Source organism: Ruegeria sp. CDSA193, assembly GCF_059611885.1.
The window spans coordinates 56,023-162,764 of record NZ_JBXWPN010000011.1; the positions used below are offsets into that span (position 1 = coordinate 56,023).

The 106,742-nt window shown below is 57.0% G+C and carries 117 protein-coding genes, 1 tRNA gene and 1 pseudogene (1 of these 119 running past the window's edge); 64 read left to right on the top strand and 55 right to left on the bottom strand.

Going from position 1 to position 106,742, the window contains the following annotated elements; translation table 11 throughout:
• Nucleotides 1-369 carry the 3' portion of a trypsin-like serine peptidase gene (locus AC2FLG_RS18400; protein WP_496692695.1) on the top strand. The gene continues 405 nt to the left of window position 1, outside the view, so the window shows 369 of its 774 coding nt (coding positions 406-774); the start codon falls outside the window, past its left edge; its stop codon occupies nt 367-369.
• 122 nt (nt 370-491) lie between these two features.
• Nucleotides 492-959, top strand: a complete 468-nt coding sequence (locus AC2FLG_RS18405; protein WP_142638359.1) for an Hsp20 family protein — start codon at nt 492-494, stop codon at nt 957-959.
• Nucleotides 960-1,081: 122 nt separating this feature from the next.
• On the opposite strand, the gene AC2FLG_RS18410 is transcribed toward AC2FLG_RS18405, so the two are convergent.
• Complete coding sequence (locus AC2FLG_RS18410; protein ID WP_142638358.1) at nt 1,082-2,557, bottom strand: NAD-dependent succinate-semialdehyde dehydrogenase; 1,476 nt, start codon at nt 2,555-2,557, stop codon at nt 1,082-1,084.
• A 258-nt stretch (nt 2,558-2,815) separates the two neighbouring features.
• On the opposite strand from AC2FLG_RS18410, the gene AC2FLG_RS18415 reads away from it, so the two are divergent.
• Genes AC2FLG_RS18415 through AC2FLG_RS18455 form a run of 9 tightly spaced genes read left to right on the top strand, consistent with a single transcriptional unit; the run spans nt 2,816 to nt 10,254 of the window.
• Nucleotides 2,816-3,895 carry a coiled-coil domain-containing protein gene (locus AC2FLG_RS18415; protein WP_271950875.1) on the top strand — a complete coding sequence of 360 codons (1,080 nt, stop codon included), beginning with the start codon at nt 2,816-2,818 and terminating at the stop codon, nt 3,893-3,895.
• Between the two features lie 14 nt (nt 3,896-3,909).
• On the top strand, nt 3,910-4,302 hold the full coding sequence (locus AC2FLG_RS18420) for a hypothetical protein (RefSeq protein WP_281995567.1): 393 nt from the start codon (nt 3,910-3,912) through the stop codon (nt 4,300-4,302).
• Nucleotides 4,299-5,417: a hypothetical protein gene (locus AC2FLG_RS18425; protein WP_496707452.1), complete on the top strand. Its 1,119-nt coding sequence runs from the start codon at nt 4,299-4,301 to the stop codon at nt 5,415-5,417. The genes AC2FLG_RS18420 and AC2FLG_RS18425 overlap by 4 nt, the downstream gene beginning before the upstream one ends.
• 22 nt (nt 5,418-5,439) lie before the next feature.
• Nucleotides 5,440-7,371: an AAA family ATPase gene (locus AC2FLG_RS18430; RefSeq protein ID WP_496707454.1), complete on the top strand. Its 1,932-nt coding sequence runs from the start codon at nt 5,440-5,442 to the stop codon at nt 7,369-7,371.
• Complete coding sequence (locus AC2FLG_RS18435; protein WP_271950865.1) at nt 7,371-7,661, top strand: hypothetical protein; 291 nt, start codon at nt 7,371-7,373, stop codon at nt 7,659-7,661. The genes AC2FLG_RS18430 and AC2FLG_RS18435 overlap by 1 nt, the downstream gene beginning before the upstream one ends.
• Entirely contained in the window at nt 7,662-7,997 is a 336-nt protein-coding gene (locus tag AC2FLG_RS18440; protein WP_271950862.1) for a hypothetical protein, read from the top strand. It abuts the gene before it with no gap.
• Nucleotides 7,994-9,331, top strand: a complete 1,338-nt coding sequence (locus tag AC2FLG_RS18445; RefSeq protein ID WP_496707456.1) for a DUF6638 family protein — start codon at nt 7,994-7,996, stop codon at nt 9,329-9,331. Before AC2FLG_RS18440 ends, AC2FLG_RS18445 begins: the two co-directional genes overlap by 4 nt.
• A 1-nt stretch (nt 9,332) precedes the next feature.
• Entirely contained in the window at nt 9,333-9,599 is a 267-nt protein-coding gene (locus AC2FLG_RS18450; RefSeq protein ID WP_282022190.1) for a hypothetical protein, read from the top strand.
• Nucleotides 9,600-9,609: 10 nt separating this feature from the next.
• Entirely contained in the window at nt 9,610-10,254 is a 645-nt protein-coding gene (locus AC2FLG_RS18455) for a DUF1523 family protein (RefSeq protein ID WP_496689870.1), read from the top strand.
• A gap of 52 nt (nt 10,255-10,306) precedes the next feature.
• Here AC2FLG_RS18455 and AC2FLG_RS18460 read toward each other — a convergent pair whose 3' ends face one another.
• The 6 genes from AC2FLG_RS18460 to AC2FLG_RS18485 form a co-directional block, all read right to left on the bottom strand.
• Nucleotides 10,307-11,401: a flagellar basal body P-ring protein FlgI gene (locus tag AC2FLG_RS18460; RefSeq protein ID WP_496707457.1), complete on the bottom strand. Its 1,095-nt coding sequence runs from the start codon at nt 11,399-11,401 to the stop codon at nt 10,307-10,309.
• Complete coding sequence (locus AC2FLG_RS18465) at nt 11,398-12,405, bottom strand: flagellin (protein WP_496707459.1); 1,008 nt, start codon at nt 12,403-12,405, stop codon at nt 11,398-11,400. The genes AC2FLG_RS18460 and AC2FLG_RS18465 overlap by 4 nt, the downstream gene beginning before the upstream one ends.
• A gap of 2 nt (nt 12,406-12,407) precedes the next feature.
• A complete protein-coding gene (gene flgK, locus AC2FLG_RS18470; protein ID WP_496707461.1) occupies nt 12,408-13,859 on the bottom strand; it encodes a flagellar hook-associated protein FlgK in 1,452 nt (483 codons plus the stop codon).
• Between the two features lie 33 nt (nt 13,860-13,892).
• On the bottom strand, nt 13,893-15,188 hold the full coding sequence (locus AC2FLG_RS18475) for a flagellar hook protein FlgE (RefSeq protein WP_496707463.1): 1,296 nt from the start codon (nt 15,186-15,188) through the stop codon (nt 13,893-13,895).
• A gap of 98 nt (nt 15,189-15,286) precedes the next feature.
• Nucleotides 15,287-16,126: a flagellar motor protein MotB gene (locus AC2FLG_RS18480; RefSeq protein ID WP_496697349.1), complete on the bottom strand. Its 840-nt coding sequence runs from the start codon at nt 16,124-16,126 to the stop codon at nt 15,287-15,289.
• A gap of 85 nt (nt 16,127-16,211) precedes the next feature.
• Nucleotides 16,212-17,549: a FliI/YscN family ATPase gene (locus tag AC2FLG_RS18485; protein WP_496707465.1), complete on the bottom strand. Its 1,338-nt coding sequence runs from the start codon at nt 17,547-17,549 to the stop codon at nt 16,212-16,214.
• An 87-nt stretch (nt 17,550-17,636) separates the two neighbouring features.
• On the opposite strand from AC2FLG_RS18485, the gene AC2FLG_RS18490 reads away from it, so the two are divergent.
• From AC2FLG_RS18490 to AC2FLG_RS18530, 9 genes are read left to right on the top strand one after another with little or no spacing between them, the layout of a single operon-like run.
• Entirely contained in the window at nt 17,637-18,023 is a 387-nt protein-coding gene (locus tag AC2FLG_RS18490; RefSeq protein WP_496707467.1) for a FlgB family protein, read from the top strand.
• Nucleotides 18,024-18,036: 13 nt separating this feature from the next.
• Nucleotides 18,037-18,423: a flagellar basal body rod protein FlgC gene (flgC, locus tag AC2FLG_RS18495; RefSeq protein ID WP_281973567.1), complete on the top strand. Its 387-nt coding sequence runs from the start codon at nt 18,037-18,039 to the stop codon at nt 18,421-18,423.
• 11 nt (nt 18,424-18,434) lie between these two features.
• On the top strand, nt 18,435-18,725 hold the full coding sequence (fliE, locus tag AC2FLG_RS18500) for a flagellar hook-basal body complex protein FliE (protein WP_142638325.1): 291 nt from the start codon (nt 18,435-18,437) through the stop codon (nt 18,723-18,725).
• Between the two features lie 3 nt (nt 18,726-18,728).
• The gene (locus AC2FLG_RS18505; RefSeq protein WP_142638323.1) at nt 18,729-19,001 is read left to right on the top strand and encodes a flagellar biosynthetic protein FliQ; all 273 of its coding nucleotides are present in this window, start codon (nt 18,729-18,731) and stop codon (nt 18,999-19,001) included.
• The gene (locus AC2FLG_RS18510) at nt 19,001-19,711 is read left to right on the top strand and encodes a flagellar hook-basal body complex protein (protein ID WP_496707469.1); all 711 of its coding nucleotides are present in this window, start codon (nt 19,001-19,003) and stop codon (nt 19,709-19,711) included. The genes AC2FLG_RS18505 and AC2FLG_RS18510 overlap by 1 nt, the downstream gene beginning before the upstream one ends.
• A gap of 21 nt (nt 19,712-19,732) precedes the next feature.
• Nucleotides 19,733-20,518: a flagellar basal-body rod protein FlgG gene (gene flgG / locus AC2FLG_RS18515; protein ID WP_496707470.1), complete on the top strand. Its 786-nt coding sequence runs from the start codon at nt 19,733-19,735 to the stop codon at nt 20,516-20,518.
• Complete coding sequence (gene flgA, locus AC2FLG_RS18520) at nt 20,518-20,934, top strand: flagellar basal body P-ring formation chaperone FlgA (RefSeq protein WP_496707472.1); 417 nt, start codon at nt 20,518-20,520, stop codon at nt 20,932-20,934. The genes flgG and flgA overlap by 1 nt, the downstream gene beginning before the upstream one ends.
• Nucleotides 20,934-21,665 (top strand): flagellar basal body L-ring protein FlgH, encoded by a 732-nt coding sequence (gene flgH / locus AC2FLG_RS18525; protein ID WP_416383935.1) that lies wholly within the window; start codon nt 20,934-20,936, stop codon nt 21,663-21,665. Before flgA ends, flgH begins: the two co-directional genes overlap by 1 nt.
• Nucleotides 21,666-21,677: 12 nt before the next feature.
• Nucleotides 21,678-22,187, top strand: a complete 510-nt coding sequence (locus AC2FLG_RS18530; RefSeq protein ID WP_496703080.1) for a flagellar basal body-associated protein FliL — start codon at nt 21,678-21,680, stop codon at nt 22,185-22,187.
• 17 nt (nt 22,188-22,204) lie between these two features.
• Here the strand turns inward: AC2FLG_RS18530 and AC2FLG_RS18535 are convergent, their stop codons facing one another.
• From AC2FLG_RS18535 to AC2FLG_RS18565, 7 genes are all read right to left on the bottom strand, one after another.
• On the bottom strand, nt 22,205-22,591 hold the full coding sequence (locus AC2FLG_RS18535; protein WP_496703765.1) for a hypothetical protein: 387 nt from the start codon (nt 22,589-22,591) through the stop codon (nt 22,205-22,207).
• Complete coding sequence (gene flhB / locus AC2FLG_RS18540; protein WP_496707474.1) at nt 22,591-23,676, bottom strand: flagellar type III secretion system protein FlhB; 1,086 nt, start codon at nt 23,674-23,676, stop codon at nt 22,591-22,593. The genes AC2FLG_RS18535 and flhB overlap by 1 nt, the downstream gene beginning before the upstream one ends.
• Nucleotides 23,673-24,446 carry a flagellar biosynthetic protein FliR gene (locus AC2FLG_RS18545; protein ID WP_496707475.1) on the bottom strand — a complete coding sequence of 258 codons (774 nt, stop codon included), beginning with the start codon at nt 24,444-24,446 and terminating at the stop codon, nt 23,673-23,675. The genes flhB and AC2FLG_RS18545 overlap by 4 nt, the downstream gene beginning before the upstream one ends.
• Nucleotides 24,443-26,470: a flagellar biosynthesis protein FlhA gene (gene flhA / locus AC2FLG_RS18550; protein WP_496707543.1), complete on the bottom strand. Its 2,028-nt coding sequence runs from the start codon at nt 26,468-26,470 to the stop codon at nt 24,443-24,445. The genes AC2FLG_RS18545 and flhA overlap by 4 nt, the downstream gene beginning before the upstream one ends.
• Before the next feature lie 69 nt (nt 26,471-26,539).
• The gene (locus tag AC2FLG_RS18555) at nt 26,540-27,238 is read right to left on the bottom strand and encodes a transglycosylase SLT domain-containing protein (RefSeq protein ID WP_496707476.1); all 699 of its coding nucleotides are present in this window, start codon (nt 27,236-27,238) and stop codon (nt 26,540-26,542) included.
• Nucleotides 27,239-27,311: 73 nt separating this feature from the next.
• Complete coding sequence (locus AC2FLG_RS18560; RefSeq protein WP_142638301.1) at nt 27,312-27,740, bottom strand: Lrp/AsnC family transcriptional regulator; 429 nt, start codon at nt 27,738-27,740, stop codon at nt 27,312-27,314.
• A gap of 55 nt (nt 27,741-27,795) precedes the next feature.
• Nucleotides 27,796-29,115: an MFS transporter gene (locus AC2FLG_RS18565; protein WP_496707477.1), complete on the bottom strand. Its 1,320-nt coding sequence runs from the start codon at nt 29,113-29,115 to the stop codon at nt 27,796-27,798.
• Between the two features lie 161 nt (nt 29,116-29,276).
• Here AC2FLG_RS18565 and AC2FLG_RS18570 point away from each other — a divergent pair, with 161 nt between their 5' ends.
• The 7 genes from AC2FLG_RS18570 to AC2FLG_RS18600 all read left to right on the top strand — a co-directional run bounded on the left by AC2FLG_RS18570 (nt 29,277) and on the right by AC2FLG_RS18600 (nt 34,061).
• A complete protein-coding gene (locus AC2FLG_RS18570) occupies nt 29,277-29,891 on the top strand; it encodes a ribonuclease D (RefSeq protein ID WP_496707479.1) in 615 nt (204 codons plus the stop codon).
• Nucleotides 29,888-30,856 (top strand): KpsF/GutQ family sugar-phosphate isomerase, encoded by a 969-nt coding sequence (locus tag AC2FLG_RS18575; RefSeq protein WP_281973575.1) that lies wholly within the window; start codon nt 29,888-29,890, stop codon nt 30,854-30,856. Before AC2FLG_RS18570 ends, AC2FLG_RS18575 begins: the two co-directional genes overlap by 4 nt.
• 11 nt (nt 30,857-30,867) lie before the next feature.
• Nucleotides 30,868-31,467, top strand: coding sequence for an LPS export ABC transporter periplasmic protein LptC (locus AC2FLG_RS18580; protein ID WP_142638293.1), 600 nt, complete (start codon nt 30,868-30,870; stop codon nt 31,465-31,467).
• 42 nt (nt 31,468-31,509) lie between these two features.
• Nucleotides 31,510-31,962, top strand: a complete 453-nt coding sequence (locus AC2FLG_RS18585) for an LptA/OstA family protein (RefSeq protein ID WP_142638458.1) — start codon at nt 31,510-31,512, stop codon at nt 31,960-31,962.
• Nucleotides 31,962-32,720, top strand: coding sequence for an LPS export ABC transporter ATP-binding protein (lptB, locus tag AC2FLG_RS18590; protein WP_142638291.1), 759 nt, complete (start codon nt 31,962-31,964; stop codon nt 32,718-32,720). Before AC2FLG_RS18585 ends, lptB begins: the two co-directional genes overlap by 1 nt.
• A 252-nt stretch (nt 32,721-32,972) precedes the next feature.
• Nucleotides 32,973-33,536, top strand: a complete 564-nt coding sequence (gene hpf / locus AC2FLG_RS18595; protein WP_271950796.1) for a ribosome hibernation-promoting factor, HPF/YfiA family — start codon at nt 32,973-32,975, stop codon at nt 33,534-33,536.
• Between the two features lie 60 nt (nt 33,537-33,596).
• Nucleotides 33,597-34,061, top strand: a complete 465-nt coding sequence (locus tag AC2FLG_RS18600) for a PTS sugar transporter subunit IIA (RefSeq protein ID WP_142638287.1) — start codon at nt 33,597-33,599, stop codon at nt 34,059-34,061.
• Nucleotides 34,062-34,111: 50 nt separating this feature from the next.
• On the opposite strand, the gene dalA is transcribed toward AC2FLG_RS18600, so the two are convergent.
• A complete protein-coding gene (gene dalA, locus AC2FLG_RS18605; RefSeq protein WP_142638285.1) occupies nt 34,112-34,627 on the bottom strand; it encodes a divisome-associated lipoprotein DalA in 516 nt (171 codons plus the stop codon).
• A 168-nt stretch (nt 34,628-34,795) separates the two neighbouring features.
• On the opposite strand from dalA, the gene AC2FLG_RS18610 reads away from it, so the two are divergent.
• Together AC2FLG_RS18610 and AC2FLG_RS18615 are read left to right on the top strand one after the other, a co-directional pair.
• On the top strand, nt 34,796-35,395 hold the full coding sequence (locus AC2FLG_RS18610; RefSeq protein ID WP_281973577.1) for a L,D-transpeptidase: 600 nt from the start codon (nt 34,796-34,798) through the stop codon (nt 35,393-35,395).
• 139 nt (nt 35,396-35,534) lie between these two features.
• Nucleotides 35,535-35,717, top strand: a complete 183-nt coding sequence (locus AC2FLG_RS18615) for a hypothetical protein (RefSeq protein ID WP_142638281.1) — start codon at nt 35,535-35,537, stop codon at nt 35,715-35,717.
• Between the two features lie 75 nt (nt 35,718-35,792).
• Here AC2FLG_RS18615 and hemH read toward each other — a convergent pair whose 3' ends face one another.
• On the bottom strand, nt 35,793-36,842 hold the full coding sequence (hemH, locus tag AC2FLG_RS18620) for a ferrochelatase (RefSeq protein WP_496707481.1): 1,050 nt from the start codon (nt 36,840-36,842) through the stop codon (nt 35,793-35,795).
• Between the two features lie 57 nt (nt 36,843-36,899).
• Nucleotides 36,900-37,730, bottom strand: a complete 831-nt coding sequence (locus tag AC2FLG_RS18625; protein ID WP_496707482.1) for a methyltransferase domain-containing protein — start codon at nt 37,728-37,730, stop codon at nt 36,900-36,902.
• Between the two features lie 16 nt (nt 37,731-37,746).
• Here AC2FLG_RS18625 and AC2FLG_RS18630 point away from each other — a divergent pair, with 16 nt between their 5' ends.
• From AC2FLG_RS18630 to AC2FLG_RS18645, 4 genes are read left to right on the top strand one after another with little or no spacing between them, the layout of a single operon-like run.
• On the top strand, nt 37,747-38,475 hold the full coding sequence (locus AC2FLG_RS18630; protein WP_496707484.1) for a ComF family protein: 729 nt from the start codon (nt 37,747-37,749) through the stop codon (nt 38,473-38,475).
• 37 nt (nt 38,476-38,512) lie between these two features.
• Nucleotides 38,513-38,770: a glutaredoxin 3 gene (gene grxC, locus AC2FLG_RS18635; protein WP_142638273.1), complete on the top strand. Its 258-nt coding sequence runs from the start codon at nt 38,513-38,515 to the stop codon at nt 38,768-38,770.
• Nucleotides 38,770-39,600, top strand: a complete 831-nt coding sequence (locus tag AC2FLG_RS18640) for a carbon-nitrogen hydrolase family protein (protein WP_496707486.1) — start codon at nt 38,770-38,772, stop codon at nt 39,598-39,600. The genes grxC and AC2FLG_RS18640 overlap by 1 nt, the downstream gene beginning before the upstream one ends.
• A gap of 15 nt (nt 39,601-39,615) precedes the next feature.
• On the top strand, nt 39,616-40,056 hold the full coding sequence (locus tag AC2FLG_RS18645; RefSeq protein ID WP_142638269.1) for a MarR family winged helix-turn-helix transcriptional regulator: 441 nt from the start codon (nt 39,616-39,618) through the stop codon (nt 40,054-40,056).
• A 2-nt stretch (nt 40,057-40,058) separates the two neighbouring features.
• Here the strand turns inward: AC2FLG_RS18645 and ubiG are convergent, their stop codons facing one another.
• Nucleotides 40,059-40,805, bottom strand: coding sequence for a bifunctional 2-polyprenyl-6-hydroxyphenol methylase/3-demethylubiquinol 3-O-methyltransferase UbiG (ubiG, locus tag AC2FLG_RS18650; protein ID WP_496707487.1), 747 nt, complete (start codon nt 40,803-40,805; stop codon nt 40,059-40,061).
• Between the two features lie 48 nt (nt 40,806-40,853).
• On the opposite strand from ubiG, the gene pip reads away from it, so the two are divergent.
• The 6 genes from pip (at nt 40,854) to infB (ending at nt 48,146) form a co-directional block, all read left to right on the top strand.
• Nucleotides 40,854-41,831, top strand: coding sequence for a prolyl aminopeptidase (pip, locus tag AC2FLG_RS18655; RefSeq protein WP_142638265.1), 978 nt, complete (start codon nt 40,854-40,856; stop codon nt 41,829-41,831).
• Nucleotides 41,828-42,649 carry an ABC transporter substrate-binding protein gene (locus AC2FLG_RS18660; RefSeq protein ID WP_496694100.1) on the top strand — a complete coding sequence of 274 codons (822 nt, stop codon included), beginning with the start codon at nt 41,828-41,830 and terminating at the stop codon, nt 42,647-42,649. Before pip ends, AC2FLG_RS18660 begins: the two co-directional genes overlap by 4 nt.
• A gap of 161 nt (nt 42,650-42,810) precedes the next feature.
• Nucleotides 42,811-43,401: a ribosome maturation factor RimP gene (gene rimP / locus AC2FLG_RS18665; protein ID WP_496697395.1), complete on the top strand. Its 591-nt coding sequence runs from the start codon at nt 42,811-42,813 to the stop codon at nt 43,399-43,401.
• Nucleotides 43,401-45,014 (top strand): transcription termination factor NusA, encoded by a 1,614-nt coding sequence (gene nusA / locus AC2FLG_RS18670; protein WP_496707488.1) that lies wholly within the window; start codon nt 43,401-43,403, stop codon nt 45,012-45,014. The genes rimP and nusA overlap by 1 nt, the downstream gene beginning before the upstream one ends.
• 22 nt (nt 45,015-45,036) lie before the next feature.
• On the top strand, nt 45,037-45,660 hold the full coding sequence (locus AC2FLG_RS18675) for an RNA-binding protein (RefSeq protein WP_496707490.1): 624 nt from the start codon (nt 45,037-45,039) through the stop codon (nt 45,658-45,660).
• Nucleotides 45,661-45,668: 8 nt separating this feature from the next.
• A complete protein-coding gene (gene infB / locus AC2FLG_RS18680; RefSeq protein WP_496692727.1) occupies nt 45,669-48,146 on the top strand; it encodes a translation initiation factor IF-2 in 2,478 nt (825 codons plus the stop codon).
• Between the two features lie 469 nt (nt 48,147-48,615).
• On the opposite strand, the gene AC2FLG_RS18685 is transcribed toward infB, so the two are convergent.
• Both AC2FLG_RS18685 and AC2FLG_RS18690 read right to left on the bottom strand, forming a co-directional pair.
• Complete coding sequence (locus AC2FLG_RS18685) at nt 48,616-49,314, bottom strand: hypothetical protein (protein WP_281973611.1); 699 nt, start codon at nt 49,312-49,314, stop codon at nt 48,616-48,618.
• Between the two features lie 435 nt (nt 49,315-49,749).
• Entirely contained in the window at nt 49,750-50,595 is an 846-nt protein-coding gene (locus tag AC2FLG_RS18690) for a LysR family transcriptional regulator (RefSeq protein WP_496703754.1), read from the bottom strand.
• Between the two features lie 86 nt (nt 50,596-50,681).
• On the opposite strand from AC2FLG_RS18690, the gene AC2FLG_RS18695 reads away from it, so the two are divergent.
• From AC2FLG_RS18695 to AC2FLG_RS18710, 4 genes are all read left to right on the top strand, one after another.
• Nucleotides 50,682-51,149, top strand: coding sequence for a c-type cytochrome (locus AC2FLG_RS18695; protein ID WP_496692729.1), 468 nt, complete (start codon nt 50,682-50,684; stop codon nt 51,147-51,149).
• Nucleotides 51,150-51,243: 94 nt separating this feature from the next.
• Nucleotides 51,244-52,071: a c-type cytochrome gene (locus AC2FLG_RS18700; protein WP_496707492.1), complete on the top strand. Its 828-nt coding sequence runs from the start codon at nt 51,244-51,246 to the stop codon at nt 52,069-52,071.
• A gap of 154 nt (nt 52,072-52,225) precedes the next feature.
• On the top strand, nt 52,226-53,119 hold the full coding sequence (locus AC2FLG_RS18705) for a cation diffusion facilitator family transporter (RefSeq protein WP_496707494.1): 894 nt from the start codon (nt 52,226-52,228) through the stop codon (nt 53,117-53,119).
• Between the two features lie 159 nt (nt 53,120-53,278).
• Nucleotides 53,279-54,031, top strand: coding sequence for a hypothetical protein (locus tag AC2FLG_RS18710; protein ID WP_246097202.1), 753 nt, complete (start codon nt 53,279-53,281; stop codon nt 54,029-54,031).
• Nucleotides 54,032-54,105: 74 nt separating this feature from the next.
• Here the strand turns inward: AC2FLG_RS18710 and AC2FLG_RS18715 are convergent, their stop codons facing one another.
• From AC2FLG_RS18715 to AC2FLG_RS18725, 3 genes are all read right to left on the bottom strand, one after another.
• Nucleotides 54,106-54,753 carry a response regulator gene (locus AC2FLG_RS18715; RefSeq protein ID WP_496707496.1) on the bottom strand — a complete coding sequence of 216 codons (648 nt, stop codon included), beginning with the start codon at nt 54,751-54,753 and terminating at the stop codon, nt 54,106-54,108.
• Complete coding sequence (locus tag AC2FLG_RS18720) at nt 54,750-56,153, bottom strand: sensor histidine kinase (protein WP_496707498.1); 1,404 nt, start codon at nt 56,151-56,153, stop codon at nt 54,750-54,752. Before AC2FLG_RS18720 ends, AC2FLG_RS18715 begins: the two co-directional genes overlap by 4 nt.
• Nucleotides 56,154-56,256: 103 nt before the next feature.
• Nucleotides 56,257-56,655 (bottom strand): MerR family transcriptional regulator, encoded by a 399-nt coding sequence (locus AC2FLG_RS18725; RefSeq protein ID WP_271950120.1) that lies wholly within the window; start codon nt 56,653-56,655, stop codon nt 56,257-56,259.
• A gap of 99 nt (nt 56,656-56,754) precedes the next feature.
• On the opposite strand from AC2FLG_RS18725, the gene AC2FLG_RS18730 reads away from it, so the two are divergent.
• Complete coding sequence (locus tag AC2FLG_RS18730; protein WP_142635987.1) at nt 56,755-57,078, top strand: hypothetical protein; 324 nt, start codon at nt 56,755-56,757, stop codon at nt 57,076-57,078.
• Between the two features lie 4 nt (nt 57,079-57,082).
• Entirely contained in the window at nt 57,083-57,301 is a 219-nt protein-coding gene (locus AC2FLG_RS18735; RefSeq protein WP_496707500.1) for a GDCCVxC domain-containing (seleno)protein, read from the top strand.
• Nucleotides 57,302-57,666: 365 nt separating this feature from the next.
• Here the strand turns inward: AC2FLG_RS18735 and AC2FLG_RS18740 are convergent, their stop codons facing one another.
• The 5 genes from AC2FLG_RS18740 to AC2FLG_RS18760 form a co-directional block, all read right to left on the bottom strand.
• Nucleotides 57,667-58,494, bottom strand: coding sequence for an alpha/beta hydrolase (locus AC2FLG_RS18740; RefSeq protein WP_496707502.1), 828 nt, complete (start codon nt 58,492-58,494; stop codon nt 57,667-57,669).
• Between the two features lie 3 nt (nt 58,495-58,497).
• Nucleotides 58,498-59,379 carry a tryptophan 2,3-dioxygenase gene (locus tag AC2FLG_RS18745; RefSeq protein WP_142638241.1) on the bottom strand — a complete coding sequence of 294 codons (882 nt, stop codon included), beginning with the start codon at nt 59,377-59,379 and terminating at the stop codon, nt 58,498-58,500.
• Between the two features lie 63 nt (nt 59,380-59,442).
• Nucleotides 59,443-60,471, bottom strand: a complete 1,029-nt coding sequence (gene tdh / locus AC2FLG_RS18750; protein WP_496707544.1) for an L-threonine 3-dehydrogenase — start codon at nt 60,469-60,471, stop codon at nt 59,443-59,445.
• Between the two features lie 14 nt (nt 60,472-60,485).
• Entirely contained in the window at nt 60,486-61,670 is a 1,185-nt protein-coding gene (locus AC2FLG_RS18755) for a glycine C-acetyltransferase (protein WP_496707504.1), read from the bottom strand.
• A 110-nt stretch (nt 61,671-61,780) separates the two neighbouring features.
• A complete protein-coding gene (locus AC2FLG_RS18760; protein ID WP_271950762.1) occupies nt 61,781-62,344 on the bottom strand; it encodes a helix-turn-helix domain-containing protein in 564 nt (187 codons plus the stop codon).
• Between the two features lie 118 nt (nt 62,345-62,462).
• On the opposite strand from AC2FLG_RS18760, the gene AC2FLG_RS18765 reads away from it, so the two are divergent.
• The gene (locus AC2FLG_RS18765; RefSeq protein WP_496707506.1) at nt 62,463-63,638 is read left to right on the top strand and encodes an acetyl-CoA C-acyltransferase family protein; all 1,176 of its coding nucleotides are present in this window, start codon (nt 62,463-62,465) and stop codon (nt 63,636-63,638) included.
• 98 nt (nt 63,639-63,736) lie between these two features.
• On the opposite strand, the gene ubiB is transcribed toward AC2FLG_RS18765, so the two are convergent.
• Both ubiB and ubiE read right to left on the bottom strand, forming a co-directional pair.
• Nucleotides 63,737-65,266 carry a 2-polyprenylphenol 6-hydroxylase gene (gene ubiB / locus AC2FLG_RS18770; protein WP_282022492.1) on the bottom strand — a complete coding sequence of 510 codons (1,530 nt, stop codon included), beginning with the start codon at nt 65,264-65,266 and terminating at the stop codon, nt 63,737-63,739.
• Nucleotides 65,266-66,018, bottom strand: a complete 753-nt coding sequence (ubiE, locus tag AC2FLG_RS18775) for a bifunctional demethylmenaquinone methyltransferase/2-methoxy-6-polyprenyl-1,4-benzoquinol methylase UbiE (protein ID WP_496689847.1) — start codon at nt 66,016-66,018, stop codon at nt 65,266-65,268. Before ubiE ends, ubiB begins: the two co-directional genes overlap by 1 nt.
• Nucleotides 66,019-66,104: 86 nt before the next feature.
• Between ubiE and mutM the strand changes: the two genes are divergently transcribed.
• The 6 genes from mutM to recF all read left to right on the top strand — a co-directional run bounded on the left by mutM (nt 66,105) and on the right by recF (nt 72,707).
• Complete coding sequence (mutM, locus tag AC2FLG_RS18780) at nt 66,105-66,956, top strand: bifunctional DNA-formamidopyrimidine glycosylase/DNA-(apurinic or apyrimidinic site) lyase (RefSeq protein WP_496692737.1); 852 nt, start codon at nt 66,105-66,107, stop codon at nt 66,954-66,956.
• A 65-nt stretch (nt 66,957-67,021) separates the two neighbouring features.
• On the top strand, nt 67,022-67,798 hold the full coding sequence (gene acuK, locus AC2FLG_RS18785; protein ID WP_142638228.1) for an acryloyl-CoA hydratase: 777 nt from the start codon (nt 67,022-67,024) through the stop codon (nt 67,796-67,798).
• 227 nt (nt 67,799-68,025) lie between these two features.
• Nucleotides 68,026-68,289: a 30S ribosomal protein S20 gene (gene rpsT / locus AC2FLG_RS18790; protein ID WP_496707507.1), complete on the top strand. Its 264-nt coding sequence runs from the start codon at nt 68,026-68,028 to the stop codon at nt 68,287-68,289.
• Nucleotides 68,290-68,838: 549 nt separating this feature from the next.
• On the top strand, nt 68,839-70,224 hold the full coding sequence (gene dnaA / locus AC2FLG_RS18795) for a chromosomal replication initiator protein DnaA (RefSeq protein ID WP_142638224.1): 1,386 nt from the start codon (nt 68,839-68,841) through the stop codon (nt 70,222-70,224).
• A 227-nt stretch (nt 70,225-70,451) separates the two neighbouring features.
• Nucleotides 70,452-71,573, top strand: a complete 1,122-nt coding sequence (gene dnaN, locus AC2FLG_RS18800; RefSeq protein WP_271950744.1) for a DNA polymerase III subunit beta — start codon at nt 70,452-70,454, stop codon at nt 71,571-71,573.
• A gap of 39 nt (nt 71,574-71,612) precedes the next feature.
• The gene (recF, locus tag AC2FLG_RS18805; protein ID WP_496707508.1) at nt 71,613-72,707 is read left to right on the top strand and encodes a DNA replication/repair protein RecF; all 1,095 of its coding nucleotides are present in this window, start codon (nt 71,613-71,615) and stop codon (nt 72,705-72,707) included.
• On the opposite strand, the gene AC2FLG_RS18810 is transcribed toward recF, so the two are convergent.
• Nucleotides 72,704-73,270 (bottom strand): carboxymuconolactone decarboxylase family protein, encoded by a 567-nt coding sequence (locus tag AC2FLG_RS18810; protein WP_142638218.1) that lies wholly within the window; start codon nt 73,268-73,270, stop codon nt 72,704-72,706. The two genes, recF and AC2FLG_RS18810, sit on opposite strands and share 4 nt — an antisense overlap.
• Nucleotides 73,271-73,369: 99 nt before the next feature.
• Between AC2FLG_RS18810 and AC2FLG_RS18815 the strand changes: the two genes are divergently transcribed.
• Both AC2FLG_RS18815 and gyrB read left to right on the top strand, forming a co-directional pair.
• On the top strand, nt 73,370-73,942 hold the full coding sequence (locus AC2FLG_RS18815) for a TetR/AcrR family transcriptional regulator (RefSeq protein WP_496707546.1): 573 nt from the start codon (nt 73,370-73,372) through the stop codon (nt 73,940-73,942).
• Between the two features lie 101 nt (nt 73,943-74,043).
• Nucleotides 74,044-76,461 (top strand): DNA topoisomerase (ATP-hydrolyzing) subunit B, encoded by a 2,418-nt coding sequence (gyrB, locus tag AC2FLG_RS18820; RefSeq protein WP_271950736.1) that lies wholly within the window; start codon nt 74,044-74,046, stop codon nt 76,459-76,461.
• Nucleotides 76,462-76,572: 111 nt separating this feature from the next.
• Here the strand turns inward: gyrB and AC2FLG_RS18825 are convergent, their stop codons facing one another.
• From AC2FLG_RS18825 to AC2FLG_RS18840, 4 genes and pseudogenes are all read right to left on the bottom strand, one after another.
• Nucleotides 76,573-76,863, bottom strand: coding sequence for an HNH endonuclease (locus AC2FLG_RS18825; RefSeq protein ID WP_496707548.1), 291 nt, complete (start codon nt 76,861-76,863; stop codon nt 76,573-76,575).
• 36 nt (nt 76,864-76,899) lie between these two features.
• Nucleotides 76,900-77,708 (bottom strand): annotated as a pseudogene (locus tag AC2FLG_RS18830) (IS5 family transposase).
• A complete protein-coding gene (locus tag AC2FLG_RS18835) occupies nt 77,671-78,099 on the bottom strand; it encodes a DUF6512 family protein (RefSeq protein ID WP_496707510.1) in 429 nt (142 codons plus the stop codon). Before AC2FLG_RS18835 ends, AC2FLG_RS18830 begins: the two are co-directional and overlap by 38 nt.
• Nucleotides 78,048-78,245, bottom strand: coding sequence for a DUF6512 family protein (locus tag AC2FLG_RS18840; RefSeq protein ID WP_496703128.1), 198 nt, complete (start codon nt 78,243-78,245; stop codon nt 78,048-78,050). Before AC2FLG_RS18840 ends, AC2FLG_RS18835 begins: the two co-directional genes overlap by 52 nt.
• Nucleotides 78,246-78,567: 322 nt before the next feature.
• Between AC2FLG_RS18840 and AC2FLG_RS18845 the strand changes: the two genes are divergently transcribed.
• Nucleotides 78,568-78,906 carry a c-type cytochrome gene (locus AC2FLG_RS18845; RefSeq protein WP_496707512.1) on the top strand — a complete coding sequence of 113 codons (339 nt, stop codon included), beginning with the start codon at nt 78,568-78,570 and terminating at the stop codon, nt 78,904-78,906.
• 418 nt (nt 78,907-79,324) lie between these two features.
• Nucleotides 79,325-79,741: a c-type cytochrome gene (locus AC2FLG_RS18850; RefSeq protein ID WP_496693115.1), complete on the top strand. Its 417-nt coding sequence runs from the start codon at nt 79,325-79,327 to the stop codon at nt 79,739-79,741.
• 140 nt (nt 79,742-79,881) lie between these two features.
• On the opposite strand, the gene AC2FLG_RS18855 is transcribed toward AC2FLG_RS18850, so the two are convergent.
• The gene (locus AC2FLG_RS18855; protein WP_496707514.1) at nt 79,882-80,250 is read right to left on the bottom strand and encodes a hypothetical protein; all 369 of its coding nucleotides are present in this window, start codon (nt 80,248-80,250) and stop codon (nt 79,882-79,884) included.
• A 483-nt stretch (nt 80,251-80,733) separates the two neighbouring features.
• Here AC2FLG_RS18855 and AC2FLG_RS18860 point away from each other — a divergent pair, with 483 nt between their 5' ends.
• The gene (locus AC2FLG_RS18860) at nt 80,734-81,468 is read left to right on the top strand and encodes a TetR/AcrR family transcriptional regulator (protein WP_496707516.1); all 735 of its coding nucleotides are present in this window, start codon (nt 80,734-80,736) and stop codon (nt 81,466-81,468) included.
• 122 nt (nt 81,469-81,590) lie between these two features.
• On the top strand, nt 81,591-82,697 hold the full coding sequence (locus tag AC2FLG_RS18865; protein WP_496707518.1) for an alkene reductase: 1,107 nt from the start codon (nt 81,591-81,593) through the stop codon (nt 82,695-82,697).
• A gap of 471 nt (nt 82,698-83,168) precedes the next feature.
• Here the strand turns inward: AC2FLG_RS18865 and AC2FLG_RS18870 are convergent, their stop codons facing one another.
• From AC2FLG_RS18870 to AC2FLG_RS18900, 7 genes are all read right to left on the bottom strand, one after another.
• Nucleotides 83,169-84,680 (bottom strand): mannitol dehydrogenase family protein, encoded by a 1,512-nt coding sequence (locus AC2FLG_RS18870; RefSeq protein ID WP_496707520.1) that lies wholly within the window; start codon nt 84,678-84,680, stop codon nt 83,169-83,171.
• Nucleotides 84,680-85,453 carry an L-iditol 2-dehydrogenase gene (locus tag AC2FLG_RS18875; protein WP_271951890.1) on the bottom strand — a complete coding sequence of 258 codons (774 nt, stop codon included), beginning with the start codon at nt 85,451-85,453 and terminating at the stop codon, nt 84,680-84,682. Before AC2FLG_RS18875 ends, AC2FLG_RS18870 begins: the two co-directional genes overlap by 1 nt.
• Nucleotides 85,450-86,454, bottom strand: a complete 1,005-nt coding sequence (locus AC2FLG_RS18880) for an ABC transporter ATP-binding protein (RefSeq protein WP_142639543.1) — start codon at nt 86,452-86,454, stop codon at nt 85,450-85,452. The genes AC2FLG_RS18875 and AC2FLG_RS18880 overlap by 4 nt, the downstream gene beginning before the upstream one ends.
• 12 nt (nt 86,455-86,466) lie before the next feature.
• Nucleotides 86,467-87,297, bottom strand: coding sequence for a carbohydrate ABC transporter permease (locus tag AC2FLG_RS18885; protein ID WP_142639541.1), 831 nt, complete (start codon nt 87,295-87,297; stop codon nt 86,467-86,469).
• Nucleotides 87,298-87,309: 12 nt separating this feature from the next.
• A complete protein-coding gene (locus AC2FLG_RS18890; protein ID WP_142639539.1) occupies nt 87,310-88,176 on the bottom strand; it encodes a carbohydrate ABC transporter permease in 867 nt (288 codons plus the stop codon).
• Between the two features lie 107 nt (nt 88,177-88,283).
• Nucleotides 88,284-89,585, bottom strand: coding sequence for an ABC transporter substrate-binding protein (locus AC2FLG_RS18895; protein WP_271951885.1), 1,302 nt, complete (start codon nt 89,583-89,585; stop codon nt 88,284-88,286).
• A gap of 92 nt (nt 89,586-89,677) precedes the next feature.
• Entirely contained in the window at nt 89,678-90,703 is a 1,026-nt protein-coding gene (locus tag AC2FLG_RS18900) for a LacI family DNA-binding transcriptional regulator (RefSeq protein WP_271951883.1), read from the bottom strand.
• 114 nt (nt 90,704-90,817) lie between these two features.
• On the opposite strand from AC2FLG_RS18900, the gene xylB reads away from it, so the two are divergent.
• Complete coding sequence (gene xylB, locus AC2FLG_RS18905; protein WP_496707522.1) at nt 90,818-92,254, top strand: xylulokinase; 1,437 nt, start codon at nt 90,818-90,820, stop codon at nt 92,252-92,254.
• 7 nt (nt 92,255-92,261) lie between these two features.
• Here the strand turns inward: xylB and AC2FLG_RS18910 are convergent, their stop codons facing one another.
• The 8 genes from AC2FLG_RS18910 to AC2FLG_RS18945 all read right to left on the bottom strand — a co-directional run bounded on the left by AC2FLG_RS18910 (nt 92,262) and on the right by AC2FLG_RS18945 (nt 96,668).
• Nucleotides 92,262-92,780, bottom strand: coding sequence for a GNAT family N-acetyltransferase (locus AC2FLG_RS18910; protein WP_496707524.1), 519 nt, complete (start codon nt 92,778-92,780; stop codon nt 92,262-92,264).
• Nucleotides 92,777-93,331: a helix-turn-helix domain-containing protein gene (locus AC2FLG_RS18915; RefSeq protein ID WP_496707526.1), complete on the bottom strand. Its 555-nt coding sequence runs from the start codon at nt 93,329-93,331 to the stop codon at nt 92,777-92,779. The genes AC2FLG_RS18910 and AC2FLG_RS18915 overlap by 4 nt, the downstream gene beginning before the upstream one ends.
• 112 nt (nt 93,332-93,443) lie before the next feature.
• Nucleotides 93,444-94,460, bottom strand: coding sequence for a Fe(3+) ABC transporter substrate-binding protein (locus AC2FLG_RS18920; protein ID WP_496707528.1), 1,017 nt, complete (start codon nt 94,458-94,460; stop codon nt 93,444-93,446).
• A 247-nt stretch (nt 94,461-94,707) separates the two neighbouring features.
• Nucleotides 94,708-95,274, bottom strand: a complete 567-nt coding sequence (locus AC2FLG_RS18925) for a hypothetical protein (RefSeq protein WP_282022427.1) — start codon at nt 95,272-95,274, stop codon at nt 94,708-94,710.
• A 20-nt stretch (nt 95,275-95,294) separates the two neighbouring features.
• Nucleotides 95,295-95,816, bottom strand: coding sequence for a hypothetical protein (locus AC2FLG_RS18930; protein WP_281973694.1), 522 nt, complete (start codon nt 95,814-95,816; stop codon nt 95,295-95,297).
• The gene (locus AC2FLG_RS18935) at nt 95,806-96,192 is read right to left on the bottom strand and encodes a hypothetical protein (protein WP_271951870.1); all 387 of its coding nucleotides are present in this window, start codon (nt 96,190-96,192) and stop codon (nt 95,806-95,808) included. The genes AC2FLG_RS18930 and AC2FLG_RS18935 overlap by 11 nt, the downstream gene beginning before the upstream one ends.
• A 185-nt stretch (nt 96,193-96,377) precedes the next feature.
• Nucleotides 96,378-96,503: a type B 50S ribosomal protein L36 gene (ykgO, locus tag AC2FLG_RS18940; protein WP_008562923.1), complete on the bottom strand. Its 126-nt coding sequence runs from the start codon at nt 96,501-96,503 to the stop codon at nt 96,378-96,380.
• 90 nt (nt 96,504-96,593) lie between these two features.
• A tRNA-Val gene (locus AC2FLG_RS18945) sits at nt 96,594-96,668 on the bottom strand.
• Between the two features lie 148 nt (nt 96,669-96,816).
• Between AC2FLG_RS18945 and AC2FLG_RS18950 the strand changes: the two genes are divergently transcribed.
• Nucleotides 96,817-97,677 (top strand): N-formylglutamate amidohydrolase, encoded by an 861-nt coding sequence (locus AC2FLG_RS18950; RefSeq protein WP_496707531.1) that lies wholly within the window; start codon nt 96,817-96,819, stop codon nt 97,675-97,677.
• Between the two features lie 2 nt (nt 97,678-97,679).
• Here the strand turns inward: AC2FLG_RS18950 and AC2FLG_RS18955 are convergent, their stop codons facing one another.
• Nucleotides 97,680-98,933, bottom strand: coding sequence for a DNA polymerase IV (locus AC2FLG_RS18955; RefSeq protein ID WP_496707533.1), 1,254 nt, complete (start codon nt 98,931-98,933; stop codon nt 97,680-97,682).
• A gap of 359 nt (nt 98,934-99,292) precedes the next feature.
• Complete coding sequence (gene pyrF, locus AC2FLG_RS18960) at nt 99,293-99,997, bottom strand: orotidine-5'-phosphate decarboxylase (RefSeq protein ID WP_496707535.1); 705 nt, start codon at nt 99,995-99,997, stop codon at nt 99,293-99,295.
• A 138-nt stretch (nt 99,998-100,135) separates the two neighbouring features.
• Between pyrF and AC2FLG_RS18965 the strand changes: the two genes are divergently transcribed.
• Both AC2FLG_RS18965 and clpB read left to right on the top strand, forming a co-directional pair.
• Nucleotides 100,136-100,468: a hypothetical protein gene (locus AC2FLG_RS18965; RefSeq protein WP_496693103.1), complete on the top strand. Its 333-nt coding sequence runs from the start codon at nt 100,136-100,138 to the stop codon at nt 100,466-100,468.
• 125 nt (nt 100,469-100,593) lie between these two features.
• Complete coding sequence (clpB, locus tag AC2FLG_RS18970) at nt 100,594-103,212, top strand: ATP-dependent chaperone ClpB (protein WP_142639513.1); 2,619 nt, start codon at nt 100,594-100,596, stop codon at nt 103,210-103,212.
• A 53-nt stretch (nt 103,213-103,265) separates the two neighbouring features.
• On the opposite strand, the gene AC2FLG_RS18975 is transcribed toward clpB, so the two are convergent.
• Nucleotides 103,266-103,889: a class I SAM-dependent methyltransferase gene (locus AC2FLG_RS18975; protein WP_282022430.1), complete on the bottom strand. Its 624-nt coding sequence runs from the start codon at nt 103,887-103,889 to the stop codon at nt 103,266-103,268.
• Between the two features lie 46 nt (nt 103,890-103,935).
• Nucleotides 103,936-104,751, bottom strand: coding sequence for a cyclase family protein (locus tag AC2FLG_RS18980; protein ID WP_496707537.1), 816 nt, complete (start codon nt 104,749-104,751; stop codon nt 103,936-103,938).
• Nucleotides 104,752-104,993: 242 nt separating this feature from the next.
• On the opposite strand from AC2FLG_RS18980, the gene msrP reads away from it, so the two are divergent.
• Together msrP and msrQ are read left to right on the top strand one after the other, a co-directional pair.
• A complete protein-coding gene (gene msrP / locus AC2FLG_RS18985) occupies nt 104,994-105,896 on the top strand; it encodes a protein-methionine-sulfoxide reductase catalytic subunit MsrP (RefSeq protein ID WP_496707539.1) in 903 nt (300 codons plus the stop codon).
• 4 nt (nt 105,897-105,900) lie between these two features.
• On the top strand, nt 105,901-106,524 hold the full coding sequence (msrQ, locus tag AC2FLG_RS18990; RefSeq protein WP_271951856.1) for a protein-methionine-sulfoxide reductase heme-binding subunit MsrQ: 624 nt from the start codon (nt 105,901-105,903) through the stop codon (nt 106,522-106,524).
• Nucleotides 106,525-106,742: the final 218 nt, after the last annotated feature.

Sequence of the window (106,742 nt, forward strand, 5' to 3'; positions counted from 1 at the left end):
GATGAGGTCAGTCTTGCATCGTATGGTCGGGGCCGATCGAATGCGATTACGCGGGAACGGTCCTGCAAAATCCTGCAGCGCTATCAGGGCCTGATCACATTCAACTGCGACATTACCTTTGGGTCCTCGGGTTCGGCCCTGTTGGCGCGAAACGGTCCGCGCTGGCAAATACTTTCTGTAGTCTCTGCAGTTGGTACGGATGGTCGGCAGAAAGTGGGATTCGGCATGGAATTGCAGGAAATTGTGGCCGATCTGAAGGCGACTCTGCGCCGGGATGCCCCTAAACCAAAGGCGACAATAAAGCGATTGCAGGTGGGATCAGGCAAGTCGGACACCGGTGCGAAATTCATCAGCTCGGGAGGGGGTTGAACTCGACCAGAACGTTTCCCATGTCAAATGTATCGGGCCGCCGCAAACGGGGCCTGAGACAATCGAACGCCCGTCCGATCGGAGGGCATTACGTTCATCGCTCAAACATGAGGATACGACATATGCGTACATTTGACTTTGCACCGCTGCACCGCGCCACCGTAGGTTTTGACCAGATCGCTGACATGATGGATCGCGTTCTGACCAATGATGTGGCTCAACCCAGCTATCCGCCCTACAACATCGAAAAAACCGATGTCGACACCTATCGTATCTCGGTTGCAGTTGCCGGTTTTTCCGAGGCCGATCTTTCGGTCGAAGTGAAAGAGAATTCGTTGGTCGTCGCCGGTAAGAAAACTGCAGAAGACAAAGATCGCAGCTATCTGCACCGCGGCATCGCCACCCGCGCGTTCGAGCGCCGTTTTGCCCTTGCCGACCACGTTCGTGTCACCGGTGCCAGCCATGAGAACGGCATGCTGAATATCGATCTCAAGCGCGAAGTGCCCGAAGCGCTGAAAGCCCGCCGGATCGAGATTTCGTCCAGCAAGGCCATCGAAAAGGATGTGGTTGACGCCAAAGCCGTAAACTGAGGCAGTCAGTCACCACGCCGCGGTAATCGTTCCTCTCTGGATTACCGCACCATGCGCCCCGCGTTCCTCCAGACGCGGGGCGTTGCCTTTACGGCCAGCTGTACAGCGAAGGTTTGGGCGGATCAGACCGACAGGCAGATGTATTTCATCTCCAGATAGTCTTCCATGCCATGATGGCTGCCTTCGCGGCCCAAGCCGGATTGTTTGACGCCGCCGAACGGGCCTAACTCGGTTGAGATGATGCCGGTGTTCACACCAACGATCCCGTATTCCAGTGCTTCGGCCACTTTGTAAACGCGGCTGAGATCTTTGGCATAGAAATACGAGGCCAGACCAAAGATCGTGTCATTGGCCATGGCGATCACGTCGTCTTCATCCTCGAACTTGAACAGCGGTGCCAGCGGGCCAAAGGTTTCGTCCTGCGCCACCAGCATGTCCTGCGTCACACCGGTGACAATGGTAGGCTCAAAGAAGGTGCCGCCCAGATCGTGCGGCAGGCCACCGGTCAGGATTTGGCCGCCTTTGTCGGTTACGTCCTTGATGTGTTCTTGCACCTTGGCAACGGCGTCATCATTGATCAGCGGTCCGGTGGTGATGCCTTCGTTCAGGCCGTCGCCGACGTTCAGAGCCTCGACCGCGGCCTTCAACTTGGCCGCAAACGCGTCATAGACACCGGCCTGCACATAGATGCGGTTGGCGCACACACAGGTCTGGCCGTTATTGCGGAACTTGCACATCATCGCGCCTTCGACGGCGGCATCCAGATCGGCATCGTCAAATACGATGAACGGCGCGTTGCCGCCCAGCTCCATCGAGCATTTCATCACCTGTTCCGCCGCCTGCCGCAGCAGGATGCGCCCGACTTCGGTTGAGCCGGTAAAGGTCAGCTTGCGCACGCCGGGGTTTTCGCAGAATTCCTTGCCGATTTCGCTGGCGCGCGACGAGGGCACCACGTTGAACACACCGGCGGGGATGCCTGCCTGCTGGGCCAATGCGCCCAGAACCAGCGCCGACAAGGGTGTCTCGGCGGCAGGCCGGGCGACAAAGGCGCATCCGGCTGCAAGCGCCGGTCCGGCCTTTCGCGTGATCATCGCATTGGGGAAGTTCCAGGGCGTGATCGAGGCCGCAACGCCGATGGGCTGCTTCAGCACCATGATGCGTTTGTCGCGCTGATGACCTGGAATAGTCTCGCCATAAACGCGCTTGGCCTCTTCGCCGAAAAACTCGATGAACGAGGCACCATAGCCGATCTCACCCACGGCTTCGGCCAGCGGCTTGCCCTGTTCGGCGGTCAGGATCTTGCCCAGATCCTCGGCGTTTTCCATCATCAGATCGTACCAGCGGCGCAGGATCACGGCGCGTTCCTTGCCGGTCAGCTTGGCCCATTCCTTTTGCGCGGCCTCGGCCTGTGCGATGGCACCTGCAACCTGCGCGCGGCTCAGGTCGGCGACCTCGGCGATCACGTCGCCCCGCGCAGGGTTGGTGACGGAAAACGTCCCATTGTCACCATCGACCCACTGGCCGCCGATATAGGCCTTGGTCACCAGCAGATCGGGGTTTTTCAGAATGGATTTCAGGTCGGTCGTAGTATCCAGCATGGGTCGGACTCCGGCAGAAAAGGGTTTGCGCGCACCCAAACAGGTGGCGTCGCATTTGTCTATGTCCACTCGGCGGTCAGGATCAATCCAGATTTGATCAAATTCATCGTTGCAGAGTGCAGATATCTCGCCTGCGTGGCCTATCTTTTTCGATACGAAATTGTAAAAGTCTCGGTGATTTGAGGGCTCAAGGGGATGTAAATGAACATAACATTCCCTATCTTATTGGGTAAATAAAGAAAACAGGGGACAGCAGAGATGTCGAACCAGCAATTCGAAGCGTTAATTGAAGAAACACAGACGAAAGTGCGCGAAAGCCAGTCGCAGATCCAAGGACTGACCTCGCGGATTGAGGCTGCGCGGGCCAAGATCGGTACGGCCGAGGCGGATATCGATATCGAAAACGCCACTTTGGAAGATGTGCACGCCCATACCGAAGTCATGAACGCCAATATCGCCGAGCTGATCATGGGTCTGGATGACGTCACCAGCGCGTTCTCTAAGGATTTTGACGAGATGCGCTCAAAATCCGGGTGGGAGACGTTTGTTGGCATCTTCTCGAAGGGCAAATCTGAATCGATGCGGCAGGAGCGGATGCGCACAGCCAGTATCGACGACAAGCTGCAGGACCTGATCGCCAAATCCGACGTGATCGTGAAACTGCTGGAAGGACAGCTGTCGGTGCTGGAAGAGCAGCGCGTGAAGGTCGAAAACAACCTGACCGGCACGCTGGATGACCGTGAGGCCACCGTGGCCGAGCTGGAGGCACTGCGCGCTGAAATTCAGGGCATGGACCCGACGATCATCACGCTGGAGAACAAGATCAGCGTCGAACAAGACGCCGCCGCGCGCACCCAGCTTGAGACCGAACTGGCCGAGCTGAACAAGCAATACAACGCCAAGGTTCAGGAAGAGCAGGTCAAGCTGGCCAAAAGCCAAACGCTGGAGCGCTATATCGAAAAGGGCAAGACCTGGGTCGATTCCCTGCAGAACCAAGCGGCGACGCAGATGGTGCTGATCAACAAGCTGCAGACAGACACGCAACAGCGCGTGGTGCTGTATGACGCCCTGACCAAATCGCTGAAAACCGCGCAGCAGCAGGATGTGGCCCACCGCATCAACGAGATCGGCGTGCAGACCGACCAAGAGGCGCAAACCGCCATGGCCTCGATCGGCACCGCGACCAACCAGAAGATGGCCGACATGCTCGAGGCGCATGAGGACCACATGGTCTTTGCCCGCGATGTGCTGGAGAAAAAGGCCAAGGCAGATGAACGCTTTGCCCGCCGGTTTGCCTCGATTGTCGAGAAGCATGACAAGAATTTGTATGGTGGGTGAGCCCATTGCTCAAGATGACACGAGACATTTGTATATCAGCTTGGCTGGCGGCCTGGTTTGTCGCCATGGGATTCAGTCTAGTTTTCGAAGCTTACATGTTCGGGCTAGTTGCATTTTGGTCTTTGATGCCAGGGTTCTTTTTGATCCACCAATTTGCGCGGCTGACATCCGCTTCGAAAAAAGAAATGAGCCAAGAAATCAGCTTTGGCGAATCCATTCGATCCAAAAATTTATGGCTAAAATATGCGAAGGTATGGGCGCTGCCTTTCGCATGCATGCTTTACTTGTTCCCAAAGTTCTTGGAAGTGGGGGTGCCTCTGATCGTGGTTGTAGGGCTCGGTGCAATAAATTTTGTGGCTCAAGTAGATAGTTGCAGAAGAGAACTCTATCAGACGCGCGCCCAATGACTAACCTCACCCAAGACCATGTCGGCCTGACCGACACCCTCGCCTCGCGCCGCTATTTCCGCAAATTTGAGGTGATCACCGTTCACCTTCTGCGCGTGGCCGCAACGATGGAGGCTGAGGGCGCGATCAGCAAGCAAGAGGTGCGGACCGTGTCGCGCTATCTCTCGGGGCTGCTCTTCACCTTCCGCGCGCTATCCATGAAATACCTGCTGGTCGGGCGCGATACGGGGCGGTTCTTTGGAAGCCTCGCCATGGACAAGCGCGACAGTGGGTTTCCGGTGGCGGCCGAGCTGCTGACTATGGCCAACGATGCGCAGCAGGCGCAGGTGCATCTGGCGAATATGCCGTCCGAGGATGAGCTGAAAACCGACATGGTGCGCACCATTATCAGCGACCGGGAAATCCCGACCAAGCTGCAATTCGCGCTGTCCCAAAGGCTCTATTACGAGGAATTGCTGAAGGGTGAGCTTTTCTGGGCCCGTAACGATCCCGAATGTCACTGGATTGGCAATGAGGGCGAGCGGCGCAGGTTCCTGATCCACTGGGCCGTGTACGACAGCCAGATCAACCTGCCGGTCATCTACTTGATGGAGTTGGAGGATTCGGGGCGCACGGCCCTACCCAAAGATCAACGCCGCTGGCCCGAAGTGCAGGCGCATCTGATGGCGCAATCCTTGGGTGGGCTGAAACTGGTGACCATCGCCAAAGGCTTTGATCAGGATTTCGACGACCTGCATCCCAAACACCTGCGCCGCATTCATGTGGGGCCGATGTACTCCTCGGCCTTTACCGAGCAATCAGGCCCGCTGCGGCAGGTGCTGGAGGATGCGAAATCCCCTGCGGGTCAGGATTGGGCATTGGCCTGGACCACTGAAGCGCTGCGAAGCGAGGATGTGATTCAAGAACGCTCAGGCTGGTTCGGGACTGTCGACCGCGAGGTCTTTGCGCTGGACCCATTCGGCGGGCAGGGGGCCGAGACGGGGGCGACACAAACCGAGCGCTCGATCATTCTGCCACAACGCCCGTTCCAGGTACTGGCCGAGCGCAACCCGCCGGGTTTTGGTGACGTGCGCAAGTTCGTCGTCAGCAAGACCGGGCAGGTGTTGAGATATTGAAGACAGTAAAGGCGATTTTGAGATGAGTTTGACGTCAGACCAGATGGAATTGCGCGAAGACGATATTCGCAAGCACTACACTGCGGCCACTGCCTTGCTGAACGGGTTCGAGCACGCGCCGCGGATTGCCAAAGCGGTTGAGGCCGCGGTTGAGAGGTCGCCGGGCGTCTCCACAGGTCGGCGGTTTCGGTCCACCACACCTGGTTTGGTGACACGGCGGACTGTGCGGGCTGACGGGGTGCATCTGGTGGAACGAATCGAGGCGTCAGATGACGGCGATACGCTGGTTTCACCCCCGCAGGCCACCACACAACAGGCCATTCGCCGCGCGATCGCCATCGCTCTGGCGGTGTCTGAAGCCTATGCCGAACAGACCCCTCTCGCCGATCTGAAACGCGCAAACCTTGCGGGCGATCTGCCCGCCGCGCGCAAGACCGAATTCTCGGAACTGCTGACGGCCGAGGCGCTGATCACCTCGCACAGTTTCGGCAATGCACTGGCCTATTTGATGTCCTCACATCTGGGCGAGACCACAGTTGATGTCGGGGAAATCGAAGAAGTTCTGACCGACAATGGCCAGCTCGCCCTGCACGGCGCGCTGTGGGAGCTGGACCAAACCCTCGCCAAACACGCGCCCGATGATGCGCATTTGATCGCGGCCACCAGCGCCTATGCCGAGCAACTGATGGACAAGGCCGCCCTGCGCGCCCAGTCCGCAGGCCATCTGGCCCCGTTCCAGAACGCCGCTTGGCATATCGAAGCCGATGACCTGACCATTCGCGGCTTTGAACCCGCCTCCAAAGCGAAATCCACCACCCTCACCATGACGTTCAAGAAACCGAACGAGGTGGTTGGCAACCATATCGCCAAATATCAGGCGATGAAGCTGGCCAAGATGGTGATGGCCTATGATTTCGACCGCCGCCTGAACCCATTTGCCGAGCTTGGCGGGTTCATCTTTACCTTTATGGGCGACGGCAAACCGGGCACCGGCAAGACCACCCTGATCCAGATGATGGCCGGGCTGATCAACGACTATTGCCAGAACGCGGGCTATCCGTTCCGCTATCAGAACCTGAGCACCGACAATATCGACAGCTATCAGGGCAAATCCGGCCAGAATGCCAAAGCGTTTATCAACACGATCATCGACCCCTCGGTCATCGGCTTCGGCACCATCGACGATATCGACCAACTGGCGGGCAAACGCGGCGACCGACAGTCCTCGGCCGGGCAACTGGAAATAACCGCCGTGCTGATGGAAAGCTTTGCGGGCGCCAACACCGTTGTGCGCGGCAACTGCACCTTTGGCATGTTCTCGAACTACCCCGAGAATGTGGACGACGCCCTGCGCCAGCGGGCGGGCGCACGCTTCCTGGTCGACGGGCCGCAAACGCGCGAGGACTACATCGACATCCTGCACCTGCTGATGGGCCGCAACCACGACATTCCGCTGGGCGAGCACGAAGCCTATGCCGCGCAGGAAATCAAAAAAGCCGTCGCCGCCAGTTTCGAAAGCCATTCCCGCCCGCATGAGGACGCTTTGCTGCAGGTCTATGACCGGGTTCAGGGGCAGATCGGCCAGTTGGATACCATCGCCAAGATGGGGACGTATCTCAAGGCGATCCAGGCCGCGGATGAGCGGTTCACCGGCCGCGCGATCAAGAACATCACCGACGCGGTCAAGGTCCGCGCGATGGATTTCGAACTGCCCGACGAATGGATGGAAAACCCCGACCTGTTCCTGTTCCGTGACTACGACGCCAAGAAAGCCATGATCGAGGACCTGCGCCAGCCGATCACGGTCGAGATGGTGATGCAAGAGATCAACCGCTACGCCGACAGTGAATTCCGCTATGCCGACAAGAGCGACGAGGTCGCCATCGACAACGCCGTGCGTGAGATGGGCCGGATGGAAGAGGCCAAGCGGCGGTATTTGGAGGGTAAAGCATAATGCTTGTTTATGCGATTTCCGGTCTGGCACTTGTGCTAGGCCTGATCCTGCCCCTGCGCTGGGGCGTGTTCGGATTTTTGGCCGCCGTGGCGCTACTGTTCCTAACCCAATTCTGTGTCAACGTTGGCAGCGGGTTCGAGGGCACCTCGTGGGAAGAGTCGCTTATCTTGTTTGAAGGCAGCGTGGTGTCTTACATCGGGTTCAATCTGCAGATCACAGCGCGCGCCTTTGCGTTGCCTTTATTGGTGTTGGCGCTAGTGGTTGTCAGCCGGTTCAGTAGGAGTTTTTGAGTGCTCGATTTCGCCTATCTGATAACCTGCGTTCTTATTGCCTATGCGGGCATCAAGTTTGTCCTTTGGGTGATCAAGCGCAACTTGCCTGTGCCATTGGGTGGCTTCATGTGGCTGCGGTTCTTTTTCTGGTGGAGCATCAGTCTGATCGTCGCAGTTGCCGTGTATTTTGGTGCGATTGCTGCGTCCGGATTGCTGCTTTTTGATATTTGGGGGTTAGGTGAAAGATTAGAATCTTCCGTGATACTAGTTGGAGGCCTCATATTGTCAGCGCCTTACTGGGTTGGCCTGATCAAAGGAATTGACCTGCAGGTCACGCAAAGGTGGTCACAATGATCCGCCTCATCGAAAAAGGCCTGATGTTTGGCAATCTCGTCCACATCTCCAGCCCGGCTCTGGTCGAGCGGTATAACCGCGCGTTGCAGCATCTGGCGGGCAAGACAACGGCACTAAGGGATTTTCATGTCGATATCTCGGGCTATTCGCCGGAGGTGGGGATTGAGCTGGAGGACGAACTCTACCTCAACCCCAATGGGGTCAACCGGCAGTTCATCCTGCTGACGACCGAGCAGAAGCGTGCGCCTCTGCTGAACGTCAAATTCTCGACCTCGCGCGAGATCCTGCGCGAATTCATCGAAATGAACGAAGCGCAGCTGTTCGCTCTGACCGCCACCGATGCGGTGGCCGGAGAACTGGTGAACTCGGTCATCAAGCTCAGCACCCCGCGCGATCTTTTCAACATCCAGAAGATCGAGATTGAGGCCGATACTGCTGGCGGCACCCTACGCAAGGCTCAGCAACTGGCAGGCATGGTCGAGCAGTTCAAAACCGAAGAGGACGCCTGGTTCGATGATGTGTTGATCGCAAAGATGATCGAAACGGCCAAGGAAACCGGCGATGTCACCCGCAACCCGGTCCACCTGCGCCACACTGCCTTTGAACAGCGTAATTTCTGGACCGCGCATTTCGGCGGGCTGTATCTGTTTCCAGACATGGATCACCCGGCGGCGATCTGTATGGGCGAAAAGCCCGACGATCTGAACATCAAATACACGTTTGACCCGTCGCAGCGGAACCAGATCGCCAAGTTCCTGGACTATAACGACCTGGTCGAACCCATCGTCAAAGCGCGCGGCGTGGATGCTGCTGCGATCCTGCAGCAAAAGATGGACTTCCTGACCGTCGACGCGGCCGCTGATGCCGGGGTCGATCTGACTGGCCTGAACCGCAGTGATATGCGTCGGCTGGCGCGCACCCACGCGGATCGGTTGCCAGAGGCCTATCATGGGCTGGCGCAGCTATTGCGTTGGGCGACGGATGGCGGGCGGTGGCCCCGGATCACCTCGGATCATTCGGCGTATTTCTATACGCTGCGGGCTGCCGATACGCCGAACCGTGATCTGGTGAACATGCTGCTGGCCGAATTGGCCCCACTGGACCCGCGCCAGATGTTCATCTGCCACAAAGAGCTGTTCTATAGCACCTACAAATCCTGGTCCGAGGCCAAGAAGGCCTATGTTGCTGATTTCCTCGCGCGTGAGTATCAGGTGGACAAGGCGGGTGCCCGCGCTGCCCTGTTCGGACATGAGCCGGATATGAGCGGTCGAGACAGGATCAGCGAAACCGTTATCGCCCGCGTTGGTCCCTGGGGCGTATTAGGAAAGGATTGAAATGTTCGGAGCGATGCGCCTGTTTCTGATCCTGCTAGTCATCCAGACCGTGGCCTATTTTGCCCTGTCGCTGTATTCACGCAGTGCGCGTCGCCGCAGGCTAGAGCGTTGGTGGGACGAAAAGGGCAAAACCGGAGACAAGGCAGCCTTTGTCGCACGGGGGCTGCACGTCTATGACAATTCGTTCCGGCGCAAATTGATCCTGGGTGTCTATGTTGTGCCTTGGGTAGCGATCGGGTCGCTGATCTACATTGTGAACTACATGTGAGAGGTAAAGCATGGCCTATTTGAAATGGGCATTCATTCTGATTTTCTGGGGAACGGTCGCCGTAATCCTTCAGTATTCTCTGCCGCAACGGGATGTGGTTCGGATCGTCAACACCTATGAAGAACGGCAGGACCTGAACGACTGGACCCGGATCTTCTGGTCCGAGCCCGATGATCAGTCGGCCAGTCTGTCGAACCGGGATGTACAGTTCATTCAGGCCGTACGTGCCAATGGCAAACCGATTGTGTATCGCAACGAAGATACCAGCTGGGGTTGGCCGCCCTATTTCAAATTCGACACTGCCAATTTGTATACCGAAGCCAATGACGCGATCTCGGACAAAAACGACCCGGACTGGGTTGCCGTGACGCATTATGGCTGGCGGAATGAGTTCATGTCGATCTTTCCCAACGCTGTCTTTATCAAACATGTCGATGGTCCGGATGCGCGTCTGATCCCTTGGTTCAACATCGTCTTCCTGACGGTCTTCTTTGCGATTGTCTGGGCAATCTGGGTGCGCTGGCGCAGGTTCCGCCAGGCGCGGATCGATCCGATGATCGAGAGTGTCGAGGATGGGTTGTATGCAACCGGCGACGCCATCGGTGAGCATCGCAACCGATTCCGCAAATGGTTGGACAGTTGGAAATCAAAGTGACGTGAATTCCCGGCGGGTCTTGGGACTGTGTGCCTACCGCCGGGATAGCCCTTCATCGAACGATGAACTCGGCGTGTAATGCTCCGGCCGCTTTGATCGTTTTCAGGATGTCGATCATGTCGCGGGGTGAGACACCCAAAGCGTTTAGCCCGGCGACGACTTCGGACAAGGTTGTGGCCTCGGGAATTTCCGCCAAACCGGTGCCTTCCTCTTCTTCGATACCGGCTACGGTACGCGGAACCACGACGGTTTCGCCTCGGGCGAACGGGTTTGGCTGAACTGCGATTGGGGCCTCTTCGACCGTCAGTGTCAGGTTGCCCTGCGAGACTGCCACGCGTGAGATACGCACTTCCTGACCCATGACAATCGTGCCCGAACGCTGATCGACTACTACTCGCGCCTTTGTTTCTGGCTCTACTAGGATATTTTCAATGCGCCCAAGCGCATGCGCGATCGAGATCGCCTGTGTCGCTGCAATATTCAGTTCGACCGTCCCGGAATCGCGCATGATGGCAACGGCCCGATTGAATTCCGAATTGATTGCCAGCTCGATCCGACCGGCGGTTGTGAAATCCGGTTCACGCAGGGCCAGGCGCATTTGGGTCAGATCGGAAAGCTCAAAGTCGATTTCACGTTCGACCCGAGCTCCGGATGGGATCACACCGGATGTCGGAACCCCTTGGGTGACCGAAGCCGCATCGCCTTCGGCAACGGCGCCACCGGCAAGGACCGTCCCCTGCGCCACCGCATAGATCTGACCATCTGCCGCATTCAGCGGTGTCATGATAAGCGTCCCGCCCAGCAAGCTTTTGGAATCGCCGATTGCCGAAACGGTGACGTCGATCTGTCCACCAACCCGCGAAAAGGGGGGCAGGCTGGCTGTCACAAGCACGGCGGCCACGTTTTTGGGGCGAAAATCCTCACCATTCACGTTCACACCAAGCCGTTCCAGAATATTGGACATGATCTCTTCGGTGAACGGAGAGTTCCTGAGCCCGTCGCCGGTACCATTCAATCCGACCACAAGGCCATAGCCAACAAGGTCATTGCCGCGCACCCCGTCGAAATCGACAAGGTCCTTCAGCCGGATAGCCCCGGCAAAAGACAGGCTTGGAAGCAGGATCAAGAGAATGGCAAGTAATCTCATCTCAGGAAATTCACCAACGATAGGTTCGCGTTGCGAACGGTGACAGAATACAGGCTTTCCAATTGAAATTGGACAGTCTGCAGTTGCACTGCGGTTTGATACGGGTCCGCGGCGATCAGAGAGTTTCGGCTGTATTCCAGGCTTGTACGCGCCGCCGCATTGCGCGTGGCGGCTTGTTCAATCCTGGCTTCGGCGGCGCCAACATCCGCCCGCAAATTCACTGTTCCGTCCTGCGTGTTGGCAAGCTCGCTCCCGAGTTGGGTGAATAAGGACGTCCGCAGATCATTCGGCAGTCCCAGACCATCGACCGAAACCAGGGCGGCAACGGCGATATCCCTTAACGCCGCTTTGAGTGTTGGATCGGTCGCAGTGATCGGAATGGAGACACTTTCGTTTTCCGAAATGCTCATCGGTGCCAGAGTTGTGTCTGCACCCTGATAGATAACCGCATCGAAACCCGCAGGATCATTGAACCAGTCTTCCGCAGCTTGTGTGATGTCCGTGAGTGTTGTCAGCCCCGTCAACTCCGCCTCTAACGCGGTCAACAAGGTATCCGCAGATGCCAGAGGCGACACATCGGTATCCACGCCGGAAAACAGGCTTCGGCCACCCGCTCGGGTGTTCAATGCCGACATGACCGTATCCAGCTCATTTCTGGCCTGGACAGAGGCATGCTCATGCGTGACCGCCTGATTGGAGGTCCCATATGCCAGTAAGGATGACGTCAGGCGCCCCACCGCGTCGTTGACCGTTGTAAGGCTTAGCTGCATGGCGTCAGTGAACAGGCCAGCTTCGGCTGTGGCCACCTGAAAGGCATCCAGGCGCGACAGGTTGCGATCCATATCCAGAAGATAGGAATAATCCCCGTCCAGATGGCCGGAGACATCCTGCACTTTGCCTGAAGACATCTCATAAGACAGGGTTTCGATCTGATTTTTGATATCAGTCGCCCGCGATTTCAGGGTCAATCCGCGCGCTAGGTCGCCCATAGAGGTTACATTCATCATCACAGCCTCAACAATGTGTTCATAAGTTCATCGACGACCGAAACCAGTCTGGCATTTGCCGCATAGGCTTGTTCAATTTGCATTAGCCGCTGCAATTCCTGATCGGTATCGACGCCCTGTTCGGCCTCAATGGCCGTCATTTCCAGATTGGCGCTGTTTGCAAACACCCGCCGCCCGTCGGCCACATGGGCGTCCGATCCAACCCGTGACAACAGCGCCTCGGAGATGTCGGCGGCGCGCATGTTTCCGGCCCCGAAAACTGAGCCTGCAACAGGGCGCTCGTCGTTCAGAATTGAGCTGAAGGCGCGCAGTTGGCTGGCATCTCCGGCGCTGCCGGGTGTGGCCGCACCCAGCCCGGCCCGTAGTTTCCAGCTCTCTCCTCCGGCGTCCGGGTCAACGATTGCATTCAGACTGATGCGAGAGGCCAATCCCGTCACCGATGCCGGATCAAACCGGTTGCCATCATCGGTGAACACGCCCGGATCCGTGGCCAGCGCGGTCGGATCCAGCCCCGGCGTTTCGAACCTTTCGATAAGATCGCGCGCAACGGCATCCAGATCGACCTGAGCCTCAACCGCGATTTCATCCCGAATCTGGAATTGGGCCATCAAGGCACCACCGCGAATTTGGGCGAAATCGCCACTGGTACGGACAGGGTTTCCGTTCATCTCAAGCCCGGACAACAACCCGTTTGCTAGGGTCATATGGGGCTTGGTGTCGCCGGTTGTCGAAAAGGAGAACTCGGCCGCAGTGTTTTCCAGCAATATCAAGCCGCCATCAGAATAAAGCGAGACCTGATCATTGTCCCTTTGAATCACATTTACAGGAACCAGTTCGTTGACCTGATCAATCAGGACCTGTCGTTGATCCAGTAGCCCACCAATATCGGCGCCGGTATACTTAATGGCCGGGATCTTGGCATTCAGCTCTTCAATATCCTTGAGGGTCTGATTCAGGGTGTCGACCTGTTTGCCGATGGACCGGTCCGCGTTGGATCGCATCTGACGCAACCCTTCAGAGGCTGCGTTCAGACCGCGTGCCAGATCCTGAGCCGTGCGCGCGACCTGGTCCAGTCGTTCACTGGAATCCGGCAGGCTTGCCGCTGTTAACAGGCTGTTGTCAAAATCAGCCAGTCGAACCGCAAGCGATGCGGGATCATCGGCGGACCCTACCAAAGATTCCAACCTTGTGTGAAAGTCTGAAATGGTGGTGTGGAAGGCCAGATCGGCATCCGTGGCCCGGCGGTTGGACGTGAGGACGGGATCCTGATGACGAATGACACCTACGGTACGCACGCCGTGACCGGAAATCGTGTTAGTTGCCAGTTCCAGAGACCTGCGCGCGTAGCCGGGCGTCAATGCGTTTGCGATATTTTCGGACACAACCGCCGCACCGCGACTGGCGGCGGTCAGGCCGCCCAACGCGTTGTTCAATGCTGTGGACATATTCATTCTGCAGGTCCCTTTCCTGAATCAAAACCCTGATCAGCGTTTGATATTGGTTGTTTCCTGAAGCATCTCATCCACCGTTTGGATAACCTTTGCGCTGGAAGAGTAAGCCCGCTGTGTCTGGATCATCGAGGTCAGCTCGGTCGCCACATCGGTAGTGGATTCTTCGCGCGCAAAAGAAACCAGGTCGCCGGTTGGCCCGTCCCCCGCATTCCACAGAAAGAACGTCCCGCTTTCCCGGGATGGTGCATAGGTCTGACTGTCCAGCGCGGTCAGTCCATTTGGGTTCGGAACATCCGCCAATGGGATCTGGTACATGCGTCGGCTGACGCCGGTATCGTAGAACGCATAAACATACCCGTTTTCGTCAACTTGAACGCTGGTCATGGTGCCGACCGCCGAACCGTCGCGCGTGATCGAAACTGGTGCAAATGTATCGGACAGCTGCGTGATTCCGTCGGCATCCCCGATTTCCCCTATATTGATCTCCATCGGGCCGCCGGCCACGTTCACCACAACGCTGCCGGTTGCTGGGTCATATGCACCGCCGGTGACCGCAGTTACGCTGGCCAGCGTGCCACCCGCAGTTCGGCTATCGGTGAAGGTCAGGGTGTATTCACCGATAATGGTGCCGCCCGAGGCTGAATCGCGCATGATCATCGTCCATTCGTTACTGCTGCCGGTGGCCGGCACTGTAGGGATGAGCTCGATATCAACGCTTTCGGATTTTCCCAGATTGTCGAAATATTCAACGGACAAGGGTTGCATGTCGCCAGGGGAACCCGCATCCGTAGCGGTCGCGGGCAGGTTCATGCGCAGATTCATCTGCGTCGTGGGCGCGCCCGACAGTTGATTAACACTGAGCTGAATGGGTTCAAGCGCAGCTGGAGTGTCACGCGGAACCGCAGGGATGGTTCCATCCGCATTCGCACGCCAACCCAGCAGAACAAGCCCTGATTCGGTGACCAGATATCCTTCTTCATTGGTGCGGAACGACCCTGTCGTGGTCAGCAACATCTCATTCGAACCGGCCGCGATCTGAGAACTTGGTCGTACAGGCATCATGCCGCGCCCACGCACCGCAAGGTCGGTGGAGTTGTTGGTTGTCACCAGCGAACCGCGCTGGTCGATCAGGCGTTGGCTGGTGGTGCGAACGCCCCCAGCGGAATAGCTGCCGCCCTGGCCGGAGGTGACCATAGAATGGAAATCAGTTTCCACCCGTTTATACCCGAAGGTTGACGAATTCGCGATATTGTCCGAGATCGTCGCCAGCCGGTTTGCGTTGGCCTTCAATGCGGCCACGCCAGCGTTCAGCGAAGAGGAAATTGTCATTGGCACGCCCTTCTGTTGCGTCAAATCTTGATGCAACAGCTAACGCGCTGGGCCTTAACAGCGCGCTAACAGGTAAAATGCCGTCTATCCTTTTATTCTCAGGTGCCGCGCAGAAAGATAATCTCGATCCTGTTGTTGCGTGCGGCCATCGGGTTTTCATCCGATAATTTTCGATCAGCATGACCGGTTACGCGGTCCAACCTGAGCGGCGCAACACCCTTGTCCTGCAGCATTTGGCGAACTTGCTGAGCGCGCGAGGTAGACAAATCCCAGGCCGGGTTTTTGGCCAGAACCACCGGCGAGGAACCGACATGCCCTCCGACCGCCATGTCATTTGTCACCAGATCAGAGGATCGGGCCACCAACAATGTCAGAGCACGCAGCATATTGGTTGGTTGGTTCGTCCCTGATTCGAACAGAGGTTGATCCTTGGTGGCAAAGAGTTCGACCACCAGACCCTCATCCGTCACGCGGGTGACGATATGTTTGAGGACCTTGTCGGACACCATGCTTTCGCCGGTTCGCCCCATAAGCTCTGATTCCAGTGAGGAAAAGTCTTCGACCGTTTCTTTTCCGCCGCCGTCCGAGCTGACGCCAACCGATCCACGCGCTTGTCGCGCGGGCGTCGGGCTGCGTTTGCTGGCGCCGGTCCCGTCCATGACCAGAGTTTCCTCAGAGAACATGTTATTGCCACCAAAGGCCCCATCGCCGCCACCCGAAACCGGGTTTATGGGAATGGTCGGCGAGAAATAATCCGCAAGCCCTTTGCGTTGTTGTTCCGTTGTTGCATTCAGCAGCCACATCAACATGAAGAACGCCATCATGGCCGTGACAAAGTCGGCATATGCGACTTTCCACGCGCCACCATGGTGACCATCGCCACCTGACACACGTTTCTTCTTGATGATGATTGGCGCCACATTGGATTGCGCACCCATCTCCACCACCTTTTTATCACCCAGTTACAGGGGTAGCCGGGCAGGTCTTAAGGTGGGCTTAACACTTAAAACTGTCTTGAATTCCTCACTGCGGTAATGCTGCCCCGGCACGGCGCAGAATCAGTTGCAGGTGTTTGAAACTGTTGCTGATTCCGTCCGGCTCGGCCTTGCCGAAAAAGGCATCAAGCTCGTCATGAACCCGGACTGCCTGATCCAATAGCGGGTCTGCCCCTTCGGCATAAAGCCCGGCTTTGATCATAACCTCGGATTGCTCGTAACTGCCAACCAGCTTGCGGGTTTCCGAGATCATCCGGTTTTCCGCCTCGGAGGCAGCCCCCGGCAGGCTGCGTGAAACCGACCGGCTAAGGTCAATGGCGGGGAAACGGCCGCGCTCGGCGATTCCGCGGCTCAGGACGATATGCCCGTCCAGGACGCCACGCAGAATGTCCGCTATCGGTTCATCCATGTCCGAGCCCGCAACCAGAACGCTGAAAACTGCTGTGATATCACCCTGATCAGCCGTGCCCGGCCCGGTTCGTTCGCAAAGACCAGCGATCAAGGGCGTGACCGAAGGTGGGAACCCGCGCAAAGAGGGGGCCTCACCCATCGCAACAGCGATTTCGCGGTGCGCCTCGGCAAAGCGGGTGACCGAATCAGCCAGAAACAGGACGTTCAGCCCCTGATCCCGCAGGAATTCCGCGACTGAAAGTGCCGACCATGCACAGCGCCTGCGGGCCAGCGCAGACTGATCCGAGGTTGCCGCCACAACCACAGATCGTGCCAACCCCTTGGCTCCAAGCGCATGTTCAACGAACTCATTGACCTCACGACCCCGTTCGCCGACCAGAGCGACCACAACCGCGTCTGCCTGCATCGACCGCGCCAGCGTGGCCAACAGGGTCGACTTGCCGACCCCTGACCCGGCGAACAGGCCGATACGCTGCCCCTGCACCACAGGTAACATGGTGTTCATAATGCTCAGCCCGGTTTCCATCCGTGCGCCCAGCGGTTTGCGGACAACGGCAGGTGGCGGATTTTGCAGGATATCTCTTTCCTGAGTGCCCGACAGCAACGGCTTGCCGTCCAGCGGTTTGCCGAAGGGATCAATGACCCGGCCCAGCCAGTGCAGTCCGGGGGAAAATGCCGGTGTCTGATTTAGAATCACCCGATCACCCAAGCAAACCCCATCGGGTGCAGCGGCGGGTAACATGTGGATCAGATCCGATTCGACATGCAGAACTTCACCCGCCAGATCCGGGCCGCTGCGCCGCCGCAGGGTCAGGTTGTCGCCGATGCGGGCAACGTACTCCAACCCCTCTATTTCTATGACGCCGCGCCCAACACTGGCCACGCGGCCCATATGGCGCATGGCAGACAGACGGTCGAATTCGCATTTCAGAAGCATCGGGTCGAGATTGGTCATCGTGGGTTCTCCAACGGGTTTCTGAAAACGGTTTCTAAAGGAATCGGGGTTAAGCCTTGATTGAAATTGATCGAGGGAGAAGCCCCGATGTTCTCTGACCTGAACGTCTTTAAGACAGCGTACGCAATGGCAACCCATGCCGGGCAACGGCAGTCTGTCATTGCGCGAAACATGGCAAATGCGGATACGCCGGGTTATCAGCCCCGCGATATCGAGACCTTTCAGAAAGCTTTCGAAAGTTCCGGGCGTGAGGTTGCGATGACCGCCACGCGGGCCAGGCATCTGAACGGCGCCGCCGCAGCCCAACCCTGGGCCGAGTTCGATGCCGCACCCTCGGGCGATCCCAACGGAAATGGTGTTTCTCTTGAGGAAGAAATGCTCAAAGCGGTCGAGGTCAAGCGTCAACATGACCGCGCGTTGGCGATCTATAAATCCTCGATTGGCATCCTGCGTACCAGCCTTGGTCGCGGGTGAGGAGGGCTGAGAGATGAGCGATTTTTCCCATTCCCTTTCCGCCTCGGCCAGCGCCCTGCGCGCGCAGGCGGCCCGTTTGCGGCACGTCTCCGAAAACATCTCGAATGCGGATACGCCGGGATATCGGCGCAAAACCGTGCCGTTTGAAGCGGTCAGCAAAGATGGTGCGCAAATGGTCGAGACCGGGCGCGTTAAGCTTGATCGTCGCGACCTGTCGCGCATCTATGACCCCGGCCATGCGTTGGCCGATGAGACCGGCCATTATCGCGGGTCCAATGTCGATTTGATGATCGAAATCGCTGACGCGCGTGAAGCGCAGCGCAGCTACGAAGCCAATCTCAAGATGTTCGACCAGACACGACAAATGTCGTCGAGCCTTATGGAACTTCTCAGAAAATAAAGGACACCAGAATGGATATCCGATCCCTGACCGCCGCGCAGAGCTATGCCGTAGCGCGGCCCGCTACGCAGCCCGACCCCGACCTTGCCGGAATGGCACAGGGGTTGCGCTCAACCTTTCAGGACTTTGCCGCAACATTGAAACAGTCCGAGCAGATGTCCGGCGCAGCGATGACCGGCCAAGCCGATCCGCACGCGCTGGTTCAGGCGTTGGCGCAGACCGAACTGGCCGTCGAAACCGCCGTCATCGTGCGCAACAAAGTGGTCGAGGCCTATCAGGAAATCCTGCGGATGCCGGTCTGATCGATGCTCAGCGAAGGTCTCTATTATGACATCGTCCGCCAGGCATTGTGGGTTGCGGTGATCACATCCGTCCCGATCCTGGCGGTGGCACTGGTCTCGGGTCTGGTTGTGGGTCTGTTCCAGGCGCTGACCTCGGTGCAGGAAATGACGCTGACCTTCGTGCCAAAGCTGATCGCCATCGTGATCGTTTTCTGGATTTCGATGGGGTTCATGACCCAGACGCTGGTGACGTTCTTCACCTCAACCCTCATCCCACTGATCGCCGGAGGCCGCTGATGGATACCTCATATACCACCTTATCCCGCCAATCGGGGCTGATGAATGAAATGCGGCTGGTGGCGAATAATATCGCCAACGCCAATACCACGGGGTACCGCCAGCAGGGCTTGGTGTTTTCCGAGTTCGTGAAAGCCTCGCCGGGCAATCCGTCCTTGTCCATGGCGCGGGCAGAGGCACGCAATACCTCGTTGCAACAAGGCGTTCTGACCGAAACCGGCGGGCAATTTGATTTCGCCATCGAAGGCAACGGGTTCTTCTTGATCGAAACCCCCAGCGGCAACCGGCTGACACGGGCGGGTGCGTTTTCACCCAGTGCCGAGGGTGATCTGGTTACCATGGATGGGTACCGGGTTCTGGACAGCAATGGCGCTCCTGTTTTCATTCCGCCGGATGCCGCTTCGATTGATGTCGGCAGCGACGGTACGCTCAGTATAGAAGGGCAGGTTCTGGGACAGATCGGTGTCTACCGCGTTGCTGATCCCACTAGCCTGGTGCGCGAGGGCAGAACGCAATTTCGGTCAGATGCAGCGATTGAACCCGTGGAGGAGCCGGTCATTGTGCACCGATTCCTCGAAGGATCGAACGTGAACGCGATCGAACAGGTCACCCGGATGATCGAAATCCAGCGCGCCTATGAGTTGGGGCAGAGCTTTCTTGAAACCGAAGACGAACGTGTGCGTGGGGCGCTTAAGGCGCTGATGCGCTGATTTGATAACGGAGGAATTGATATGCGGGCACTGAAAATCGCAGCGACAGGCATGACCGCTCAGCAGATGCGGGTTGAGACGATCTCGAACAACCTGGCGAATATGAATACCACAGGCTACAACGCGCGCCGCGCTGAGTTTGCAGACCTGCACTATCAACAAATGGCGCGCGCGGGGACGGTGAATGCCAATGACGGCACCGTCTTGCCCACAGGTATCCAACTGGGTCTGGGGGTGCGCCCGGCTGCGGTCACCGCGCAGCTGGCACAGGGTGCGTTGGCGGCCACTGGCAGCGATTTGGATGTCGCAATCGAAGGGCGCGGCTATCTTGAGGTGACGTTGCCCAGCGGTCAGTCTGGCTTTACCCGTGACGGCAGCCTGAAACGCTCGGCCGAAGGGTTGATCGTCACTTCAGATGGCTTCGCTGTCGCGCCAGAGATCACAATCCCAGACGATGCAAGGTCGATCTCGATCAATGCATCGGGTGAGGTTTACGCCTATTTCGATGATACCGCCGAAGGACAGTTGCTCGGTGAATTCACCCTGGCCAGTTTTTCCAATGCCAAGGGGCTGGAGGCGATCGGCAGCAACCTGTTCAAAGAAACCGAAGCCTCGGGCGCGCCTGTCATCGGCACTCCGGGTGAGGGCGGGATGGGCACCCTGCGTCAGGGATATCTCGAGGACAGCTCGGTCGATGCCGTGCGCGAAGTCACCGAACTGATCGAGGCCCAGCGGGGATATGAGATGAACGCCAAGGTCATCTCGGCCGTCGATCAGATGATGGGCGCAACAACGCAGGTGCGGTGATGCGCGCCCTATTCATAGCACTGGTGACGATCAGCCCGCTTTGTGCCTTGGCTGAGATCGTGGTGCCGATCCGGACCATACGCGCCAAAGAGGTGATCTCGGCCGCCGATCTTGAGATCAAAGATCAGGTTGTCCCCGGAGCGGTCACAAACCCCGATGATCTGATCGGTCAGGAAGCACGCGTCGCGCTTTACTCCGGACGCCCCGTTCGCGCAGCAGATGTCGGGCCGCCCGCGCTGGTGGACCGCAATGATCTGGTGGTTCTGGTCTTTGACCGTCGTCCCCTTTCGATCACGGCCGAAGGCCGTGCCCTTGGGCGCGGGGCTGTCGGCGATCGTATTCGGGTCATGAATCTGTCGTCACGTACAACTGTTGTTGGCTTTATCCGGCCTAACGGTCAAATCGAGGTAAAATGATGTTCGGAAAACTAAAACTGTTGATGATGGCATGTCTGGCTCTGACCGCCTGTGGTCGACTGGATCATTTGGGAAAACCGCCAAGTTTCACACCCGCGGACGAGTCTGCTGAACATGTTGCCATGCTGTGGCCGGGTTTGCCGTTGCACACGCAGCCACAGCGCAATGTTGATCGGTCCTCGCTATGGAGCGGTGGCCAACAATCGCTTTTGGGAGATCAGCGCGCAATCAAAAAAGGCGATATTCTGACGGTTGTCATCGAGTTGGACGAGAAAGCCGAGATATCCAACGACACAAATCGCTCACGCAGCGGGTCAGAAAGCCTTGAGGTTCCCGACCTGTTCGGCCTGCCGCAGCGGGCGCTGGAACGGCTGCCCGACGGGGCGACGCTGGACGAAGCTGTTGGGATCGACTCATCATCGGTTAGTAAGGGCAAGGGCTCGGTCAAGCGTAAGGAAAAGCTGACACTCAGAGTCGCCGCAACCGTCATCGACGCCTTGCCGAATGGTGTGCTGGCCATATCGGGCTCGCAGGAGCTGCGCGTGAATTTCGAACTCCGAGAGCTATTGGTCACGGGATATGTGAGGCCACAGGATATCTCGCGGAAAAATGAAATCACCTATGACAAGATTGCTTCGGCGCGCGTGTCTTATGGTGGCCGCGGTCAGATCATGGATGTGCAGCAGCCCCGTTACGGCCAGCAGGTCCTTGATACAGTTTTGCCGTTCTGAGGTCGTATAACAATGAAAAATCTAATTCCTATATTGTTTCTGCTTGTTGGCCTGGGCGGTGGAATTGGTGCGGGAATTGCCATGTCTCCTTCTGGAAAAACCAAAGATGGTGACATGGATAAATCCGCTGCCGCCGAACCCAAGAAAGCCAAGGAGAAGGCCACTAAGACCAAGTCGGACAAAAAGGATGCGTCCAGCAAGTATGAATATCTGAAGATGACGAAACAGTTTGTGATCCCGGTCGTGAAGTCCGACCGGATTGCCGCGTTGGTCACAATGTCGCTGAGCCTGGAAACCAAACCCGGCGTTGCTGAAACGATTTATGAGTTTGAGCCAAAGTTGAGAGATGGGTTTCTGCAGGTTCTGTTCGATCACGCAAATACCGGTGGTTTCAACGGCAACTTTACGGAATCCGACAATCTGGATTTGGTCCGAAAGGCTTTGCTGCAGGTCGCCAAGAAGGATTTGGGTGATGACGTGCTGCAAGTCCTGATCATGAGTGTTAACCGTCAGGATACTTGAAGCCTGTTTCGGCCCGCTTATTGCCGCGATCGCTTTTTCATAAGCATGTCTCGGCGGGCCTTTTGTTGTTCTTCAATCAGCTGTCCTAGGGCCTGTTTGCGTCCGAACGCTTTCCGCAAGGCTTGCATCTTGGTTAGCTTTTGCGCTCGGACGCGCGCGAGGTCTGTATTGAGTTTTCGTCGGGTTGCCTCTTCCCATCCACGCCACAGAACATCAGTGCCGGTGACCTGATATCCATCAGCTTGGCCGCTGTTTTGTAGGGTCTGCTGAAGCTGTGCGTCCAATCGGCTCAGTTTTTGCAAAATCTCGGCCTCGGCTTCGATATATGGGCGCAAGGTCTGTTGCTCTTTTTGGAAGGCCGCGTCGGATAAACGCTTCAGATCGGTAAGTCCGGTAAACCGCATCAAATTCTGTCCTTCGCGCGCTTGCGCATGGCTTCGGCAAAGCGAATGGCCGCAGCGACAGGGCGATAGTGTTCGGGGGCGATCTCATTCCCGATTTCGACGGTCGCATGAAGGGCCCGTGCGGTGGGGGGATCCGAGTGGATCGGAACCCCGGCCTCGGCGGCCGAGGCGCGGATGGCGGCGGCAATCTGGTCGACACCTTTCGCCACGCATGTCGGTGCGGAGCCGGCCGTCCGCTGCCATTTGAGAGCCACCGCATAATGGGTCGGGTTCACGATGACTACATCCGCAGTTGGGACATCCGCCATCATCTGATTTGCCGCAATTTCCTGCGCGCGCTGGCGGCGCTGTTGTTTGACATGCGGGTCGCCTTCGGCGTCTTTGGTCTCGTCCTGAATTTCTTTGCGGGACATCCGGTTTTTGCGCATATGTTCGGAGTATTGCCACATATAGTCGACGACTCCGATGGCCAGTGCGATGGTGACGACGATGAAGAGGAACCGGAATAAAAGATTCATCATCAAGACGATCGACGATTGCGGCGGCGCAGCGCTGGCGGTCAGAATCTCGGGCAGGTTGGCGCGCAGAAACATTAACAGGCAGACGCAGTAGATCAGCAGCTTCGCAAAGCTTTTGGCAAATTCGAACAGACCGCCGCGCCCGAATTTGTTCTTGGCGTTGGAGAGGATCGAAATTCGAGACAGCTTGGGCTGCAGCTTGCTGGGGGCAAAAACCAGGGCCTTTTGGGCGATCAGGCTTAGCAAAACCGCAGTGGCGGGAAGAACAAATATCGTTGCCATTGAGATTGCGGCCTTGCCCAGCATCCCACCCACCAGGCTGTCAGCCGGGCCAGCCGTCAACATGGTGCCGATCTTGTCGGATTGGTCGATCAGAACGACAAACAATGTTCCCAGATGCTGAACACCAATCTTGCCTGCCAAAAGCAAACCTATGAGCAGCCCGACATAAGCCGCGACAACAGACAAGTCGTTTGACTTGGCGACCTCACCCTTTTCCCGTGCTTTCAGAAGCTTTTGCGGCGTCGGGTCGTATGACTTGTCGCTGTCGTCGTCCTGTCCGCTCATCTCGGATCTTTCAGCGGGTTCTGCATGAAATCAAACAGGGCATCGGACCAGACCGACAGGATCAGAGGCGCACCGGCGAACAGCAGGAACAGCCCCGCAAACGTGATGGCCGGGGCACCGATAAATGCCACCATCAGCTGTGGCATGGCGCGGTTGATGACACCAAGCGCAAGGTTGTAGATCAAAGAGGCAATCACAAAAGGTATCGCCAGTGCGAATGCCAGGCTGAAACTGTACGAGACCCGTTCCACGCCCCATTGCGACAAATCCGGCGCTGCAGGTGTGGTTCCGGTGGGAAACAGATCGTAGCTGTGGACCAGGAACTCTGCCAAGCGGATGTGCAGGCCAAGCAATACGGCAAGGGTCAACCCGGCCAATGTCAGCAGATAGCCCATGGCCGGAACCGGATCAGCCGCTGCCCCGCCCAGAATTTGCGAGAGTGACGTTGCCTGTGCGGCGATGGACCCTGCCGTCTGCAGGGTCAGAACAAAGATGCGCAGCGCCATCCCCAGCGCCATTCCGACAAGAGTTTCGGTGGTGATCAGCTGGACCATGGACAGGAATTCGGGATCGAATTCCTTTGTCGGCACTGCCGGTGCCACGATCAACGTAAAGGCAACGGCAGTGCCAAGTTTGACACGGGTGGGGATGCTGCGTTCCCCGAATGCGGGCATCAAGGATACCATTGCCGAAACGCGTAGGAAAACACCAAAGAAATGCCAGGCCCCAGAGCCCAGGTGCGACAAGAGTTCGGGTGGGAGGGCGATCATGCGGGTACCGTGCCTACAAGTGCGGGCCGCGCCTCGAGCCCGATTTCCTCAAATGACAGGACCGGATTGGACACGCCGCGCGCATGCATGATCGTACGCAGCAGCCTGCGGCGCCGGGTCGAGGTCACGACCGCGGGAAAGATGCCATGGTCAGCAGAATGTGAGACACTGTCCACCACGCCGTCTGCAAGCTTGTTGAACAGGTTCGGCGGCAGGGCGACATCCAGCCCGGCATTGGGCGCATCGACCTGATAGGTGGCAAATGTGTCTTCCCATTCCGGTGCCAGCTGGATCAGCGGGATCGACCCGTCTTCGCGTTTCATGTCAGCCACAAGCTGGAACCCAAGTCGCTGCCGCACCAGTTCGCAAATCCCCTCGGGTTGGGTGGTGGTCAGGCGCGCCTCGGCGATGCTTTCGAGGATAAGCGCCAGATTGCGTATCGAAACCCGTTCGTCCAGCAAAAGGCGCAGGACTGCGTGAAGCGTGTCGATTGGAACCTTGTCGGGGATCAACTCGTCCAGCAGTTTCCTGTTTGCCTCGGCCCGGACCGGGTCGCTGAGCCGGGCCATTTCTGATAGCAGCCTGCGTAGCGCCTTCAGCGTCAACAGACGCGAGAAGTTCTGTTTGATGATTTCCAGCAGATGCGTGGCCAGTATTTCCGGGGGTGAGACAATCGTAGCGCCGCTCATTGCTGCGGCCTCTTGATCCTTGGGCAGGATCCAACGTGCAGGCGCACCATAGACGGGTTCGGTGACATCCCTCCCCTCGGGCAAAAGATCGTGCCCGTCCTGAACAAGCGCCAAGATCAGATCGGGGTTCAGGGCACCGCGGGCCTGTTCCACGCCGTGCACCTTGATCACATATGTCCCCATCGGCAGCTCGGCCCGATCGGTCAGACGGATATCGGGCAGGATCAATCCAAAGGTCGAGGCGACATAGGTCCGCATATTCGCAATGCGTGCATCCAGTCCGGTGCCCTGGTTCAGGACCATGCTGACCAGATCCGGTGCGAATTCCAGGTGAACATCATCGAGGTCGAGAATATCGCCAATCGCTTGTGATACCGCTTCGTCTGCCTCGGTCGACGCGGTTTGTGCCGGAGTTTCTCGCTGGTGCTGTTTTCGGTGCACCGCATAGGCGGCGTAGCCCAAAACGCAGGCCCCTAGAATAAAGGGCAGAAACGGCAGACCCGGAACCAGGGCGAACAGCACCATCAGACCGGCAACAGTGCCCAGCGCGGCCGGGTGGCGCCCCAGTTGCGATAAGATGGCGGTGTCAGTTGCGCCCTGCGTGCCACCACGTGCCAGAAGCAAAGCGGAGGCGATCGAGATGATCACAGCCGGTATCTGCGAGACTAAGCCATCGCCAACAGTCAGGATGGCGTAGGTTTCGAACGCCGATGACACCGGCATCCCATGCACGATCACGCCCATGACCAGACCCATGACCAGATTCAGCAGGGTGATCAAAAGCCCGGCAACCGCGTCTCCTTTGACGAATTTCGACGCCCCGTCGAGCGAGCCAAAAAAGGTGGTTTCCTGTTGTTCCCGTTCGCGCCGTTCCTTGGCCTCTTGATGATCGATGGCGCCCGCGGACATATCGCTGTCGATGGCCAGCTGTTTCCCCGGCATCCCATCCAGGGCAAATCGCGCACCAACTTCGGCCATGCGGGCCGCGCCTTTGTTGATGACCATAAAGTTCACGATCAACAGGACGCCGAACACGACAAGGCCCAGGAATATGCTGCCGCCCATGACGAAGCTTGCGAACCCCTCAATCACGTTACCAGCGGCATTGGGGCCGGTGTGCCCCTGACCGATGATCAGCTTGGTTGATGAGACGTTCAACGACAGCCGGAGCATCAATGACCCCAGAAGGATGGTCGGGAAGGAAGAGAAATCCAGCGGCCGCTCGATAAACAGGGTCAGCGTGAAAATCAGGATTGCCAGGGCAAAGGATGTGGCCAGCCCGACATCCAGAACCCAGGACGGCATGGGCAGGATCATCATGACGATGACGGTCATCAGCGCAAGCGCCAGCAATACGGTCGGAGAAAACAGGGAACGGACGTCAAGTCTGGGCACGTAATTCTCCTAGTTGAAGATGATAAAGGCTGTTTGGGTGTCCGATGCGGGCATCAAAGAGCCCATCGCACCGGTCGGAAACTGGGTCGTTAGCACCGGAAACAGCGGTGTGGCGGATTGTGTGAAAGGGTCACGCGACATGCGTGCGGTTTGCACTGCCGGGGCCGGATCAAGCTGCGCGTGAACATTCTTGTATCGGCTGGAATAGGCTTTTGCCAAAGCCGGGGTTCGCGAGTGGTAGGCACCTGCCGCTGCCGACCATGACCCAAGTTCGGCGTAAAGCTGTTTCAGAAACTGCGCCGCGTAGCTGGCGTTAGTCTCGGGGTCGAACATGGCATCGATCGACTGAAAGGCCTGCCCGTGCCAGCGATAGTTGATTTGAAAGCACCCGATATCAAAGCTGCGCTTTCCGGCTTGGAAAATATCCGCGACATAGGCTTTAGCCTCCAGCTCAGATTGGAACCAATGGCCGCGCCCTTCGACATTGATTGCCCATGGCCAAGGCTCAAGTCGGCCTTTGATCGCGCGGCCAGTTTCAACCCGCGTTATGGCACGCAAAACATCAAGCGGTATGTCTTGGGCGAGGGCCGCGCGGCGGGCGGCCTGATCACATGTCTGAGACATCCGGGCCTCCGCGCCCGCAAAGCTCTGACGCGCTGCCAGAAGCAACGCAACACATGCTATGACAATGAATAGGCGATTTGGCATTCTGCCGGTCCGGGATTCTGATCAATCCGGGCCACGCTAGCCTTGCCTTGGTTTACAGAGGGTTATCAGTCAATCAGATTCGATCAATCCGCCGGCCAAAAACAACGCTCGTATTGGTGCGCAGAACACCGGGGATTCGTGCCAGATCATCAACGAGAATATCCAGATCCTCGATCCTTGGCGCGTCAGCGGTCAACAGCAGGTCAAAGTCACCGTTGATCGAAAGACAGAGTTTAACCTCGGGATAGGCCTCGAGCCGCTTGATGATACGGGTGGTTTCCTTCTGTTGGACCTCGAGCAGAACGACAACCTGGACGCGGGGGGCATCTTCGGGGCTGTTCAGGATCACGGAATAGCCGGCAATGATGCCGCGTTCTTCCATCCGGCTGATGCGTTCATGCACGGTTGTCCGGGCAACGCCCAGTTTTGCCGCGATTTTTGTGGTCGACTCGCGGGCATTATGTTGCAGGACTGAGATGATGCGGCGGTCAAGCTGATCCATTGGCGCTCCGGTGCGGGTCTGGTTTTTCCGGTTTAGGGCAAAACGGCAGCAGGGCTCAAGGCTCACGCGGGATACGGGGGTGCAGGTCGTCTATTATGACGGGATGAGCATGCGGTGGCGGGCCGGCCATGTGCGGGTGGTCACGCGGCAGGTCAGGATGGTCGTGGATCACCGAATGCAGATCAGAACGCGGCCAAAGGGTGACCGCACCGATAATACCCAGAAAGGACATCGCCGCCATAAAGCTCAGGGCGGTTGTGGCCCCAAACAGGGTCATCAGCCCGCCTGCCAGAGGATACAGCACCAGCCAACAGCAATGAGACAGCGTGAATTGGGCCGCAAAGACGGCGGGGTGGTCTTCGGGATGGGCCGAGCGGGTCAGCAGGCGGCCAGACGGCGTCAGCGTGGTGGAATAGCCAAAGCCAGCTAGGGCCCACAAAACGATCAACAGACCCAAAGACAGCGGGGTTGTCGCAAATATCGCGGCGGCTCCGGCCATGGTGACGCAGCACAGAAGGGCGCCGGCCAACATGACCTTTCGATCCTCGATCCGGTCCAGCATCCGGGGCAGGATAAAAGCGGCAAGCATAGAGCCGCCACCAAAACCGGCCAGCGCAGCGGCAACGGCGCTTTCCGACAGCCCCAGATCTGATCGCACGATGACCACAGTGTTGACGATCACCATTGAGCTGAGTGCTGCCGCGCTCCAACTCAGGGCAAGAAGGCCCCGCAGCCGGGGTGTGTTCAAATAGATGCGTATGCCACGTGTTGTCCGTTCGTATATCCCGCGCGGCTTACTTGGTTTGGGTGATGGCAAAGCCACCGACACCACCAGCAGCGCCGAAGCGATAAATCCCAGGGCGGTGCCCCAGAACAGGCTGTTGAAGCTGACCAACAACAACAGGGCTGCGGCGAATACGGGGCTTAGCAGGCTCTCCAGATCATATGCCATCCGCGATAGGGACAGGGCGCGGGTGTATTCGCGCTCATCTGTCAGTACATCGGGGATTGTAGCCTGAAATGCAGGGGTAAATCCGGCCGAGGCGGATTGCAGCACGAAAATCAGGACATAGACCTGCCAGACCTCGGTCACAAAAGGCAGACACAGCGCGACAGCCGCACGGATCAGGTCAAGCACCACCAACATCTTGCGCCGGTCCAGCCGCTCGGCAAACGCGGCTGCCAATGGCGCAACCGTGACATAGGCCACCATTTTGATGGTCATCGCGGTGCCCAACACCAGCCCGGCCGCATCCCCTGCAAGTTCAAAGGCCAACAGACCCAGCGCGACCGTGGCCAGCCCAGTGCCCGTCAGGGCTACGATCTGCGCGGCCAACAGGTGGCGATAGGTCCGGTTTCTAAGAACGCTTAACATTGATTGATATCTGCCGCAGTCTAAAGGCTCTGTCACCCCAAACCTTCGTTTAGGTCTTGACCAACTGTGACAGCGGCAACCGGCTGGCGTACAGGGATGGCGTTGAGTTTAGGGAATAAAGCGCCTATCTCGGTGGCGATACCGCGCAAAGGAATACTCGGGTGGCTAACTATTTGTACAAAAACGACCTGCCGGACGGGTTGGATATGGGGCCGGTGGTGGCCATTGACTGTGAAACCATGGGTCTAAACCCGCATCGCGACCGCCTCTGCGTGATCCAGATGTCGGGCGGTGATGGCAATTCGCATATCGTTCAGGTCGAAAAGGGCCAGACCGAGGCACCGAACTTGCGTGCCATGCTGGAAAACCCGGATGTGCTGAAACTGTTCCATTTTGGTCGTTTCGACATTGCCGCGATGTATCACGCCTTTGGTGCGTTAGCCGCGCCAGTCTATTGCACCAAGATCGCCAGCCGTCTGGTGCGCACCTATACCGACCGGCACGGGCTGAAAAACCTGTGCAGTGAGCTGATCGGCGTCGATATTTCGAAACAACAACAGATGAGCGACTGGGGCGCCGAAACATTGAGCGAGGCGCAGCTGGACTATGCCGCCTCGGATGTTCTGTATCTGCACCGCCTGCGGGAGGAGTTGAACAAGCGCCTGGCGCGAGAGGGCCGGGCCGAGATGGCGCAGGCCTGTTTTGACTTCTTGCCGATGCGTGCGAAACTCGATCTCGCCGGATGGCCAGAAACGGATATTTTTGCGCACTCATGACTGATACCGAAGCATTTCTGAGAACCGCCCGTCAGGTGGTGACAGACGAGGCCCGCGCGCTGGAGGTACTGGCCGACGGTCTGGATGAACATTTTGCCCAAGCGGTTCAGCTGATTTTGCAGGCCTCGGGCCGCATCATCATCAGCGGCATCGGCAAGTCGGGTCATATCGGGCACAAGATCGCGGCCACGCTGGCCAGCACCGGTACACCGGCCTATTTCGTGCACCCGGCCGAGGCCAGCCATGGCGATCTGGGCATGGTTTCAAAAGGCGATGTGGTTCTGGCCATCTCGAATTCGGGCGAAGCGCCAGAGCTTGCCAACCTGCTGGCTTTTACCCGCCGCTTTGGCATTCCACTGATTGGCCTGTCCAGCAAGCCGGAAAGCACGCTGATGAAACAGGCAGACGTGCATCTTTTGATCCCGTCACTGGGCGAGGCCTGCGGCTATGGCATGGTGCCTTCGATCTCCACGACGTTGACTTTGGCCATGGGCGACGCGCTAGCGATAGCGTTGATGAAGTATCGCAACTTCAAACCCGAAGATTTCCGTGCCTTTCATCCCGGTGGAAAACTAGGTGCACAGCTGAGCACGGTGCAGGATCTGATGCACAAGGGCGATGCGTTGCCGCTGGTTTCGGTCGGAACACCTATGAGCGATGCGCTGATCGAGATCAGCCGCAAGGGCTTTGGCGTTGCCGGGGTTACCGATCCGCAAGGTCAGGTGGTGGGCATCATCACCGATGGCGATCTGCGGCGTCATATGGAGGGCTTGCTGGGCAAAACGGCCGAGCAGGTGATGACGCAGAACCCAACAACCATCCCGCCCGGCGCGTTGGCCGAAGAGGCGGTGGCCATCATGAATGACCGCAAGATCACCTCTTTGTTTGTGGTCGAGGAGGGTAGTGATCGCCAGGCCTTGGGCGTGCTGCATATCCACGATTGCCTGCGCGTTGGTTTGGGGTAGAGGGGCGTTCGATGGACGGACATTCCCGGATGGTGCAATTTCTGAAGGTGTTGCTGCCTTTGGCAGCCATTGTGCTGCTGTCGACGGTTTTCCTGCTGTCACGCAGCATCGAAACCAGCGTGTCCGTTCCGTTTACCCAAAAAGACATAGATGAACGTCTGGCCGACCAAGTGGTGACCCAACCCCATTATCTTGGAACAACCAGAAAAGGCGAGGAAGTTCAAATTCAGGCGGCCCAAGCGACCCAGGGGCGCGAAGGGTCATTGCCCACGACTGCCGAATTTAGAGGGCGGTTGGGATTGTTGAATGGCGGCGTCATAACGATGGATTCAAATTCCGGTATGATCCGCCCGGACAAGAATTCCGCAACGTTTGTTGGGGACGTCCTGATAACGACGACAGACGGAATTCAGGTCAGAACTGATCTTCTGAATACCTCTCTGGATGAAATCCGCGGCGACACTCCGGGTCAGGTCGATGGCACCGGCATCATCGGAGATTTTTCCGCGGGACGCATGACATTTGGAACCGAAAAAAAGGATGGGCCGGTCCATATTCTTTTTACAGATGGTGTTAAGCTGGTATACGAGCCTGAAAAAACAGAAAGATAAGCCGTGATTGATTTGCGATTTGCTGTTGTTAGTTTTGCGCTGATGGTCGGTGCCTTTTCGGCGTCGGCACAGGAAACGCAGGTCGCCTTCGGGTCAGCCAAGGCGGATCCAAGCCAGCCGGTCGAGGTCACCTCGGAATCCCTAAACGTCAATCAAGAAGACGGCACGGCCGAGTTTATCGGTAACGTCCTGATCGTGCAGGGTGAGATGCGCCTGACCGCCGAGCGGGTCCTGGTCATCTACAACGCCGACAGGTCCGGAATCGAGCGGATGGAGGCGACAAATGATGTGGTTCTTGTCAGCCCGCCTGATGCAGCCGAAGGCGACTGGGCCGAATACACAATCGACTCGGGCGAAATCGTGATGCGCGGGAATGTGCTTTTGACGCAAGGCCCCAGCGTTATCAGCGGCGATCAGATGAATGCCAATCTGACGACCGGAACGGCAAAGATGACTGGCCGCGTCAAAACCATTCTGAATCCGGATAGCAACTGATGGAGCGTCCGAATTTGTCTGTGGCCGAAGGCGGTTCCGGCCTCAGGATCGAGAAACTGCGGAAATCATACCGTAAGAAGACCGTGATACGCGAAGTCTCGATGACGTTGGGCCGGTCCGAGGTGGTTGCCTTGTTGGGCCCGAACGGATCAGGCAAGACCACAACGTTCTACTCGGTCGCCGGGCTTGTCTTTCCAGAAGCTGGCACTGTGACCATTGACGGCCAAAACGTGACGACCCTGCCGATGTATAGGCGCGCGCGGCTTGGGATCGGATATCTGCCACAAGAGATGTCGATTTTCCGCGGGATGAGTGTCGAGGACAACATTGCCGCCGTTCTGGACATCACCGTGAAGCACAGCCATCGCAGGAAAGAGCGGCTGGAAGAGCTGTTGTCCGATTTTTCGATCGAACATCTGCGCCGCGCCCCGGCATTGGCATTGTCCGGTGGCGAGCGTCGCCGTGTCGAAATTGCCCGTTGTCTTGCGGCTGATCCGAAATATCTGTTGCTGGACGAGCCATTTGCTGGCGTAGACCCGATCAGCGTCGGCGATATCCGCCATCTGGTAGCGGACCTGAAAAAGCGCGGCATCGGCGTGCTGATCACTGACCATAACGTGCGCGAAACACTGGAAATCGTGGACCGGGCCTATATCCTGCATGATGGTCAGGTGCTGATGTCGGGCACGCCGGATGAAGTCGTCGAGAACGAAAATGTCCGCCGGGTCTATTTGGGCGAAAACTTCCGTATTTCATAGGCTTGCGCGGAATTGCGCCCAGCGCATGGCTGAAATCACGTATATACACGCCTGTTTTGATTGACTCTGCCGCCGTCTCTTGCCTCAATTGGGTTATGGCATTTCTTCAGTTCCAGTCGGGATCGCGGTGCACCTTTGCTAAGGGGTACTTTTCTCAGCAACTGCGGAATATGCCGATATCCCCCACCCGATAAAAACACGTGCGCTGCGTAACGCAGCGTCAAAATGGGTGTGAATTGTGAAGGAGATCACATGCGTTACCAAATTAGCGGAAAACAGATCGACATCGGCGAGGCACTGCAGACCCATGTGCAGACCGAGCTAGGGGAGGTTGTTGGAAAATATGCCCAGCGCCCGACCGACGCCAATGTCGTCTTTTCCCGTTCTGCGCATGAGTATGTTTGCGAAGCCACCGTGCATCTTTCGACCGGCCTGACTGCGCAGGCCAAGGCCCACGCTATCGAAATCTACGCAGCATTCGAGGCCTGCTGTGACAAGATGGAAACGCAGTTGCGCCGGTATAAGCGCCGCCTCAAGGACCATCACAAGGACCGATCCGAGCCGGTTGAACTCTTTGGTGCTTCCTCTTATATCCTCGCCTCTGACGAATCAGAGTCGGCTGATGAACCTGAAACGCTGCAGCCGATGATCGTGGCTGAGATGGAAACCAAGATCCCATCGTTGAGTGTTGGTGAAGCCGTAATGCAGATGGAACTAGCCGGCGCCCCGGTGCTGGTGTTCCGTAATGAAAACAAGGACGGATTGAATGTCGTGTATCGCCGTGAGGACGGCAACATTGGCTGGATTGATCCGTAACAGGCAAGAATAGCAAGGCAAGCCCCTGTGCAAGCAGGGGCAAGGCCATGGAGCGTGATCATGGAGCTTTCGAGCATACTGAAGCCCGAGGCGGTACGTGTATTGTCCGCCGCTTCCAGCAAGAAGCGGTTGTTTCAGGAAATCGGCGATGTTGCCGAGGGGGCCCTTGGTCTTGACGCGCAGGTTGTTGTGGATGGCCTGCTCGAGCGGGAGAGCCTTGGCCCAACAGGCGTTGGTCATGGAGTCGCCCTGCCACATGCGCGGCTGGGTGATCTGGCCGAAGTGGCTGGCGTTTTCGTAATGCTGGAAAAGCCGATTGATTTCGGTGCGGTAGACCGCCAGCCGGTTGATGTCGCTTTTGCGTTGTTTGCCCCGGAAGAGGCAGGTGTGGACCACCTAAAGGCGCTTGCGCTGGTGTCCAGAACGCTGCGCAATACGTCGGTTTGCGCAAAGCTGCGCGCCAATCCTGATCCGGTCAAGCTCTATGCAATTCTGACCGAGGCGCAGTCGGTCCAGGCGGCTTAACTGCCCCAAAGGCAATAAAAAAGCCCCCAGTTTTCGGGGGCTTTTGCGTTTTAACCGCCGGTTCCCATTTCCAGGGTCCACCAGATTTTCCCGCCGTTCTCCTGGTGCCAGGCAAAGCCCATCTGAGTGGCTTTGGCATCCATGATGACATTTCGCGGTCCGGGTTCCTGCATCCAGGCGGCCAGCGTTTCGGTCTCGGTCTCATAGGTTTCCGAGATCGCCTCGCCGAGGAAGGTGCCGTAATAGCCGACGCGCGTCGCCCGATCCAACGGCGAAGATCCGTCCGAGCCAAAGTGCCAGGGCCGATTCTGTCGCGCCATATCCTTGGAATGGGTGGCGGCCGCGGCATTGAGCTGAGCATTCAGTTGTACCGGCTGAAGGCCCGATGCCTGGCGGAGGGCGTTAACCGAATCCAACATCCGGAATTGCAGCTTTTCTGGATTGCCACGGATCTTGTACACCGTTGGCAGGGGGCGCCCATCTGCTCCATAGGTTGGGGATCCACCCGGCGTACAGGCGGCCAGTGCAATAAAGCTAGCAAACAGTAATGAAATGATGCGCGTCATGATCGACCTGATTATTGTGTTGCCATACGGCATAGCGTGACAGAAGGCTGTGGGCAAACGCACAATGGCTTTGTTCTGCGTGATTCTGCCGGTTTCAATTGCGACTGAAGCATTCTGGCAATAAAATGCACAGGATTTTTAGATTTTCTGTGAAAAGGACCTGCGATCATGGTCAAGAAAAGCATTACTCATACAACCCGACGCGGATTCGTCGCGGGTGTCTCGGCTCTGGTCGCCTCGCCTGCGATTGCCCAATACACCCCCGGAGACCCGCTGCGCCCCGCACCCGAGGACGAACCTGCGGTGCGCCGTAACATCTCTGGCTTCAGGGCGCTGGACTGGCAGCCCTATTTTTCCAACACGAAAAACGGCGCTATCCTTGTCGATACAGTATCGCGGGCGCTGCATTACTGGTCTGACGATCAATCGGTGTACAAACTATACCCGTCGTCGGTTCCCCTGACCGAAGAGCTGACGCGCCGCGGCCGGACCAGTGTGATCCGCAAGGTCGAGGGCCCAAGCTGGTCGCCAACACCCTCGATGAAGAAAAGAAATCCGGAATGGCCGGACTATATCCCGCCGGGTCCAGATAACCCATTGGGAACACATGCTTTATATCTAAGCTGGAAATATTACCGAATTCACGGAACCCATGATACGCGCAAAATCGGGCGTCGATCTTCGAATGGGTGCATCGGTCTTTTCAACAACGATATTGCCGAACTGTTCTCAATGGCCAAGGTTGGCACGCAAGTGTTGCTAATTTGACGACATTTCCGCGCAGGTACCCGCTTGTGACGCAACTTCCATTTGCATTCCAGTTGGATAGCTGATTAGAAAAAAACACGAGGTAAGTCTTGAGTGCATGGTTTCACTATACGGAACCGTGCGTATCCTGGAGGTTAATATGAAGAAACTCGTTCTCGCCGCTGCACTGACTGCTGCTGCTTCGACCGCTTATGCAGGCAACCTGGAAGAGCCGGTTGTTGAAGCACCTGTTGTTGTTGAAGAAACTCAGGGTTCGTCAAACGGCATCATCCTGCCGCTGATCCTGTTGGTTGTTGTTGCCGCAGCTGTTGCAGCAAGCTAATTCGACAAGCGATATCTAAAGAAAAGGCGGTGGAGCTTTCCACCGCCTTTTTTTGTGCCTAGTCGACTGGGTGGCTTAGTCCAGCCAACCCTTCAAATTATCCTCGATCACCTTGCCCAGGGCCGCTATGTGCGATTCGTCATCGTTCAGGCATGGGATATAGGTAAAGCTTTCGCCGCCCGCGTCCTCAAAACTCTCTTTGATCTCTTCGTTGATCTCTTCCAGCGTTTCGATGCAATCGGCGGAAAACGCTGGTGCGATAACGGCGATCTTCTTCTTACCCTGTTTTGCCAGTTCGGCCACGTGGTCGACCGTATATGGCTTGAGCCATTCTTCCGGGCCGAATCGTGACTGGAAGGTCGATACAAGCTGGTCGTCCGACCAGCCCAACCTTTCTTTCAGCAACCGAGTCGTTTTTGCGCATTGGCAGTGATAGGGGTCGCCCTGTAGCAGGTAGCGTTCCGGCATGCCGTGGTAGGAACAGACCAGTATGTCCGGCTTATCTTCCATCGCGGCATAGGTTTTTTCCACAGACCCGGCCAAAGCATCGATATAGGCGGGTTCGTCAAAATAGGCGGGCACGGTGCGGCTGGCGGGTTGCCACGTTTCATCCATCAGAGCGCGGAAAAACTGATCATTGGCCGTGGCCGTCGTGGCGCCTGCGTATTGCGGGTAAAGCGGAAAGAACAGAATCCGGTCGCAGCCCGCTGCGACCATTTCCCGGACTTTTGATTTTGTCGATGGGTTGCCGTAGCGCATGCAGAATTCCACCATGACCTTGTCGTCATAGCGTGCCTGCATCGCGTCACGCATCTTGGCGGTCTGCTCTTTGGTGATCGTCATCAGCGGGCTTTCGCCCTTGTCGTGGTTCCAGATCGACTTGTACGCCTCACCCGAGCTGAAGGGCCGTTTGGTCAGGATGATCCCCTGCAGGATTGGCTGCCATTTCCACTTGGGATAGTCGATCACGCGCTGGTCCGACAGAAACTCGTTCAAGTAACGGCGCATGGGCCAATAGCTGTAATCGTCGGGGGTGCCGAGATTGGCCAGCAGGATTCCGACGCGGCCCGTTTTGACTTTGGGGTGATCCGCCGGGGCATGATCGGGGCGTGTGGCGTCAAACATGTTTCACTTCCTGAGATGTCTTTGCTTCGGGCTGAGATAACCGGAATTCCGCATTCGTCAATCGGACAGTTTGCCTTCGCTTGCGCCCAGAGCATCCGCAAGCCGCATCTGGGCCGAGCCCGGACGCAGCGGTTTTGGCTGGCTTTCATCGGGCGACCAGCCAGTTAGGCAGACCAGCTCGAATGTTGCCTTGAGGCGTTTCTGATCAGTGCTGAAATGATTGGCATAGATGTCTTGCGCCCGGGCAAAGACCTGCCGGTTTGTGGGGTGTTTCATGCGGTTTTGCAGGCTGTTGGTTTCACCCATTGCCCGCAGGTCATGCATCAGGTGGGTCAGATCGCGATATTCCGCCGTCAGCCGCGCGGTATCAGCAACTGGCAGGGCCAGTCCGGCGCGTTGCAGCAACCCGCCCAGATCGCGCAGCTCGGCCATAGGCGCGATGCGGGGGCTGAGGCCGCCCGTGACCTCAACCTCGGCCTGCCCAAGCGCGGCGCGTAGTTCATGCAGGGTTTCACCGCCCAGACAGATCACCAGCAACAGCCCATCAGGTTGCAGCGCGCGGTGACACTGGATCAACTGCCCAACCGGATCATTGGCCCAGTGCAGAGCCATAGCATGGATCACCAGATCATGGGCACCGGGGGTCAGGTCCAGCACCTCGTTATCCGGGATGATCCGCGCCATTGGCAACACATCCTGCCAGACTTGCGCAAAAGGGGTCACGATCGCCGGGGCCGTAAAGCTTTTATTAACCAAGGCGAGCCGATCCTGAACCTCGTCAACTGTGGCGCGGTGCAAGAACAAGGCATCTTCCCGTGCGCGGGACCGACGCCGTGCAAGGATTGCGCGGTCGAACAGTGAGGGTGCGTTGGAATCAGGCAGTTTCATAGGGCGCAACTATCGCATGTGGCAGCGAATTCAAACCGCTGTCCAGATGATCTATCCCCCGCGCTGTCTGGGATGCGGTGATTTGACCGCGTCGGATTTCGGCCTCTGTGGCTCCTGTTGGCGTGAAACGCCCTTTATCGGTGGCGCTGTATGTGAAAGCTGCGGCGTGCCCTTGCCGGGTGAGGCCGATGGCCACCGAATCGAATGTGATGACTGTATGAAAACGCCGCGCCCTTGGCGCGATGGGCGGTCTGCGCTTTTGTATGATGGCAAGGCGCGATCCCTGATTCTGGCTCTGAAACATGGGGACCGGCCCGAGCTTGCACGCCCTGCGGCGCGCTGGATGGCCCTGGCGGGTCGGGATTTGTTTCGCGAGAACATGCTGATCGCGCCGGTACCGCTGCATTGGTCCCGGTTGCTGAAACGCAGGTACAACCAATCCGCCCTGTTGGCGCAGCATCTGGGGCGGCAAACCGGGTTGGAGGCCTGTCCGGACCTTCTGGTCCGACGGACAAGAACGCCGGTTTTGGATGGAAAAACAGCCGCACAGCGCATGGAAACGCTGGAGAATGCGATTGCAGCGCATCCCAGGCGGCTTCGGCAGATGCAGGCGCGCGATATTCTGCTGGTCGATGATGTCATGACATCAGGCGCAACATTGACCTCATGTGCACGTGTCTGTCGTGCATCCGGGGCAAATCATATTTTTGTGTTGACCCTAGCGCGCGTTGCCAAGGATACCTAACTCGCCCAGGATTGTGCGAAACCCAAAGGTACGGAATATGAAATCGGTAGAAATATATACCTCGCCGCTCTGTGGCTTCTGTCACGCTGCAAAACGGCTGCTGAATCAGAAGGGCGTCGAGTTTCAGGAAGTCGATGTGCTGAGGAACCCAAAACGCAAACCTGAAATGATCCAGCGCGCCGGTGGCAAGCGGACCGTACCCCAGATCTTTATCGGATCGCAGCATGTGGGCGGATGCGACGACCTGTATGAGCTGGAACGTCAGGGCAAGCTGGACGGTTTGCTGGCGGCCTGATGAAGAGCGCCCTGCTTCAGATCACCTCGTCGGATGATCCGGCTGAAAACCAGAAAATGGTGCGCGCCCTGATGTCCGAAGCGGCAGGGCAGGGTGCGCGGTTCGTTCTGACGCCCGAGGTGACGAATTGCGTGTCCACCTCGTCCACACGGCAGCGGGAAATTCTGCAATACGAAGAAGATGACCTGACACTTGCGGGGCTGCGCGAGCAGGCCGCGAGCCTGGGGATCTGGTTATTGATCGGCTCGTTGGCGATCAAAACACATGATGCGGATGGTCGGTTTGCCAATCGGTCTTTCATGATTGATCCTCAGGGGCAGATCGTGGCGTGGTATGACAAGATCCATATGTTCGACGTGCAGGTGTCCGAGGCCGAGACGTTTCGCGAGTCCAAAAACTACCGTCCCGGCACACGGGCGGTCATAGCCGAGACAGATTTCGGCAAGGTGGGTCTGAGTATCTGTTATGATATCCGCTTTCCCGGCCTTTACGCCGCTCTGGCGCAGGCAGGCGCGCATATCCTGACGGTTCCAGCCGCTTTTTCACCGGTCACGGGTGAGGCCCATTGGAAATCGCTGTTGCGGGCGCGGGCGATTGAAAACGGATGCTGGGTGTTGGCCCCGGCGCAGACCGGTGAACACCCTAATACCAGGGGAAAGACCCGCAAAACCTACGGTCACAGCATGGTCGTTGCCCCATGGGGAGAGGTCGTCATCGACGCAGGGACCGATCAGGGCATTCACTTTTTCAATTTGGATGATAGTTCTGTTACAGAAGCACGAAGCCGCGTGCCTTCGCTGACACATGTCCGTCCCTTTGACGGCCCCTGATCCAGAATCTGGACTATGACAAACGATACCAATGCCCTCGCGGTCACGCTGTTCAGCGAGATCCTGACCGCAGACCAGTTGTTGCGGAACCGGCTCAGCCGGGTGCTGCCCAGGGGCATGGAAATTTCGCATTTCTCGGTTTTGAACCATCTTGTCTTTGTCGGCAACGAACGCAGCCCGGCACAGCTAGCCGATACGTTTCACGTGACCCGAGGTGCCATGACCAATACCTTGGCTAAGCTGGAATGGGCCGGATATATCCACATCCGCCCCGACTGGGACGACGCCCGCCGCAAGATGGTCGCCATCAGCCCCGCTGGGCGGAGTGCTCGGGATCAGGCGATCTCCTCTATTGCGCCGCTGATCAATCGCGTGGTCGGAGAGCTGGGGCTGGAGCGGGTGCGCAGCACGCTGCCCGTACTGCGGGATTTGCGATTGCAGTTGGAGGGGGAGTAGGTTCACCCCGGCTTCACGCTCGCCGTCACATAATTCACGCTCAAATCCCGGGCCGAGATCGACCAGCTCCATAGTATCGGGTTGAACACGAAACCCTTGCGGTCCACCGGGTCCAACCCGGCTTGACGCAACAGGTCGAACAACTCGCCAGGGGTGATGAACTTGTTCCACTCATGCGTGCCGCGCGGCAGCCAGCGCATGATCACCTCGGCACCAAAGATAGCCATCGCATAGGATTTCGGGTTGCGGTTGATGGTCGAACAAATCTCAAGCCCGCCTGGTTTCAGCAAATCCCGCGTGGCAGTCAGAAAGCTGAGCGGGTCGGCCACATGTTCGACCACCTCCATGTTCAGAATCACATCAAACTGCTCACCTGCGGCGGCCATATCCTCGGCAGTGGTGTGGCGATAGTCGATCCCAAGCCCCGATTGCTCGGCATGGATGCGGGCGACGGGCAGGTTGCCCTCGGCGGCATCGGCGCCCACGACCTCGGCGCCAAGGCGAGCCATGGGTTCGCTCAGCAAGCCTCCTCCACATCCGATATCCAGCAGGCGCAGGCCCTCGAACGGGCGCGGGGCCTTCAGATCACGGTCAAATTCGCCTGCGATTTGCTGTGTGATATAATCCAGACGACAGGGGTTCAGCATGTGCAGAGGTTTGAATTTCCCATGCGGATCCCACCATTCTGCTGCCATCGCCTCGAATTTTGCGATCTCGGACGGGTCTACCGTGTTCGGATGCGCTTGCATTCCTGTCTCCGTATGCTCTTTTACGTTTAAGGACTATATAGGGCCATAATGGACAAGTACCCGGACCAAAAGCGCGCAGTGCAATATCTTTACCCGCCGATCGACCCGTTCGATCAGCGCATGGTTGATGTGGGCGATGGTCACCTTATCTATATGGAACAATGCGGCAATCCGGATGGCCTGCCGGTAGTCGTGTTGCACGGAGGTCCGGGTGGCGGATGCAGCCCCGCAATGCGGCGCTATTTCGATCCGGACGTCTTTCGGGTGATTCTGTTTGATCAGAGAGGCTGTGGACGCTCGCGCCCGCACGCGTCGGTCACAGACAACACTACCTGGCATCTGGTGGCCGATATCGAACGGCTGCGCACCCTGTTGAACATCAGTGACTGGGCCGTTTTCGGTGGAAGCTGGGGCGCAACCCTGGCGTTGATCTATGCGCAGGCGCATCCCGACCGGGTGAATAGGCTGATATTGCGCGGCGTGTTTCTGGCAACGCAGGCCGAGCTGGACTGGTTCTATGGTGGTGGCGCGGGCAAGTTCTGGCCCGAGCAATGGTCCAAGTTCACCGCTCTGCTCTCCGAGACAGAGCTTTCCGATACGATTGGGGCCTATAACAAACGCCTGTTCTCAGGGGATCGGGCGACTGAGGTTCTGTACGGACGGGCCTGGTCCGCCTGGGAAAATGCGCTGGCGTCAATCCATTCGAACGGATCCACCGGAGAAAGCCCGGGTGAGTATGCGCGCGCCTTTGCCCGGCTTGAGAATCACTATTTCATCAATCGGGCTTTCCTTGATCAGGACGGGCAGATTCTGGAGCAGATGGATCGGATCGCTCATATTCCCGGCCATATCGTTCAGGGCCGCTATGACATGATCTGCCCACCGCATTCTGCCTGGAACCTGGCCGAGCGCTGGCCGAATGTCGAATTGAAGATGGTCCGTCAGGCGGGCCATGCCCTGTCTGAACCCGGCATCAGTGCCGAATTGGTCCGCATTATGAACCGCGTGGCCGAGGGGGTAGCATGACCCGCATTGACCGCCGCGCGTTGTTTGCATCAGGTGCCGCTGCGGCGCTGTTGGCCGCAACAGGTGCGTCACTGGCGAATACGCCCAAGCCGGGTGGAACCCTGCGGCTTGCGGTGCCGCGTGACGACAGTCTTGAACAGGTTGCACGGGGGGCGGTGTTTGACACGCTGACCGAAATCGCACCGGACGGTACCTTGCGAGGTGAGCTGGCAACAGGATGGCAGACCGATACGGATGCCCGGATCTGGACGTTTGATCTGCGCGATGATGCGGTGTTCCACGACGGCGTAGCATTGGATATCGCTGATGTGATGGCGGTTTTGGCCGAAGTCGGGCGCGCCGAAGCGCTGGCCCCTAACCGGCTGCACCTTGAACTGGCCAAGCCTAATCCCGGCCTGCCTTTCCTGCTGGCCGAAAGTCAATTTGTCATCCCGCGGGCTGGTCAGAGCGTCAAACCGCTGCAGATCGCCAATGGCACCGGATGCTACCGTGTCGAACGGGCTGAGGATGATCGCCACTTTCTGGGCCGCAAAGTCGTTGACCATTATAAGAGCACTCAGGCCGGTTGGGCGGATGCTTTTGAGATTATCGTCATTCCTGATGCCCGCGTCCGGGCCGAAGCATTGCGGGATGGCTATGTGGATATTGCTGCCCTGCCATCATCCGAAGGCTTGAATGGACTGCGCGGTCTGCGCCTTCACCCCAGCGAATCGGATATTGCGCTGGCTGCTGCTGCTCATGTTGGTATGCCCCAGCAGATCGGCGGCGCGCGCGCGCTGGACGACGGACGCATTGCTGAACGGTGGTGGTTGGCGTAAATTCCGGTCAGCGTTCCTGCCGGGGGTTGCAGACTCGGGAAACCCTGCGTATATGCAGTTGCAACAGCGGCGTGTCAGACTTCTGGTCTGGGGCTCCACCGGGAATTTCGACGGGCCGCGCGCCCGTTTTTTTGTGCCCGACTGACAGGGTAGAGTAGCTGATGACAAACGAACTGATAGCCAAAGCTGCCATCGATCGGAGACTGGCCGAGATCATCACCCCAGTGATCGAAGATCTGGGGTATGAGCTGGTCCGTATCCGCCTGATGAGCGGCAAGCAGACCACCTTGCAGATCATGGCCGACAAGCCCGATGGTGGCATCGAAGTGGATGATTGCGCCGAGATATCGAACGCAGTCAGTGCCACGTTGGATGTCGAAGATCCGATCCTTGACGCCTATGCGCTGGAAGTGTCCAGCCCCGGCATCGACCGGCCTCTGACACGTCTCAAGGATTTTGAGATGTTCGAGGGCTATGAGGCAAAGATTGAAACCGCCGAACTGATCGACGGCCGTCGCCGCTTCAAAGGTGAGCTGGCCGGGACCGAAGGTGATGAGGTGTTGATCAATATCTCCGAGGGAGATGAGACGATCACCATCGGCTTGCAGTTTGACTGGCTAAGCGATGCCAAGCTGGTCCTGACCGATGATCTGATCAAAGAGATGCTGCGCCAGCGCAAGGACGCCGGTGCCCTGAACGAAAACGCTTTCGACGAGATTGAGACCGAAGGGTCCGAAGAGGAGACGAACTGATGGCAATCACCTCAGCCAACCAGCTGGAGCTGCTGCAGACCGCCGAGGCCGTGGCCCGCGAAAAGATGATCGACCCCGGTCTGGTTGTCGAAGCGATGGAAGAATCGCTCGCCCGTGCCGCCAAAAGCCGCTACGGCGCCGAGATGGATATCCGCGTCAGCATCGACCGCAAGACCGGCAAGGCGACCTTTACCCGTGTCCGCACCGTGGTTGAAGATGAGGAGCTTGAGAACTATCAGGCCGAGATGACCGTCGAGCAGGCCAAGCAATACATGGAAGCGCCGGAAGTCGGTAACGTCTATGTCGAAGAAGTGCCTCCGGTCGAAATGGGCCGGATCGCGGCGCAATCCGCCAAGCAGGTGATTCTGCAAAAGGTTCGCGAAGCCGAGCGCGATCGCCAGTACGAAGACTTCAAGGATCGCGCAGGTACCATCATCAACGGAGCGGTCAAGCGCGAAGAGTTTGGCAATGTCATCGTCGATCTGGGCGGTGCCGAGGCTGTTCTGCGCCGCAACGACAAGATTGGCCGCGAAAGCTATCGCCCCAATGACCGTGTGCGCGCCTATATCAAGGAAGTTCGCCGCGAGGTTCGTGGCCACCAGATCTTCTTGTCGCGCACCGCGCCTGAATTCATGGCTGAACTGTTCAAGATGGAAGTGCCGGAAATCTATGACGGCATCATCGAGGTCAAGGCCGTGGCCCGTGACCCCGGTTCACGCGCCAAGATTGCCGTGATCTCTTACGACGGGTCGATCGACCCGGTCGGTGCCTGCGTTGGTATGCGCGGCAGCCGTGTGCAGGCCGTCGTGAATGAGCTGCAGGGCGAAAAGATCGACATCATTCCATGGAACGAAGATCAGCCCACCTTCCTGGTGAACGCGCTGCAGCCTGCCGAGGTGTCCAAGGTTGTTCTGGATGAAGAAGCGGGCAAGATCGAAGTTGTGGTTCCCGAAGAACAGCTGAGCCTTGCCATTGGCCGTCGCGGTCAGAATGTGCGTTTGGCCAGCCAGCTGACCAATCTGGACATTGATATCATGACCGAGGCCGAAGAATCGGCGCGCCGTCAGAAAGAATTCGAAGCCCGCACCAGCCTGTTCATGGAAAGCCTGGATCTGGACGAGTTCTTTGCGCAACTGCTGGTCTCGGAAGGGTTTACCAACCTGGAAGAAGTCGCTTATGTCGAGCTCGACGAGCTGTTGGTCATTGACGGCGTCGACGATGGCACCGCGCAGGAACTGCAGACCCGTGCGCGTGAACACCTGGAAGCACAGGCCAAAGCGGCGCTGGATGCAGCGCGTGAGTTGGGTGTCGAGGACAGCCTTATTGAATTCGAAGGTCTGACACCCCAGATGGTAGAAGCGCTGGCCAAGGACGACGTGAAAACGTTGGAAGATTTTGCCACCTGCGCTGACTGGGAACTGGCTGGTGGTTGGACCACAGTTGATGGTGAGCGTATCAAGGATGACGGCGTTCTGGAGCCTTTTGGCATAACGCTGGAAGAGGCGCAGGATCTGGTCATGACCGCACGCATCATGTTGGGCTGGGTTGATCCCGCCGAACTGGAGCAGGCTGAAGAAGACGGCGTAGCGGCCGACGAGGAAGCCGAGGCCTGATCGCAGGCTTCGGGTGGCGCACATGGGTCGCGGTGGCGTCCATAAGGATCGGTCTGACGGACCCGAACGCAAGTGCATTGCCACTGGCGAGGTTCAGCCTAGATATGGGCTGATCCGCTTTGTGGTCGGGCCAGACGGTCAGGTCTTTCCTGATGTCGCGACAAAACTGCCGGGGCGCGGTGTTTATGTCTCGGCCGACCGCAGCGCGTTGGACAAAGCCATCGGCAAGAAATTGTTCGCGCGGGGGTTCAAGGCGCAGGTCACTGTGTCAAAGGATCTGGCCGATGAGGTTGAAAAGCAGATTGCGCGGCGCGTGATCGAGCTTTTGAGCCTCGCGCGCAAGTCCGGTGATGCGGTTGCTGGCTATGAAAAGGTCAAGGCAATGCTGGACCGGGAAGAGGCCCAGATATTGCTTCAGGCGTCCGATGGATCGGGGCGCGGCAAGTCGAAACTCAGCACGCCGCACTTTGGGAAATACATCGGCTGGTTGACCGCAGACGAACTTGGGGCGGCATTTGGGCGCCAAACCGTGATTCATGCGGCCTTGGCCTCTGGCGGACTCGCCAAACGTGTTGTAGAGGAAGCGCAGCGCCTGCATGGCTTGCGCGAAACGGATGACGGCGGCAAGGGCCGCGCGGAAGGGTAAGAAGCTTTATGAGCGATAGTGACGGCAAAAAGACATTGGGTCTTCGTGGCGGGGCGCGCCCCGGAAATGTGAAACAAAGTTTCAGCCACGGACGTACCAAGAATGTCGTGGTGGAAACCAAACGCAAGCGCGTGGTGGTCCCCAAGCCGGGTGCGGCCAAAACCGGTGGTGGAGCTACGCCATCAGGTGATCCGTCGCGTCGTCCTGCCGGGATTTCCGACGTGGAAATGGCGCGCCGGATGAAGGCGCTGCAGGCTGCCAAGGCGCGTGAGGTCGAAGAGGCCGCCGAGCGTCAGGCCGCTGAAAAAGCGCGCGAGGAAGAGCGTGCCCGTCGCCGTGCGGAACTAGAGGCCAAAGAGCGCGAACAGCGCGAGGCCGAAGAACGCGCGCGCGCCAAGGCCGAAGAGGAAGAACGCAAGCGCAAAGAGGCTGAAGATGCCGCTAAGCGTGTCGCGGCGACCCCGACTCCTGAAGAGCCAAAAGCCGCCCGCAGCCCGGCCAGCAAGCCTGCGCCCGCAGCAACGCCACGCAAGCAGGATCGCGAGCGTGAACAGCGCGGCACGCGCACCAAGGGCCGTGACGATAACCGCCGTTCAGGCAAGCTGACTTTGGGTCAGGCGACCGGTGGTGAAGGCAACCGCCAGCGTTCGATGGCAGCCATGAAGCGTAAGCAAGAGCGCGCGCGTCAGAAAGCCATGGGCGGCGCTGTCGAGCGGGAAAAGGTTATCCGTGACGTACAGCTGCCCGAGGCGATTGTCGTGTCCGAGCTGGCCAACCGTATGGCCGAGCGTGTCGCGGACGTTGTCAAATCGCTGATGAACATGGGCATGATGGTCACGCAGAACCAGACCATTGACGCTGATACTGCGGAACTGATCATCGAAGAATTTGGCCACAAGGTCACGCGCGTCTCGGCCTCTGACGTCGAGGACGTCATCAAAGAGATCGAAGACAGCGAAGGCGATCTGCAGTCGCGTCCGCCGGTCATTACCATCATGGGTCACGTTGACCACGGTAAGACCTCGTTGCTGGACGCGATCCGCGACGCTCGCGTTGTGGCGGGTGAGGCCGGGGGTATTACCCAGCATATTGGCGCTTATCAGGTGAAAACCGATGGCGGCACAACGCTGTCTTTCCTGGATACACCGGGTCACGCGGCCTTTACCTCGATGCGTTCGCGCGGGGCGCAGGTCACGGATATCGTGGTTCTGGTTGTTGCTGCGGATGACGCGGTGATGCCGCAGACGATCGAGGCGATCAACCACGCCAAAGCGGCGGGTGTCCCGATGATCGTTGCGATCAACAAGGTCGACAAGCCGGATGCGAACCCGGACAAGGTGCGCACCGATCTGCTGCAGCACGAAGTCATCGTTGAGAAAATGTCGGGTGAGGTTCAGGACGTCGAAGTGTCCGCCATTACCGGTCAGGGTCTGGATGAGCTGTTGGAAGCCATCGCGTTGCAATCCGAAATTCTTGAGCTGAAAGCCAACCCGAATCGCGCCGCCCAGGGTGCCGTGATCGAGGCGCAGTTGGATGTGGGCCGTGGACCTGTTGCTACCGTTCTGGTTCAAACCGGTACATTGCGTCAGGGCGATATCTTTGTTGTGGGTGAGCAATACGGTAAAGTCCGTGCACTGATCAACGACAAGGGCGAACGCGTCAAAGAGGCAGGCCCCTCGGTTCCGGTTGAGGTTCTGGGTCTGAATGGCACGCCCGAGGCCGGGGACGTTCTGAACGTGACCGAGACTGAAGCGCAGGCGCGTGAAATCGCCGCCTACCGTGAACAGGCCGCCAAGGACAAACGCGCCGCCGCCGGTGCCGCAACCACCCTTGAACAGCTGATGCAAAAGGCCAAGGAAGACGAAAACGTCACCGAACTGCCAATTCTGATGAAAGCGGACGTGCAAGGTTCTGCCGAAGCCATCGTTCAGGCGATGGAGAAGATCGGCAACGACGAAGTGCGCGTGCGGGTGCTGCATTCAGGCGTCGGCGCGATCACCGAAACGGATGTCGGCTTGGCGGAAGCGTCCGGAGCCCCGATCTTGGGCTTCAACGTGCGTGCCAATGCTTCAGCCCGGAACACCGCGAACCAAAAGGGCGTGGAAATCCGCTACTACTCGGTGATCTACGATCTGGTCGACGACGTGAAAGCCGCCGCATCAGGCCTGTTGAGCGCCGAGATCCGCGAAAAGTTCATCGGTTATGCCGAGATCCGCGAAGTCTTCAAGGTTACAGGCGTTGGCAAGGTTGCTGGCTGTCTGGTTACAGAAGGCGTGGCGCGTCGTTCCGCAGGTGTCCGCCTGCTGCGCGACAACGTGGTGATCCACGAAGGCACGCTGAAGACGCTGAAGCGCTTCAAAGACGAAGTGGCCGAGGTTCAGTCGGGTCAGGAATGCGGTATGGCATTCGAGAACTATGACGATATCCGCGCCGGAGACGTCATCGAAATCTTCGAGCGCGAAGAGGTCACCCGGACACTGGATTGATCCGGACAGAACTGAAATTCGGAAAACAGCGGCTCTAACGGGCCGCTGTTTTTCTTTTGGAGAGCTGACGTGAGCCTTTGACTTTATGCGCGAGTTTGTTTGAAGTTAATCATCAAGTCGCACCGGGTAGCCTTGGTTCAAGAGGCAAAGTAAATCTAGGTTGGTGTCGGCTATGCGGTCAAAGCAGCCTTATGCAACCGCTGCTATTGCTGACGCAGCATCGGTGAGCAGCTGCTGCACGCGCATCGCTGCGGTGCAACTTATTTCGTCAAACCGGCCATTCAAGGCAAGGTCATAGTCCGAATTTCGAACGGAGCTTTCGGTGCATCCAGATTGGACAATCTGGACGCATGAAACAGCGCTCATTGCTTACGATGGCGACAACGAGCGCTTCCAGAATGCGCCCCGAAAAATTGACCTGGTGAATACTAGCGGCAATGCGGGTGGCACACGAACCAGCGCTGTCTGATCAGTCCGTTGAGAAGCAATAAAACAGACCCGCCCCGCCAGAACGTGGCAGATGTTCTTCTCCACAACCACGCGAGCCGTGCGACGAGTTCCAAGACACCATGTTTCGCGCATCATTGAGACCCACACGGTCATGATGTCCGACAATCGCGGACCCGTCTTCACTATTCGAAGTCCAGTTGCTGCATGTCGTATCGCCACCTGCCGTCGAGAAATGTCCGGCAGAATCGGAGCCAGTCAAAATGTCATGTTTGTTCGGCTGACTACCACGCCCATTTACAGGGTTACCGTTTTCATCGAGTGCGGTCAGAATACTAATGTTCACGCTGTCGCTGTGTAGGTCTTCTACATTGTTGGCGATGAGTTCTCCCTTGGCATTGTACCATGGACCCGCCCCGATTCGGTCGCGTGCCGAAATACCGTTGGTTATTGTCATCGGGTCGGTGCTGCGATCAATGGACATTGACGTGCTCAGATAGGCCGAAAAAGTTTTGGAAGAACCGACCGCAGAAGCAAGTGCATTACAATGAGCATCGGCGCCGTCGAGGCCGCCTAGATTGGCACCGTCTCCTTTGCCTACACTAGTGATGAAGAACGACATCTCATCGCCTGCCGATTGTGCCTGAACGATTGCCGCGAAACAGCAGATTACGAGTGCAGCAACCCCATGGACAGCTGTTCTGTTGGTGAACTTCGACATGTGATTCTCCCTTCTTGCTGTTTGATCTCCGATGCTAGCCGTATGCATTGCTTGGGTCCACGATTAGCGCACAGGGATTAGAGAACATGACAGTTCAGCCTTCGAAACATATCTTGACGGAATATTGGTCGGCACAGACGTTATGGCCGACTCTCGTCACCATTGCGGCAAACCCAAAATGGGGTTCGCACGAAACTTTCGCCGCGAGTATTGCGAACGCCCGGTCTGACAGACGTACTCTACCACCGTGCTGTGATCGATTGCCTCAGATGCTGGACAAAGCAGCTTTCCGACTTGACCGCGGCAATGTCCGTAGTCAGCCTAAAGCCGCTATTGCGCTGAATGCCTTGCATCGGAATGTCGGCCTTTGAAACACTGAACTCGTAATGCTGCTCTGCAAATAATGCGACTGCTTACAACTGTTTTTGGGTGATTTCAGTTGGCTAGAGCTTTGGCTATACGTTCAACCAAGGCCCGTTGCACGAGAGCAAACCTTGGTGTCTGCGCGATTTCCTCTAGTGTTGCGACCCAGAGCGGAACTTCGATTTGGGGATTCATGCCGTGCGATCTATGAAGGCGGGGGTCAGCATCGCCGATGAATTCTGGTAAAAATGTCTTGCCCGCTCCGGAAGCGGCCATCTGCTGAAGCACCAAAAAACTGTCTGCTCCGTTGGTAGTTTGTTCGGTTTTCGCGTTTTCTGCTAGCCACTTGGCAGGCCGAGAGCGGCTCAACGCGCCGTCAAGCCTCATCCATTTACGATTTGGGGAACCATCATCATAGACCCCAAACGACAATGTACCTGATCGTTCTCCGACCAGGCCGTCCTCAAGTTTAATCGATGGGCGCACAGCGATATCCGCAGTCAGCCGGGATAGATCACGGTGGCTGTTGCTACTCAACAAAGTCAGTTCCAACCCTGGGTACTCTTTGGAAATTTCATTCAAAATCTGAGGCAATACCATCTGGCAAAGACTGTCAGTGGACGTGATGCGAACGTGACCAACAGGAGAGCGGTTCGCGCCTACGATTGCCCTCTCTACTGAAAGCACCGCATCTTCAACGTTTTCCATAGCCGAGAGAATTGTTCTGGCCTCAGGCAGCGCGGAATATCCAGAAGAGCTCTTCCGAAAAATCGCACAGCCACTTCTCTGTTCAAAGGCAACCACTCTGCGCAGGACTGTCGCATGCGTTACCCGCAAAGCTTCCGCCGCCGAGTTCAGCGAACCGAATCTATCAACGGCAAGCACATATCGAATGTCATCCCAATTATCGTTGTTCATAAATTAACAGGAGGCGGCGAATAACAAACAATTACAAGTAAATTCGTTCAAGCTAACATTCGAAGTATTGAACAGGGAGAGACATCATGATGAAGAAGTTCTCAATTTTGGCGGCAGGCATTTTGTCTGTAGCGGCCATTGGCGCAGCCATCGCCCATGAAAGCGAAAATCCGGCTGTGAAAGCTCGGACCTCAATCATGCAGCTCTATTCCTTCAATCTTGGTACACTTGGCGGCATGGCCAAAGGCGAGGTGGACTATGATGCCGAGGCCGCAACACGGGCTGCAAACAACCTTGTTGTACTAACGCAGATCGACCAATCCGCGATGTGGCCCGCAGGATCCGACAATGTATCCGATCCGTCCACCCGAGCGCTGCCTGCGATCTGGGAAAACTTCGCTGACGTTGGTGCGAAAGGGCAGGCTATGGCAGATGCCGCTGTTGCGATGCAGGCTGCGGCAGGGCAAGATGTTGATGCCCTGAAAGCGGCTATGGGCGATCTGGGTGGAAGCTGTTCGGCATGTCACAAAGCGTACAGAGCGCCAAAAGACTAATTGGTAGATAGCTGTGAAGCGGTTTTTCCTTTTCACCGCTTTCGTTGCACTCTTGGTTGGGTTGGCAGGTTTGGTGCTGACCCGACCACAAAGAATGGATCAATCTAAACTCGACGGTTTGCATCCGGATCTCACCAGAGGCGAAATCGTGTTTCACGCCTCAGGATGCGCATCCTGTCATTCAGCGCCGGATGCGGTTGGTGAGGACAAGCTCATGCTCTCCGGTGGTCGCCGGTTTGAGACGGAATTCGGCACGTTCATTGCCCCCAACATTTCCAGTGACCCAGAAGTTGGTATTGGGTCCTGGTCTGCCCTGGATCTGGCCAATGCCTTGATCCATGGGACCGGACCCGAAGGGCAGCACTATTTTCCAGCGTTTCCCTATACATCTTACGCCAACATTACGGCCGAAGACGTTATTTCGCTCCTTGCATTCCTCAGAACCCTGCCAGCGTCCAAAGCCGAAAGCGTTTCTCATGAAGTCGGTTTTCCTTTCAATATTCGTCGTGGATTGGGGGGATGGAAACTGTTGTTCATGACACCAGGCTGGGTAGTCGAAGGTGATTTGACCGACCAACAAAGACATGGCAGGTATTTAGTGGAGGCGTTGGGTCACTGCGCCGAATGCCATACGCCGCGAAATGGCTTAGGTGGTCTGAAACGAGACCTTTGGCTGACAGGTGCACCAAATCCAAACGGGAAGGGTCGCGTCCCGGGCCTTACCTCAGACCAGCTTGATTGGTCCGAGGCCGACATTTCCGAGTACCTCAAATCTGGCTTTACACCGGACTATGACAGCGCTGGTGGTGAGATGGTGGAGGTCATCGAGAACACATCTCGCCTCACCGATGAGGACCGTTTGGCGATTGCCGCCTATCTCAAGGCGGTTCCTGTTTCGTCGGCGGTGCTTCCATCAGAGTAACAGTCGTTTGGCGCCATGCAGGGGGACCAGATGCTGTCGTCGATCGCCGGTAGGAAGCCGCAGGGCCTATTCCCTTTTCACCAACCACCTGTTTTACGTTTTGAACGTCGGAGCTCAGCAATACCCCGAGATTCTGTTCATGATTGATTGAGGGTTGTGGTCAAATGAAACAAATAATCGCTCTTTAATCCATTCCAATATCCATTGCGGTACTGGCTCTGAAACTGTTGGCTTGGTGGCTGACAGGCTCGGTGGCGTTGTTGTCGGACGCAATGGAATCTACCGTGAATGTCGTTGCGGCGTTGCTGGCATACTTTGCGGTTCGGTTGCCAATAAACCCCCTGATGAAAACCACCCCTTTAGTCACAAAAAAGCTGAGTATCTTTCCGCTGTCGTCGAGGGCGTATTGATGATTGTTCTGGCGGCGTTCTTGATCATCAGAGAAGCTGTACTGGCACTCCCAAACCCGCATCTTGAGGATGCGCCTCTTTTTGGAATCGCCGTCAGTGTCATTGCAACGGGCGTGAATGGCGCATGGGCTTACCTATTGCTCAAAATCGGCAGTCGCGAGGGTTCGCCTGCATTGGAGGCGAGCTCCCGGCACATTTTCACAGATGTCATGACCTCAGTTGGTGTCATCGCAGGTCTGATACTTGCACTTGTCGCCGGCTGGCTGATCCTCGATCCGATCCTGGCAATTCTTGTTGCACTGAACATCTTGTGGGAGGGCTGGAAAGTTATTCGGGCGTCTGTCGATGGACTGATTGATGTAACCCTTTCGGATCATGACTTGCAGACCGTTACTAATGCAATCGAAGCAAATCTCGGCGCAGCCTTGGAGTACCACGACCTCAAAGGGCGTAGATCCGCAAACGTCATCTTTGTGGAGTTTCATCTTGTTGTGGACGGCACAATGCCAGTCAGCGCGGCGCATGGTATATGCTATGACATCGAGGAAGAATTGGATCGTTTGTATCCGGGTTCTGTCTTTGTCATTCACCTCGAACCTGATGACGAGCTGAAGGGTGACCGGGTTAGTTCCCGCTAAACTGGTCACATGGCTCAGCAAAAACTCTATTGGTTTGACTGATCTGACTAAGACGTTCGGCTTGAAATTCGTCAGACCTAAGCCCGATGTGGGGAAGCCGAACCAGAAGTAACCTGCCTCCAACGTCACGAAGCGTGATGCTCAAAATTGGAGGCGAAAATGAAAATTCAAAGAAAGCTGGGTCAACTTCTTAGTACCGCGGCGTTGGCTTCGTTGATCGCGGCAACACCTTATGTGCCAGCGTTTGATGCCGATGGTCGCCTACATTTTGAACCATCATATGCCTTTGCCAAGAGCGGCAGGGGAAGCGACGGGGATGGTCGCGATGATGATCGGGATGACGACAGAGATGATGACCGCGACGACGACCGGGATGATGATCGTGACGACAATTCGGGATCAGGCAAAGGTGGTCGCGACGATGATGATGACGATGACGACTCCAAACGCTCCAATAAGGGCAGCGGAAAGAAGGATCGGTCTCAAGCAGGTGGTAAACCCTTGGGTTCGGCCGGTGTAACAAAGGTCGAAACAAACGCTAACGGCATTGAAGTGCGTTACGCCGACGGAACCAAGGAGGAGATCGAAAACGGGCGGTATGAGAGAAAGAATGCTCAGAACCGAACTGTTGAGGAGCGCCCTGCGACCGGTGCTGACGTCTCAAGGCTTCGGTCTTTGGCGAATGGTATCTCAATCGACAACGTGCTCTCTTCTGGGCAAGGCGGCACTGCTGGAAGTCGACCTACGAAAATTGAACGCCAGGGCAACAATATCGAAGTGAACTATGCCAATGGTTGGAAAGAGGAGATCGAGTTTGGGCGCTACGAGCTGAAAGATCCGTACAACCGGACTGTTGTTGAGAGAAACGCAACGGCTTCCGATCGCCGAAGGTTGCAGTCGGTTGCCAACTGAGCTGCAACTCCAGTAGATAACCCGTTGGTGGATTCTTGTAGAGGGGGCCGCCATCTTCGTACTAGAGACCGCTGTTAGTCTCCCTTGTTCCAAACATCATGGGCAATGAGCGCGGCCTCTACCCGGTTTCGCGCGTGAAGCTTGGACAGTATTGCCGTCATGTAGTGCTTCACGGTCTTTTCCTGAAGGTCTAACTCGTCAGCGATTTCACGATTACTCAGTCCTTTGGCTACACGTCGAAGTATTTCTTCCTCACGATGCGTAAGGTCATCGAGAATGCTGCTGTTCTTAGAGGTGCCGGTGTTAGCGTTGATTTGAAGCAGTACCCGCGAGGCCAAGCCCGGAGAAACGAACCCTTCACCTGCGGCGATGCTGCTTAAGGAAGCGGTCAATTCGCTCGCGGTTACTCCCTTCACGATGTACCCTATCGCGCCCGCCTCCAACGCGTCCGCGACGTCGCTGCTGTTCTCTGAGACCGTCAAGATTGCAATGAAAGGCGGATTTGCCATTGCCGCAATTTTACGTGTTGCGCTTATCCCGCCACCGGGCATCGAGAGGTCAAGAATGGCTATGTCCGGCTGATGCATGACGACCAGCGATACTGCATCTTCAGCGCTGGACCCGGCAGCCAAAACTTCAAAACCATCAGCTTCATCCAGCGTGCGTTGCAAACCATCCCTGAATATCGGGTGATCATCAGCTATTACGACAGATGTAGTCATGATGTGCCTAACTTTCTGGGAAAGAGTGTCATAGAAACGGTGGTGCCCTCACCCGGTCTCGATGCGACTTCGAACCTGCCGCCAATACTCTCGACCCGATCCCGCAAGCCCATAAGCCCTTGGCCACCATCGTCTCGCAACGCGGTTTCTTCTGACCTGTCAAAACCAGGCCCGTCGTCTTTGACCTTTATAACTATGCGGTCGTTCTGCGCCTCAGAGATAACGGTGCACTTGGAAGCTGGAGCATATCTCGCGGCATTGGAAAGCGTCTCCTGAAGGAACCGAAAAACGCACAGCTTGTCGGACAATGACAACTCTGGGGTCTGGCTACCCAAAAGTGAAATATCCGGTCGCAACGGGCTGTGTTCGACGTGATCCTCTACGGCTCTCTTCACAACATCGACGAGTGACAAGCTGTCGATATCTGGCGCAGAAAGCCCTCGCGATATTGCACGAATTTCAGCCAGAGATTTTTGCAAAGACTGCTGAATTTCCTCTGCCTCTTTAGAACTTTCGGACTCTTTGGAAAACGCCGCCTCCAGTCTAAGGGCGGCGAGCGACAGATATTGCGCAGGACCATCATGTAGCTCGGCACCGAGATTTTTGAGGAACCGATCTGTTTGCGTGGCATATCTTTCTGACGCATCTACTACACGCGACCGCAGCCGGGCATTCTGCTCGGCCATCCTCTCACTTTCTGTCAGGCGCTGTTTAAGAAGAGCCCCCTGTCGTCGAATAGTTTTGTCGCCAATTGCGACAATGGAATACAGAACAATAGTACTTGCCAGAAATGCGGAACCGACGACCAACCAACTTGTTCGCCTGGCCTTGGCTAAGTCTAACTCAAGCTGATCAGCTCTTTCGTAGAACTCCGCAACTGCGATGATTTCGCCGGACCAAAGTTCGCGGATGGGGCTGTAAACTTCAAGTAGTGGTATCCCCAAAGCCGCCTCGGCGGCGCTCTCGGCATGATCAAGCTCTTTGAAAGAGCCGGAGATGTCACCGCTCCACGCCCGCCTTAAGTCATCCGTTGGATTGAAACGGTTTCCAATGATGTCTGTATCAGAGGCATGTACAATCACACCGCCTTGCTTCCAGAATTTGTAGGAGACAATGCGGTCACGCATTGGCTGGGTCATGAAAATCTCGTCCAGCGCCAGGCTCGCCTGCTCAGAAAGATGGTTGCCATGTGCCAATTCCTGGCTGAGCGGGGATACTACGCTTTCCATATATAGCGCAGCGGAATTGGCGGAGTTTTGCACGACTGCGTTCTGGATTCGATTTGACACCCAGACCCCGACGATTGCGGTAGCAGTACCCATCACGAAAATGCTGGCCGCAAGAAAGACTCGCGACAGCGACCAATTGCCAATCGTCAGGTCAGTTACTTTCGCTCTCATCGTGAAATCGACTATGAACTACAATCTGTTATCGCACCACAGACCTTGGTCTGACGTGATCTGGCTAAATCTCAGATCCTGCGCTTCCGTCCAGTGGCCGGAGTCAGATATCGTCCATCGTTCTCAGTCTTTGCAGCATCGGGCATTGAACGTTTCCGCTATCACAATTGGCCGTAAGCTCACTCAAGGCGTACTCTAGGCGTCTGAGCTCACTAATCTTGCTTTGAACGCTGGCAATGTGTGCCTCGGCCAGTTCTTTCACTGATCGGCAGTCTTCGGCACTTCCTTCTGACAGCTCCAAAAGCGCCTTTGCGTCAGATAGAGGAAACCCCAGGTCACGGCACTTCTTCAAAAATCGAAGTCTTCCAACATCGCTTGCCGAATAGAGGCGACGATTGTTCAGAGCTCGTGCGGGTCTTGGTACGATACCTTCGCGTTCGTAATAGCGGATAGTTTCTATGCCGACCCCGCATTGCCGGGAAGCCTCGCCTATCGCAATCATGTGAAGTGCCTCCACTTGATCCTGTAGTTACTACAGGAGTTATACGCATTGAATGCTAGTGCCTCAACACAATCAAATCGCCTACCCAGGGAGCGAAAGATGAAAAAATATTTGACCCTCAGCCACCTGGGATCGGTTTCCGCTCTGGGGGTCGCGACATGCTGTGTTCTTCCAATGGCTATGATGTTGCTCGGCTTGGGTGGCAGTTGGTTGGCGATATTCGGAAAAATAGCGGCAGCAAGCTACTATGTTCTCGCCATCTCAACAGTGCTGGTCGCAGTTTCGTGGTTCGTAGCGCATCGAAACGGGACGTTGGCAAATCTGAAATGGTGGCTTGTCGGAAACACGGCGACTACCGCGTTGGCATGGGTCATCGTGTTCAATGAGGCTCAAATCAACGATTATCTAATCATGCAGATGTGAGACAATGACAAAACAAACTGTGGTGCTGGATAGCACTTTGACCTGCCCTCGGTGTGGGCACATTGAAACCGAGAAGATGCCAACTGACTCGTGCCAGTGGTTTTATGAATGCAAATCATGCAAGGCAGTCTTGAAACCGTTAGAAGGCGATTGCTGTGTTTTTTGTTCCTACGCAACTGTCCCGTGCCCGCCAATTCAGTCAGGTGACTGCTGTTGTGGATAAGCGGGCCGCAACCGCAACATCCGAGAAAGGTTTTGATTGTCCGCATTGGCTCGTCGGCCAAAGTTTGCAAAGTCTGGTTTCTGCGCATCGCGACCATCAAACTCGCACAACTCTGCGCCATGGCTAACGGTAGCAAAGTCCGCGTCTCGCGAATTGCCTGACAAAACCTCGCTGCGCCCGGCACCAATAGCCGCTCTTTACGCCGCACTGCCGTGTTCAAGATGATGCCCGCGCAGCAAGAAAATCAAATTCACAGATTGGGGCTCAAACCGGACACTTGCGGTACCGCCACAAATGCAGGGATATGGCGACTTGCTCAGTGCATGACGCAAAGGTCAGAATATTCTTTCGCCCAACACCTATGACTACCGAGGAGCCGGCAGGAACGTGCTTGCGTGCATGATGATGTCGAAATGCTGCATCCCTTTCTGCAGATCAAAACTGACAGAATGCCCGCCCTTACGCAGCAATTCCGCATAGTCCCGGCTTTGACGAATGAATTCGGGTGTGTCGCGCTCGGCGACGGTTAAATGGTAACGCGGACCGGGGGCGGGCAGGTGCAGAATGGGTGAGAGATCGTGTATTTCGACCGGGGTCAGTTGCAGCGGGTCATTCACCGGCGTCAGGCTGATCGGTTCAAGATCATAGACGCCGCTAATCAGAATCACTTCTCGTACCCGCAAGCCGGCGCGGGCTAGCGCATCGGCTGAAGTCGCCATCATCATGGCCGCCAGATGTGCCCCGGCGCTGTGCCCCGACAAGGTGATCTGCGCCGGATCGAACCCAAGGGCCGTCGCCTGTGATCCCAGCCAAAGCAGGGCATCGCGGCACTCTTTGATCATCTGATCCAGTCGGGCCTCAGGTGCGAGCGTATAGTTCAGCGTTGCAAAGGCTTGCCCGTTTTCCACCAGTGTAGGGGCCATCATCGCCGACTCACGCTGACTGAGCGCCTGCCAGTAACCTCCGTGAATAAAGACATGCAGCGGAGCGTTGGCCGTCGACGCAGGAAAGAAGTCGAGCACCTGTTCAGATGTTTCGCCGAAGGGCAGGTTTTCCCGGCATTCCATCCGGGCGCGGTTCTGCGCACTCAGCGCGGCGTAGCTTTCAAGATAGGGTGTCAGATCGCCGCCAACCATCGAACTGGGAGAATACTCCTGCTCCAGCTCTGTCTGAGTGAAACCACGATACAGCATCGCCTACTCCTGCCCACTATACATCAATTCGGTGCGCACATCGTAGAGATCGTGAAAGAACCGCAAGTCCAGCGCTTTGCGCAGGAACGACACACCGCTGGACCCGCCTGTACCTGGCTGGTTGCCAATAACTCTCTCGACCGCAGTGACATGGTCAAACCGCCAGCGCTGGAACAGGGATTCAACGTCCATCAGCTTTTCGGCCAGCGCATAGAGGTCCCAATACTGATCGGTATTGTGAAACACCTGAGCCCAGATTTTCACCACGCGCGGGTCGCCGGAATAGGGTTGTGCAAAGTCACGGTTCAGCAGGTCATCAGGCACGTCAAACCCTTGCCGGGCCAGCATGTGCAGCACTTCGTCGTAAAGCGAAGGCTTGGTCAGTGCGGCATCCAATAATTCCATGACTTCGGGATCATGCTGGTGAACCTTCAGGGTCGAGGCATCCTTGTTGCCCAGAATGAATTCAATCTGACGATAGCCATAGCTTTGAAATCCCGAGGAGCTGCCAAGTGCTTGCCGAAAGGTCATGTAATCGGCGGGGGTCATGGTCAGAAGCGTTTCCCACGCGGAAATCAACTGCCGCTGGATTGCTTTGACCCGGTCGAGATTCTTCATTGCCGGGCCAAATTCGTCCTCTTGCAGAAAGCGGCGCACTTCGACCAGCTGGTGATGCATCAGCTTCAGCCACAGCTCGCTGACCTGATGGATGATTATGAACAGCATCTCATCTGGTTGCGCGGGATCCTGAAACGTCTTTTGCAGATTCAATAGGGTTTTGAGCTGCAGGAAATCGCCATAGCTCTTGCGGTGGGTTTCGGCGAAATCCGTGACCAGAGTGTCCTCGATCCCGCGTTCAAGATACCGGTTGTCCTTGTCGCTCATCTGCGCCTCCAAACACCTGAGTTCCCTCCTGTTTAGGGGGTGAAGCCGTTTAACGCCAGAGGGTTAGGTCCAATCCAGAACAACCTTGCCGGATCGACCTGATTTCATCTCGCCAAAGCCCTTGGCGAATTCATTAACCTTGAAACGGTGCGTGATCACTCGGCTGACATCCAAGCCGTTTTGTAACATGGCAATCATCTTATACCAGGTCTCGAACATCTCGCGCCCATAGACACCTTTGATGGTGATGGCCTTGAATACGATGCGGGACCAGTCCACGGGGGATTTTCCAGGTGGGATGCCCAGCAGAGCGATCTTGCCGCCCATCACCAGTGCCTCGACCATCTGGTCCAGTGCAATTTGTGAACCTGACATCTCTAGCCCGACGTCAAAACCTTGCTGCATGCCCAGTTCGGCGATCACGTCCTGCAAATCTTCCTTGGTCACATCGACAGGGCGCAATGTTGGCACAACATGCGCAGCCAGCGTCAAGCGGTCCGGATTGATATCGGTGATCACCACATGCCGCGCGCCTGCATGGCGGGCCACGGCGGCGGCCATGATGCCGATGGGGCCTGCACCGGTGATCAGCACATCCTCACCCAGCAGATCAAAGCTGAGTGCAGTGTGCACAGCATTCCCCAACGGGTCGAGAATGGCTCCGATTTCGTCGGGAACGTCATCGGGCAGGGGTACCACGTTGAAGGCAGGTAGTTTCAGGTATTGCGCAAAGGCACCCTGTTCGTTGACGCCGATTCCGCGCGTGCCGGGATCCAGATGGAACTTGCCAGCGCGGCTTTGGCGGCTGTCGGTTGTGATCAGGTGCCCCTCGCCGGAGCAGCGCTGGCCGATCTCAAGCCCGGTCACGTTGCGCCCGATCTCAACGATTTCACCGGCAAATTCATGGCCGGTGATCATCGGGGTGGGCACCGTGGCGGCGGCCCAGTCGTCCCAGTTCCAGATGTGGATATCGGTGCCGCAGATGCCGGTCTTGTTGATGCGGATCAGCACTTCATCAGGGCCGATCTCGGGCACCGGGGCCTGCACCATCCACAGCCCCTCCTCGGGCTTGGATTTTTCCAGCGCTTTCATCGTATTGGGTCGCATCAGATAATCCCCAGCTCTTTGCCGACCTTGCCAAAGGCGGCCAGCGCACGGTCCAGCTCATCCTTTGTCAGCGTCGCATTCATCTGCGTTCTGATCCGTGCCTTACCGCGCGGGACGACGGGGAAGAAAAAACCCGAAACATAAACGCCTTCGTCAAACAGCTTTGCGGCCATGTCCTGCGCCAGTTGTGCTTCGCCCAGCATTACCGGGATGATCGGGTGTTCGCCCGGTAGAAGGTCAAAACCCAACTTTTCCAATCCCGCGCGCCAATACTTGGCGTTGCCGAACAGTTGCGCGCGCAGCATGTCGCCCTCTTCGACCAGACGGATGGCTTCGATCCCGGCAGCAACGATTGAAGGCGGCAGCGAATTTGAGAACAGATAGGGCCGCGCCCGCTGCCGCAGCAGGTCGATCACCGGCTGCGGCCCGGCGATATAACCGCCGATTGCCCCCCCAAGTGCCTTGCCCAAGGTTCCCGTCAGAATATCCACAGCGACACCGAAATGATCCGGTGTACCGGCCCCGTTCGGACCCATGAATCCGGTGGCATGGCAGTCATCGACCATGACAATGGCGTCATATTTGTCCGCCAGTTCGCCGATTTTCGGCAAGTTAGCCAGATAGCCATCCATCGAAAACACACCGTCTGTCGCGATCATGATGTGACGCGCGCCGTCCTCGCGCGCCTGCTTCAGCCAGGCCTCCAGATCGTTCATGTCGTTGTTCAGATAACGATAACGTTTGGCCTTGCACAACCGTACCCCGTCGATGATTGAGGCATGGTTCAGACTGTCCGAGATGATGGCGTCTTCAGGCCCTAACAAAGGCTCAAACAGCCCTCCATTGGCATCAAAACAGGCGGCAAACAGGATCGCATCGTCCTTATTCAGGAATTGTGCCAGCTTCTGTTCCAGCTCACGGTGAATGTCCTGTGTGCCACAAATAAACCGGACCGAGGCCATGCCGAACCCTTTGGGCTCCATCGCATCTTTGGCGGCGGCGATCAGTGCCGGATGATCGGCCAGACCCAGATAATTGTTGGCGCACAGATTGATGACCTGCCTGTCGCCCACAGTAATTTCGCCGCCCTGGGGCGAGGTGATCATTCGTTCACGCTTGTACAGACCCTCCGCTTCGATCTGCACGAGGGTGTCGGTGACATGGGACAGGAATGCATCTGACATGGCGATCTCCGTTCAACTGAGTCGCATGTCTAACATAACGGATGAAATTCCCAAATAGGGGAATTACAGTATGAAGGAAAAATTTCCGTAAAGGCGGAAATGCGCCGGTGTCAGGCGTTTTTGACGATCAGGAACACCCTTGCTGGCTTCTTGGCTGTAATTGAGTGCAGAACGTCCGCCGCGTATCGCGCGGTGTCGCCCTGGTTCAGTTCGCTGACGGCACTGCCCGAGGTGACGCGCACCGCACCTTCAAGTACCGTCAACTGTTCATGCGCGCCGCGGGCGTGTGGTTGGCTGTTCAGCGCGCCATCACTGTCAAAGCGGATATCGTAGACCTCGTGGCCACCGGCCTCTTCGGGCGGGGAGAGGATACGGATGCGGCAATTCTGGCCCATATTGTCGATGCTGGGCACTTCGTCGCTGCGCAGGGTTTCGATCTGATCGGCGTTATTGGCCTCTTCCAGCAGGCCAGCGAAGTCCACCTGCAGGGCGCGGGTCAGGTTCCACAGGGTCGAGATCGTCGGGCTGCTTTCACCGCGTTCGATCTGGCTGACCATGGATCGGGACACGCCGCTGAGATTGGCCACAGCTTCCAGCGACAGGCCTTTGGCGCGGCGGGCCTCTTTCAGGCGGGCGGGCAGGCGCGTCAGGATATCGTCTGAATTTTCCGTCATGACGGAATCTCATGCGCGTTTGGTGGCCTCATGTCAATTCCGCTTGTGACGGTACGTCCTATGGGACAGTTCCAATGGCTGGATGCATAGTGCCCGCAAATCCACGAGGAGAAGAGACATGAAAGATATCGTCATTCTTGATGGTGCGCGCACCGCGATTGGCACATTTGGTGGCGCCTTGGCTTCAACTGCGCCGATTGATCTGGCGACCGTTGTGACTGAAGCGGCGATGGAGCGATCTGGAGTTGCGCCCGAGCAAATCGGCAATGTGGTGTTTGGTCATGTCATTAATACCGAACCACGCGACATGTACCTGTCACGCGCCGCGGCCAAGCAGGCCGGTATCCCCGTTGAAACGCCCGCGATGAACGTAAACCGTCTGTGCGGGTCCGGTGCGCAGGCGATTGTGTCGGCGGTACAGTCCCTGATGCTGGGCGACGCCGAATTCGCTGTGGCTGGTGGCGCCGAAAGCATGTCGCGGAGTCCGTATATCGTGCCACAGGCGCGCTGGGGAGCGAAGATGGGCGATGTCACCTCGATGGATATGATGCTGGGCGCGTTGAACTGCCCGTTTGGCACTGGCCACATGGGCATTACGGCGGAAAACGTTGCTGATGAGCACCAGATCACACGTGAGCAGATGGATGAATTCGCGATGGCCAGCCAAACCCGTGCGGCGGCTGCGCTGGAGGCGGGGTATTTCCAAAGCCAGATCACGCCGGTTCAGGTCAAGGTCAAGCGCGACATGGTCGATTTTGTGGTCGACGAGCATCCCAAACAGACATCCGCCGAAGCGCTGGCCGGGCTGCGTCCTGCCTTCCGCAAGGATGGCCGGGTGACGGCAGGCAACGCGTCGGGCATCAACGATGGTGCGGCGGCGATGGTACTGGCCACGGCGGAGGCGGCCGAAAAGGCCGGCTTGAAACCCAAGGCACGCATTCTGGGCTATGGCCACGCAGGCGTACGCCCCGAGGTGATGGGCATTGGTCCGGTTCCTGCGGTGCAAAACCTGATGGCGCGGACGGGCCTGACGCTGGGTGATTTCGATGTGATCGAAAGCAACGAAGCCTTTGCCGCGCAAGCGTTGGCCGTGAACAAAGAGCTGGGCTTGGATGCCGCCAAGGTAAACCCGAATGGCGGGGCGATTGCGCTGGGCCATCCGGTGGGTGCAACCGGTGCGATTATAACGCTGAAAGCCCTGTATGAGCTGGAGCGCACGGGCGGGTCCAAGGGTTTGGTCACCATGTGCATCGGTGGCGGTCAGGGCATTGCCATCGCCTTTGAGCTGCTCTGAAACCGAACCAAGCAGGGGGGCTGTCTGCCCCCCATCGCACCTATGGCGCAATTCCCCCCGAAGGTATTTTTGGCCAGATGAAGCGGGCGGGATTGGGTTTAGCTGAAGCTTGTCAGCAATAGGACGAGGGCCGCGCCGGTAGCGGCACCAATGGTGGCGGGCAAGGCAACGGACCATAGGCGCGACCGGGTCGGCTCATCCTTTTGGGTTTGGGAAATCAATGCGTTTTCTACCAGTGCTGGAAGCCGCGGACCAAACCGGGCAAGAACCATTGCTGTTTTGCCAAGATCGCGAAGTGCGGCGCGGGGGCCGATGGATTGTTTGATGTAGTCTTCGACCACGGGCCGGGCGACTTCCCAGATGTTCATTTGTGGGTCGAGTGAGCGCGCGACGCCTTCGACCACGACCATTGTACGCTGAAGCAGGATCAGCTCGGTCCGGGTTTCCATGCCGAAGCGTTCAGTGACTTCGAACAGATAGCTGAGCAACCGTCCCATTGAGATATGGGTGGCGTTCATTCCAAAGATCGGCTCTCCAACCGCGCGCAAGGCACGGGCAAATTCGTCGACATCCTGGTTGGCGGGGACATATCCGGCCTCGAAATGAACCTCGGCCACGCGCTTGTAGTCGCGGCGGATAAAGCCAAAGAGAATCTCGGCATAGACCCGGCGCGTGTATTCGTCGATATGGCCCATGATGCCATAGTCATAGGCAATGATATCGCTATTTGCCGCGACCTTCAGGTTACCCTGGTGCATGTCGGCATGGAAATAGCCGTCGCGCAGAGCATGCAGCAGGAACAGGCGCAGCACGCGTTCGGCCAGATCGCGGCGGTCATGACCGGCTGCATCCAGTGCGCCATTGTCGCCCAGCGGGATGCCATCTGCCCAGCTGAGAGTCATTACCCGACGCGCCGACAGGGACCAGACCACGGGGGGCAACCAGAATCCGGCATCGTCCTTGGTGTTAGCGGCATATTCCGAGGCAGCCGAGCTTTCCAGACGCAAGTCCAGCTCGCCACGCACGACGCCGTCGAAATGTTCGATCACTTCCATCGGGCGCAGGCGGCGCGCGCCGGGGGCGAAGAGTTGCACGATTCGGGCAGCAAAATAGAACGCATCAACATCCTTGCGGAAGGCACGTTCGATCCCCGGCCGCAAAACCTTGACGGCGACATCCTCGCCTGTGCTGACCAACTTGGCCTTATGGACCTGGGCGATTGAGGCGGCCGCAATCGGTTCGCTGAACTCATCGAATATCTCGACGACGGGTTGACCAAGCTCTTTCTCGACCTCGGCCATGGCCTCGGCCTTGGAGAACGGGGGCAGTTTGTCCTGCAGCACGCGTAGCTGTTCGGCCAGTTCGTCTCCAACCACGTCGGGCCGCGTGGACAGAACCTGACCGAATTTTATGTAGGCAGGTCCCAGGGCGGTGAGGGCACGGGTGGCTGGGGGCATCGACGGATCGCCTTTGTAACCCAGCCATTGAAAGGGTTTGCCCAGGGTGTGGGCCAGAACGCGCAGGGCACGTGGTGCTTCGAACGCGTCCAGAACGACATTCATGGCACCTGTCCGCTCCAGCGTCGCGCCGGTCCGGATCAAGCGGATGATATTGTGAGGGCCGCGCATCAGATTTTCCAGCCGGAATGCAGTGCGGCAATGCCCATGGTCAGGTTACGGTATTTCGCGTTGTCGAACCCGGCGGTGCGGACCATGTTCAGGAAAGTATCCTGATCCGGGAAATTACGGATCGATTCGACCAGATACTGATAGCTGTCAAAATCATTGGCGATCAGTTTCCCCATGCGCGGGATGACATTGAAACTATAGAGGTCATAGAGTTTCTGCAGCCCGTCATTGGGCAACTGGCTGAATTCCAAAACCATCAGGCGGCCGCCGGGTTTCAATACGCGGTAGGCCTCGTTCAATGCCTCTTGCGGGCGAGTCACGTTTCGGATGCCGAAGGAGATCGTGTAGACGTCAAAGGTGTTATCCTCGAACGGCAGGGCCATCGCATCGCCCACCACCCAATTCAGACTGTCTGACATCTGATCCGCCTCGGCCCGCTGTCGGCCTTCGATCAGCATCGGCTCGGTCAGGTCCAGAACGGTGGCATGGCCACGGCCTGCGCGTTTCAGGAACCGGAACGAGATATCGCCGGTACCGCCCGCCACATCCAGCAGGCGCTGACCGGGGCGTGGGGCCAGCCAGTCCATCATTGCGTCTTTCCAGATCCGGTGAATGCCCATCGACATGACATCGTTCATCACATCGTATTTTGAGGCGACCGAGTTGAACACGCCCTGCACGCGCCCGGCCTTGTCGGCCTCGCGCACGGTTTCGAACCCGAAATGAGTGGTCTTGTCGCTGTTGTCGGACATTTGCCTTGCCGTTTGTCGAATTTCGCCTCTGTTATAGGGCCATAAGAACCGGGCACAATGCGGCCCTTTGGAATAGGAGCCAGGAAATGCCCGAATTGCCCGAGGTCGAGACAGTAAGACGCGGCCTGTCCCCGGCGATGGAAGGTATCGTGATCGAACAGGCGGATGTAAATCGCCCCGATTTGCGCTGGCCGTTTCCTGACCGGATGGCCGAACGGCTGACCGGCCAGCGGGTCGATCGGTTGCGGCGGCGGTCCAAGTACATTCTAGCTGATCTTAGCAGTGGCGAAACGCTACTGATTCATCTGGGCATGTCCGGGCGGATGACGGTCTCGGGTGATCCGCTGGGCCAATTTGCGCATACCCATCCCATGCCCGAGAAACATGACCATGTGGTGTTCCACATGGCCAATGGTGCCCGGATCACCTTCAATGACCCACGTCGGTTTGGTGCGATGGACCTGCTACCTACGGCAACCGCCGAGCATCATAAGCTGTTATCGGTCCTGGGACCGGAGCCTTTGGGCAATGATTTTCATGAACAGCATCTAATCGAAGCGTTCAAAGGCAAGAACACACCGGTCAAATCAGCGCTGTTGGATCAGGGAATCGTTGCAGGACTGGGCAATATCTACGTCTGCGAAGCGCTGTATCGGGGTCGAGTGTCGCCACGTCGCAAAGCGGGACAGATTTCTTCAACCCGCGTTGCCGGGTTGGTTCCGATCATTCGTCAAGTGCTGCAGGAGGCGATCGAGGCAGGTGGATCGTCGCTGCGGGATTTCCGGCAAGCCGATGGAGAACTTGGATATTTTCAGCACAGCTTTGATGTCTACGGGCGCGAGGGTGCGCCCTGCCGGACAGGGGGGTGCGGGGCAGAAATCAAGAGAATCACCCAGTCCGGTCGCTCATCCTTCTATTGTGTGCAATGCCAAAGATAGCTTGATCCAAGTTTTTCGCGTGGTAAGGAATCGTACCTGAACGGAACAACCGGAAGCTTTAACTCATGGCTTTTGAGACGATCATCGTCGAAATCGAAGACCACGTCGCCCTCATCAAACTCAACCGCCCCGATGCGATGAATGCGCTGAACACTCAGTTGCTGGGTGAATTGTGCACCGCGTTGGAAGAGGCGGATGGAAACGACAAGGTACGCTGCGTCGTCATCACCGGCTCGGACAAGGCCTTTGCCGCAGGTGCGGACATCAAGGAAATGTCCGAGATGAGCTTTGTTGACGTCTTCACTGTCAACCTGTTTGCCGAGGCCAACGATCGCATCTCGGCCATCCGCAAACCTATCATTGCAGCAGTTGCGGGTTATGCGCTGGGCGGTGGCTGTGAATTGGCGATGCTGTGCGATTTCATCATTGCCGCCGATACTGCCAAGTTTGGCCAGCCTGAAATCAATCTGGGCGTTATTGCAGGGCTGGGCGGCAGCCAACGTCTGACCCGGTTCGTCGGCAAGTCAAAATCGATGGACATGAATCTGACCGGTCGCTTCATGGACGCGGAAGAGGCTGAACGTTCTGGTCTTGTCAGCCGGATTGTACCGGCCAAGAAGTTGATCGAAGAAGCCATTGGCGTGGCCCAGAAAATTGCCGAGAAATCGCAACTGTCGACCATGGCGGCAAAAGAGGCGGTCAACCGCAGCTATGAAGTGCCGTTGAGCGAAGGTATGTTGTTCGAGCGCCGGGTGTTCCATTCGATGTTCGCCACCGAGGACCAGAAAGAAGGCATGGCAGCCTTTCTGGAAAAACGCTCGGCTCAGTTCCGGGACAAGTAAACCGGCCACGAAATATGTATCGAACAGGCGAGCTGAGCCCGCCTTTTTCTTGCCAGCGGTTCAGCAGTGAAGAATCGGCTTGGCAAAGCCTGAAAACTTGGCTATGCACCGCCGCTATACATGCGCGTGCGGCCCGCTTGGCCCGACTCACACTCGTGATTCTGATCCGGTGCGGATATCCGTGGCGCGCTTACTACATAACCGTACCTAACAAAGGTCAGAGACACATGGCAAATTCGCCCCAGGCAAAAAAACGCGCTCGTCAGAACGAAAAGCGTTTCGCCGTTAACAAAGCGCGTCGTTCGCGTATCCGCACCTATCTGCGCAAAGTAGAAGAAGCAATCGCATCCGGTGACAAGGACGCAGCAACTGCTGCTCTGCGCGCAGCTCAGCCCGAACTGATGCGCGGCGTCACAAAGGGCGTCTTCCACAAGAACACAGCCTCTCGCAAAATGTCCCGTCTGTCGGCCCGCGTCAAAGCGCTGGCCTGAGTCTTTATGTGACCTAGGGTCACGTAAGCATGGCTGAACTATTCCGAAGGGCGTCGCATATCGCGGCGCCCTTTTGCTGTTGCCAGAATACCGCGTCTTCACGTTGCCGAGAGATTCTTTCGCACAAAGACCCGAGTCAATATCAGAGTTTCGTTGCCGCAGACGTCGGCCTCTTGTTACCACTGATACAGCGATTCACTCGCTTGGGGGGACAGGCTGTTCCTGCGATTGTACTGACGGGCATCAGAGCGGTCGAGGAACGAATGTTGGCATCCGGATAAACCGGTTTGCTGATCTGCTGAGGGTCTTGGGGTAACCGAGGATCCGAGCCCTGTCTAAAGATAAGATTGCGAAGCGCAGGCCGCTTTTCGGGATATTCAGGTGCTGGATGTCACGAGTTTGGATTGTGCTGACTTTCAGGGACAAACCCGCCAAACTTCTGCGGTTTGGCGCAGGGTATCCTTTTGCGAGTGACATCGTGATCCGGGCGACCGGGGCTTAGTAATAAGGCCGACAGGCCAATAAAGAATGGGATGCGTGAGGCGCTTAATGACACAAGAGAAATGGGGACTACTGCGTAACAAACTGCTCAAGGCGATCGGAAAGAACAACTATACCACCTGGATCGAGCCTCTTGAATTCCAAGAGCTGCAGGACGGTGTAGCGGTGTTCTCGGTTCCGACGAACTTTATGGGCAATTATGTGAGCCAGAATTTTGCGGATCTTATCCTGTATGAGATGAACACCGCTGGAGAATCTGTACAGCGCCTCGCGTTCCGAGTGGCAGCGAACTCGCCGGTACGTCCTTCGAACGACGTGGCAACTGCGCCTGCCCGCGTTCAGGAAGCGCAAACGCAGACTTTATCCGCGACCGCGAATGATGCGTTGGAATCCCTGCAGGCGGCGCCGTTGGATTCTCGTTTCACGTTTGACAGCTTTGTGGTCGGCAAACCCAACGAGCTGGCCCATGCCGCCGCGCGTCGTGTGTCCGAAGGTGGCCCCGTGACTTTTAACCCGCTGGTTCTGTATGGCGGTGTCGGCCTGGGTAAAACCCACCTGATGCATGCCATCGCTTGGGAACTAAAGACCAAACATCCCGAATTGAATGTTCTGTACCTGTCGGCGGAACAGTTCATGTACCGCTTTGTGCAGGCGCTGCGGGAACGCCGGATGATGGACTTCAAACACCTGTTCCGTTCGGTCGATGTGCTGATGGTTGATGACGTCCAGTTTATCGCTGGAAAGGATTCGACTCAGGAAGAGTTCTTTCACACCTTCAACGCGCTGGTAGACCAGAACAAACAGATCATCATCTCGGCCGACCGCGCTCCGGGCGAGATCAAGGACCTGGAGGACCGTGTGAAATCACGCCTGCAATGCGGTCTGGTCGTTGATCTGCATCCCACTGATTACGAACTGCGTCTGGGCATCCTGCAAACCAAGGTTCAGCAATACAGCCGCACCTATCCTGACGTGACTATCGTAGATGGGGTGCTGGAATTCCTGGCCCATCGCATCTCGACCAATGTGCGTGTTTTGGAAGGGGCCTTGACCCGGCTATTTGCCTTTGCCTCGCTTGTCGGGCGCGAGATCGACATGGAGCTGACGCAGGATTGCCTGGCGGACGTGCTGCGCGCGTCAGAACGCAAGATTACCGTCGAAGAGATTCAGCGCAAAGTGTCAGAATATTACAATATCCGCCTTAGCGACATTATAGGCCCCAAGCGTTTGCGCTCCTATGCGCGCCCGCGTCAGGTGGCGATGTATCTGTGCAAACAGCTGACCAGCCGCTCTTTGCCCGAGATTGGCCGTCGGTTTGGCGGACGCGATCACACCACGGTCATGCATGGCGTCAAACGCATCGAAGAACTGAAGACAACCGATGGCCAAATCGCCGAAGACGTGGAAATGCTGCGTCGCGCGCTGGAAGCCTGAGTATCTTCTAGGCATTAAACAGGCGCCCCGGATCCTGATAGCCGGGGCGTTTTTTTGTGCGCAATAGTCCACGGTTGGCTATGAACTGTGACCGCAGGGTCACGCGCCTCTTGACCCTGCGGGCAAACCGACTCAGAAATCCATAAAAAATCCTTGTGCCTCAGGGCGGAGGCGCTAACGTGCCAGTCCCGCCCATTTTCGGCACGCAAGTCAGAGGAATTAAGGGTATGAAGATCAGCATCGAACGCGGCACCCTTCTCAAGGCCGTTTCCCAGGCCCAATCCGTCGTCGAGCGACGCAACACGATCCCTATACTTGCTAATGTTCTGATCGAGGCCGAAGGCGATCAGGCCATGTTCCGCGCCACCGATCTGGATATCGAAGTGGTCGACAAGGCCCCTGCGCAGGTGGAAAAGGCCGGCGCCACCACGGTTGCCGCCACAACCCTGCACGAGATCGTGCGCAAGCTGCCCGATGGCGCGCTGGTCACCCTGACCGCCGACAGTGCGGCAGGTCGTCTGACGGTTGAAGCCGGGCGATCGAACTTCTCTCTGGCGACTCTGCCGAAAGAAGATTTCCCGGTTATGGCCTCATCGGAATACCAGTCGAACTTTACGGCTTCGGCAGCATTGCTGCGCCGTTTGTTCGACAAATCAAAATTCGCCATCTCAACCGAAGAGACGCGGTACTATCTGAATGGCGTCTATATGCATGTTTCAGATGGCTCCGAAGGCGGCAAGGTGCTGCGCTGTGTGGCCACCGATGGTCACCGTCTGGCGCGCATTGACGCAGACCTTCCGGATGGGGCTGCGGACATGCCCGGCGTGATCGTGCCGCGCAAAACCGTGGGTGAGATGCGCAAGCTGTTGGACGATGACGAGATGGATATCGCCGTTTCCGTCAGCGAAACCAAGGTGCGTTTCGCAACGCCGGATATCACGCTGACCTCGAAGGTGATCGACGGCACATTCCCCGACTACACACGGGTCATCCCGCAGGGCAATACGCGGCAACTGGAAGTGGATGCGGCTGAGTTTGCGCAGGCCGTCGACCGGGTTGCGACGGTCTCGTCGGAACGTTCGCGCGCGGTCAAGCTACAGCTGGACACGGATAAGTTGGTTCTTTCGGTCAATGCCCCGGACAGCGGTGCCGCCGAAGAAGAGCTGGCCGTCGCATATTCAGATGAACGGCTCGAAATCGGTTTCAACGCAAAATACCTGCTGGAAATTGCTTCTCAGGTAGATCGCGAAAACGCGGTGTTCCTGTTCAACTCCGCCGGTGATCCGACCCTGATGCGTGAAGGCAATGACCTGAGCGCGGTCTATGTGGTCATGCCGATGCGTGTCTGATCGGCTTTGGGGGCTGATCGCTGAGGAAAGAGAGGGGTCATGACCTTGGCCCTGACCGAACTGACGGTCTCGCATTTTCGCTCTCACAAACTGGCGCGTCTGTCGCTGGATGGCCGTCCGGTTGCCATTCACGGACCCAACGGCGCGGGCAAGACCAATATCCTTGAAGCTGTTTCGATGTTTTCACCCGGCCGTGGCATGCGGCGGGCCAGTGCTGCCGAGATGACGCGGCGGCCCGAGGCGCTGGGCTGGAAGCTATCCGGTCTGCTGCAAGCGCAGGGACAGCATTACGAGATCGAGACATGGTCCGAAGGCGGCACGGCGCGGCAGGTTCGGATAGATGGCAAATCCGCCAGTCAGATCGATCTGGGCAAGCTGGCGCGGGTCGTCTGGCTGATCCCGTCGATGGACCGGCTGTGGATTGAAGGCGCCGAGGGGCGGCGGCGGTTTCTGGATCGCATCGCGCTCAGCTTTGATCCTGCCCACGCCGAAGCCTCACTGATTTATGAAAAATCCATGCGCGAACGCAACCGGCTGCTGAAAGAACAGGTGCGCGATGCCCATTGGTACGCGGCGCTGGAAGGGCAGATGGCCGAGACCGGACACCGCATTCATTTGGCACGAGTAGCCGCGCTGAATCGTCTGCGTGCAGCACAGGACCAGGCCGAAACGGCCTTTCCGTCGGCTGTTCTTGAACTGGTTCAAACCGAAGGCGCCATGCCGGAAACGGCGGATGATCTGCGTGAGGCGCTGAATGAAAGCCGCTTTCGCGATCTGGCGGCGGGGCGCACACTGGTCGGGCCACACCGGTCTGACCTGTACGGCGTCTTTGCCGCCAAGGGCGTTCCGGCCAAGGATTGCTCGACCGGTGAGCAAAAGGCGCTGCTGGTCTCGCTGATCCTGTCCAACGCGCGCGCTTTGGCCGGGATGATCGGGGCACCGCCGATTGTGTTGCTGGATGAGGTTGCCGCCCATCTGGATGCCGGGCGCCGCGCCGCGCTTTATGAAGAGATTTGCGCGTTGGGGGCTCAGGCCTGGATGACGGGGACCGGGCCTGAACTGTTTGCAGAATTGGGGGACCGGGCCCAGACCTTGGTTGTCACCGAAGGCGATGAGGGCTCGGTCGTCGATTAGGCCGGTTCGCTGACCTTACGTTCCCACAAGAAGCCGCGCATTACTTCGTCAACTGGGGTCTGTGCCATGTGGTTGACGTAGTTCGACATGGTTTTCTGCGCCAGGCCCAGCACCACGTCCAACACGGCGCGGTGCGAATAACCAGCGTCAAAGAAGGCTTGCAGCTGCGCCTCGGTGGGATTGCCACGGGTCTGCATCATCTGCAGCGTAAATGTCCGCAGCGCCTCGAGCTTGGCATTGGGCAGCGCGGTTTCGTTGCGCAGTGCCTCGGTGATGTCATCCGATACCTTCATCATCTTGGCGATGCCGGTGTGGGCGGGCACGCAATAGTGGCACTCGTTTTCCACATTGATGGTCTGCCAGACAACGGTTTTTTCGTCATTGTCGAAATCGGTCTGCATGAAGAGGCCGTGCAGAACCTGATAGCCTTCCAGATGTTGCGGGCTTTCGGCCATCACTTTGTGCAGGCCGGGCAGGCGGCCAAAGGCGGCCTGAGATTTTTCCAGCAGAGGTTTGGACCCCTCAGGCGCAGTGGTCAGGTCGTGGGATGGGAAGTCGGCCATGTGGATGCTCCATTTTTTGATGTCTGAGTCGGAAATAGTCTTTCTTGAGCGATCACTCAAGTATATATTTGAGTGACCGTTCAAGAATTGGTGATGTTGATGCCCCGCAAACCTGCCTATGACCGAGACGCGCTGATCGCGCAGGCCCGCGACATATTCTGGCGCCATGGCTGGGCCGGGACGTCGTTGAAGGATCTGGAGCGCGAGCTGAAGTTGAAACCGGGCAGTTTCTATGCGGCCTTTGGGTCGAAAGACGCGCTTTATGCGCTGGCGCTGGAACGTTACACGCAGGACGGTGTAGCGCGACTGACAACGCTGGCAGAAGACATCGGGCCGCTGGCCGCGTTAAAGACGCAGCCGCAGATTGTGATCGATTCCAGCCAAACGCCGGTGCAGGCCTGTATGCTCGCCAAGACCTTTGCCGAATTGCAGGCCAGGGATCACCAGCTAGCGCGGAAAGCCAGCCGGCATATGGCTGAGATGAAGCAATGTTTTGCAACGCTGTTTAGACAGGCGCAACAGGCCCGAGAGATCGGTCCTGACCACGATCCAGAGCGGCTTGCGGCGCGCTATCAATCCGACCTATTGGGCCTGCGATTGTCCGCTGAACGCAGCGACGTCAACGCCAAGGAAATCGCCGCAGATATCGCCGCAGACCTCGATCAGCTTTGATCGGCTGAAAATCCAAGCTCTGGCACAAAATATTGGGGGATCGCGTGACATTCCCCACCAGAGAACGTATAAGTTACCAAAATAATATAGGTACTAACGGCATGTCCGAAGACGCACAGGCACCGCAAGAATACGGCGCGGATTCAATCAAGGTTCTCAAAGGCTTAGAGGCAGTTCGAAAGCGCCCAGGCATGTATATCGGCGACACCGATGACGGCTCGGGTCTGCACCATATGGTGTATGAGGTTGTTGACAACGGAATTGACGAAGCTCTGGCCGGTCATGCCGACCATGTGACAGTGAAAATTCACGCCGATTCCAGCGTCTCAGTCAGCGACAACGGTCGCGGGATTCCGGTGGATATCCATCCCGAAGAAGGCGTGTCCGCCGCCGAGGTCATCATGACTCAGCTGCATGCGGGCGGTAAGTTCGACAGCAACTCGTACAAAGTGTCTGGTGGTCTGCACGGCGTGGGCGTTTCGGTTGTGAATGCGCTGTCCAACTGGTTGGAACTGCGCGTCTGGCGCAAGGGCAAAGAACATGTTGCCCGGTTCGAAGGGGGCGAAACCGTCGAGCATCTGAAAGTGGTCGGCGAATGTGGTGACCGTACGGGGACCGAGGTGCGCTTTCTGGCCTCGACTGATACGTTCTCGAACCTCGAATACTCGTTCGAAACGCTGGAAAAGCGCCTGCGCGAGCTTGCCTTCCTGAATTCGGGTGTGCGGATCATCCTGGTCGACGAACGCCCCGCAGAACGGCTGGAAACTGAGCTGTTTTATGAGGGCGGCGTGAAGGAATTCGTCAAATACCTCGACCGGTCAAAGTCGTCTGCCATGCCCGAGCCGATCTATATCAAGGGTGAGCGGGACGATATCGGTGTCGAAATCGCGATGTGGTGGAATGACAGCTATCACGAGTCGGTTCTTCCCTTTACCAACAACATCCCTCAGCGCGATGGCGGTACTCATATTGCTGGTTTCCGGGGTGCGCTGACCCGCACGATCAACAACTATGCCCAATCTAGCGGCATTGCGAAAAGGGAAAAGGTCAGCTTTACGGGCGATGACGCGCGCGAGGGCCTGACCTGCGTGTTGTCGGTCAAAGTACCGGATCCAAAGTTTTCCTCACAGACCAAAGACAAGCTGGTCAGTTCCGAGGTCCGCCCGGCGGTCGAAGGAATGGTGAACGAGAAGCTGGCTGAATGGTTTGAAGAAAACCCAAATGAAGCCAAAATCATCGTGGGCAAAATCATCGAGGCTGCTCTGGCCCGTGAAGCCGCACGAAAAGCCCGTGAACTGACCCGCCGCAAAACGGCGATGGATGTGAACTATCTGGCCGGCAAGCTGAAGGATTGTTCCGAGAAGGACCCGTCAAAGACCGAAGTTTTCCTGGTCGAGGGGGACTCGGCTGGCGGCTCGGCTCAGACAGGTCGGGATCGTTTGACACAGGCCGTGTTGCCGCTGCGTGGGAAAATCCTGAACGTGGAGCGTGCACGGTTCGACCGGATGCTGTCGAGCCAGGAAATCGGCAATCTGGTAATGGCGTTGGGCACGGGCATTGGCCGCGATGAGTTCAATATCGAAAAGCTGCGCTACCACAAGATCGTTATCATGACGGATGCGGATGTGGATGGCGCACATATCCGGACGCTGTTGTTGACCTTCTTCTTCCGGCAGATGCCAGAGCTGATCGAAGGCGGATACCTGTATATCGCGCAGCCGCCGCTTTATAAGGTCGCGCGCGGTAAGTCCGAGGTGTATCTGAAAGATCAGGCGGCACTGGATGACTACCTGATCAATCAGGGCGTCGAGGGTGCGGTGCTGAAACTGGGTTCGGGCGAGGAATTGACCGGCCAGGACTTGGCGCGCGTGGTTGACGAAGCGCGCCAGCTGAAACGCGTTCTGGATGCATTCCCGACACACTATCCGCGCCACATTCTGGAACAGGCCGCCGTGGCCGGTGCCTTTGTCCCCGGTGCGGTTGATGCCGATCTGCAAGGCGTGGCCGACAAGGTCGCAGCCCGTCTTGACCTGATCGCATTGGAATACGAACGTGGCTGGCAGGGTCGGATCACGCAGGATCACGGCATCCGCCTGGCTCGTATCCTGCGCGGCGTTGAAGAGGTGCGTACGCTGGATGGCCCGATGCTGCGCTCGGGCGAAGCGCGCAAGACCGGCAGTTTTACCCAAAGCCTGCAGGAGATCTATAACACATCCGCAACCCTGATCCGCCGCGACCGGTCGCAGGCCATCCACGGTCCGCTGGACCTGTTGCGTGCCATTCTGGAAGAGGGTGAAAAGGGCCTGTCCCTGCAGCGCTATAAGGGACTGGGCGAGATGAACCCAGATCAGCTGTGGGAAACCACGTTGGACCCGGATGCACGAACGCTGTTGCAGGTACGGGTGAATGATATGCTCGAAGCTGATGACCTGTTTACTAAATTGATGGGTGATGTCGTGGAACCGCGCCGTGAATTCATACAGAAAAATGCTCTGAGCGTCGAAAATCTGGACTTCTGAATTTTTGTAGGGGCGCGCACAAACCTTCACGCACCCCATAAGTTTGCACGATTTGCTCATAAGCCTGCAATGTTTCGCGATAATGGTGCAGAGAAAAGTGAGTAAATCGCCTTACGCGGGTGCCGAATGATAGATTTCAGCTTCTCCAGGATTGAACACCTGTTCGCGATGCCAGATCAGGTTCTCCTTGTGCCCAGCAGTTAGACTAGAGATCCGCTTGGAATGTCCGGACAACGAGCTCAATGCCGGCGCGGACAGTTTACTCGAAAATCTAGGTGTCCCATCGTCCTTGAAAGTCACCAGACCCTTGTCGAATGCTGCGTCCCATAATGCTGACAGCAAAATTCCGTTGTGGACGTCCAACCGCTCAGCATCAGTTTCGCAGTCTTTCCACGGCTTAATGTGTTAGGCTCTAGGTCATGTTGACAAATGGTGGATCTAGAGGCGGATTGAAGTGATATCCACGAAGCCGAGGAAGCTTTCGGCTGTCTTGTCATAGCGGGTAGCCACCCGCCGAGCATTCTTAAGTTTGTTGAAACATCTCTCGACCAGGTTTCTCAGCCGGTAGAGGGGCCAATCCAACCCAACGCGCCTCTTTCGGGACTTTCGCATTGGGATCACCGGTCGAATGCTTCGGCTGTGCAGTTCGGTGCGAATACGGTCGGCATCGTACTATTTGTCGGCCAGCAGCTCGACTGGCTCCGGCAGGTTGTCGTGCATGACCCGATCAAATCCAAGATAGTCCGATGTCTGGCCGGGTGTGATGTCCGTTCTCATCGGCAGCCCGGCGGCATTTACCCGGAGGTGGGTCTTGGTCGTGAAGCCGCCTTTTGAGCGGCCAAAACTCTGTTGCGGAGTCCCCCTTTTGCGCCCGCTGCTTCCCTCTCGGGACATTGCTGGCGCAATGCCCTGCTGGGCAATGGATGATGGGCACGAACCACTGTACTGTCGACCATCTGAAGAGCGTCAGGAACGATCCTGCTCCCGGTCAAGGCTTCCAGGATCTGTTCCCAGAGCCCCGCGAGAGTCCATCGGCGGAACTGTCGGTAGACACTCGACCACTTCCCAAACTCCTCAGGCAGGTCTCGCCATGGGGCACCTGTACGTGCAATCCAGAAAACGCCATCAAGAACAAGGCGGTGATTGGTCGGTCTGCGCCCATTCGGGGAACGGACCGAAAGGATAAACCGTACAAAGAACGCCCACTCTTCATCCGGCATTAGATTTCGTGCCAAGCTGGCCTCCATCGCAGATACCGGCTTGAATCACGATCAGCGGGCGCTGTGAATCCCTTTTGTCAACACGACCTAAGGTACTATAGGCGACGACTTGAACCCCAAGGAGAACCAGGCCGAATACATGGATGAGTTCACGAATTCGACCTTCATAATCAAGCATCAGAATTGACACGATCTGGCCGATGCAAATTGCTGCAACAAATAGTCCAATATCAAAAACCAAAAAGTTGCGCTCAAGTATCGCTGTGTATGCCGTGAATACTGTCACAATCGAAATAGCAGTAGTTGCGAGGCTAAATCCCTTAGCGCTAAATACGTCCCTTCTTGTAAGTTGGGGTGGAAGCGGCATCAGGCAGGCCAAAAAAATCCTGGCCAAAAAGCCAGCTTTAAGTGTTCCCAAATTGACTCGTTGACAGCTGCCACAAGCGCCACTGGTGCCCAACTTCCCAGCAAAACATATACAAAGTACAGCCCGGATCTGAGTAGGATCATCAGGATCGCCCCAATCGCTTCGAGCCAAACTATTCGGGATGAGGTTTCCAGCATGTTTGGATCCCCCAATCCAGATTGTCGTATACTTTGCTTAGATTCTCAAAAGTGAAATGCCCACAGGACATAGAAGGTCGACAAATAGCTTTCACCGCCCATGGTGAGCGGCGATGCCCAAGTCCTTGTAAGAGTTTCGTAAAGTTGGCCCTCATCGATTTTCAAACCGCAGTTGCGGTCATTGCCATGCGCTACAATAGACCGTAGGCTTGATTAAAAACCGGGGTAGAGCATGCACGCTAAAAGGTGGGTTATATTATCGGCTGGATTTATTGCTCTGGCCACGGCGTCGTGTTCAGATCTGTATCCTGACGCCGATGTCATGCCCACTCGCGCTGATGGAGCGGCCTTTTTCTCAGAAAACTGTACTTCTTGTCATGGTGTGGATGGTAGAGGCGGTGGCCCGGCAAGCAGCGGTCTTTCTGTTGCGCCAACAGATTTGACAACATTGAGCGCGAAGAACGGAGGCACTTTCCCTCAAGCACGCGCACTTAGCTACATCTACGGCGACCCGGAAAACAGCCATCTTGCTCGGGTTATGCCGGAGTTTGGCGGGGAAATGGCGGAAGACCTGGTTCCGGTTGAAATCGAGGGTGTCTTGACGCCCACTCCGCGGGAATTAGCAGGTTTATTGTTCTTCTTAGAAAGTATCCAACAGTAGATTAGTGATCTTGGCGTTAGATCAGAAATTGACAGTTTGTCGGTGTTCTGGATTTGCACCTTTTTTGACCCGGTGACTATTGCAGACCCAGCATTGTGAAGCGCCGTGGTCTGCTATGCGTAAGCAGTCACTCAAAATCTTTTGGCCGAATTGGCGTGCTGAGCCCAATTCTGGCAAACTGCGAGTTGACATATGATTTATGTCAAAGAGCCGAGCACCGTCACATGCTAAATCTAGAATGTTAAATGGTGAAGCTGTTCTGAGCTCGCTGCTGCCTGTCCCCATCAATTGGTTTTGGGCCACAGGATAGCGAACGTTATTTGGTAAAGGACCGACGTTGACCGGAGGAAGATGTCGGTTCATTTTTGTTGTAGTAAACTCTCGTTTAGCAAAGGACCTCCAGCTTATGAGGTACTTTATGATCGCTGCAAGCATGGGCATTTCTTCGGTTGCAACGATATCTGCGGCCGACGAGTTTTCGGACCTTGGGAAAGACCTTTTTGTCGAGCATTGCGCCAGGTGTCACGGAGTCGATGCGACAGGAGATGGGCCTGACGCCACTGATCTGAAAACACAGCCTGCTGATTTAACAAAGATTTCCGAACGCAGGGGGGGCGTGTGGCCCATGTTGGAGGTTATGTCGATCTTGGACGGTTATTTGAAATTACAAGAACCTCGCGATGACATGCCGATAATCACCGAGTTGAATGACGGCCCTGCTGTCGAATTCGATACCGGCAACGGTTTGGTTGCGCGTATTCCTTCCAGACTTATCGAAATTGCTGAGTATTTGGAGAGTATTCAGTCTCCGAAGCCAGAACGGTATGTTCCGTGAAGTTCTGCTCCACAGCTAAGTACGCTAAAGAGTGCTGCGTTGAGTTCCCTGATCTCGCTATTCTTGCCGGAGGCAGAAACAGCAGGGGAGACACGAATTTGCCAGATGCTGTATGACGTATGAGTGACTAGAAGCTAACACTAAGCTGCCATCAGACCACCAGCTTCGCCTGCGATATCGACTATGCAGTCATCGCCGGTCTGAATGCGATTTGCCGGGCTTTCCCCTCGGAGTTCTGAATTGGGTGAGGTTAACCAGAATGCGCATTGCCACGGCGTCATTTCACGTGGCAGGGCTTTCAACACTTTTTCCATCAAAGGAAGCGGGGTTCCATCCTCAGCAAACTGGAAAGATGGATAGGCGTTGGCCCCTTTGTAAGGCAAAGAAAGTACCTTCCCGGTTCTTGTCCAGATATCGGCTATCCGCGTGATCTGCCGGGAGCCATTTTGCCATTGTGCGTGCACGCCGGCATCGTCCAACAACGGATGCTCAAGCGCAAAATCATCCATCCGGATGTCATTGACTGCGCTACAATGTCCCTCGAAACTATGCAAATACATCTACTTACTCACCGAACTCGCTAACAACTCATGAAACGATACTGACAAGAAATCGTTCTAGCCAAAGTTAAGAAGTTCACATTGGGCGAATTAAACTTCAGCTAACCTCGTTTTTTTAATCTAGCGCGCTGAAATTATTGTTGGTTTGCTTACAATGGCTCGCCGTTCGTATGCTCGTAAAACCAGTTCTGAATTCGTGGCTTTGTTACTCATTGGGGTAGTAATCCTCACAAGTTGAGGGCATTGGCCATGGATCTACCGAACCAATCTCTGGTTTGTGAGTGATCAACATCTACGTATTGGACAAAGCCACCAGTCACTCTGTCCAGTGTTGGAAACGAGTACCGAGGGTGAACTTTCTTTTCTACGATCACGATCCTCTTCGTCTGACACTCCCGCAAAAAGACAAAAGGTCCCGATCCTAAGATTGGCGTGACACCAAGCGCGATGGGGAGGTTTTGCATTTCTACCGATCTAAATTCCTTTCTCAGGTCACAATACGGACTGATCATTCCAAAAATTCTCTACCGCCACCTTGAATTTCTGGACCGACCATTCCACATCTTGCTCATGAGCAAAGAAACTCTCGCAGTTGGCGACATTAAATCACCCGCAGGCCCGGGTAGGCCTCGCGCCTTTGACGAAGCTGAGGCTTTGGAAAAAGCCTTGTGCGTTTTTTGGCACAAGGGCTACGAGACCGCATCTGTGGATGATCTGACCAAGGCCATGGGTTTGAGCCGGTCCAGCTTCTATGGAACGTTCGTCAACAAGCAGACTTTGTTTCACAAAGCCCTCAAGCACTATTCAAGGCGTGGTTTGAAAAATCTGCGTGACGTTGCAGATGCGGGCGGAAATGATCCCGTTGGTGCGATAATGGAAGCTTTGGCGAACCCGCAAGGCGGTCGTGACGGCTGCATGCTGATCAATTGCCTAACGGAACTTGCCCCGCATGACAATGAAGTGGCGGCTCTCGGGCGACAGCATTTGGAGAGTATTGACGAGATTATTGCAAGAGCGCTTGAGCCTTCGGATCCGGGACAGGTACTCGACAAGGCACGCGCCTTTGCCTCCCTTGCAATTGGCACGCTAGCCTTGCGCAAGGCGGGCATTCCCTCTGAGCAGATTTCGCAAACCCTGAAACAAGCCCGGTTGGTGATTTCGCCATAAGGCCTCTCGCTACAACAAGGAAATGAAACCTAACACAAACTCAATCAAGAGACAGTGACCCTAATATTGGACTAATTGGTCCAATAATATCTGAACGAAGTTTACCAAAGAAGGAAGCAGCAATGGCTGATGAAAAACTGTTCTCCGGCATCAAAGCTGGTGCAATCGAGCTGAAAAACCGCGTTGTCATGGCGCCACTGACCCGCAACCGGGCAAGAGCCGAAGATGACAGCGTCCATGAATTGCAGACCAAGTACTACGTGCAACGGGCGGGTGCTGGATTGATCATCACGGAAGCTTCGCAAATCTCGCCCCAAGGCAAAGGCTATGCCTGGACACCTGGCATTTATTCCGAAGCACAGATCGACGGCTGGAGAAAAGTGACTGAGGCCGTCCATGCTGAGGGCGGCAAGATCGTGATCCAGCTTTGGCATGTAGGCCGGATTTCGCATACCAGCTTACAGCCGGATGGTGGTGCCCCTGTTGCGCCATCTGCGATCGGCGCTAAGGCCAAGACCTTTGATGGTGAGCAGTTCGTCGAAACATCCGAGCCGCGGGCTCTGGCCGTCGAAGAAATTGCTGGCATCGTTGCCGACTACCGGAGGGCCGCAGAAAACGCCAAGGAGGCCGGTTTCGACGGTGTCGAGGTCCATGCAGCCAACGGATACCTTATCGATCAGTTCCTGAGGGACGAGTCCAACAAGCGTGAAGACGAATACGGCGGTCCTGTCGAGAACAGAGCACGGTTTCTGAAAGAGGTCATGGACGCAGTTGTTGACGTGTGGGGCGCCGACCGTGTTGGTGTCCGCCTAAGCCCGTTCTCGGACGCCAACAACATCTCCGACAGCGACCCGCAGGCGACATTCACTCATGCGGTCAAATTGCTGAATGGGTATGGGCTGGCCTATCTCCATCTTGTGGAGGGACAGACCGGCGGCCCTCGCGATATTCCGGAAGGTGGCGATCTGAAGGCGCTCTATGAATTGTTTGACGGTGCGAAAATGGGCAACAACGCTTATGACCGAGACATGGCGATTGAAGCGGTTGAAACCGGAGCCGTCGATCTGGTGGCCTTTGGCCGGCCGTTTATTTCCAATCCTGATCTTGTCAACCGGTTGGAGAAAGGCGCCGCTCTGAATGAGCTCGATCCAACCACGCTCTACGGCGGCAATGAAAAAGGGTACTCCGACTACCCGGTACTGGAAGAGAAAGCTGTTGCCGCAGAGTGATACATCGCTCTTAACTCCGTAGTGACAAGCAATACCAAGCAAAGTGAGCGCGTCGGTTTGGACGCGCTCACTTGGCAATTACGGGAATATCCATTCTCGAAGCGAGGATCTATCACAAGCCCTCGAAAGAACTGCTTCCCTATGATCCGGGCCGAATATTTCCAGTAAGAATTTACTCTTGATTGAGAAACGCCCGGTTTTAGTTGAAGAGGATGTGTGGTGACTACCATCAATTGAGCGCGTTTCTCGAACCGCGCAATGTTATGGGCAAATCGCGCAAATTTATGCGCAAAAGTCTTCAATTTTTGTGAGTAAAATCAATGGCGGCGATGCAGCGTTATGAGAGCACCTACAATTTTTATGGGTGCGTGCCAATTTGCTGTGTCAGAACCCCTGCGCCGCGTTTGCACGTGATACGTCACGGAACTGCGCGGTTTTGGCCCGCGACTGATCTCCATGTGTTTTGACCGGTTATTCTGACGCGGAGGTCTGCGCGACGTAGTCTGCTATCGCAGCGCGGCTGCCATGTCTCCAGATCTTGGTCAGCCAAAAAGAAAAGGCCTGACCAAAGCGGGTTTCACGGCCAATCTCGCCGTAATACTGATCCTGCTCGATCCACAGTTTCGGATCATCTCTGGACGCCAGCGCGATGTGCTGAAGAGCGTCCCAATGGGGGTCGTTTGGCGCAATTTCAGACCCATCCTCGCGCCTGCCTGCACACATCCGGCACCAGAATGCCTCGGCCAGGGCCAGTCCGCTGGGGGCAGGGTCCGAGGCAACCGCGTCACGCAGTGAAGGCAGCAAGAACCCGGGATGCCGTGAGGATCCGTCAAACGCGACGCGGCGCGTGGTGTCATGGATGGCGGTGTTTGCAAATCGCTTTTCGACCAGATCAAGATATTCACTTGGTTTAGCGCCGGGGACAGCAGCGACATGCGGGAGGATTTCTTCTGCCTGAACTTTAGCGAAAAACGCCAGGATATCAGAGTCCTGCATGCATCGTGAAATCGTCGGGACGTTCAGGATTTCTCCGACATTCGCAAGCAGCTGATGACCGCCGTTCAAAATACGCAGTTTCATCGTCTCATAGCTATGAACATCGTGGGTCAGTGTGACACCGACTTGTTCGAGCGGCGGACGCCCTGCGCAAAAATTGTCCTCGATCACCCATTGGCGAAAGTTTTCATGTGAGACAGGGACGCGGTCATCGATTCCAAGTCCGTGGCATTGCGAAACAACCTGCTCTGTCGTAGCAGGCACAATGCAATCCACCATCGAATTGGGAAATGCGCCATATTGGTCGATCCAGTTGGCTAGATCCGGGTCAGACATACGCGCCAAACCAACAATGCAGTTTCGCAGGATCACCCCGTTGCCCTGAAGGTTGTCGCAGCTGAGCGTGGTAAAGGGTTTCAAACCCTCCTTCTTGCGCTGTCGAAGAGCTGCGACAATGGCGCCAAACGCGGTTCGGGGTTGGTTGGGATGTGCGGCATCGTATCGAATGTCTTCGTGATCGGCGTTGAACGCGCCGGTATTGGCGTCCAGATAATAGCCGCCCTCGGTCACTGTAAGCGACACAATCCGGATGGACGGATCGGCCATCTGCCGGATCAGCGTCGCATTGCCCTCTTCGATTGGCAGGTAGTCGATCATGGCTCCGACAATTTCGGCGGATATTCCCTTTGGATCCAGCTCGATCAGTGTTGTCAGAAAGTCCTGCGCCAGCAACCTCTCTCGCATTTCGGCATCATAGCTGCGGACACCGGCCCCAATGATCGCCCAGTCCAGTGCTTGGCCCTGTTGCATCAACTGGTGGATATACCAGGCCTGATGCGCGCGGTGAAAATTGCCCAGCCCGATATGGACGATGCCGGGTTTCAGGTCTGTGGGCAGGTAATTCGGTGTCCTGACAGTCGCAGGTATATCTGCAAAGCTGTCGCGCCGCAGCCGCACCGGGGGATTTGCGTTTGCCAGAGGGTTCATCAGCTCATCCAGTTCCCGCCGTCGACATTGTAGGTTTGCGCGACGATATACTGCGCCTCGTCTGAGGCCAGAAACACGGCCATTCCGGTCAGGTCTTCGGCACGGCCCATCCGTCCGTGCGGCACCGCTGCGGCTACTTCGCGTTTCTTCTGCCCGGGCTCTTTGCCCTCATGCTTTGCAAAAAAGGCGTCCACACCATCCCAGTGTTCGCCATCGACAACCCCCGGAGCAATGGCATTTACGTTGATGCCGTGTTGGATCAGGTTCAGCCCTGCAGATTGGGTAAGCGAAATGATAGCGGCTTTGCTTGCGCAATAGACGGCGACCAGAGGCTCGCCCCGTCGTCCGGCTTGCGATGCCATGTTGATGATCCGGCCTTTGGTCCCGTGTTCGATCATGTGGCGCGCGACGGCCTGCATCGTGAACAAGGCGCCCGAGACATTGATGTCAAAGACGCGGTTGTAGTCGGCACGCTCGATTTCGATGATGGGTGCTGCGGTAAAGATGGCAGCGTTATTGATCAGAATGTCGATGGGACCGAAATGTGAAGCCGTCTTTGCCACCGCGGCATCGATGCTCTGCTGGTTGGTCACATCCGTCTCGATAGCCAAAGCGGCCTCACCGATTTCGGCGGCCGCGGCTTGCACGCGCGCGCCGTCAATGTCGGCCAGCGCGACACGGGCCCCTTCGGCAACATAGGCTTTGGCAAAGGCCAGTCCGATGCCACGCGCGGCCCCGGTAATCAGGGCGGTTTTACCGACCAGACGTGTCATTCGATCCGCAGGCCCTTTGCGTCAAACCGATGGATCACATCCGCGCGTGGCGTCAGATAGATGCGGTCGCCGTGGTTGAAGCCAACTTCACCCCCCGCTCGTACGGTGATCGTGTCCGCAAGGCCGGTTTCGTGAATGTGGAAGAACGTGTCCGAGCCCAGATGTTCGGAAACCCCAACCACCCCGGACCAGGTGCCGGAACTGTCGGATACCTCCAGATGCTCGGGGCGGACCCCGATCGTGTGGGCGTCATGTTTCGCGGCCTCTTCGCCCGCAATGAAGTTCATTTTGGGTGATCCGATAAAGCCCGCGACGAATAGGTTTCGGGGAGTTTTATACAGCTCGAGCGGGCTGCCGACCTGTTCGATCACACCGGCCTGCAGCACGACGATCTTGTCGGCCATCGTCATCGCCTCGACCTGGTCGTGGGTCACATAGATCATCGTGGTTGCAAGGCGCTTGTGCAGCTCGCTGATTTCAAGCCGCATTCCAACGCGCAAGGCGGCGTCGAGGTTCGAGAGTGGCTCGTCAAACAGAAACGCCGCAGGCTCACGTACGATGGCGCGGCCAATGGCAACGCGCTGGCGTTGACCCCCGGACAGTTGGCCCGGTCGGCGATCCAGGTAATCGGTCAGGTTCAGGACATCAGCAGCGCCTTCTACGCGGCGGTCAATCTCGGCCTGATCCAGCTTGGCCATGCGTAGCGGGAATGCGATGTTCTTGCGCACCGTCATATGCGGGTACAGCGCGTAGGATTGGAACACCATTGCCAGACCGCGCTTTGCGGGCGGCACATCGGTGGCATCCGCCCCGTCAATGTCGATATTGCCCGAGGTGATGTCCTCGAGCCCGGCAATCAGCCGCAACAAGGTGGACTTGCCGCAGCCAGAGGGGCCGACGAAGACAGTGAACTCGCCATCTTGAATGGTCAGGTCCAGCGGCGGAATGACTTCAACGTCGCCAAATTTCTTGGTCACGGATTTGAGTTGAATGCGTCCCATGCGGAGTTTTCCTTATTTCACGGCGCCGAAGGTCAGGCCGCGGACAAGTTGTTTCTGGCTGAACCAGCCAAGGATCAGGATTGGTGCGATTGCCATGGTCGATGCAGCGCTGAGCTTGGCAAAGAACAGGCCCTCGGGGCTTGAATAGCTGGCGATGAAGGCCGTCAGCGGTGCCGCGTCAACCGCGGTCAGGTTGAGGGTCCAGAACGCCTCGTTCCAGGCGAGGATAAAGTTCAACAGGATGGTCGAGGCGATACCGGGCACCGCCATGGGCGTCAGCACATAGAGGATTTCCTCTTTCAGCGTTGCCCCGTCCATGCGGGCGGCTTCCAGGATCTCGCCGGGGATTTCGCGGAAATAGGTGTACAGCATCCAGACAATGATCGGCAGGTTGATCAGCATCAGAACCACAACCAGACCTGCGCGACTGTCCAAAAGCCCAAGCCGGATGAACAGCAGGTAGATCGGGTATAGAACACCGACCGCAGGCAGCATCTTGGTGGACAGCATCCACAGCAGGATGTCCTTGGTGCGTTTTGATGGCACAAAGGCCATCGCCCAGGCGGCGGGCACCGCGATGATCACGCCCAATATGGTCGAACCACCCGCGATGATGACCGAATTCCACAGGAACCGCATATAGTCCGAGCGTTCCTGAACGATGGCATAGTTTTCCAGCGTCCAGTCAAAGTTCAGAAACAGCGGCGGGCTGGCGATGGCCTGTGCTTCGGTTTTGAAGCTGGTCAGGATGGTCCAGAGGATCGGGAAAAAGATCAGCAGCCCAACGGCCCATGCCAGGGCGGTGTTAAGCGACTTGCGACGGGGTGTAACTGAGCGGCTCATATCGTTACCTCCTCACGCGTCCAGGTTCTTGCCGACGATGCGCATCAGGAAGATCGCAACGATATTGGCAAGGATGATTGCATAGACACCTCCGGCTGATCCAAGGCCGACGTTCTGGCCCTCTAGCACGCGCTGGAAGATCAGGTAGGTGAGTGTACGGGTGCCGAAGGCGCCGCCGGTGGTCACGAAGATTTCGGCGAAGATCGACAACAGGAAAATCGTCTGGATCAGGATCACGATGGTGATCGCGCGGCTTAGATGCGGCAGGATGATATGGTAAAAGCGCTTGAGCGGCGGCGCGCCGTCCATTTCCGCGGCCTCCAACTGTTCACTGTCCAGCGACTGGATCGCGGTCAGCAGGATCAGCGTCGCAAATGGCAGCCATTGCCACGATACGATCATGATGATTGACGTCATCGACGCCTCGGATAGCCAGGAAACTGGCTCAGCCCCGAAAAAGCGCCACAGATGGGCCAGCAACCCGTTGACCGGGTCCATGAACATGTTCTTCCAGACCAATGCGGAAACGGTCGGCATCACAAAGAACGGTGCGATCACTAGGATGCGGACAACGCCTTGGCCCCACATCGGCTGATCGAGCAGCATTGCCAGAAGGATGCCCAGAACAACCGTGATGGCAAGCACGCCGCCGACGATCATCAGCGTGGCCTGAACCGCGGGCCAGAAGGAACTGGAGGAGACGAACCGGACGTAGTTGTCCAAGCCGACCCATCCCAGATCACCGCCGCGCAGGGGCAGGTATTTCTTGAAGGAAAAATACAGCGTCATCGTCAGAGGCACGAGCATCCAGCCAAGAAGCAGGATCACTGCAGGTGCCATCATCAGGCGTGCAACTGATCGGGAATGTTGAGTAGCCATGACGCAAAACCTCTCTGTTCAGGCATAGCTCAGCCTGCGAGAAAAACGCGAGTTGTGGAAGGGTGAAGCGGGGGACAGACCTCTGTCCACCCGCTGGGAAGGAGGCCTTAGTAGCCTGCGGCTTCCATTTCTTCGGCAGTGAAGGCTTGCGCTTTGGCAAGAGCTTCTTCTACCGTTTGCTGCCCGGCATAAACTGCCGAGAACTCCTGGCTCACCTGCGTGGCGATACCTGCGAATTCCGGGATCGCTGCAAACTGAATACCAACGTAAGGCACTGGCTTTACAGTCGGATTGTTCGGATCAGCCGACAGGATCGAGTCCAACGTCATCTTGGCGAACGGAACCGCCTGATAGTCCGGATTTTCGTACAGCGACGTACGTGCGCCCGGAGGCACGTTGGCCCAGCCTTCGTTTTCGGCTACGAGTTCGATGTAGTCTTTGGATGTTGCCCACTCAATGAACTGTTTGGCCGAGTCTGCTTGTTCCGTACCAGCCGGAATTGCCAGAGCCCACGCCCACAACCAATTCGAGCGCTTGCCAAGCCCCGTGTCGGGTGCAAGTGCAAAGCCGACGCTATCCGCGACTGTCGAGTCGGTCGGGTTGGTCACGAAAGAGGCCGCAACCGTTGCGTCGATCCACATGCCGCATTTGCCCTGCTGGAACAACGACAGGTTTTCGTTAAATCCGTTAGTGGCGTAACCTGCGGGGCCGGACTCGTTCATCATACCCACGTAGAAGTTCAACGTGTCAGCCCATTCAGGCTGATCGAACTGCGGCTTCCAATCTTCATCAAACCAGCGCGCACCAAAGGAATTGGACATCGCTGTGATGAAAGCACCGCCTTCGCCCCAACCGGCCTTGCCGCGCAGGCAAATACCGTTGATATCAGCGTCGCGATCGGTCATCGCAGCAGCCGCTTCGCGGATGAACTCCCAAGTCGGAGCGTCCGGCATTTCCATACCCGCTTTTTCCATCAGGTCAGTGCGATACATGATCATCGAGCTTTCGCCGTAGAACGGAGCCGCGTAGAGCGTTCCATCATGGCTAAGGCCGCCTGACATGGCGGGCAGGATGTCACCTACGTCGTATTCATCCGACAGCCCGTCCAGGGGTACCAGCCAGCCGTTCGCGCCCCAGATCGGCGTCTCGTACATGCCGATAGTCATGATGTCGAATTGGCCACCTTTGGTCGTGATATCCGTTGTCACGCGCTGGCGCAGCACGTTCTCTTCCAACGTAACCCACTCGACATCGATGCCGGTCGCTTCGGTGAATTTATCGGTATAGCCCTGCATCCGGATCATGTCGCCGTTGTTCACGGTCGCTATTGTTAAGGTATCCGCTTGGGCTGCTGCCGTGGCGACGAAAGTCATTGCTGTCGCCGCACGAAGTGCGTTCTTGAGATACATCCTTGTCCTCCCTGAGCTTGGATGTTGTTTGGACAGGGTAAGGGAAAAATTGTCGCGGCGTCAATAAAAACTTTACGCGCGTTAATTTTTGATCATGCGGAGTCTCTCAAAACAAGTCGTGCAGGAAACAGTGTTTCCGTCCTCTCGTTAAATTTCCCTCCATTTTCAATGAGTTCAAAGAGAGTTTCGACGCTGCGCCCCGCTACATTGTCGTAGTCATGGGCGGCCGTTGTCAAAGACGGGCAGGTAAACCTTGAGAAGGGATGGTCATCGTTTGAAGCGACCCGCAACGCGCAGTCTTTCTTGCGACCGACCCGAATCCCTTGTTCGTAACATGCCGAAAGAAACCCGATTGCCAGGCGGTCGTTGCTGCATAAAACCGAATCCGTTTTCAGCTCTTGCCGCTCCAGAACTCCGGCGGCTCCATGTTTGCCAATCTCTTCAAATGCCCAACCCTGGCCGTCGATACTAATGACATGTGGTTCAAAGCCGAGCTGTTCCATCACTTCAATATAGGCGTGGCGCCGCTTATTAGCATTGGGGTTCGCTGGCGTTCGCATCTCAAAAAATGACGGCGGTTCGCCGGTGCGGGTCATGTATTCGACGGTTTGTGAGACGAAACTGAAATTGTCCGACCCGATAAAGGCCGCGCCCAGGCCTTCGAGATTACTGTCAAACAGGACGGTCGGCACATTGGCGCAAAACTTCTCGATCGCTGACCGATCCGAGGTGCGCCCCAAGGGCGCCAGCAGCACTCCAGCAGGCTTCATGGATTTCAACCCGTCGAGAATTTCGATTTCCAGCTTGGGATCACCATGCGAGCTGAACAGCGACGGGCGATACCCCGCAGCAATACAGCTTTGTTCCAGATAGCGCGCGATTTCGGCAAAGAACGGATCGGCAAGATAGGGAACCACGATGCCGATATTCTTGGTCAGCTTTCGGTTCTGGTTCACCGCATAGATGTTGGGGCGATAGTCGAAGCGCTCAAGCGCCTCTTCGATGCGGAGCCGTGTTGTGGGTCGGACGCTGTCCGGATCCTGAAAATACTTCGATACGGTGGGCCGAGAGATGCCGCTGAGGGCCGCAAACTCTTCCATGTTCCTGATCTTCGTCATGCCAGTCTGTTCGTCCACCTTGATCTTATCATAATTTTACATATTCTTTGCGCGCGCAAAAAAAATCAATAGCCTGGCCGGTGATATCGGAATTATGCAAGGCAAGGGGTGTGAATGTATCTTGGGATCGACATCGGAACGTCAGCGGTCAAACTCCTCTGCGCGGATGCCGGCCGAATTCTTGCGACCTCGTCAGTCGGCATCGGGACGTCGTCGCCACAGCCCGGCTGGTCCGAGCAGAACCCGGAGATTTGGTGGCAGGCGACGCGCGATGCGTTGGGCCTGCTTGCTGGCGAAATCTCCCTGTCGGATGTGAAAGCAGTCGGATTGTCGGGGCAGATGCACGGGGCCGTGCTGTTGGACCGCAACCAATGCCCCATCCGTCCGGCGATTCTGTGGAATGACAGCCGCGCGGTCCGCGAATGCGACGACATTCGCGCGGCACAGCCGCAGGTTGGTCACATCGTAGGCGTCCTGCCCTTGCCCGGCTTTACGGCGCCCAAGATTGCCTGGCTGAAACGGCATGAACCGCACAATTATGCCCGACTCTCCCATATCCTGCTGCCCAAGGATTATGTCGGCCTGCGTCTGCATGGAGAGCTGGCAACCGATACTTCCGATGCCGCAGGAACAATGTGGCTCGATCAGGCTTCACGCCGCTGGCATACCGGAATGGCGGAAGCCACGGATGTCGCTGTTGACTGGCTGCCGCAGGTGTTCGACGGCCACAATGTCGTTGGCACGGTAACAACGCAGGCTGCAGCTGAGACCGGATTGAACTCCGGCGTGCCCGTCGTGGCCGGAGGTGGGGATGCGGCAACCGGTGCGGTGTCATTGGGCGCAACCGAACCTGGACGTGGGTTTATCTCGTTGGGGACATCCGGTCAGTTGTTTGTTGCGGATCGTAAATACAAGCCCAACCCCGAACGCTATGTCCATGCGTTTGCGCATACATTGCCCGACCGCTGGTATCAAATGGCGGCGATGCTGAACGGGGCAAGGCCCATTTCGTGGATTGGTGATCAGCTGGGGCTGTCCGCTGCCGAGGTTGTCGGGCTTGCTGAAACCGTCAGCGGTGATCGCGTGCCCATTTTCCTGCCCTATCTGACAGGTGAGCGCAGCCCCCTTGGGGACCCGCATATCCGTGCCGGATTCTTTGGCCTCGAGGATGCCACCACACGTGCCGAGATCTGCCGTTCGGTGGTCGAGGCAATCGCCTTTTGTTTCGCTGATGCGGCGCAGAGCTTCGGCGACACGATAGACAATTTGCCCGAGCTTGCCGCCATAGGCGGGGGCAGCCAATCCGACCTGCTGCTGGGTCTGATCGCCGCTGTGACCGAAAAGCCCATCGTGCGTTCAGCGGGGGCGGAATCCGGCCCGGCCTATGGTGCCGCCCGGCTGGCAGCCTGTGCTGACGGCGCTCTGACCATTGCCGATCTGGCCGAGCAACCGGCGACCACCGACAGGTTCGAGCCTGCAGAAATGCATGCGTTATCTGAACGGCTGGGACGGTTTCGGCGGCTTTACACAGCCGTAAGCGCCGTGGACTGATCGCCCCTCAGGTCAGGGTTTTGAACATAAAGGTAGTTGGTTCCAGCTGATCATTTTCCGGGTTGCGGCAGTAGTTCGGAATTTCTCCGGCAATTTCAAACCCTAGGCTTTGATAGAGGAGGAGCGACGGGTCCGTGCTGCGCGTGTCCAGCACCAAAAGGGACCGCCCCAGTTCGCGTGCCCGCGCCTCAACCGCCGCCATAAGCGCCCGCCCAATGCCCCGCCGTCGCGCGCGGGGATGAACAAGCAGCTTGGACACGTCGGCGCGATGCGCTTGGTTGGGCATCGCGGCAGGCACCAGCTGTGCGGTGCCGACAATCCGTTCGCCATCACGATAGACGAATATCTCGGCCGCGCCGGTCTGGATGTTTGACCAGACATGGGACTGCCAATAGCGCAGCGCGTCGCCCGACGGAAATGGCTGAATGAACCCGATACTCGCCCCGTCATGCACGCAGGCGTGCAGTATCTCTGTCAGATCGTCCAGGGCTTGGTTCAGATCATTGGCCGCCAGTCGTAAGATCATATCAGCACCATCAGGTACCGAGCACCTCGGTCGGCTTGGGTTTCGAACCGTGTCGGGCCAGACAGGTGATAGCGCAGGCAATCCCCGCTCGTCAGATGATGCGCGGTTCCATCCACGGTCAGGGTCAGGCCACCGTCCAGCATGATCAGGTGATGCTCCTGCCCGTGTTTTGGCGGCGTGTCATAGGTGATCACAACGCCTGGGGGCAGATGGCCTTCCATGACCTCTCCGCTCAGACCCGCAGCCGGAGGGGAGACGGACCGGCGGGTAAAGCCGGTCTCGGGGTCGCGCCATTCGGGTTGATTTTCGAAGGGAACGCGAGGGGCGAAACTGTCCTCGACCATCATCAATAGACGCGACATCGGCAGCCCATAGGCCGCACATAACCGGCCCAGAGTTTCCGCGGTGGGGCTGACATCACCCTTTTCCATACGCGAGAGGGTGGCCCGGCTGACACCGCTGTATTTGGCCAACTGATCCAGCGACCATCCCCGCGTTTGGCGAAGTTGATTCAGGTGGTTTGCAAGGCGGTCGGATAGGGTATCAGGCATAGCACGTATATGGGAATCATTTCCGTATATGAGATCATTGACCAGAAAACATAACTTCACAATAGAAAAAGGGCGCAGAAAACTGCACCCTTCTGCTCGATAGAATGAAAGATTACTTCCAGCCGGCCTCGTTAAAGATCCTCTGTGCCTCGGGGATGTTTTTGGCGACCTGGGACAGGTTGATCTCGTCGGCTTTGAACTCACCCAGCGCTGCCACGTTATCCGCAAGGGCGACGCCTTCGACCGCCGGGAATTCGTCATTGCCGTTCGAGAAATAGACCTGCGCCTGATCGCTGGCGAGGTATTCTAGGAACTTGATCGCGTTGTCCTTGTTCGGGGCATTTGCGGCCACGCCGGCACCGGACAGGTTCATGTGCGCGCCTTCGGCTTCTTGCGCCGGGAACTGGACGCCGATCATGTCAATCTCAGCGCTCAGGCCTTTGACGTCTTTACGCATTGCACGGGCAAAGTAGTAGGAGTTCGAAACGGCGATCTCGCATTCACCCGAAACAATGCCGCGCAGCTGGTCAGTGTCGCCGCCTTGCGGTTCGCGCGCCATGTTCGCGACCATGCCTTCGGCCCAGGTCTTGGCGGTTTCCGCGCCGTGGTTTGTGATGATCGAGGCCAGCAGGGTCTGGTTATAGGTGTTACTGGACGACCGGATGCAGACCAAACCTTTGTATTCGGGCTTGGCCAGATCCAGATAAGACGCGGGCGGGTTGGTCACATCGGCCTTGTCAAAGAAGATGATCCGCGCGCGCTGCGAAAAGCCATACCACTGGTTGTCTTCGTCCTGCAGGTTGGCGGGAATACGTTCTTCCAGAACCGCGCTTTGGACCGGCTGCAGGATACCCGCGTTCTTGGCACGCGCCAGACGCGAGGTATCAACGGTCAGCAAGATATCTGCGGGTGAGTTCGCGCCCTCGGCTTCCATCCGGGCAATCAGCTCGTCCGCTTTGCCTTCGATGCGGTTGATGGTTATACCGGTGGCCTCTTCGAAATCGGAATAGAGGCGTTCGTCGGTGTCGTAGTGGCGCGAAGAATAAAGGTTCAGTTCGCCCTCGGCAGCGGCAGAGGTCGCGATCAGGGCCGTCAGGGCGGCGGCAACGCAGGTAGAGGATTTCAGCATCATGTGTCCCAACATTGAAAATCGGCGCGGGTAATAACCCGACTGAAATGGTCAATTAAACGATTCTCAGGGGGATGCAAGAAATTCCGACAAAATTAGTTGGTCAAATCACTGCCAACATGTCGCTGGCCCCGACCAAGTGGTGCAGCACAGCGGGGCCTTAGGGTCGGCAAAGCCCATCCTGGCTACGCCGTCATGGCTGGCCTAGTCGTGTTGATTTAAAAACTGAAAGATCGAGAGATGCTGCTTAGCGCTTTCTCTGTCTTTTTTCAGGTTCAGTTGGAGACGGGTCCGGGACAGGTGCGGGGGCCGGCTCAGGGTCTGGATCGTCGGTCAACACCGGTTCTTTTTTCAGCATGACCTGTGTGACAGCTTCCATGTATTTCTGCAGCAAGACCGGAGGATCGGCCGGGGCCAGTTTGATGGTCAGCCTGCTTGCGCCTTCTTGGCTGTAAGCATAGCGCGAGGAATAGCTGGCATTGACCTGCGCTGCGACAGGGCCCCAACCACCTTTGACCGAAGCGCTGCCCGCTTTTTCGGTTTGCTTAGTCATTGAGATCGCCATTTTGACCTCAATTTCGGCTTCTTGCACCGCGTAGAATGCGGGTAGAAAGCCCATGGAAACCAAACTGAATTCTTTGGGGGGGCCATTGGGATTGGACAGGTCCGGAAGCTGGATCTTCTGATCGGCCATATATTTGGCGACATCTGTAGAATGTCGATCCAACTCGGTCTGCGACTCGGCAACGGAAAGCGCAAGCTTTTGAACCATTTCCGCAAACGGGACGTTTAGCAGTTCCTGCCCGATACTCATTTCCAATCTCCTCTGTTAATTCAGTCTTTCTCAATAATTTGCGTGGCGGTCCGCCTCCTGACGGAAAAAGTGACCTTGGATGCGTTCTGGCTGATCGCCTGTTTTCGGGCATTCGTCGCGATTTGGGCTTTGGTGCCGTCCTGACCCAACCCAACAACCGCTTCGACTTTGACGTTGTCGATGGTGAAATCACTGCTGCCATCAGACCCGGCGAGGATCTGTTCACCCAGGGCTTGCGAGAATTCCTGAGCGTTGACGACCTGTGTGCCAGGATCGTCCGCTCCCATTGCCGCGCGGCCCTCGGCCATCGGGTTCATCACCGGGTTACCCGCGCCCATCAACATGCCGCCGCTGCCTTCTTCCAGATCGTCGATCCGTTCTTGGAGGTCGTTGATCGTCTCGAGCAGCGCGACTTCGCGCGCCTCCATTGCCGTCATGCGGTTTTCAAGTGACTGAAGCAGAGTGGTGAATGCCTCGGGCATCTCGGTGACGCGGACATCTATGGGCGCTCTTTTGGGGGCTTTGACTTTCTTAGTTGCCATCATTGCCATCCAAAGATCTGCTCTCATCTACGGGACCGGGCGCGAAACGCATTCGCATCGTGGACGCGCTTTTGGAATCGAGCGTGTCTGTCTGAGTCAATTTCGGGCCAAAAATAAAGGTGCCAATCCTGCTGCGTTGGCCTTCTTCGGTGGAACTGCTCATCTCCATGACGACCTTCAGTTCCACATCGACATCCTGCATGTGATAAAAGACCGGCGGGATGCCAAGATCGCGCAGTTCCTGGGGGTAGTTCTTCAGCGCTTTCAGCTGATCAATGCTAAGCTGTTCGGCCGCCTGGGCCACACTGCGGCCTATATCGGCTACCATGTCGGTCAGAGTTGTTCCGAATATCTTGTCCAGATCATCGTTGGCCAATCCGACCTCCCGTCATAAAATCACGGAAAGCGTAGCACGAGATCGCCCTATCACAACGTTGAATCTCAGAACCGAACTTTCTGAGCGAATTCCTGCAGTTCCGTCCGCATTACATCTGGTTGAAATGCCGGACAAAAAAAACCGCACCCGAAGGCGCGGTTCTTTGAATTCAGTATGTGCAGTTCTTAGCCCTGACGAGCTTTGAACCGACGCTGCGTCTTGTTGATCACGTAGACGCGGCCTTTGCGACGCACAACCCGGCAATCACGGTGCCGGTTCTTGAGCGAGCGGAGCGAGTTCTTGACCTTCATGGGTCTGTCTCCAATCTGCGGCGCCTTCATCAAGGACGTGGCCAGCGCCTGGGTTTGCGGGTGCCCCGGAAATCCGAAGCAGTGAGTTCATGGTGGGCGGTACAAGGATCGAACTTGTGACCCCTTCGATGTCAACGAAGTGCTCTACCGCTGAGCTAACCGCCCATGAAACCGTCGCGTGGCCAACCCCATAACGAAATGGGGCGCGGAACCCCGCGCCGGTAGCGGGGTCTATAAAAGGAGTCGCAAAAGGGTTCAAGGGGTTTGGTAGAACTATTTTCCGGTCTATGTTTGGTGCGAACAAGGAGTCGCCATGCAAAACGCTGCTTACCTACTGGATATGCCTGCCAAGCGCACGTCCTGTGTGGTTTTTTCCTCTCCGCATAGCGGTCGAAACTATCCAAATGGGTTGATGAAGCGGTCGGTTCTCAGCCAAGATGTGATTCGTTCTTCCGAGGATGCCTTTGTGGATCAGTTGTTTTCATCAGCGGCGGACCATGGTGCGCCACTGATTTCGGCGATGATGCCACGCGCCTATGTCGATCTGAACCGCAGCGCAGAAGAGCTGGATCCAGCCCTTATTCAGGGCGCGCGCCGCCAAGGCCATAACCCGCGGGTAGCGTCCGGGCTGGGGGTGATTCCGCGTGTGGTCGCCAATGGTCGAGAAATCTATCGCGGTAAGCTGACCATGGATGAGGCGCGTCTGCGAATCGATACCTGTTGGCGTCCCTATCATGCCCGGATTAAATCGTTGCTGGCAGAATCGCATCAGGAATTCGGGCAGGCGATTCTGATCGACTGTCATTCGATGCCGCACGAAGCCGTGGCCCTTGCGTCCACAGTCAATTCCAGACGTCCCGAGATCGTGCTGGGGGATCGGTTCGGTGCCTCTGCAGCGCCAGAGGTCGTCGAACAGATAGAGGCCGCTTTCGTCTCGGCGGGTCTGAGCGTGGCCCGAAATACGCCGTTTGCCGGGGCCTATGTGACCCAGACCTATGGACGCCCCAGCCGCCACCAGCATGCTGTACAGATCGAGATCGACAGATCCCTGTATATGGATGAAAGCAGGATCGAGCCGAATGAAAATTTCGCTGCCTTCAAAGAGACCCTGGGCGAAATCATCATGGATATTGCGCGGATCGGGCCTGAGCCGCTGCAGCTTGCAGCCGAATAACCTCAGCGAAGGGCACGTCCTTTGACGATGGCATCCGTCCCAAAACGGCGGCGAATCTCATCCGTTGCGCGTTCGGCCTGCGATCTGCGCGAGGCATCCGGGTCCAGCAGATCCCCTGAAATATCCGCCTGATCCTCGGGGCACAGATCCGACAGGCCACACCCCAACAGCCGATAGGGGCCCTGATCACCAACCTGATCAAACAGCGCCCGTGCTGTGCGATAGATCCGATCGGCGATCTGCGTGGCATCGCGAAGAGAAACGCGTCGTGTAATGAGTTTGTGATTGGCCCGTTTCAGTTTGAGCGTCACAACCCGCCCGGCCAGCCCCTTGGCCTTGGCCCGATCCGAGACTTTTTCGGCCATCCGCCAAAGGTGCCCATCCAGAATGTCGGCATTGGCCGTATCTTCAAAAAAGGTCGTTTCGTTGCTGATGGACTTCATCGGTTCATGTGCCGAAACCCGGCGCTTGTCCTGACCGCGGGCCAGATGCCACAGCCGGTAGCCCATGGAGCCAAACCGCGCGGTCAGATCCTCTTGGTCCCAGCGCAACAGGTCCGAGAACAAGCGTATGCCTGCGCGGTCCAGAGATTCCTGCGCCGCAGGGCCTATGCCCCAGATCAGGCGCACGGGCTTGTCGTTCAGAAACGCGGATGTCTCTTCCTTGCCGATCACCGAAAATCCGCGCGGCTTGTCCAGATCGGATGCGACCTTGGCTAGAAACTTGTTATGTGACAGCCCGATTGACCCGGTCAGTCCCAGTTCATCCTTCATCCGCTTGACCAGCCGCGCCAGCATCACGGCGGGAGGCGCACCGTGCAGACGTTGCGTGCCGGATAGGTCCATGAACGCTTCGTCCAGGGACAGCGGTTCAACAATCGGAGTCAGCTCGTCCATCATCGACCTGATTTGGCGCGAAGCCTCGGCATAGACCGACATGCGCGGTTTGATCACGACAGCGTCGGGGCATAGTTGCAACGCCTTGAACATCGGCATTGCCGAACGGACGCCGCGAATCCGGGCTACATAACAAGCCGTAGACACAACACCGCGCTTGCCGCCCCCGATAATGACGGGTTTGTCGGCCAGCTCCGGATTGTCCCGTTTTTCGACAGAGGCGTAGAAGGCATCGCAATCCATATGTGCGATGGACAGGTCAAACAATTCAGGATGCGTTTTGATGCGCGGGCTGCCGCAGTCCGGGCAGCGGCGTTCCTTCGTCAGTTCTGTCAGGCAATCTCGGCAGAGGCCGGGCATTTTCTTTTCCCGTCTTCCATGCGGTCCGTAAGGTTTGGTGACTATATCATTCGCATGCCACGGGCAAAACCCGCACAGTGAGGGTAGGAACCAGATCTGCCAAAAGAAGGCCCCCCGCAAAGTGGCGGGGGGAGGTGACGGACCTCAGGAAGAGATGGTCCGCGGGGAGTATCACCTACTTAGATTCTCTCAAAATCGAATTTTTCGATAGAACCCAGTTCACACAGTGGAAACTCGTGTTTTGCATGTGTGTTTTGGGGCACAGGGACGATTTGGCGCGGATCGGGTGAAAAGTGACCTAAGGTCAACTGTTTGCGGGTTGTTCTTGCGAAAATTTAGCCTGATTTAGCCGGATTGCCCTAGTGTCGGGATAATGAATTTAACTCTGCAAGCACCGCCTCTGCGGCGGCTTTAGGGTCTTGCGCCTGATAGATTGGGCGCCCGACGACGATGTGATCGGCACCATCACCGATGGCATTTGCCGGGGTTGCGACCCGTTTCTGATCTCCCAACGCGGCACCTGCGGGCCGAACGCCGGGTGTCACGATCAAGCGGTTTTCGGCTTGGGGCAGGGCACGGATCAGCGCGGCCTCTTGCGGGCTCGCGATGACGCCATCGGCACCCGCCTCCAACGCTTTGGCCGCGCGTTCGACAACCAGGTCCTGGACATCGCCCGACTTCAGCAGGCTGGCATCCAGATCATCCCGGTTCAACGAGGTCAGGATGGTCACGGCCAGGATCTTGAGGTCTTTGCCAGACGCGCCCTCTTTGGCGGCCCGCACCACGTGCGGGTCACCATGAACGGTCAGGAAATCCAAATCGAACTGTGCCAGACCACGCACCGCATTTTCCACCGTATTACCGATGTCGAACAGTTTCATGTCCAGAAAGATGCGCTTTCCCTTATCCTGCTTTAACTCGTTCGCCAGGGCTAGCCCGCCCCCTGTCAGCATTCCCAGGCCGATCTTGTAGAATGAGACACTGTCCCCCAGCCGCTCGGCCAAGGCCAGACCGTCCAGGGCGTTGGGAACATCAAGGGCTACAATCAGGCGGTCATCGGACATTGGGGGCTCCTTTTGGCAAACGTCTGCGTCCTAACGGTTTCGTGCGCTTCTGTCCATGCGCGCCTTGCGTGATTCAGATCACGGCAGAGGTTTCCGACTGTGCTATTATCGCGTTGTGCAACTGGGACGGAATTCGGAATGAGACAGTTTACGAAACCCACTATCGCAATCTGCGCGGGGCTGATGCTGGCCGGGTGTCAGGACATGGCGCTGGAAAAAGAGGCTGCTGATACAGTTCTGAGGTCTCCGACAAACGACAACCTCCGGCTGATTGGCGGTTATCGTTCGATGGATGATGACTGTCAGGTTACGGGGGAATCCGCCTTTACCGTGGATTTTCTGGATGACGCCGCCGATCTGGTTTCCTGCCCGATAGGCAGCGATGCGGCGCAATCGCTTGTCGATATGTACGGTGCGCGTTCTGTGGCGAAAACTGGGGGGTATACAGTTTATTCTGTGCCGCGTCGGTAGGTTGGATTCTGTTGGCAGACCCCTTGAACCGTGCAAGATATTTCCCAGATTGAATGTGAGGCCCAGACCGACGCGCGCTGCCAGGCGGGCGCGTCAAAACCGGGCGCTTAGAGAAGGAGCAAAATATGGACTTGAACAAGTTCACCGAGCGGGCACGAGGTTTCGTGCAGGCAGCGCAAACGATTGCGATGCGCGAGGGGCACCAGAGGTTGACCCCTGAACATATACTCAAAGCCTTGATGGACGATGATCAGGGGCTGGCCAGCAATCTGATCACCCGCGCAGGCGGAGCGCCCAGCCGTGTCGTTAACGCACTGGATGCGTCCATGGCCAAAATTCCCAAGGTCAGCGGCGATGCGGGCCAGGTTTATCTGGATGGTCAGACCGCCAAAGTTCTGGATGAAGCTGAAAAGATCGCCACCAAGGCAGGCGATAGTTTCGTGCCGGTTGAACGAATTCTGATGGCGCTGTGCATGGTGAAATCCAAAGCCAAGGATGCTTTGGAAGATGGCGCAGTGACGGCGCAGAAACTGAACGAAGCCATCAATGACATCCGCAAAGGGCGCACCGCTGACACCGCGTCGGCGGAAGAGGGCTATGATGCGCTCAAGAAATACGCGCGTGACCTGACCGAAGCGGCTGCTGAGGGCAAGATCGACCCGATTATCGGGCGGGATGAGGAAATCCGCCGCTCGATGCAGGTTCTGTCGCGCCGCACCAAGAACAACCCCGTTCTGATCGGCGAGCCCGGCGTGGGTAAAACCGCGATTGCCGAAGGTATGGCCCTGCGCATCATCAATGGGGATGTGCCGGAATCGCTAAAGGATAAAAAGCTGCTCGCGCTCGACATGGGTGCGCTGATCGCAGGTGCGAAATACCGTGGTGAATTCGAAGAACGCCTCAAAGCGGTTTTGACCGAAGTGACTGAAGCCGCCGGTGAGATCATCTTGTTCATTGATGAGATGCACACGCTAGTGGGTGCGGGCAAATCCGACGGCGCGATGGATGCTGCCAACCTGATCAAGCCTGCGCTTGCCCGGGGTGAGCTGCATTGTATCGGTGCCACCACGCTGGATGAGTATCGCAAATACGTGGAAAAAGACGCGGCTTTGGCGCGCCGGTTCCAGCCGGTTGTGGTTCAGGAACCGACTGTCGAGGACACGATCAGCATCCTGCGCGGTATCAAGGAAAAGTACGAGTTGCACCATGGTGTGCGTATCTCGGACTCGGCTTTGGTGTCGGCAGCGACCCTGTCGCATCGCTACATTACTGATCGCTTCCTGCCCGATAAAGCTATCGACCTTGTCGATGAAGCGTCGGCTCGCTTGCGGATGGAAGTGGACAGCAAGCCCGAAGAACTCGATCAGCTGGATCGTCAGATTCTGCAGATGCAGATCGAGGAACAGGCGCTGAAGCTCGAAGATGATGCGGCATCGAAGGATCGTCTGGAAACCTTGCAAAAGGATCTGGCTGATCTGCAGGAGCAATCCGCCGAGATGACTGCCCAGTGGCAAGCCGAACGTGACAAGCTGGCTGGTGCGCGCGATCTGAAGGAACAGCTCGACAAGGCACGGGCCGATCTGGAAATCGCCAAGCGCGAAGGCAACCTCGCCAAGGCGGGTGAGCTGTCCTATGGCGTCATCCCCGAGCTTGAGAAGAAGCTGACCGAGGCCGAAAACGCCGAAAGCAGCCAGATGATGGCCGAGGAGACGGTGCGCCCCGAACAGATTGCAAGCGTTGTCGAACGCTGGACGGGAATCCCGACCTCGAAGATGCTGGAAGGCGAGCGCGAAAAGCTGCTGCGGATGGAAGACGATCTGCATTCACGCGTGATCGGTCAGGATGCAGCGGTGACCGCCGTGTCCAACGCTGTGCGCCGTGCTCGTGCAGGTTTGAACGACGAAGGCCGTCCGCTGGGTTCGTTCCTGTTCCTCGGACCAACCGGCGTGGGGAAAACCGAGCTGACCAAGGCGGTGGCGAACTTCCTGTTCGACGACGACAACGCGATGGTGCGCATCGACATGTCCGAGTTCATGGAGAAACACGCGGTTGCCCGTCTGATCGGCGCCCCTCCAGGCTATGTCGGCTATGACGAAGGCGGTGTGCTGACCGAAGCCGTGCGGCGCAGGCCCTATCAAGTCGTGCTGTTTGACGAGGTCGAAAAGGCGCATCCGGATGTGTTCAACGTGCTGTTGCAGGTACTGGATGATGGTGTGCTGACCGATGGTCAGGGCCGCACCGTGGACTTCAAGCAGACGCTGATCATCCTGACCTCGAACCTCGGCTCTCAGGCGCTCAGCCAGTTGCCCGACGGTGCCGACAGTGCACAGGCACGGCGGGATGTGATGGATGCGGTCCGGGCGCATTTCCGGCCCGAATTCCTGAACCGTCTGGACGAAACGATCATCTTCGACCGCCTGAAACGGGGTGATATGGATGGCATTGTCGATATCCAAATGGCGCGCCTGCAAAAACGTCTGGCCGCGCGGAAGATCGAGCTGGTTCTGGACGACGGGGCTAAGGAATGGCTGGCCAACGAGGGCTATGACCCGGTCTTCGGTGCTCGCCCGCTGAAACGCGTGATCCAACGCGCCTTGCAGAACCCGCTGGCCGAGGCGCTGCTGGCGGGTGAGATCAAGGATGGTGAGTCTATTCCGGTCACCGCCGGGGCCGAGGGCCTGATCATAGGCGATCGGCTGGGCACGTCTGAGCGACCACGACCGGATGATGCCGTGGTGCATTGAACCTAAACTGATTGTTGAATGGACCCGCTTGACTGGTGGGTCCATTCTTGAATTTACCCGCGTTTTTTTGCGACTAACCCCCGGCTTGTCCGAGAGGGTGGGCCAGATGGGAAAGAATAGACCGTTTCGCAATCAAAACCTGCTTCATCTAGCAGCTCTAAGATCTCCGCGCGCTGAAACGTTTTATGTCGCCATTGCAACCAGATGATGGCGTTACACCAATGTGGCTTTGATACCACCAAAAACAGGCGACCCCCCGGGCGCAGCAGTCTGTGAATGTCTTGCAAGGCTTGGGACGGATCTGCGCAATGTTCAATCACATGGGCCGCAAGAGCTACGCCTACGGGGTCTAGATTGACATTGCCTAGCACCCCTTGGGCTAGTTCTGGTTCGACCCCCCGCGCCCGCAGAGCCTTTTGGCCTTGCCTGATCATCGCCGCGCTGGGTTCAAGTAAGGTTATCCTGGCCGGTTTTCCGTGGACCGCTACCCAGGCCTCGGCGAAGGACGCAGTGCCAGCCCCAATATCGACCACATGTGTCACTTCGTCAGCGACAGGCAATCCCGAGGTCAGGAATTCTAGGTAGCCATCATAGTACCCAAGCGCGCGCATCTTGTCCCGCCACCGGGGCGCGGCTGTATCGTAGCGATGCGTGATTTCGGCAATGGGTTTGGGCATCGGTCCGTGCTTTGAAGGTATGCTGCATCACTAGTGCATCGTGGCTTTAGACCAATGCGAATATCCGTGCCGGACCTCCGGTGCCGCCAGCATGTTTCGGTGCGCCGATGACCAGCGTGGCCCCCGCGGCCGGAACCCGATCCAGGCCCGCAAGGCATTCGATGCCAAACCGACCCGAGGGCAGCCAGGCATAGTGAGTGGCGAAATCAGCAGACATGCCGTGATCCAGCGACAGGGTATCCACCGCAATCGACCGCGCGCCGGTGTCTTCCATTAACATCTGCGCCGCTTCGACGTGAAACCCGGGATAGTGCTGCGCCTCACCGTCGAAATTGCGGAACCCATCCGTGGCGGTCTTGCCGGACCAACCGGAATGCATCGCTACGCAAGCGCCGTCGGGGATGTCTCCGTTGGCCGCAATCCACGCCTTCAGATCGTCCGGGGTAACGCGGGTGTCGGCGTCTTCGGCCGCGCGGGCGGCGATATTGACGACACAAAGCGGTGCAACCAGATCAGTCACCGGTATCTCATCGACCGACATACCATCCGCGGAAAAATGCAGAGGCGCATCTATATGCGTGCCGGTATGTTCGTTGATCGACAGATTGAACAGGTTAAAGCCGTGATCCGCGAAGTTGAACGCCTGTTCGGCCGAAATGCCGGGTTCGCCTCCCCAAGTCGGAAAGTCGGGGCTGAGCGTATGGGTCATGTCCTCGACCTCGCCATGACCTGCGGCCAGCGCTGCTGGTGCAATTGCTCCGGTGGTCGCAGCCGCAACGCTCGTGGCGGCCGCAGCTTTGAAGAAACTCCGCCGCGACAGCATTCGATCTTTGACGGCATTCATAACGCAGATGTCACACATTTTTCTTCTCCCACTGGTGGATTTCAATCGTTGGAGGGGTCGTCCATCTTTTCCCTTGTTGGTAATACCTGCGGCCCAGCCTGCATTTTTGAGGCCTGCGTTGTAAAGGTGGTGACCCAAGCAAGCACCGCTGCACGCGGATACGTTACAATCCGGTCGCTCAATCGTGACGCTTGTTTCCTTGGCCCTGTGCTATCAGCAGACTACCTCACTTCTGAGGTTGCATGACGACGGAGACATAGATGGCGCATCGCTGGACCAACACATTGACACAGGCCGATGTCACCCCCCGGGCGGCGTTTCTGAACCGGCGCCAGATGATGGCCGGGATGGCGGGTGTCGGATTGGCAGGGCTGGCGCAGGGGGCAGCCGCGCAAGAGGTGCTGGAGCCGAATACCTGGGAAGAGATCACCGGCTATAACAATTATTACGAGTTTGGTACGCGGAAAGAAGATCCTGCAAAATACGCCTATACTCTTGTTACTGAGCCGTGGAGCATCAAGATTGACGGTCTGGTGGACAAGCCCGGCGATTACAATTTCAAGGACATCCTGTCCGAAATGACCGTCGAAGAACGGATATACCGGTTTCGCTGTGTCGAGGCATGGTCGATGGTGATCCCTTGGAACGGGTTTGAACTGGCCGATCTGCTGAACATGGCCGGTGTTCAGGAAGGCGCCAAATACGTGGCCTTTGAAACCGCTTATCGTCCAGATGAAATGCCGGGTGTTCAGTATCCGGTTCTGGACTGGCCGTACCGTGAAGGTCTGCGGCTGGACGAAGCTATGCACCCGCTGACCCTGATGGCCACAGGTATCTATGGCCGGCCGATCCCGAACCAGAACGGTGCCCCATTGCGTCTGGTGGTTCCGTGGAAATACGGGTTCAAATCCATCAAGTCGATCGTTCGCATTACGGTGTCAGATGTTGAGCCGCCGACAAGCTGGAACATGGCCGGTCCGCGCGAATATGGTTTCTATAGTAACGTGAACCCCAATGTGGATCACCCGCGCTGGTCGCAGGCCTCGGAGCGCCAAATCGGCGGTGGGCTGTTTGCCAAGCGCATCCCGACGCTCATGTTCAATGGCTACGAGGACGAGGTCGCCGGGCTTTACGAAGGCATGGATCTGTCCAAGCATTATTGAGAGTATGAGCGCGCTGAACCAGATATTCCGTCGGATCCCTGTTTGGGCCGTCTATTTGCTGGGGGTCCTGCCGGCACCCTGGCTGTTCTATCAAGGGCTGACCGGAGGTTTGGGTGCCGACCCGATTGAGGCTCTTGAGCATAAGTACGGCAAACTGGCATTGCAGTTTTTGATTGTTGTTCTGGCTATATCGCCCCTGCGCAGGTTTGTCGGCGTGAACCTGATCAAGTTCAGGCGGGCGCTGGGCGTTTTGACATTTATATATATCAGTCTGCATCTTTTGGTTTGGCTGGTATTGGATGTGCAGGCCCCCGGGCAGATCTGGGCGGACATCCTGAAGCGCCCCTATATAACTGTGGGTATGGCGGCATTTGTTCTGACGCTGCCACTGGCCGTGACGTCGAACAACTTTTCAGTACGGCAGCTTGGCCCGGGCTGGCGCGCGCTTCAGCGTTTGGTCTATCCGGCAGCAGTTCTGGGGGGCGTGCATTATGTAATGCAGGCCAAAGGATTTCAGATCGAACCCTTGATCTATTTGTCCGTGATTTTGGCTTTGCTTGCTTTGCGCCTACCGATCTCGACCCTGATGAGCCGATTCCGGGGTGCGATTCCGCCCGACTCGGCCTGAGTCTGTCGGTAAGCCTGTGCGAAACACAATTTTCCGTACGCATTTTGGCGGTTGGTCGCCGTATTTGGGCCTGGTACTATTTGTAAGTATTTGTTTTATTTCATTAAATAATAGTTCTGAAGATTTTCGCGAGTTTCGGGAATTTTCTGCTTGCGGTGTATGTTTGTAATGCTTAGAACCCCCTTCACCGGCGCTGCTGAGGCGCTTGGGACACACTG

Bases quoted from the DNA above. Each gene is read 5' to 3' on its own strand.
- AC2FLG_RS18865 (WP_496707518.1), top strand. From the start codon at position 81,591: ATGGCTGATGAAAAACTGTTCTCCGGCATCAAAGCTGGTGCAATCGAG.
- AC2FLG_RS18965 (WP_496693103.1), top strand. From the start codon at position 100,136: ATGAGACAGTTTACGAAACCCACTATCGCAATCTGCGCGGGGCTGATG.
- flgA (WP_496707472.1), top strand. From the start codon at position 20,518: ATGCGCGCCCTATTCATAGCACTGGTGACGATCAGCCCGCTTTGTGCC.
- AC2FLG_RS18625 (WP_496707482.1), bottom strand. From the start codon at position 37,730: ATGAAACTGCCTGATTCCAACGCACCCTCACTGTTCGACCGCGCAATC.
- ubiE (WP_496689847.1), bottom strand. From the start codon at position 66,018: ATGTCCGACAACAGCGACAAGACCACTCATTTCGGGTTCGAAACCGTG.
- rpsT (WP_496707507.1), top strand. From the start codon at position 68,026: ATGGCAAATTCGCCCCAGGCAAAAAAACGCGCTCGTCAGAACGAAAAG.
- AC2FLG_RS18840 (WP_496703128.1), bottom strand. From the start codon at position 78,245: ATGCTGGAAACCTCATCCCGAATAGTTTGGCTCGAAGCGATTGGGGCG.
- AC2FLG_RS18735 (WP_496707500.1), top strand. From the start codon at position 57,083: ATGACAAAACAAACTGTGGTGCTGGATAGCACTTTGACCTGCCCTCGG.
- pip (WP_142638265.1), top strand. From the start codon at position 40,854: ATGGACAAGTACCCGGACCAAAAGCGCGCAGTGCAATATCTTTACCCG.
- AC2FLG_RS18915 (WP_496707526.1), bottom strand. From the start codon at position 93,331: ATGCCTGATACCCTATCCGACCGCCTTGCAAACCACCTGAATCAACTT.
- acuK (WP_142638228.1), top strand. From the start codon at position 67,022: ATGGCTTTTGAGACGATCATCGTCGAAATCGAAGACCACGTCGCCCTC.
- AC2FLG_RS18975 (WP_282022430.1), bottom strand. From the start codon at position 103,889: ATGCCCAAACCCATTGCCGAAATCACGCATCGCTACGATACAGCCGCG.
- clpB (WP_142639513.1), top strand. From the start codon at position 100,594: ATGGACTTGAACAAGTTCACCGAGCGGGCACGAGGTTTCGTGCAGGCA.
- AC2FLG_RS18710 (WP_246097202.1), top strand. From the start codon at position 53,279: ATGAAAATTCAAAGAAAGCTGGGTCAACTTCTTAGTACCGCGGCGTTG.
- ubiB (WP_282022492.1), bottom strand. From the start codon at position 65,266: ATGCGCGGCCCTCACAATATCATCCGCTTGATCCGGACCGGCGCGACG.
- flgK (WP_496707461.1), bottom strand. From the start codon at position 13,859: ATGAATATGTCCACAGCATTGAACAACGCGTTGGGCGGCCTGACCGCC.
- flgH (WP_416383935.1), top strand. From the start codon at position 20,934: ATGTTCGGAAAACTAAAACTGTTGATGATGGCATGTCTGGCTCTGACC.
- AC2FLG_RS18485 (WP_496707465.1), bottom strand. From the start codon at position 17,549: ATGACCAATCTCGACCCGATGCTTCTGAAATGCGAATTCGACCGTCTG.
- AC2FLG_RS18425 (WP_496707452.1), top strand. From the start codon at position 4,299: ATGACTAACCTCACCCAAGACCATGTCGGCCTGACCGACACCCTCGCC.
- pyrF (WP_496707535.1), bottom strand. From the start codon at position 99,997: ATGTCCGATGACCGCCTGATTGTAGCCCTTGATGTTCCCAACGCCCTG.
- rimP (WP_496697395.1), top strand. From the start codon at position 42,811: ATGACAAACGAACTGATAGCCAAAGCTGCCATCGATCGGAGACTGGCC.
- AC2FLG_RS18630 (WP_496707484.1), top strand. From the start codon at position 37,747: ATGTGGCAGCGAATTCAAACCGCTGTCCAGATGATCTATCCCCCGCGC.
- AC2FLG_RS18755 (WP_496707504.1), bottom strand. From the start codon at position 61,670: ATGTCAGATGCATTCCTGTCCCATGTCACCGACACCCTCGTGCAGATC.
- AC2FLG_RS18430 (WP_496707454.1), top strand. From the start codon at position 5,440: ATGAGTTTGACGTCAGACCAGATGGAATTGCGCGAAGACGATATTCGC.
- AC2FLG_RS18700 (WP_496707492.1), top strand. From the start codon at position 51,244: ATGGATCAATCTAAACTCGACGGTTTGCATCCGGATCTCACCAGAGGC.
- mutM (WP_496692737.1), top strand. From the start codon at position 66,105: ATGCCCGAATTGCCCGAGGTCGAGACAGTAAGACGCGGCCTGTCCCCG.
- AC2FLG_RS18535 (WP_496703765.1), bottom strand. From the start codon at position 22,591: ATGCGGTTTACCGGACTTACCGATCTGAAGCGTTTATCCGACGCGGCC.
- AC2FLG_RS18720 (WP_496707498.1), bottom strand. From the start codon at position 56,153: ATGAGAGCGAAAGTAACTGACCTGACGATTGGCAATTGGTCGCTGTCG.
- AC2FLG_RS18645 (WP_142638269.1), top strand. From the start codon at position 39,616: ATGACAAACGATACCAATGCCCTCGCGGTCACGCTGTTCAGCGAGATC.
- AC2FLG_RS18685 (WP_281973611.1), bottom strand. From the start codon at position 49,314: ATGTCGAAGTTCACCAACAGAACAGCTGTCCATGGGGTTGCTGCACTC.
- AC2FLG_RS18415 (WP_271950875.1), top strand. From the start codon at position 2,816: ATGTCGAACCAGCAATTCGAAGCGTTAATTGAAGAAACACAGACGAAA.
- AC2FLG_RS18980 (WP_496707537.1), bottom strand. From the start codon at position 104,751: ATGTGTGACATCTGCGTTATGAATGCCGTCAAAGATCGAATGCTGTCG.
- AC2FLG_RS18615 (WP_142638281.1), top strand. From the start codon at position 35,535: ATGAAGAAACTCGTTCTCGCCGCTGCACTGACTGCTGCTGCTTCGACC.
- AC2FLG_RS18895 (WP_271951885.1), bottom strand. From the start codon at position 89,585: ATGTATCTCAAGAACGCACTTCGTGCGGCGACAGCAATGACTTTCGTC.
- AC2FLG_RS18850 (WP_496693115.1), top strand. From the start codon at position 79,325: ATGATCGCTGCAAGCATGGGCATTTCTTCGGTTGCAACGATATCTGCG.
- AC2FLG_RS18900 (WP_271951883.1), bottom strand. From the start codon at position 90,703: ATGACGAAGATCAGGAACATGGAAGAGTTTGCGGCCCTCAGCGGCATC.
- AC2FLG_RS18695 (WP_496692729.1), top strand. From the start codon at position 50,682: ATGATGAAGAAGTTCTCAATTTTGGCGGCAGGCATTTTGTCTGTAGCG.
- AC2FLG_RS18565 (WP_496707477.1), bottom strand. From the start codon at position 29,115: ATGTTAAGCGTTCTTAGAAACCGGACCTATCGCCACCTGTTGGCCGCG.
- AC2FLG_RS18925 (WP_282022427.1), bottom strand. From the start codon at position 95,274: ATGAGTATCGGGCAGGAACTGCTAAACGTCCCGTTTGCGGAAATGGTT.
- AC2FLG_RS18580 (WP_142638293.1), top strand. From the start codon at position 30,868: ATGGACGGACATTCCCGGATGGTGCAATTTCTGAAGGTGTTGCTGCCT.
- lptB (WP_142638291.1), top strand. From the start codon at position 31,962: ATGGAGCGTCCGAATTTGTCTGTGGCCGAAGGCGGTTCCGGCCTCAGG.
- AC2FLG_RS18575 (WP_281973575.1), top strand. From the start codon at position 29,888: ATGACTGATACCGAAGCATTTCTGAGAACCGCCCGTCAGGTGGTGACA.
- AC2FLG_RS18420 (WP_281995567.1), top strand. From the start codon at position 3,910: ATGACACGAGACATTTGTATATCAGCTTGGCTGGCGGCCTGGTTTGTC.
- AC2FLG_RS18760 (WP_271950762.1), bottom strand. From the start codon at position 62,344: ATGACGGAAAATTCAGACGATATCCTGACGCGCCTGCCCGCCCGCCTG.
- AC2FLG_RS18405 (WP_142638359.1), top strand. From the start codon at position 492: ATGCGTACATTTGACTTTGCACCGCTGCACCGCGCCACCGTAGGTTTT.
- ykgO (WP_008562923.1), bottom strand. From the start codon at position 96,503: ATGAAGGTCAAGAACTCGCTCCGCTCGCTCAAGAACCGGCACCGTGAT.
- hemH (WP_496707481.1), bottom strand. From the start codon at position 36,842: ATGTTTGACGCCACACGCCCCGATCATGCCCCGGCGGATCACCCCAAA.
- flhB (WP_496707474.1), bottom strand. From the start codon at position 23,676: ATGAGCGGACAGGACGACGACAGCGACAAGTCATACGACCCGACGCCG.
- msrP (WP_496707539.1), top strand. From the start codon at position 104,994: ATGGCGCATCGCTGGACCAACACATTGACACAGGCCGATGTCACCCCC.
- AC2FLG_RS18455 (WP_496689870.1), top strand. From the start codon at position 9,610: ATGGCCTATTTGAAATGGGCATTCATTCTGATTTTCTGGGGAACGGTC.
- AC2FLG_RS18610 (WP_281973577.1), top strand. From the start codon at position 34,796: ATGGTCAAGAAAAGCATTACTCATACAACCCGACGCGGATTCGTCGCG.
- AC2FLG_RS18530 (WP_496703080.1), top strand. From the start codon at position 21,678: ATGAAAAATCTAATTCCTATATTGTTTCTGCTTGTTGGCCTGGGCGGT.
- AC2FLG_RS18730 (WP_142635987.1), top strand. From the start codon at position 56,755: ATGAAAAAATATTTGACCCTCAGCCACCTGGGATCGGTTTCCGCTCTG.
- flgC (WP_281973567.1), top strand. From the start codon at position 18,037: ATGAGCGATTTTTCCCATTCCCTTTCCGCCTCGGCCAGCGCCCTGCGC.
- AC2FLG_RS18600 (WP_142638287.1), top strand. From the start codon at position 33,597: ATGGAGCTTTCGAGCATACTGAAGCCCGAGGCGGTACGTGTATTGTCC.
- grxC (WP_142638273.1), top strand. From the start codon at position 38,513: ATGAAATCGGTAGAAATATATACCTCGCCGCTCTGTGGCTTCTGTCAC.
- AC2FLG_RS18510 (WP_496707469.1), top strand. From the start codon at position 19,001: ATGGATACCTCATATACCACCTTATCCCGCCAATCGGGGCTGATGAAT.
- AC2FLG_RS18690 (WP_496703754.1), bottom strand. From the start codon at position 50,595: ATGAACAACGATAATTGGGATGACATTCGATATGTGCTTGCCGTTGAT.
- AC2FLG_RS18810 (WP_142638218.1), bottom strand. From the start codon at position 73,270: ATGGCCGACTTCCCATCCCACGACCTGACCACTGCGCCTGAGGGGTCC.
- AC2FLG_RS18460 (WP_496707457.1), bottom strand. From the start codon at position 11,401: ATGAGATTACTTGCCATTCTCTTGATCCTGCTTCCAAGCCTGTCTTTT.
- AC2FLG_RS18480 (WP_496697349.1), bottom strand. From the start codon at position 16,126: ATGGGTGCGCAATCCAATGTGGCGCCAATCATCATCAAGAAGAAACGT.
- recF (WP_496707508.1), top strand. From the start codon at position 71,613: ATGACCTTGGCCCTGACCGAACTGACGGTCTCGCATTTTCGCTCTCAC.
- AC2FLG_RS18815 (WP_496707546.1), top strand. From the start codon at position 73,370: ATGCCCCGCAAACCTGCCTATGACCGAGACGCGCTGATCGCGCAGGCC.
- AC2FLG_RS18725 (WP_271950120.1), bottom strand. From the start codon at position 56,655: ATGATTGCGATAGGCGAGGCTTCCCGGCAATGCGGGGTCGGCATAGAA.
- AC2FLG_RS18855 (WP_496707514.1), bottom strand. From the start codon at position 80,250: ATGGATGATTTTGCGCTTGAGCATCCGTTGTTGGACGATGCCGGCGTG.
- AC2FLG_RS18555 (WP_496707476.1), bottom strand. From the start codon at position 27,238: ATGCCAAATCGCCTATTCATTGTCATAGCATGTGTTGCGTTGCTTCTG.
- AC2FLG_RS18930 (WP_281973694.1), bottom strand. From the start codon at position 95,816: ATGGCAACTAAGAAAGTCAAAGCCCCCAAAAGAGCGCCCATAGATGTC.
- AC2FLG_RS18740 (WP_496707502.1), bottom strand. From the start codon at position 58,494: ATGCTGTATCGTGGTTTCACTCAGACAGAGCTGGAGCAGGAGTATTCT.
- AC2FLG_RS18885 (WP_142639541.1), bottom strand. From the start codon at position 87,297: ATGAGCCGCTCAGTTACACCCCGTCGCAAGTCGCTTAACACCGCCCTG.
- AC2FLG_RS18475 (WP_496707463.1), bottom strand. From the start codon at position 15,188: ATGACAATTTCCTCTTCGCTGAACGCTGGCGTGGCCGCATTGAAGGCC.
- msrQ (WP_271951856.1), top strand. From the start codon at position 105,901: ATGAGCGCGCTGAACCAGATATTCCGTCGGATCCCTGTTTGGGCCGTC.
- tdh (WP_496707544.1), bottom strand. From the start codon at position 60,471: ATGAAAGCGCTGGAAAAATCCAAGCCCGAGGAGGGGCTGTGGATGGTG.
- dalA (WP_142638285.1), bottom strand. From the start codon at position 34,627: ATGACGCGCATCATTTCATTACTGTTTGCTAGCTTTATTGCACTGGCC.
- AC2FLG_RS18435 (WP_271950865.1), top strand. From the start codon at position 7,371: ATGCTTGTTTATGCGATTTCCGGTCTGGCACTTGTGCTAGGCCTGATC.
- AC2FLG_RS18490 (WP_496707467.1), top strand. From the start codon at position 17,637: ATGTTCTCTGACCTGAACGTCTTTAAGACAGCGTACGCAATGGCAACC.
- hpf (WP_271950796.1), top strand. From the start codon at position 32,973: ATGCGTTACCAAATTAGCGGAAAACAGATCGACATCGGCGAGGCACTG.
- dnaN (WP_271950744.1), top strand. From the start codon at position 70,452: ATGAAGATCAGCATCGAACGCGGCACCCTTCTCAAGGCCGTTTCCCAG.
- AC2FLG_RS18715 (WP_496707496.1), bottom strand. From the start codon at position 54,753: ATGACTACATCTGTCGTAATAGCTGATGATCACCCGATATTCAGGGAT.
- AC2FLG_RS18445 (WP_496707456.1), top strand. From the start codon at position 7,994: ATGATCCGCCTCATCGAAAAAGGCCTGATGTTTGGCAATCTCGTCCAC.
- AC2FLG_RS18870 (WP_496707520.1), bottom strand. From the start codon at position 84,680: ATGAACCCTCTGGCAAACGCAAATCCCCCGGTGCGGCTGCGGCGCGAC.
- nusA (WP_496707488.1), top strand. From the start codon at position 43,401: ATGGCAATCACCTCAGCCAACCAGCTGGAGCTGCTGCAGACCGCCGAG.
- AC2FLG_RS18660 (WP_496694100.1), top strand. From the start codon at position 41,828: ATGACCCGCATTGACCGCCGCGCGTTGTTTGCATCAGGTGCCGCTGCG.
- AC2FLG_RS18875 (WP_271951890.1), bottom strand. From the start codon at position 85,453: ATGACACGTCTGGTCGGTAAAACCGCCCTGATTACCGGGGCCGCGCGT.
- AC2FLG_RS18560 (WP_142638301.1), bottom strand. From the start codon at position 27,740: ATGGATCAGCTTGACCGCCGCATCATCTCAGTCCTGCAACATAATGCC.
- infB (WP_496692727.1), top strand. From the start codon at position 45,669: ATGAGCGATAGTGACGGCAAAAAGACATTGGGTCTTCGTGGCGGGGCG.
- AC2FLG_RS18465 (WP_496707459.1), bottom strand. From the start codon at position 12,405: ATGAATGTAACCTCTATGGGCGACCTAGCGCGCGGATTGACCCTGAAA.
- AC2FLG_RS18955 (WP_496707533.1), bottom strand. From the start codon at position 98,933: ATGCCCGGCCTCTGCCGAGATTGCCTGACAGAACTGACGAAGGAACGC.
- AC2FLG_RS18920 (WP_496707528.1), bottom strand. From the start codon at position 94,460: ATGCTGAAATCCTCTACCTGCGTTGCCGCCGCCCTGACGGCCCTGATC.
- dnaA (WP_142638224.1), top strand. From the start codon at position 68,839: ATGACACAAGAGAAATGGGGACTACTGCGTAACAAACTGCTCAAGGCG.
- fliE (WP_142638325.1), top strand. From the start codon at position 18,435: ATGGATATCCGATCCCTGACCGCCGCGCAGAGCTATGCCGTAGCGCGG.
- AC2FLG_RS18845 (WP_496707512.1), top strand. From the start codon at position 78,568: ATGCCCACTCGCGCTGATGGAGCGGCCTTTTTCTCAGAAAACTGTACT.
- AC2FLG_RS18505 (WP_142638323.1), top strand. From the start codon at position 18,729: ATGCTCAGCGAAGGTCTCTATTATGACATCGTCCGCCAGGCATTGTGG.
- AC2FLG_RS18910 (WP_496707524.1), bottom strand. From the start codon at position 92,780: ATGATCTTACGACTGGCGGCCAATGATCTGAACCAAGCCCTGGACGAT.
- AC2FLG_RS18890 (WP_142639539.1), bottom strand. From the start codon at position 88,176: ATGGCTACTCAACATTCCCGATCAGTTGCACGCCTGATGATGGCACCT.
- flgG (WP_496707470.1), top strand. From the start codon at position 19,733: ATGCGGGCACTGAAAATCGCAGCGACAGGCATGACCGCTCAGCAGATG.
- xylB (WP_496707522.1), top strand. From the start codon at position 90,818: ATGTATCTTGGGATCGACATCGGAACGTCAGCGGTCAAACTCCTCTGC.
- AC2FLG_RS18410 (WP_142638358.1), bottom strand. From the start codon at position 2,557: ATGCTGGATACTACGACCGACCTGAAATCCATTCTGAAAAACCCCGAT.
- AC2FLG_RS18585 (WP_142638458.1), top strand. From the start codon at position 31,510: ATGGTCGGTGCCTTTTCGGCGTCGGCACAGGAAACGCAGGTCGCCTTC.
- AC2FLG_RS18675 (WP_496707490.1), top strand. From the start codon at position 45,037: ATGGGTCGCGGTGGCGTCCATAAGGATCGGTCTGACGGACCCGAACGC.
- AC2FLG_RS18450 (WP_282022190.1), top strand. From the start codon at position 9,333: ATGTTCGGAGCGATGCGCCTGTTTCTGATCCTGCTAGTCATCCAGACC.
- flhA (WP_496707543.1), bottom strand. From the start codon at position 26,470: ATGACCGTCATCGTCATGATGATCCTGCCCATGCCGTCCTGGGTTCTG.
- gyrB (WP_271950736.1), top strand. From the start codon at position 74,044: ATGTCCGAAGACGCACAGGCACCGCAAGAATACGGCGCGGATTCAATC.
- AC2FLG_RS18745 (WP_142638241.1), bottom strand. From the start codon at position 59,379: ATGAGCGACAAGGACAACCGGTATCTTGAACGCGGGATCGAGGACACT.
- AC2FLG_RS18545 (WP_496707475.1), bottom strand. From the start codon at position 24,446: ATGATCGCCCTCCCACCCGAACTCTTGTCGCACCTGGGCTCTGGGGCC.
- AC2FLG_RS18640 (WP_496707486.1), top strand. From the start codon at position 38,770: ATGAAGAGCGCCCTGCTTCAGATCACCTCGTCGGATGATCCGGCTGAA.
- AC2FLG_RS18880 (WP_142639543.1), bottom strand. From the start codon at position 86,454: ATGGGACGCATTCAACTCAAATCCGTGACCAAGAAATTTGGCGACGTT.
- AC2FLG_RS18950 (WP_496707531.1), top strand. From the start codon at position 96,817: ATGCAAAACGCTGCTTACCTACTGGATATGCCTGCCAAGCGCACGTCC.
- ubiG (WP_496707487.1), bottom strand. From the start codon at position 40,805: ATGCAAGCGCATCCGAACACGGTAGACCCGTCCGAGATCGCAAAATTC.
- AC2FLG_RS18765 (WP_496707506.1), top strand. From the start codon at position 62,463: ATGAAAGATATCGTCATTCTTGATGGTGCGCGCACCGCGATTGGCACA.